The sequence below is a fragment of the Streptomyces sp. 351MFTsu5.1 genome, from assembly GCF_000383655.1.
In the GTDB taxonomy this organism is placed as follows: Bacteria; Actinomycetota; Actinomycetes; order Streptomycetales; family Streptomycetaceae; genus Streptomyces; species Streptomyces griseorubiginosus.
Genome location: NZ_KB911791.1, coordinates 1 through 114946, shown reverse-complemented (window position 1 = coordinate 114946; position 114946 = coordinate 1). Strand labels below are relative to the sequence as shown.

Annotated in this window: 102 protein-coding genes, 1 tRNA gene and 1 pseudogene (1 of these 104 cut by a window edge); 48 read left to right on the top strand and 56 right to left on the bottom strand. The window is 71.6% G+C overall.

Annotated elements, in window-relative coordinates:
• The 7 genes from H295_RS0131670 to H295_RS0131640 all read right to left on the bottom strand — a co-directional run.
• A protein-coding gene (locus H295_RS0131670) for a lipopolysaccharide biosynthesis protein (RefSeq protein WP_020139365.1) crosses the window boundary here: on the bottom strand, window positions 1–1616 show its start. Its footprint begins 2212 nt before the window's first position; the window shows 1616 of its 3828 coding nt (coding positions 1–1616); the start codon lies at window positions 1614–1616; the stop codon falls past the left edge of the window.
• Window positions 1609–2409, bottom strand: a complete 801-nt coding sequence (locus tag H295_RS0131665; protein WP_020139364.1) for a polysaccharide deacetylase family protein — start codon at window positions 2407–2409, stop codon at window positions 1609–1611. The genes H295_RS0131670 and H295_RS0131665 overlap by 8 nt, the downstream gene beginning before the upstream one ends.
• Entirely contained in the window at window positions 2402–3391 is a 990-nt protein-coding gene (locus H295_RS0131660; RefSeq protein ID WP_020139363.1) for a glycosyltransferase, read from the bottom strand. The genes H295_RS0131665 and H295_RS0131660 overlap by 8 nt, the downstream gene beginning before the upstream one ends.
• Window positions 3388–4209, bottom strand: a complete 822-nt coding sequence (locus H295_RS0131655) for a glycosyltransferase family 2 protein (RefSeq protein ID WP_028809928.1) — start codon at window positions 4207–4209, stop codon at window positions 3388–3390. The genes H295_RS0131660 and H295_RS0131655 overlap by 4 nt, the downstream gene beginning before the upstream one ends.
• A 347-nt stretch (window positions 4210–4556) precedes the next feature.
• Window positions 4557–5672, bottom strand: coding sequence for a GNAT family N-acetyltransferase (locus H295_RS0131650; RefSeq protein WP_020139361.1), 1116 nt, complete (start codon window positions 5670–5672; stop codon window positions 4557–4559).
• A 1-nt stretch (window position 5673) separates the two neighbouring features.
• Window positions 5674–6069, bottom strand: a complete 396-nt coding sequence (locus H295_RS43765) for a hypothetical protein (protein WP_028809927.1) — start codon at window positions 6067–6069, stop codon at window positions 5674–5676.
• Between the two features lie 155 nt (window positions 6070–6224).
• Window positions 6225–7433, bottom strand: coding sequence for a S8 family peptidase (locus H295_RS0131640; protein WP_020139359.1), 1209 nt, complete (start codon window positions 7431–7433; stop codon window positions 6225–6227).
• 277 nt (window positions 7434–7710) lie between these two features.
• Between H295_RS0131640 and H295_RS0131635 the strand changes: the two genes are divergently transcribed.
• Window positions 7711–8505, top strand: a complete 795-nt coding sequence (locus H295_RS0131635) for an SGNH/GDSL hydrolase family protein (RefSeq protein ID WP_020139358.1) — start codon at window positions 7711–7713, stop codon at window positions 8503–8505.
• A gap of 7 nt (window positions 8506–8512) precedes the next feature.
• On the opposite strand, the gene H295_RS0131630 is transcribed toward H295_RS0131635, so the two are convergent.
• The 4 genes from H295_RS0131630 to H295_RS0131615 form a co-directional block, all read right to left on the bottom strand.
• On the bottom strand, window positions 8513–10093 hold the full coding sequence (locus H295_RS0131630; RefSeq protein WP_020139357.1) for a serine/threonine-protein kinase: 1581 nt from the start codon (window positions 10091–10093) through the stop codon (window positions 8513–8515).
• A gap of 57 nt (window positions 10094–10150) precedes the next feature.
• A complete protein-coding gene (locus tag H295_RS0131625; protein ID WP_020139356.1) occupies window positions 10151–11932 on the bottom strand; it encodes a sulfite exporter TauE/SafE family protein in 1782 nt (593 codons plus the stop codon).
• On the bottom strand, window positions 11929–13383 hold the full coding sequence (locus tag H295_RS0131620; protein ID WP_020139355.1) for a tetratricopeptide repeat protein: 1455 nt from the start codon (window positions 13381–13383) through the stop codon (window positions 11929–11931). Before H295_RS0131620 ends, H295_RS0131625 begins: the two co-directional genes overlap by 4 nt.
• A gap of 184 nt (window positions 13384–13567) precedes the next feature.
• Window positions 13568–15100, bottom strand: coding sequence for a DUF4331 domain-containing protein (locus H295_RS0131615; protein ID WP_199788640.1), 1533 nt, complete (start codon window positions 15098–15100; stop codon window positions 13568–13570).
• Between the two features lie 207 nt (window positions 15101–15307).
• Here H295_RS0131615 and H295_RS0131610 point away from each other — a divergent pair, with 207 nt between their 5' ends.
• The 3 genes from H295_RS0131610 to H295_RS0131600 all read left to right on the top strand — a co-directional run bounded on the left by H295_RS0131610 (window position 15308) and on the right by H295_RS0131600 (window position 17067).
• Window positions 15308–15850, top strand: coding sequence for a sigma-70 family RNA polymerase sigma factor (locus tag H295_RS0131610; protein WP_020139353.1), 543 nt, complete (start codon window positions 15308–15310; stop codon window positions 15848–15850).
• Complete coding sequence (locus H295_RS0131605; RefSeq protein WP_020139352.1) at window positions 15847–16671, top strand: anti-sigma factor; 825 nt, start codon at window positions 15847–15849, stop codon at window positions 16669–16671. The genes H295_RS0131610 and H295_RS0131605 overlap by 4 nt, the downstream gene beginning before the upstream one ends.
• A 126-nt stretch (window positions 16672–16797) precedes the next feature.
• Window positions 16798–17067, top strand: coding sequence for a hypothetical protein (locus H295_RS0131600; RefSeq protein ID WP_028809926.1), 270 nt, complete (start codon window positions 16798–16800; stop codon window positions 17065–17067).
• A gap of 201 nt (window positions 17068–17268) precedes the next feature.
• Here H295_RS0131600 and H295_RS0131595 read toward each other — a convergent pair whose 3' ends face one another.
• Both H295_RS0131595 and H295_RS0131590 read right to left on the bottom strand, forming a co-directional pair.
• On the bottom strand, window positions 17269–18051 hold the full coding sequence (locus H295_RS0131595) for an ABC transporter permease (protein ID WP_020139350.1): 783 nt from the start codon (window positions 18049–18051) through the stop codon (window positions 17269–17271).
• Window positions 18048–18986, bottom strand: coding sequence for a daunorubicin resistance protein DrrA family ABC transporter ATP-binding protein (locus H295_RS0131590; protein ID WP_020139349.1), 939 nt, complete (start codon window positions 18984–18986; stop codon window positions 18048–18050). The genes H295_RS0131595 and H295_RS0131590 overlap by 4 nt, the downstream gene beginning before the upstream one ends.
• Window positions 18987–19049: 63 nt before the next feature.
• Here H295_RS0131590 and H295_RS0131585 point away from each other — a divergent pair, with 63 nt between their 5' ends.
• Entirely contained in the window at window positions 19050–19763 is a 714-nt protein-coding gene (locus tag H295_RS0131585; RefSeq protein WP_020139348.1) for a TetR/AcrR family transcriptional regulator, read from the top strand.
• Window positions 19764–19853: 90 nt separating this feature from the next.
• Here the strand turns inward: H295_RS0131585 and H295_RS0131580 are convergent, their stop codons facing one another.
• The 3 genes from H295_RS0131580 to hmgA are packed head-to-tail and all read right to left on the bottom strand — an operon-like array spanning window position 19854 to window position 23196.
• Window positions 19854–21008, bottom strand: coding sequence for a type ISP restriction/modification enzyme (locus tag H295_RS0131580; RefSeq protein WP_020139347.1), 1155 nt, complete (start codon window positions 21006–21008; stop codon window positions 19854–19856).
• A 26-nt stretch (window positions 21009–21034) separates the two neighbouring features.
• The gene (locus H295_RS0131575; RefSeq protein ID WP_020139346.1) at window positions 21035–21784 is read right to left on the bottom strand and encodes a GntR family transcriptional regulator; all 750 of its coding nucleotides are present in this window, start codon (window positions 21782–21784) and stop codon (window positions 21035–21037) included.
• Between the two features lie 44 nt (window positions 21785–21828).
• On the bottom strand, window positions 21829–23196 hold the full coding sequence (hmgA, locus tag H295_RS0131570) for a homogentisate 1,2-dioxygenase (protein ID WP_020139345.1): 1368 nt from the start codon (window positions 23194–23196) through the stop codon (window positions 21829–21831).
• A gap of 173 nt (window positions 23197–23369) precedes the next feature.
• On the opposite strand from hmgA, the gene H295_RS48765 reads away from it, so the two are divergent.
• From H295_RS48765 to H295_RS0131520, 10 genes and pseudogenes are all read left to right on the top strand, one after another.
• Entirely contained in the window at window positions 23370–24254 is an 885-nt protein-coding gene (locus tag H295_RS48765) for a hypothetical protein (protein ID WP_051135640.1), read from the top strand.
• A 49-nt stretch (window positions 24255–24303) separates the two neighbouring features.
• Window positions 24304–24924, top strand: coding sequence for a TetR/AcrR family transcriptional regulator (locus tag H295_RS0131560; protein WP_020139343.1), 621 nt, complete (start codon window positions 24304–24306; stop codon window positions 24922–24924).
• Window positions 24925–25001: 77 nt separating this feature from the next.
• Entirely contained in the window at window positions 25002–27233 is a 2232-nt protein-coding gene (locus H295_RS0131555; RefSeq protein ID WP_020139342.1) for a molybdopterin oxidoreductase family protein, read from the top strand.
• 121 nt (window positions 27234–27354) lie between these two features.
• Window positions 27355–28779: a CitMHS family transporter gene (locus H295_RS0131550; protein ID WP_020139341.1), complete on the top strand. Its 1425-nt coding sequence runs from the start codon at window positions 27355–27357 to the stop codon at window positions 28777–28779.
• Window positions 28780–28802: 23 nt separating this feature from the next.
• A complete protein-coding gene (locus H295_RS0131545) occupies window positions 28803–30044 on the top strand; it encodes an MFS transporter (protein ID WP_020139340.1) in 1242 nt (413 codons plus the stop codon).
• A 101-nt stretch (window positions 30045–30145) separates the two neighbouring features.
• Window positions 30146–30808: a hypothetical protein gene (locus H295_RS0131540; protein ID WP_020139339.1), complete on the top strand. Its 663-nt coding sequence runs from the start codon at window positions 30146–30148 to the stop codon at window positions 30806–30808.
• Window positions 30795–31556, top strand: a pseudogene (locus H295_RS43755) (class F sortase); the annotation flags it as partial. The gene H295_RS0131540 and the pseudogene H295_RS43755, both read left to right, overlap by 14 nt.
• A gap of 475 nt (window positions 31557–32031) precedes the next feature.
• Window positions 32032–33369, top strand: a complete 1338-nt coding sequence (locus H295_RS0131530) for an ABC transporter ATP-binding protein (RefSeq protein WP_020139336.1) — start codon at window positions 32032–32034, stop codon at window positions 33367–33369.
• Window positions 33370–33593: 224 nt separating this feature from the next.
• Window positions 33594–34982, top strand: coding sequence for an aldehyde dehydrogenase family protein (locus H295_RS0131525; RefSeq protein WP_020139335.1), 1389 nt, complete (start codon window positions 33594–33596; stop codon window positions 34980–34982).
• Between the two features lie 10 nt (window positions 34983–34992).
• Complete coding sequence (locus tag H295_RS0131520) at window positions 34993–36072, top strand: Zn-dependent alcohol dehydrogenase (RefSeq protein ID WP_028809925.1); 1080 nt, start codon at window positions 34993–34995, stop codon at window positions 36070–36072.
• Between the two features lie 44 nt (window positions 36073–36116).
• On the opposite strand, the gene H295_RS0131515 is transcribed toward H295_RS0131520, so the two are convergent.
• Together H295_RS0131515 and H295_RS0131510 are read right to left on the bottom strand one after the other, a co-directional pair.
• Window positions 36117–37070 (bottom strand): DMT family transporter, encoded by a 954-nt coding sequence (locus tag H295_RS0131515; protein WP_020139333.1) that lies wholly within the window; start codon window positions 37068–37070, stop codon window positions 36117–36119.
• A gap of 144 nt (window positions 37071–37214) precedes the next feature.
• A complete protein-coding gene (locus tag H295_RS0131510) occupies window positions 37215–37856 on the bottom strand; it encodes a TetR/AcrR family transcriptional regulator (RefSeq protein ID WP_020139332.1) in 642 nt (213 codons plus the stop codon).
• Window positions 37857–37923: 67 nt separating this feature from the next.
• Here H295_RS0131510 and H295_RS0131505 point away from each other — a divergent pair, with 67 nt between their 5' ends.
• The 3 genes from H295_RS0131505 (at window position 37924) to H295_RS0131495 (ending at window position 40399) form a co-directional block, all read left to right on the top strand.
• Entirely contained in the window at window positions 37924–39111 is a 1188-nt protein-coding gene (locus tag H295_RS0131505; RefSeq protein WP_051135639.1) for an acyl-CoA dehydrogenase family protein, read from the top strand.
• A 59-nt stretch (window positions 39112–39170) separates the two neighbouring features.
• Window positions 39171–39458 carry a YiaA/YiaB family inner membrane protein gene (locus H295_RS0131500; RefSeq protein WP_028809924.1) on the top strand — a complete coding sequence of 96 codons (288 nt, stop codon included), beginning with the start codon at window positions 39171–39173 and terminating at the stop codon, window positions 39456–39458.
• Window positions 39459–39772: 314 nt separating this feature from the next.
• Window positions 39773–40399 (top strand): TetR/AcrR family transcriptional regulator, encoded by a 627-nt coding sequence (locus H295_RS0131495; protein WP_020139329.1) that lies wholly within the window; start codon window positions 39773–39775, stop codon window positions 40397–40399.
• Window positions 40400–40423: 24 nt separating this feature from the next.
• Here the strand turns inward: H295_RS0131495 and H295_RS0131490 are convergent, their stop codons facing one another.
• On the bottom strand, window positions 40424–40885 hold the full coding sequence (locus H295_RS0131490) for a MaoC family dehydratase (RefSeq protein ID WP_020139328.1): 462 nt from the start codon (window positions 40883–40885) through the stop codon (window positions 40424–40426).
• 108 nt (window positions 40886–40993) lie between these two features.
• Between H295_RS0131490 and soxR the strand changes: the two genes are divergently transcribed.
• Both soxR and H295_RS0131480 read left to right on the top strand, forming a co-directional pair.
• Window positions 40994–41491, top strand: a complete 498-nt coding sequence (gene soxR, locus H295_RS0131485) for a redox-sensitive transcriptional activator SoxR (protein WP_020139327.1) — start codon at window positions 40994–40996, stop codon at window positions 41489–41491.
• 121 nt (window positions 41492–41612) lie between these two features.
• Window positions 41613–42347: a hypothetical protein gene (locus H295_RS0131480; RefSeq protein ID WP_020139326.1), complete on the top strand. Its 735-nt coding sequence runs from the start codon at window positions 41613–41615 to the stop codon at window positions 42345–42347.
• Here H295_RS0131480 and H295_RS0131475 read toward each other — a convergent pair.
• Both H295_RS0131475 and H295_RS0131470 read right to left on the bottom strand, forming a co-directional pair.
• Window positions 42293–43015 (bottom strand): 3-keto-5-aminohexanoate cleavage protein, encoded by a 723-nt coding sequence (locus H295_RS0131475; RefSeq protein WP_020139325.1) that lies wholly within the window; start codon window positions 43013–43015, stop codon window positions 42293–42295. The genes H295_RS0131480 and H295_RS0131475 overlap by 55 nt on opposite strands.
• Window positions 43016–43106: 91 nt before the next feature.
• The gene (locus H295_RS0131470; RefSeq protein WP_028809923.1) at window positions 43107–43709 is read right to left on the bottom strand and encodes a hypothetical protein; all 603 of its coding nucleotides are present in this window, start codon (window positions 43707–43709) and stop codon (window positions 43107–43109) included.
• Window positions 43710–43931: 222 nt separating this feature from the next.
• Here H295_RS0131470 and H295_RS0131465 point away from each other — a divergent pair, with 222 nt between their 5' ends.
• On the top strand, window positions 43932–46745 hold the full coding sequence (locus H295_RS0131465) for a penicillin acylase family protein (protein WP_028809922.1): 2814 nt from the start codon (window positions 43932–43934) through the stop codon (window positions 46743–46745).
• A 32-nt stretch (window positions 46746–46777) separates the two neighbouring features.
• Here the strand turns inward: H295_RS0131465 and H295_RS0131460 are convergent, their stop codons facing one another.
• Window positions 46778–48094, bottom strand: a complete 1317-nt coding sequence (locus H295_RS0131460) for a hypothetical protein (RefSeq protein ID WP_020139322.1) — start codon at window positions 48092–48094, stop codon at window positions 46778–46780.
• A gap of 72 nt (window positions 48095–48166) precedes the next feature.
• Window positions 48167–49399 (bottom strand): exo-beta-N-acetylmuramidase NamZ domain-containing protein, encoded by a 1233-nt coding sequence (locus tag H295_RS0131455; RefSeq protein WP_028809921.1) that lies wholly within the window; start codon window positions 49397–49399, stop codon window positions 48167–48169.
• A 189-nt stretch (window positions 49400–49588) separates the two neighbouring features.
• Between H295_RS0131455 and H295_RS0131450 the strand changes: the two genes are divergently transcribed.
• Genes H295_RS0131450 through H295_RS0131440 form a run of 3 tightly spaced genes read left to right on the top strand, consistent with a single transcriptional unit; the run spans window position 49589 to window position 52634 of the window.
• Complete coding sequence (locus tag H295_RS0131450) at window positions 49589–50350, top strand: SDR family oxidoreductase (RefSeq protein WP_028809920.1); 762 nt, start codon at window positions 49589–49591, stop codon at window positions 50348–50350.
• Window positions 50347–52014, top strand: coding sequence for a class I adenylate-forming enzyme family protein (locus H295_RS0131445; RefSeq protein WP_020139319.1), 1668 nt, complete (start codon window positions 50347–50349; stop codon window positions 52012–52014). Before H295_RS0131450 ends, H295_RS0131445 begins: the two co-directional genes overlap by 4 nt.
• 26 nt (window positions 52015–52040) lie before the next feature.
• Entirely contained in the window at window positions 52041–52634 is a 594-nt protein-coding gene (locus tag H295_RS0131440; protein ID WP_020139318.1) for a TetR/AcrR family transcriptional regulator, read from the top strand.
• 6 nt (window positions 52635–52640) lie between these two features.
• Here H295_RS0131440 and H295_RS0131435 read toward each other — a convergent pair whose 3' ends face one another.
• The 5 genes from H295_RS0131435 to H295_RS0131415 all read right to left on the bottom strand — a co-directional run bounded on the left by H295_RS0131435 (window position 52641) and on the right by H295_RS0131415 (window position 56680).
• Window positions 52641–53855, bottom strand: a complete 1215-nt coding sequence (locus H295_RS0131435; RefSeq protein ID WP_020139317.1) for an acyl-CoA dehydrogenase family protein — start codon at window positions 53853–53855, stop codon at window positions 52641–52643.
• 5 nt (window positions 53856–53860) lie between these two features.
• Window positions 53861–54895, bottom strand: a complete 1035-nt coding sequence (locus tag H295_RS0131430) for a phosphotransferase family protein (RefSeq protein WP_020139316.1) — start codon at window positions 54893–54895, stop codon at window positions 53861–53863.
• Between the two features lie 164 nt (window positions 54896–55059).
• Window positions 55060–55356 carry a hypothetical protein gene (locus H295_RS0131425; protein ID WP_020139315.1) on the bottom strand — a complete coding sequence of 99 codons (297 nt, stop codon included), beginning with the start codon at window positions 55354–55356 and terminating at the stop codon, window positions 55060–55062.
• 611 nt (window positions 55357–55967) lie between these two features.
• A complete protein-coding gene (locus H295_RS0131420) occupies window positions 55968–56291 on the bottom strand; it encodes a DUF202 domain-containing protein (protein ID WP_020139314.1) in 324 nt (107 codons plus the stop codon).
• Window positions 56288–56680, bottom strand: a complete 393-nt coding sequence (locus tag H295_RS0131415; RefSeq protein WP_028809919.1) for a YidH family protein — start codon at window positions 56678–56680, stop codon at window positions 56288–56290. The genes H295_RS0131420 and H295_RS0131415 overlap by 4 nt, the downstream gene beginning before the upstream one ends.
• Window positions 56681–56806: 126 nt before the next feature.
• Here H295_RS0131415 and H295_RS43750 point away from each other — a divergent pair, with 126 nt between their 5' ends.
• Both H295_RS43750 and H295_RS0131405 read left to right on the top strand, forming a co-directional pair.
• Entirely contained in the window at window positions 56807–57592 is a 786-nt protein-coding gene (locus H295_RS43750; RefSeq protein ID WP_234021716.1) for a response regulator transcription factor, read from the top strand.
• A 10-nt stretch (window positions 57593–57602) separates the two neighbouring features.
• The gene (locus H295_RS0131405) at window positions 57603–58697 is read left to right on the top strand and encodes a sensor histidine kinase (RefSeq protein WP_020139311.1); all 1095 of its coding nucleotides are present in this window, start codon (window positions 57603–57605) and stop codon (window positions 58695–58697) included.
• On the opposite strand, the gene H295_RS0131400 is transcribed toward H295_RS0131405, so the two are convergent.
• Complete coding sequence (locus H295_RS0131400; RefSeq protein ID WP_020139310.1) at window positions 58672–59187, bottom strand: NUDIX hydrolase; 516 nt, start codon at window positions 59185–59187, stop codon at window positions 58672–58674. The genes H295_RS0131405 and H295_RS0131400 overlap by 26 nt on opposite strands.
• A 60-nt stretch (window positions 59188–59247) precedes the next feature.
• Window positions 59248–60141, bottom strand: coding sequence for a DMT family transporter (locus tag H295_RS0131395; RefSeq protein WP_020139309.1), 894 nt, complete (start codon window positions 60139–60141; stop codon window positions 59248–59250).
• Between the two features lie 486 nt (window positions 60142–60627).
• On the opposite strand from H295_RS0131395, the gene H295_RS0131390 reads away from it, so the two are divergent.
• The 4 genes from H295_RS0131390 to H295_RS0131375 all read left to right on the top strand — a co-directional run bounded on the left by H295_RS0131390 (window position 60628) and on the right by H295_RS0131375 (window position 64593).
• Entirely contained in the window at window positions 60628–61572 is a 945-nt protein-coding gene (locus H295_RS0131390) for a hypothetical protein (RefSeq protein ID WP_020139308.1), read from the top strand.
• 29 nt (window positions 61573–61601) lie between these two features.
• Window positions 61602–63134, top strand: coding sequence for an APC family permease (locus H295_RS0131385; RefSeq protein WP_020139307.1), 1533 nt, complete (start codon window positions 61602–61604; stop codon window positions 63132–63134).
• A gap of 126 nt (window positions 63135–63260) precedes the next feature.
• Window positions 63261–63989 carry a molybdopterin-dependent oxidoreductase gene (locus H295_RS0131380; protein WP_020139306.1) on the top strand — a complete coding sequence of 243 codons (729 nt, stop codon included), beginning with the start codon at window positions 63261–63263 and terminating at the stop codon, window positions 63987–63989.
• Window positions 63973–64593 carry a cytochrome b/b6 domain-containing protein gene (locus tag H295_RS0131375; RefSeq protein ID WP_028809918.1) on the top strand — a complete coding sequence of 207 codons (621 nt, stop codon included), beginning with the start codon at window positions 63973–63975 and terminating at the stop codon, window positions 64591–64593. The genes H295_RS0131380 and H295_RS0131375 overlap by 17 nt, the downstream gene beginning before the upstream one ends.
• A 48-nt stretch (window positions 64594–64641) precedes the next feature.
• Here the strand turns inward: H295_RS0131375 and H295_RS0131370 are convergent, their stop codons facing one another.
• Window positions 64642–66039 (bottom strand): GntP family permease, encoded by a 1398-nt coding sequence (locus H295_RS0131370; protein ID WP_020139304.1) that lies wholly within the window; start codon window positions 66037–66039, stop codon window positions 64642–64644.
• Between the two features lie 129 nt (window positions 66040–66168).
• A complete protein-coding gene (locus tag H295_RS0131365) occupies window positions 66169–66675 on the bottom strand; it encodes a gluconokinase (protein WP_020139303.1) in 507 nt (168 codons plus the stop codon).
• A gap of 142 nt (window positions 66676–66817) precedes the next feature.
• On the opposite strand from H295_RS0131365, the gene H295_RS0131360 reads away from it, so the two are divergent.
• The gene (locus tag H295_RS0131360; RefSeq protein WP_020139302.1) at window positions 66818–67519 is read left to right on the top strand and encodes a FadR/GntR family transcriptional regulator; all 702 of its coding nucleotides are present in this window, start codon (window positions 66818–66820) and stop codon (window positions 67517–67519) included.
• A 13-nt stretch (window positions 67520–67532) separates the two neighbouring features.
• Here the strand turns inward: H295_RS0131360 and H295_RS0131355 are convergent, their stop codons facing one another.
• From H295_RS0131355 to H295_RS0131340, 4 genes are all read right to left on the bottom strand, one after another.
• Entirely contained in the window at window positions 67533–67925 is a 393-nt protein-coding gene (locus H295_RS0131355) for a YchJ family protein (protein WP_020139301.1), read from the bottom strand.
• A complete protein-coding gene (locus H295_RS0131350) occupies window positions 67922–69298 on the bottom strand; it encodes a M1 family metallopeptidase (protein WP_020139300.1) in 1377 nt (458 codons plus the stop codon). The genes H295_RS0131355 and H295_RS0131350 overlap by 4 nt, the downstream gene beginning before the upstream one ends.
• Before the next feature lie 77 nt (window positions 69299–69375).
• Window positions 69376–73239 carry a Pls/PosA family non-ribosomal peptide synthetase gene (locus H295_RS0131345; protein WP_020139299.1) on the bottom strand — a complete coding sequence of 1288 codons (3864 nt, stop codon included), beginning with the start codon at window positions 73237–73239 and terminating at the stop codon, window positions 69376–69378.
• Window positions 73240–73511: 272 nt separating this feature from the next.
• Window positions 73512–73599 (bottom strand) — tRNA-Leu (locus tag H295_RS0131340).
• A 198-nt stretch (window positions 73600–73797) separates the two neighbouring features.
• On the opposite strand from H295_RS0131340, the gene H295_RS0131335 reads away from it, so the two are divergent.
• The 3 genes from H295_RS0131335 to H295_RS48625 all read left to right on the top strand — a co-directional run bounded on the left by H295_RS0131335 (window position 73798) and on the right by H295_RS48625 (window position 76553).
• A complete protein-coding gene (locus H295_RS0131335; protein WP_020139298.1) occupies window positions 73798–75123 on the top strand; it encodes a M20/M25/M40 family metallo-hydrolase in 1326 nt (441 codons plus the stop codon).
• A 168-nt stretch (window positions 75124–75291) separates the two neighbouring features.
• Window positions 75292–75525: a chaplin ChpH gene (gene chpH / locus H295_RS0131330; RefSeq protein WP_020139297.1), complete on the top strand. Its 234-nt coding sequence runs from the start codon at window positions 75292–75294 to the stop codon at window positions 75523–75525.
• A 149-nt stretch (window positions 75526–75674) separates the two neighbouring features.
• Window positions 75675–76553, top strand: coding sequence for a chaplin (locus H295_RS48625; protein WP_028809917.1), 879 nt, complete (start codon window positions 75675–75677; stop codon window positions 76551–76553).
• 61 nt (window positions 76554–76614) lie between these two features.
• Here the strand turns inward: H295_RS48625 and H295_RS0131320 are convergent, their stop codons facing one another.
• Window positions 76615–76803, bottom strand: a complete 189-nt coding sequence (locus H295_RS0131320) for a DUF5703 family protein (RefSeq protein ID WP_007380901.1) — start codon at window positions 76801–76803, stop codon at window positions 76615–76617.
• Window positions 76804–76850: 47 nt separating this feature from the next.
• Between H295_RS0131320 and H295_RS0131315 the strand changes: the two genes are divergently transcribed.
• The gene (locus tag H295_RS0131315) at window positions 76851–77528 is read left to right on the top strand and encodes a hypothetical protein (RefSeq protein WP_028809916.1); all 678 of its coding nucleotides are present in this window, start codon (window positions 76851–76853) and stop codon (window positions 77526–77528) included.
• Between the two features lie 85 nt (window positions 77529–77613).
• Here the strand turns inward: H295_RS0131315 and H295_RS0131310 are convergent, their stop codons facing one another.
• The gene (locus H295_RS0131310; RefSeq protein WP_020139293.1) at window positions 77614–79920 is read right to left on the bottom strand and encodes a helix-hairpin-helix domain-containing protein; all 2307 of its coding nucleotides are present in this window, start codon (window positions 79918–79920) and stop codon (window positions 77614–77616) included.
• Window positions 79917–80903, bottom strand: coding sequence for an aldo/keto reductase (locus H295_RS0131305; protein ID WP_020139292.1), 987 nt, complete (start codon window positions 80901–80903; stop codon window positions 79917–79919). Before H295_RS0131305 ends, H295_RS0131310 begins: the two co-directional genes overlap by 4 nt.
• Window positions 80904–81100: 197 nt before the next feature.
• On the opposite strand from H295_RS0131305, the gene H295_RS0131300 reads away from it, so the two are divergent.
• The gene (locus H295_RS0131300) at window positions 81101–82156 is read left to right on the top strand and encodes an LLM class F420-dependent oxidoreductase (RefSeq protein ID WP_020139291.1); all 1056 of its coding nucleotides are present in this window, start codon (window positions 81101–81103) and stop codon (window positions 82154–82156) included.
• A gap of 732 nt (window positions 82157–82888) precedes the next feature.
• The gene (locus H295_RS0131295; RefSeq protein WP_020139290.1) at window positions 82889–83677 is read left to right on the top strand and encodes a hypothetical protein; all 789 of its coding nucleotides are present in this window, start codon (window positions 82889–82891) and stop codon (window positions 83675–83677) included.
• A gap of 36 nt (window positions 83678–83713) precedes the next feature.
• Here the strand turns inward: H295_RS0131295 and corA are convergent, their stop codons facing one another.
• Window positions 83714–84709 (bottom strand): magnesium/cobalt transporter CorA, encoded by a 996-nt coding sequence (gene corA, locus H295_RS0131290; RefSeq protein ID WP_020139289.1) that lies wholly within the window; start codon window positions 84707–84709, stop codon window positions 83714–83716.
• Between the two features lie 61 nt (window positions 84710–84770).
• Between corA and H295_RS0131285 the strand changes: the two genes are divergently transcribed.
• The 5 genes from H295_RS0131285 (at window position 84771) to H295_RS0131265 (ending at window position 89358) form a co-directional block, all read left to right on the top strand.
• Window positions 84771–85457, top strand: a complete 687-nt coding sequence (locus H295_RS0131285) for a histidine phosphatase family protein (protein ID WP_028809915.1) — start codon at window positions 84771–84773, stop codon at window positions 85455–85457.
• A 106-nt stretch (window positions 85458–85563) separates the two neighbouring features.
• Window positions 85564–86154, top strand: coding sequence for a DUF3090 domain-containing protein (locus H295_RS0131280; RefSeq protein ID WP_020139287.1), 591 nt, complete (start codon window positions 85564–85566; stop codon window positions 86152–86154).
• Window positions 86118–86930, top strand: a complete 813-nt coding sequence (locus H295_RS0131275; RefSeq protein WP_199788638.1) for an SCO1664 family protein — start codon at window positions 86118–86120, stop codon at window positions 86928–86930. Before H295_RS0131280 ends, H295_RS0131275 begins: the two co-directional genes overlap by 37 nt.
• A gap of 101 nt (window positions 86931–87031) precedes the next feature.
• A complete protein-coding gene (gene mshC, locus H295_RS0131270; protein WP_020139285.1) occupies window positions 87032–88261 on the top strand; it encodes a cysteine--1-D-myo-inosityl 2-amino-2-deoxy-alpha-D-glucopyranoside ligase in 1230 nt (409 codons plus the stop codon).
• 167 nt (window positions 88262–88428) lie between these two features.
• Window positions 88429–89358, top strand: a complete 930-nt coding sequence (locus H295_RS0131265; protein WP_020139284.1) for an SMP-30/gluconolactonase/LRE family protein — start codon at window positions 88429–88431, stop codon at window positions 89356–89358.
• A 47-nt stretch (window positions 89359–89405) separates the two neighbouring features.
• On the opposite strand, the gene H295_RS43745 is transcribed toward H295_RS0131265, so the two are convergent.
• The 8 genes from H295_RS43745 to H295_RS0131225 all read right to left on the bottom strand — a co-directional run bounded on the left by H295_RS43745 (window position 89406) and on the right by H295_RS0131225 (window position 97952).
• The gene (locus tag H295_RS43745) at window positions 89406–90443 is read right to left on the bottom strand and encodes a PAC2 family protein (RefSeq protein WP_020139283.1); all 1038 of its coding nucleotides are present in this window, start codon (window positions 90441–90443) and stop codon (window positions 89406–89408) included.
• A gap of 191 nt (window positions 90444–90634) precedes the next feature.
• Window positions 90635–91306 carry a FadR/GntR family transcriptional regulator gene (locus tag H295_RS0131255; protein ID WP_020139282.1) on the bottom strand — a complete coding sequence of 224 codons (672 nt, stop codon included), beginning with the start codon at window positions 91304–91306 and terminating at the stop codon, window positions 90635–90637.
• 68 nt (window positions 91307–91374) lie between these two features.
• Entirely contained in the window at window positions 91375–92670 is a 1296-nt protein-coding gene (locus tag H295_RS0131250; RefSeq protein ID WP_020139281.1) for an amidohydrolase, read from the bottom strand.
• Window positions 92667–93443: a nucleoside phosphorylase gene (locus H295_RS0131245; RefSeq protein WP_020139280.1), complete on the bottom strand. Its 777-nt coding sequence runs from the start codon at window positions 93441–93443 to the stop codon at window positions 92667–92669. The genes H295_RS0131250 and H295_RS0131245 overlap by 4 nt, the downstream gene beginning before the upstream one ends.
• Complete coding sequence (locus tag H295_RS0131240; protein ID WP_020139279.1) at window positions 93440–94309, bottom strand: ABC transporter permease; 870 nt, start codon at window positions 94307–94309, stop codon at window positions 93440–93442. The genes H295_RS0131245 and H295_RS0131240 overlap by 4 nt, the downstream gene beginning before the upstream one ends.
• Complete coding sequence (locus H295_RS43740; RefSeq protein WP_043218261.1) at window positions 94309–95376, bottom strand: ABC transporter permease; 1068 nt, start codon at window positions 95374–95376, stop codon at window positions 94309–94311. Before H295_RS43740 ends, H295_RS0131240 begins: the two co-directional genes overlap by 1 nt.
• Window position 95377: 1 nt before the next feature.
• A complete protein-coding gene (locus tag H295_RS0131230) occupies window positions 95378–96919 on the bottom strand; it encodes an ABC transporter ATP-binding protein (protein ID WP_020139277.1) in 1542 nt (513 codons plus the stop codon).
• A complete protein-coding gene (locus H295_RS0131225) occupies window positions 96900–97952 on the bottom strand; it encodes a BMP family ABC transporter substrate-binding protein (RefSeq protein ID WP_020139276.1) in 1053 nt (350 codons plus the stop codon). Before H295_RS0131225 ends, H295_RS0131230 begins: the two co-directional genes overlap by 20 nt.
• 298 nt (window positions 97953–98250) lie before the next feature.
• On the opposite strand from H295_RS0131225, the gene mtnA reads away from it, so the two are divergent.
• Window positions 98251–99282, top strand: a complete 1032-nt coding sequence (gene mtnA / locus H295_RS0131220) for an S-methyl-5-thioribose-1-phosphate isomerase (RefSeq protein ID WP_020139275.1) — start codon at window positions 98251–98253, stop codon at window positions 99280–99282.
• A gap of 73 nt (window positions 99283–99355) precedes the next feature.
• On the opposite strand, the gene mtnB is transcribed toward mtnA, so the two are convergent.
• The 3 genes from mtnB to H295_RS0131205 are packed head-to-tail and all read right to left on the bottom strand — an operon-like array spanning window position 99356 to window position 101285.
• The gene (gene mtnB, locus H295_RS0131215) at window positions 99356–99964 is read right to left on the bottom strand and encodes a methylthioribulose 1-phosphate dehydratase (protein WP_020139274.1); all 609 of its coding nucleotides are present in this window, start codon (window positions 99962–99964) and stop codon (window positions 99356–99358) included.
• Entirely contained in the window at window positions 99961–100689 is a 729-nt protein-coding gene (gene mtnC / locus H295_RS0131210; RefSeq protein ID WP_020139273.1) for an acireductone synthase, read from the bottom strand. Before mtnC ends, mtnB begins: the two co-directional genes overlap by 4 nt.
• Window positions 100686–101285, bottom strand: coding sequence for a 1,2-dihydroxy-3-keto-5-methylthiopentene dioxygenase (locus H295_RS0131205; protein ID WP_020139272.1), 600 nt, complete (start codon window positions 101283–101285; stop codon window positions 100686–100688). Before H295_RS0131205 ends, mtnC begins: the two co-directional genes overlap by 4 nt.
• Window positions 101286–101787: 502 nt before the next feature.
• On the opposite strand from H295_RS0131205, the gene H295_RS0131200 reads away from it, so the two are divergent.
• The 4 genes from H295_RS0131200 to mtnK are packed head-to-tail and all read left to right on the top strand — an operon-like array spanning window position 101788 to window position 106667.
• Complete coding sequence (locus H295_RS0131200) at window positions 101788–102885, top strand: substrate-binding domain-containing protein (RefSeq protein WP_020139271.1); 1098 nt, start codon at window positions 101788–101790, stop codon at window positions 102883–102885.
• Complete coding sequence (locus H295_RS0131195; protein ID WP_028809914.1) at window positions 102872–104407, top strand: sugar ABC transporter ATP-binding protein; 1536 nt, start codon at window positions 102872–102874, stop codon at window positions 104405–104407. The genes H295_RS0131200 and H295_RS0131195 overlap by 14 nt, the downstream gene beginning before the upstream one ends.
• Before the next feature lie 25 nt (window positions 104408–104432).
• A complete protein-coding gene (locus tag H295_RS0131190; RefSeq protein ID WP_020139269.1) occupies window positions 104433–105479 on the top strand; it encodes an ABC transporter permease in 1047 nt (348 codons plus the stop codon).
• Between the two features lie 15 nt (window positions 105480–105494).
• Complete coding sequence (gene mtnK, locus H295_RS0131185; protein WP_020139268.1) at window positions 105495–106667, top strand: S-methyl-5-thioribose kinase; 1173 nt, start codon at window positions 105495–105497, stop codon at window positions 106665–106667.
• On the opposite strand, the gene H295_RS0131180 is transcribed toward mtnK, so the two are convergent.
• The 5 genes from H295_RS0131180 to H295_RS0131160 all read right to left on the bottom strand — a co-directional run bounded on the left by H295_RS0131180 (window position 106656) and on the right by H295_RS0131160 (window position 112547).
• A complete protein-coding gene (locus tag H295_RS0131180) occupies window positions 106656–107225 on the bottom strand; it encodes an SMI1/KNR4 family protein (RefSeq protein WP_028809913.1) in 570 nt (189 codons plus the stop codon). The two genes, mtnK and H295_RS0131180, sit on opposite strands and share 12 nt — an antisense overlap.
• A gap of 158 nt (window positions 107226–107383) precedes the next feature.
• Window positions 107384–109000 carry a glycerol-3-phosphate dehydrogenase/oxidase gene (locus H295_RS0131175; RefSeq protein ID WP_020139266.1) on the bottom strand — a complete coding sequence of 539 codons (1617 nt, stop codon included), beginning with the start codon at window positions 108998–109000 and terminating at the stop codon, window positions 107384–107386.
• A 41-nt stretch (window positions 109001–109041) separates the two neighbouring features.
• On the bottom strand, window positions 109042–110583 hold the full coding sequence (gene glpK / locus H295_RS0131170; RefSeq protein WP_020139265.1) for a glycerol kinase GlpK: 1542 nt from the start codon (window positions 110581–110583) through the stop codon (window positions 109042–109044).
• Window positions 110584–110631: 48 nt separating this feature from the next.
• Window positions 110632–111432 (bottom strand): MIP/aquaporin family protein, encoded by an 801-nt coding sequence (locus H295_RS0131165; protein ID WP_020139264.1) that lies wholly within the window; start codon window positions 111430–111432, stop codon window positions 110632–110634.
• A 341-nt stretch (window positions 111433–111773) separates the two neighbouring features.
• Window positions 111774–112547, bottom strand: a complete 774-nt coding sequence (locus tag H295_RS0131160) for an IclR family transcriptional regulator (RefSeq protein WP_020139263.1) — start codon at window positions 112545–112547, stop codon at window positions 111774–111776.
• Window positions 112548–112865: 318 nt separating this feature from the next.
• Between H295_RS0131160 and H295_RS0131155 the strand changes: the two genes are divergently transcribed.
• Window positions 112866–114946: homocysteine S-methyltransferase family protein (locus tag H295_RS0131155; protein WP_020139262.1), on the top strand; the 2081-nt coding region annotated here is incomplete at its 3' end.

Here is a 114946-nt window from a genome sequence, read left to right as displayed (position 1 = left end):
TCCACCGGCAGCCCGAGCTCGGGGAGTCTCCGCAGGGCCCAGGTCGGGCGGTCGCGTGTCGGAGGCACGACCGGTGTCCCCGTGGGCGGGGTGCCGGGGCCCGGCCGGACGTCGGGGCGGCGCTCCTGGTGGTCGAAGTCGACATGGATGCCCAGCGCGAGGGTGTCCTGGTCGAGCGCCCAGTTGGGACGCCGGGTGCGGCCGACGGCCGGTACCTCGCGCGTCCCCAGGTCGGCGAGGTCGCCGTCGGGGGCCGCACCCGCCGGGATCTCGGCGGCCGGGGCGTGCCGGATCGTCCGGTACAGCCTGGGCGCGGCGAGGGCGACGATCACCGCGAGCGAGGAGATCTCGGCGACGCCCGCCCCGGTCAGCCCCATCCGGGGCAGCAGCAGCAGGGTCAGGCCGAGCACCAGGACGCACAACAGGCCCTGGAGCCAGGCGAGTCCGGAGGTGCGGCTCTGTGCGCGCAGCACCGCGAAGTAGGTCTCCATGACGACCCTGAGCACCGCGCCGACCGCGAACCAGCGCAGCAGCGGGGTCGCCGCGTCCGCGTAGCCCGCGCCGAACACCCCGAGGATCCAGGGCGCCCCGACGAACAGAACCGTGGCCACCGGCAGCATGATCCGGGCCATCCGCCTCAGCGCGGCACGGGTGTTGGCGGCCAGCCGGCCCGGGTCGTGCGAGCCCTCGACGGTCAGGGAGGCGCCCATGTTGATGGCGAGCAGGTTGCAGGTGCCGCCGATCGTCGTGGTGATGTAGAAGTACGCGTTGTCCTGGGAGCTGACCTGCGCGGCCACGATGACCGGGACCAGGTAGACGACGGCGAGCGAGAACAGCGAGCCGGTGTAGTCGCCCGCCAGGAACCGCCCGATCTCCCTGAGCGAGGGCGGCTTCGCGTGGTCCTCGGTCGCCTTCGCATGGCGGGGCGCCAGGCGTCGGAACACCAGCCAGCCCAGCGGCAGCACGGACACGGCGATCGCCGCGACCCACGACACGAAGACACCGGCCGTCGGGATCGCCACCGCGAACGCGACCAGGAGACCCAGCTTCACCGCTGAGAAGACGGTGTTGCCGACCGGCACCCACAGCGCGCTGCGCAGCCCGGTCAGCACCCCGTCCTGGAGCGTGAGGACGTTCCAGGCGACGACGGCCGCGATGAAGCCGAGCCCGTTCACCGGCCCGTGCAGGAAGCGGTACGACGGCCCCCACACGTCGAGGGTGAGCAGGAAGACGACCGCGGCGATCGCCACGACCACCGAACTGCCCGCGTACGTACGGAAGACGAGACGCACGGTGGCCCGGCCCGCGACCGGTATGAAGCGGGCCAGCGCGCCGGTCAGGGTCACCGCGGTCAGTCCGGCCAGGAGCTTCATCGCGGCGATCGCGGCGGAACCCTGGCCGACCGCCGACTCGGAGTAGTAGCGGGCCGCCGCCAGCCAGAAGCCCAAGCCCAGCACCGCGGAGATACCGGTGTTGAGCATCAGGGCGTAGGCGTTGCGGAACAGCTGGTTGCCGCCGCCCGCGCCCCGGCCGGGCAGCCGGAAACGGCGCCCCGACGGCTCGGGCGCCTTGGCCGCGGTCGACTCGGGCTCGGTCGTGGTCGTCGTGTCAGACACGGGAACGGGAGACCTTCCGGCGGACCTGTCGTGCTCTTCGGACCAACGCGTACCCCTTGGTGAGGGCACGGTCCCTGGCGAAGTCCCGGGCGATCGCACGGCCCTGGACGAGCCGCTCGAACTCCTCGGTCGTGGTGGCGCGCCGCACGGTGAGCCGGGTCAGCGCGTACGGACCCTGACGGCGGCGCGCGAGACCGTTGTTCACGGCGAGCGCCTGGCCGTACCCCGTCTCCCGCACCGCCCGGCGCACCCGGCGGCTGGAGTAGCCGTACGGGTAGGCCAGCGAGACCGGCACGGTGCCGAGTTCGTCGCCGACGATCTCCCTGGAGTGGATCAGCTCATGGCGCAGCGCGCTGTCGTCCAGCTGGTCGAGCTGCGGGTGGGTGTGGGTGTGGCCGCCGATCTCCACGCCCGCGGCGGCGAGTTCGCGCACCTGGTCCCAGTCCAGCATGGCGTCGAGGCCGCCGCCCATGTCGTGGGCGCCCCGGAGCCAGCCGGTGGAGACGAACACCGTGGCCGGGAAGCCGTGCTTGGCCAGCACCGGCAGGGCATGGCGGTGGACCCCTTCGTAGCCGTCGTCGAAGGTGATCAGGACCGGCCGCTCCGGCAATGGGCGGCCGTCGCGCCAACGCGCCGCCAGGTCGTCGGTCCTGAGCGGTGTGCACCCCAACTCGTCGATGACTGCCATCTGTCGGGCGAAGGCGTCCGGGGACACCGACAGCACCCGGGTCGTGTCGTTCGGGTCGGTCGCCACCGCGTGGTACATGAGGATCGGTACGGGCTGCTCAGCCATCTCCGTCCCCCTCGATCCCCGCCACCGAGAACGAGGCCCCGCCCCGCCGGGCCCGGACGGTTCCGACGACATAGCCGCCGGCCGCCGTCAGCACCCCCGCGACGATCGCCCCCGCCCGGCCCGCACCCCCCGGCCGGGCCAGCGCGGCGTCCCGCAGCCCGCGCACCACGCCGGAGGGCAGCACCCGGGTGGCGTACCGGCGCTCCGACTCAAGTCCCTTGTCGGCGCCCACACTTCGGGCCACGAGCGCCTTCGACAGGCCCTCCGCGTACGCACGGGTGCGGAAGTACCCGAAGTGCTCGCGCGTCTCGGGCACCCGGTGGTGGATCACCGCCCGGTCGTCGATCAGCAGGACGGCGTCCGGTCTGGCCCGGCTCAGCCGGATGCACAGCTCCGTCTCCTCGCAGCCCAGCGGGCGCTTGTCGCCGTCCCGTCCGATGCCGGTGGCGAAGCCGCCCGCCGCGTCGAAGGCGCTGCGGCGGAAGGAGGCGTTGCCGCCCAGGACGTTGCGCACCCGGACCAGACCGGGCGGGAGGCCCCTGTAGGTGCAGCCCACCACCCAGTCGAACTCCTCCGGGAACCAGGCCGGTCGCCGTCCCGAGGCCCAGATCGGCACCGTACGGCCGCCGACCGCCATGACCCGCGGGTCGGCGTAGGCCCCGGCGAAGTGCCGCAGCCAGTCACGTTCGGCCACGGCGTCGTCGTCCAGGAAGGCGATCACCTCGCCGCGGGAGGCGGCGATTCCCGTGTTGCGGCCCGCGGACAGGCCCCGGGGGCCCGCGTTGGCGAACACGCGGACCTCGTCCACCTCCTTGTACTCCTTGGCCAGCCGGTCCAGGAGCGCCGGATTGTGGTCGACCACCAGCAGCGTCTCCCGGGCCGGGTACGACTGCGCCCGCACCGAGGCGACCGCCGCGAGGATGTCCTCCCAGCGGTCCTCGGTGTACACGCAGATCACGACGGAGATGTCGGGACCGCTCAAGACACCTCTCCCCGGCGTGAGTCGAGCAGTGGCGAGTGGTGGGCACGGCGGCGCAGCGCCCGCCGGTTGGACCGCTCCCCGAGGATCACCCTGAGCACCCGGAACCCGTCCCGGACCGCCCGCAGATTACTGGCGCCGTGGATGCGGAGGTACTCGTAGCTCGGGATCTCCTGCACCCTCAGACCCGCCTTGACCACCCGGATGTTCATCAGGGTCTCCACCTCGAAGCCCGTGCAGTCGAGGTCGATCTTGTCGAGGCAGTGCCGCCAGAAGGCGTTGTAGCCGTAGCAGAGATCGGTGTAGCGGGCGCCGAACTTGCGGTTGACGATGGTGCACAGCGCCCAGTTGCCGAGCTTGCGGATGAAGGTCATGTCGTCGGTGCCGCCGCCGTTGGCGAAGCGCGACCCCTTGGCGAAGTCCGCGCCCGAGACCAGGGCGGAGACGTAGGAGACGATCTCGTTGCCGTCGGCGGAGCCGTCCGCGTCGATCATGACGACGATGTCACCGGTGCAGGCCTCGAACCCGGTGATCAGGGCGTCCCCCTTGCCCTTGCCGTGCTGCTTCACGACCTTCACCTCGGGCCACAGCTCACGGGCCACCGCGACGGTGTCGTCCGTGGAGTTGCCGTCCACCAGGACCACTTCGTGGATCCAGTCGGGCAGGGTCTTGAAGACGTACGGAAGGTTCTCCGCCTCGTTCATGGCGGGTATGACGACACTCACCGGTGGCGCGATGGCCAGGTGAGTGGAGATCGGCCGGTACGGACCGGCCGCCGGCGCATCCTGGCCCGCAGCCGGCGGGCGCAGAACTGAACTCATGAGTCTGGTTCCCTCTCGTCCGGTGGACCGCCCGCCCCTGTGGGCGGTCCGGTTTTTTGCTCCGGTTCGAAAGGGGGGTTCTCACTGACGGCACGCCGGAAGGAATCTCCGTACCCGCCGGGTGAGCTGGCAAAGCTGGCCGACCGCCGTCCGGGACGACAGCCGGTCGCGCGGCACGGCCCGGTCACCACTGCGGTCACCGAGCACGGCACCCCCCTACCGCGCCCCGCGCCACCCCGTCGCGGTCCTTGAGCCCTCCCCTGGGGCCGCTCGATGACGGGACGATGCGGGTGAAATGTATGACGGTATTGCGATTGAACCCCTATGGCAAGACCTGGAACGAGGCCTCACGTTTTTGTTGGTTTGACCGTTACCGTCACCTCCGAACGGATCCTTCCTATTTTCTTCAGCAGCCGGTCGGCCGGTTCGAACAGCTCCGGACGTGTCACCACCGCGTTGCGCAGCGCGCGCGCCGGAGCCCGGCGGACGCGGTGTCCGACCGCCACCGGGTGCCGACGGGTCACCCACCCCTCCGACACGGTCAGTTCCCGTGTCTTCAGGGAGTCCTTGTAGTCCTTCTGACCCCGGCCCAGATCGAGGTGGGCGACACCGTCGGCGGCGGCCGCCTCGGCCATGCGCAGATGCAGGATCAGGCCCGGGGAGTACTTCGCGTACGCCGGGTCGTACGCCGGGAACCAGCACGCGATGACGCGCTCGGTGCGCAGCCCGAAGTGGGCGGCCACCGGCTTCCCGTCGGCGTACAGCACCGAGAGGATCCCCGCGAACGACTCGGACCGGGTGTGGAACAACTGCCGTACGAGACCGGCGATCCACGCGTGCGCGAACCGGTCGCTGCGGCCGGTCCTGCGGTACTGGGCGGACTTCCAGCCCATCAGGGTGTCCAGGGCGGCCGGGTCGCGCTCGTCGTGCACGTAGCGCACCCCGCTCGCGGTGCGCAGGAGCCGGCGTTCCTTGGCGAGGGTGGTGCGGGTGAACTTCGGTGACCGGTCGCGCAGTCGGGCCAGAAAGGTCTCGTACCCCTGGTCGACGTCCATGACCGGTGAGGGGAAGCCCTTGGCGGCTGCCGTCCCGAACGGCTCCTGGCCCGCCACCAGATGGTCGAACTCCCAGACGGCGAGTCCGCAGGCGCGTAACAACTCCTGGGCGTCCCAGGTGAATCCGGGCCGGTGCACGATTCCCTGGGCGTCCGAGATCCCGAGTCCGACGGCCCGGCCGACGCCGGTCGCGGTCCGCTGGAACGGGAAGAACGCGACGGGCTCGCCCTGCTCCCGTACGACGGCTATCCGCACGCCCCGTCTGCACCGGCCCACCGCGAGCGCGAACTCGGGGGACAGGAACGGGTTGGCGAGACCGGGCTGGAGATCCGCCTTGGACTGCAAAGCCGTCCACGCCGCCCGGTCGGCGCCGCTGAGCTCGCCGGGGCGGTACACGCTGATGTCCACGTCAGCCGTCCTGACCCTTCGCCGTCCGGCGCCGCCGCAGCAGCTCCGGCAGCAGGATCAGGGCGCTGAGCACGGCCACCGCCACCACGCCGCCGCGCGGTGACCAGTGGTGCGTGGCCAGCATCCCCTGCGCCACCAGCATGTTGAGGACGACCGAGCCGGCCAGGGCGGCCAGGGCGCGGGCGAACGGGTCGAGGCCGCGCAGCCCGGCGGCGATGCCGGCGGCGGGTGCCGCGAGCAGGAAGAACAGCACGAGCGGGGTCCGCAGCGGCGAATCGGAGCCGGTGAGCGCGAGCAGCGCCCCGAATCCCCCCACCGCGGTCGCCGAGCCCGCGAGCAACGGCGTCAGTTCTCTGCCGGACGTTCTCGTGGACGTCCCTGTCCGTGTCGTCTGCATGGGCGACCTTTCCCCCCAGAAAGCGCCGGATGCCGGACTTCAATGTCGCGCAGCGCCGCGGGAGCCGTCAAGGCCGACTGGTACGGACGGGCACAGGGGTGTTCCCCGGGGGCGCAAAGAGCCTCCGGGGAACGGGACTTCAGGAGTTTCAGGACCTACGGGACGAGCTTGAGGAGCTTGTTGGGCGAGCCGCTGCCCGGGCTGGTGACCGCGTTGGACGTGGCGCCGTTCACCAGTGCCGTGGCCACCTGGGCCGGGGTGGCCGAGGTGTGACCGGCGAGGTAGACCGCGGCCGCGCCCGCGACGTGCGGGGTCGCCATCGACGTACCGGAGATGGTGTTGGTCGCGGTGTCGCTGGTGTACCAGCCCGCCGTGATGGAGGAGCCGGGGGCGAAGATGTCGAGCACCGAGCCGTAGTTGGAGTAGCTGGCCCGGGCGTCGGTGCTGGTGGTGGCGCCGACGGTGATCGCCTCGGTGACGCGTGCCGGGGAGTAGGAGGAGGCGTTGGCGCTGCTGTTGCCCGCCGCGATGGCGTAGGTGACGCCGCTCGCTATGGAGTTCCGGACGGCGGTGTCCAGGGTGCTGGACGCGCCGCCGCCGAGCGAGAGGTTGGCGACCGAGGGGCCGGAGTGGTTGTTGGTCACCCAGTCGATGCCGGCGATGACGCCCGCGGTGGTGCCGGAGCCGGCGTTGTCGAGCACGCGCACCGCCACGATCTTCGCCTTCTTGGCGACGCCGTAGGTGGAGCCCGCGATCGTGGTGGCCACATGGGTGCCGTGGCCGTTGCCGTCGGCGGCGGTGGTGTCGCCGTCGACCGCGTCGTAGCCGTAGGAGGCGCGTCCGCTGATCTGGCTGTGGGTGATGCGGACGCCGGTGTCTATGACGTACGCCGTGACGCCGCTGCCCGCGCTGTCCGGGTAGGTGTACGTGCCGGACAGCGGGAGCGCGGCCTGGTCGATGCGGTCCAGGCCCCAGGGGGCGCTGGACTGGGTGGTGTCGGCCAGGTGGACGGTCTGGTTCTGCTCCACGGCGGCCACCGACGGGTCGGCGGCGAGTCTCTTCGCCTCGGTCGCCGAGAGCATGGCGGTGTAGCCGTTGAGCGCGGAGCCGAAGGTCTTCCCGACGGTCCCACCGTACTCCTTGATGAGCCCCTTGCCCTCGCTGGACGCGGCCTTGAAGCCCGCGTTCTTCTTCAGCGTGACGATGTAGCTGTCCTTGACGGCTGTGGGGGAGCCGGCGGCGAGGACGGTGCCCTCGGCCGGGGCGGCCTGGGCGGGCAGGGCGGTGAGCCCGCCGACGAGGGCGGTGGCCGCCAGGGTGGTTGTCGCGGCGAACCGGAGCTTCTTGCTACGCAGTTGTGCCATTACGAGGGAGTCCTCCTCATGGGCGACACGCGCCTGGGTCGGGCGGGTGTCCGTGGGGGATGCGCGCGTGATCGCGCACACGGCCTGGAGCGTCGCGTTCCGCTCCCGGCTGAGGTAAAGGCTGGGTCATCCACACGTAAAGAACAAGGGAGTTGAGGAGGAGTCAACAAATCTGTCATGTCCACGAAATCAATGCCGTTTTTGGCATGGACACTTCCCGCCGGTACGTCTGCTTGCTACGACAGATGTGGCAGAGATCCTGCTAAAGGGAGGTTCCATGAGACGTTCCCGATTTGCCGCGTACGTCGGCTCACTCCTCCTCGCCCTCGCCGCCGTCCTCACCGGGACGGGCACCGCCCACGCCGCCACAGGCCCCTATGCGGCCCTCGGGGACTCCTATTCCTCGGGCGTCGGTTCGGGCAGCTACATCGGTTCGAGCGGCGACTGCAAGCGCAGCACGAAGGCCTACCCCTACCTCTGGGCGGCCGCGCACTCACCCTCGTCGTTCGCTTTCACGGCTTGCTCGGGCGCCCGTACGGGTGATGTTCTGGCGAGTCAGCTGACCCCGCTCAACGCCGCCACCGCTCTCGTCTCGATCAGCATCGGCGGCAACGACGCCGGCTTCTCCGACGTCATGACGACCTGTGTGCTCCAGTCCGACAGCGCCTGCCTGGCCCGGATCAACACCGCGAAGGCGTACGTCGACGCCACGCTCCCGGGCCAACTGGACAACGTCTACTCGGCGATCGCGTCCCGGGCCCCCAACGCCCACGTGGTCGTCCTCGGCTATCCCCGCTTCTACAAGCTCGGCACCACCTGCCTCGGCCTCTCCGAGACCAAGCGGAAGGCGATCAACGACGCCGCCGACTACCTCGACACGGCCACCGCCAAGCGGGCCGCGAACCACGGCTTCGCCTGGGGTGACGTCCGCTCCACCTTCACCGGCCACGAACTCTGCTCCGGCAGCGCCTGGCTGCACAGCCTCAACCTGCTCAACATCGGCGAGTCCTACCACCCGACCGCGGCCGGCCAGTCCGGCGGCTACCTCCCGGTCCTGAACAGCGCGGCCTGACCGCCCCTCACGGGGACGCAGTGGGGGAGGCCTCGTCGCTGCCGGACGGGGTCTCCGTCACACAAGTGAGGGAGAACGGAACGGAGTTGGAGGTCTTCTCGACCGGGTCGCGGACCTCCACGCTGACGGTGTCCTGGAAGGTCCCGCTGTCGTCCTGGGTGGTGATGAACCGCCGCTCCTGCTGCGTCTTCCCGCCCCCCGCGGGGAACGTCAGCGTCTTCCAACTCCCGTTCACCGAACCGTTCTTCGACACCCAGCGGTAGGTCACCGTCGCCGGGACCCGCCCGACCCCGAGCGTGACCGTGAAGGTGGGGGCCGCCGACTTGTCCGGCGGACAGCTGCCCGTGTAGTCGGTGTTCGAGCCGCTCAGGGAGACGCTCACCGACTGCGGCGGGGGCGCACTCGTGGTCTTCTCGCTCGGGCTGGGGGTCGGACTCTCCTCAGCCGTATTGTCCGTCCCGGTCGGCGCGGGCGAACTCACCGTCGAACCGGGGTCCTTGGCGGTCTCCCCGTCCTTGTCGCCGTTGTCGCGGTTCAGCAGCGCGTACGTCAGCCCCGCGATCGCCAGCGCGAGGGCCAGCACACCCGCGACCAGGACCACCCCCGCGCGGCGGTTGCGCTCGGGGGGCATGGCGGTGGCGACGGGGGTGGACGTCGGTGTCGGCACAGGCCGGTACGGGGTCGTCGGCGGCTCCTGCGGGAAGGGCGCCGCGATCGTCGGGGCGTACGGCCCCGCCTGCACGGCGTCCGCCCCGGGCGTCCCCCCGGCCGCGACGACCCGCAGCTCCTGCTCGGCCCGCTCGGCCGGCAGCCGCTGGGCCGGGTCCTTCTGCAGCAGCCCCTCGATGACGGGGGCGAGCGGACCGGCCCGGTACGGCGGCGGCAGTTCCTCGTCCACGATCGCGCGCAGGGTGCTCAGCGGGGTGTTCTGCCGGAAGGGCGAGTTCCCCTCGACCGCGGCGTACAGCAGCACGCCCAGCGACCACAGGTCGGACTCCGGGCCCGGGGTGCGGCCCAGCGCCCGCTCCGGGGCGAGGAACTCGGGCGAGCCGATGACCTCGCCGGTCATCGTCAGCGCCGAGCTGCCCTCGACCTGGGCGATGCCGAAGTCGGTGAGCACCACCCGGCCGTCGTTCGACAACAGCACGTTGGCGGGCTTCACGTCCCGGTGCAGCACCCCGACCTCGTGCGCGGAACGCAGCGCGGAGAGCACCTCGGCGCCGATGTGGGCGGTCCGCTGCGGGTCGAGCGGACCCTCCGCGTCCAGCAGTTCGGCCAGCGAGACACCGCGCACCAGCTCCATCACGATCCACGGCCGACCGTCCTCGGAGGCCACGTCGTACACCGTCACCACATTGCGGTTCGCCACCCGCGCGGCCGCCCACGCCTCGCGCTCCAGCCGGGCGTACAGCCGCTCGACCTCCTGCGTCGCCAGGCCGTGCGGCGCGCGCACCTCCTTGACGGCGACCTCGCGGTGCAGCACCTCGTCCCGGGCACGCCACACGGTTCCCATGCCGCCCTCGCCGAGCGGGGACAGCAGGCGGTAGCGGCCCGCGATCAGTCGCTCACCGCCCGGTTCTTCGGACACGGCCGTCCCCCACTTCGTACTCCGCTCGACTTCGCATGATTTCTTCACAAAAGTAGCTCAGCCGAGTGCGGATGCCGCCCCCTTGAGCACCAAACCAGCCCCAAGAGCCACGACGACGAACGCGGACATCAGCGGTGCGGTCCTGCGCACCAGCGCGGTCAGCGGGCTCGCCGCCAGGCGGGGGCGCCGGTCCAGCATCCGTGTCACTCCGCTACCCAGCCTGACGACCGCGAATCCGGCCGCGGTCAGGGTCAGGGCGAGTCCGACGCCGTACGCCACCACGAGCAGCAGTCCGAACCAGGCCTGCCCGAGCGCGGCGGCGCCGACGAGCACGACGACGGCGGAGGGGCTGGGCACGAGCCCCCCGGCGAAACCGAGCAGGATCGTGCCGCGGACGGTGGGGGCGACGGCGTGGGTGTGGGTGAAGCCGCCGTGGGTGTGTTCGAGGGAGTGGTTGTGGGGGTGCGGGTGGTCGTGACCGTGCTCGTCGGAGTGGGTGTGGTCGTGGTCGTGGTCGTGGGTGTGGCTGTGCCCGTGAGGGTGGTCGTGGGTGTGGTCGGAGGCGTGGGTGTGCGTGGGGGCGGGCGCGTGGACATGCTGGTGCGCCTTCGCCGTCGCCGGGGTGGTCTCCGTGCGGGCGGCGACCAGGACCAGGGAGCGCTCCTCGGGCTCCTCGGCGGCGGGCGTGTGCGGGTGGTCGTGCGGGTGGTCGTGGGAGTGGCCGTGCGGGTGATCGCCCTCGTGCCCGTGCCCGTGCCCGTGGCTGTGATCGTGCTGGTGTCCGTCGCCGTGCCCGTGCTGGTGCCTACGGGTGCGCAGGGCCCGGCGCAGCAGGGTCACCCCCGCCGCGGTCACCATGAGCCCGCTCGCGATGCCCAGCCAGGCGATCACCGAGGGTGCCGCGGCCGAGCCGGCCGTGACGAGCAGGCCGAGGGCGACCACGCCGAGGGTGTGGGTCACCGTCACGGACGCGGCCAAGGGCAGGACGTCCCTCATCCGGGCCTTGCCGCCGCGGGCCGCGGCCACCGCCGCCATCAGGGTCTTGCCGTGACCGGGAGCGAGCGCGTGCATCGCACCCAGGACGACCGCGATGAGCAGGGCGAGCGCCGCGAACCCGACGGTGAGGTCGTGACGGGCGACCAGGGAGTCCAGGGCACGGGTCCAGCGGTCGGCGCCGCGGGGCAGCACGGAGGCGGCGGGAGCGGCCGTCTTCTCCTCGGCGAGCGCCGGCCCGCCGGGCCGCACACGCACCGAGGCGGTCACGGTGTCCGCGGGGGAGGACAGCAACTCCTGCGGATACGTGGTCAGTTCCTTCGAAACCGACTTCACGGGCACGTCCGACCCGGTGAGCGTCATCCGGTCGCCGCGCGCGGTGATCTCGCGCCAGCCGGGGCCGGAGTCGGTGCCCGCGCTGTGGAAGCCCAGGGAGACGGAGGCCTCCTTCGGCAGCGGGGCGGTCAGCCGGCACTCCACCCGCAGGGTGTTCAGACCGGCCTGTCCGGGACGCAGGCGGGCGTGGCTGCTCCTGACGACGAGGTCGGCCGGGTGGCCGTCGACGGTGACCTTGGCACCCTCCGCCGCCTTCCGGCAGCGCTGGGCGGCCCACTCGGTGGTGCCGAGCCGCTCCAGGTCCGGCTTGGCCTGGGTGGCCGGGATCTCGGCGAGGTCCTCGACGTGGTCGACACGCAGTTGGCCGGGGGCGGCCACGAGACCGTCGTAGCGGTTGACGGTGAAGTTCCCGAGAGGGTGCGCGCTCGCGCTGCCGGAAGGGAGCAGCGCGAGCGCACAAGCCGCCGTCAGGACGGCCGGGAGGGACACGAACAGACGGCGGAGCTTCAACGGGCCATCTCCTTCAGTGCCTTGCGGGCCTCGCGGGCACCGAGCGGGGAGAAGCCGGGGTTCAGCTTCAGGGCGGAGGTGAGGTGGGTCCTGGCGTCCTTCTTGTCGCCCACGGCGAGCTCGATGATCCCGCGGTGGTAGCGGAAGGAGGCGTTGCGGTAGCCGGTGGCGGTGGCCTGTCGGGCGTACGGCAACGCCTCCTCGTCGCGGCCGTTGACGTGCAGGGCCCAGGCCAGCGCGTCCGCGGTGTGCACGGTGTGCCGGCGGGCCCACTCGGCGCGGGCGGCGCGCAGGGCGGAGGCCTTGTCGCCGTGGTCGGCGGCGGCCAGCGCGGTGTCCAGGTCGGCGTTGACGCCGTTGGCCCGGGCGAGGGCGATCCAGGCGTCGACGAGCGCGTACTGGTCGCGCGCCCTGGCCTTGTCCCCCTCGTCGCCCCGGTCCTCGTACAGCTCACCGAGTTCGACGAGCGGGCCGGGCAGCGGATACCGGGCCACGACGGCCTCCATGCCCTTGATCGCGGCCGCGCGGTCCCCGCTCGCCGCCTGGGCGCGCGCCCTGCCCTCCAGGGCGGGGAGGTAGGTGTCGTCGGCGGCGAGAGCGCGGGCGTAGTCGGTCAGCGCGGTCTTGTAGTCGCCCTGGTTCCAGGCGAGTTGACCCAGCGCCGCGGCCACGTACGAGATGTCTCCCGGGGTGGTCGCGGTGGACAGGGCCTGCTCCAGGACACGGCGGGCGGTGCTGACGTCGCCGCGCAGTTCGTGGACGTAGGCGTAGCGGGTGAACACGGGGATGCCGGGCCGCCGTGCGTCCGCGAGGTCGGCGGTCTTCGACGCCTCGTCGTAGCGGCCCAGTTCGACGAGAGCGTCGATCCGGGAGGACAGGGCGCGCTCGCTGTAGGGGTTCTGCCGGAGGGTCCGGTCGGCGTAGGTGAGGGCGTCCTTGAAGTCGTGCCGGGCGGCGGCGAGGGCGGCCATTCCGGTGAGGCCCTGCTCGTTGTCCGCCGACAGCTTCAGCGACTTCCGCAGGGCCTTCTCGGCCTGCGGGTACCGCGACGGGTCGCCCTTCGTCCGCGCCTGCTCGACGTAGGCGAGGCCCAGGGTGGCCCAGCTGCCGAAGTCCTTGGGCTGGGTGCGGAGATGGGCCTGGATCGCCTTGATCCCCGCGTCGAGGTCCCCACTGGCCATGAGCCCGGGCGAGACCGCCGACGAGGAACTGGCCACGGTGGCGGCACCGCCGTCCCGCAGCGCCCCGAAGGCGATCGACCCGCCGGTCAGCGCGACCGCCAACAGTGCGGCGCACCCGGCAAGTTGAGCGGCCCGCCAACGCCGCCCGGCCGCGGAGACCCGCCGCACGGCGGCGACCTTCGGGTCCTCGGCCGCAGCGGTGGGTTCCACGTCCTCCGACGTTCCGCTCTGCTCGTCCTCGGCTGCGCTGTCGGTCGTAGACCCGGACATGGCCCTCTCCTGGTTCCTGATGCGTTCGTGATCGTGTACTGCGCGGCGCGGCCTGCACCGTGGGGGATGAGTAGCGCAGGCCGCGCCAGTAAATGGGGGTGCGGTGTGGGCTTTTTAGGGGCGCGGCGAACTGCGCGACCAGCCACAGCGAACCCGCACCCGCCAAACCACAGGCCGAGGCACCTTAGTAGGCACGCCTCCGCATCCGCCGCCACCACATCAGCGCCGCCCCGATGAGCACGATCCCGGCCGCACCCGCACCCGCGGATCCCGCGATCAGGGACATGTTGTTCGACCCTGAGCTCCCCGCGGGGGAGAGCGCGTCACCCAGCTGGTTGCGGACGTCGTTCCCACCGGACGTCCCCTTGGCCAGCGGCCCACGGGAACCCTCCGTCGGCAGCGCCAGGTACGGGAAGGACTTCTCGAAGTCCTTGTCGTTCTTGTCGACCGCGTCGCCCAGGTCGTTCTTGGACCCGACCAGCTCGCCCTCGACGACCTGGAGCGAGGCGTCGATCACGTCGTCGGTGAGCCGACGGCCGTTCGGGAATCCGGCGTTGTCGCCATCAAGCACACCGAGCCGCTTCGGAGAATCGGTGGGCTTGATGGACGTGTTGAGGCGCAGCTCCTCCGCGGGCCGCACGTAGGGAGGCTGGTTCAGCCCCTTCACTCCCTTGAGGAACACGTCCACGAGGTCGTTGCGAGGCTCCTTCGGGGCGGGGATCTTGTAGATCGCCTCGATGAGCTTCGGCAGTTCGGGGTTGGTCACGTTCTTGAGGAACTGCGCGTCGTCCGTGGGCTCGGACGCGTTGAACTTGTCCTTGTCCTTCAGCGGGTTGACGACCTCGTTGACGAGCGGGTTCCCCAGGCGCGAGACCTGGGAGTAGTAACCCCGGGCGTTCTTGCGCTGGGTCGTCGACCAGATGCCCACGACCGGCTGGTGCGAGGACTCGGCTATGACGTCGTTCGGCACCTGGAGGGCGATCGAGTTGACGTTGTAGCCCTTGAGCGTGTCGTTGCCGACCTCGCTGAGGTTCCCGCCGTACAGCAGGTCGAAGACGCGCAGGTCCGCGAAGAACGGGTCGTCGGCCTGGCCGGCGAAGGCCGTCGCGTCGCCGGGAAGCTTGTAGACCGCCTGGTCGCGCAGCTTCTCGTAGTTCGGCATGGACGCCTTGCCGACGTTCGACGGCGCCACCGGGATGTCGTCGGCGACCTTCGTCTTGTACTGGACCCGGCCGTACTTCAGCCGGAAGAGCTCGATGTCGTACGTCTGCGTCACGTTCAGGTCCGGGTCGTGGAGGCTGTCGACGACACCGGTGTTGTACAGGAACGACTTCTTGTTCTTCACGTGCGTCTTGAAGGTGAAGCGGTACAGCAGGTCGCCCTGTCCGTCACCGTTGTTGTCGACGTGGATGTCGTACTGCGCGTCCTCGGCGAACTGGTAGAAGTTCGGGCCGCCTCCGGGCTCCTCGAACGGGATCCAGTTGGCGATGATCGTCGTCGTGTCCGGCTTGTCGGGGCTGACGAACGCGTACAGGTCGGTGTTGTCGTACTGCGGGGTCCCCGAGATGAGCGGGGCCTCCCGGTGGCTCGAGGCGGAGGCCGCCCCGGGTTCCAGCGTGGCCACACCGGCGGCTGCGAGCCCGCCGGCGGCCAGCGCACCACATACGAGGGTCGCGAGACTCCTGCGTCCCGAGCCGCTCCTGGAGATAGGTGTCATGCCGTCCGTCCTCAGTCCAACTTGCCTGACGCCCGGTGATTCGGAACGGGGGGCGGGCCGGATTGGTCGAATCTCAAAACTTCTTTTCTGCTGCTCGACCCGCGTTTTCGGCGATCTGATCCGTAACCCCATCCGGAGGTGTGTTCGTTGCGAATACCTCGTGGGACGGGACGGCCCAGGTGCGGCTTTGCGGGAGGGGGCGACGAGTTGGAGGCGGACGAGCTTCTGGTGCTCGTGGCGGGCGGAGACCAGAGGGCTTTCGAGGAGCTCTACGGGCTCGTGGCGGGACCGGTGTTCGGGCTCGTACGGCGCGTGGTGCGTGATCCGGCGCAGTCGGAGGAGGTGTCACAGGAAGTGCTGCTGGAATGCTGGCGGTCGGCCGCCCGGTTCGACCCGGGCCGGGGCAGCGCGCTGTCCTGGATCCTCACGCTCGCGCACCGCCGTGCCGTCGACCGGGTGCGCAGCGCCCGCGCGGCCGGTGAGCGCGAGCAGCGCGAGGCGCGGCGGGCCCACCACACGGCCTTCGACCAGGTGACCGAAGAGGTCGAGGCCGGCCTCGAACGCGAGTGGGTGCGCCGGTGCCTGGAGCGTCTCACCGAACTCCAGCGCCAGTCGGTGACCCTCGCCTATTACGACGGGTACACCTACCGTGAAGTGGCTGAGCGGCTGTCGCTGCCGCTGGGGACGGTGAAGACGCGCATGCGTGACGGACTGACCCGCTTGCGGGAGTGCCTGGGAGGTGTGGCGTGAGTCTCTTCCGCCGGGAAGATCTCCACTCCCTCGCGGCCCCCTACGCCCTCGACGCGCTGGAGCCCCCCGAGCGGGCCCGGTTCGAGCGGCATCTCAAGGGCTGCGACAGCTGCGCGGCGGAGGTGCGTGCCCTGTCCGAGGACGCCGTACGGCTGGCGTGGTCGACGGCCGCCCCGCCGCCGGCCGCGATGCGCGACCGGGTGCTGTCCGCCGTGCGGACCATCCCGCAGCAGCCGGCCGCACGGCCGGAGCCGGTGCGGTCCCGGCCGGAGCCGGCCCGGGCCCGCAAGTCGCAGCTGCCCCCGCATGTGTGGGGCGCGCAGCCGCCGCCCAGGCAGCGTCGGCGGCGTCCGCTCTTCGTGCCCTTCGCGACGGCCACCGCGGCCGCGGCGCTCGTCGTCGCCTCCCTGTTCGCCGTCCAGGCCCACCGGACCCAGGACGAACTGGACGCCCAGAAGGCGCAGGCCAGTGAGATCGCCCACGTTCTCCAGGCCACGGACGTGCTCGCGACCCGGGGTCGGGACGCGCAGGGCCGGAGCATCGCTGTGGTCGCCTCCGCATCGGAGGGGCGCGCAGTCGTCACCCTGAGCGGGTACAGCGCGCCCCCGAGCGGCCGCGTGCGCCAGTTGTGGCTCATGCGCCCCGACGAGCAACCGCGCTCCCTGGGGCTCTTCGCCGCCGACACGCCCTTGGTCGCCACCGGACTCGACAAGTCCGCAACATCACTCGCTGTGACCGTGGAGCCCGACGGGGGATCACCGCAGCCCACTACTCAGCCGGTTGTCCAACTCGCCCTGAAATCTGTTGGATTCGGAGAGTAATCATGGAGGGGTCGTCAACGCCCTTGCGGGGAAGGTGAATCCTGTGACGCCGATACACGTGTGCCTCGACGGGGCGATAGGGTTACCCTGCCCGGGCCGGGTGGACTCGTACGGGTGGGGAGTGACATGGAACAGATAACAGTGCGCAGGGCGAGGGTCCCTGCGATCACCTGCGGGAGCAGCGCGACCAGTTCGCGCCTGGACCGCCATCTCTCGGTGCTGTCGGGACCGGCTGTCCCGCAGCGCGAGGCGGCCGAGGCGACCTCGCTGATGCGTGAGCTGACCGCGCGTGACACCACCAAGCAGGAGCGCAGCGACCGGGGCGCCCGCGTGCGTCGCGTCTCGCTGTTCGCGCCACTGCGCCGACTGCGCCGTTCGCTGTTCGGCGGGCACTGAGCCCCAGCCGCCCGGGTTCGTGCTGCGATCCTGCCCGTCATCCCCACGGCATGCAGCACGATCCAGGTGAGTGAACCGGGCGAGGGGTGGGTCCCACCCCCGGCTCGGCCCACCCCGTACGCGCACCACCTTTGGCATGCACGTCTCCGAGGTCGGCCCGGACCCCGGCAGGGCCCGAACTCTCCTCCCGGCAAGAGGCGTTCAGCCCTCTCCGCGGCCGTACCGCCGCACGGCGAGCGGTGCGAAGACCGCGAGCAGCACCGCGCACCACAGCAGTGACCCTGCGATCGGATGTGCCACCGGCCAGGCGCCCCCCTCCGGCACCGGCGCGTTCCCGAACAGGTCCCGCAGGGCCGTGGTCACCGCGCTGATCGGGTTCCACTCGGCAAGGGTCCGCAGCCACCCGGGCAGGCCCTCGGTCGGGATGTAGGCGTTGGACAGCAGCGGCAGGATGAAGGTGGCTCCGCCCAGCTGGCCCGCGGCCTCCTCGTTGCGGGTGAGCAGCCCGAGGAAGATGCCCACCCAGGTCGTCGCGAACCGGAACAGCAGCAACAGCCCCACGGCGGCCACCGCTTGCAGTGCGGATCCCTCGACCCGCCAGCCCACGGCGAGCCCCACCAGCAGGAACGGCACCAGCCCTGCGGCGCTCACCACGACATCCGCGACCGACTGCCCCAGCGGTACGGCGGCCCGGCTGATCGGCAGGGTCCGCAGCCGTTCCGTCACTCCCCGGTGGACGTCCTGGGCCGCCTGGAACATCCCGGTCATGATCCCGTTCGCCGCCGTCGCCACCAGCAGACCCGGCACCAGGTAGGACCGGTACTGTCCGCCCGGCATCGCCAGTGCGCTGCCGAAGACATAGCCGAAGAAGAGCAGCATGGTGATCGGCATGGTCTGGGTCAGGACCAGCAGCCCCGGGTTGTTGCGCACCCGGCGCAGCTGGCGGCCCAGCATCGCGGTGCTGTCGTAGGCCGACATGCTCATGCGGCCACCTCCTCGGTGAGTCGCAGGAACACTTCGTCCAGGGTCGGCGGCCGGATGCTCGCGTCGAGCAACGGCACACCCGCCGCGTCCAGTTCGCGCACCAGCCGGGGCAACGTCAGCGTGGTGTCCCGGGTGGTCGCGCCGACCGCGTTGCGCTCCTGCTCGAACGACGGTTCCCCACCCGTGAGTTGCCCGAGCACGGCGGCCGCACCCGCCAGGATGCCGGGGTCCGCGACCACGATCTCGACATGCGCCCCCATCAGGGCCTTGAGGTAGGCCGGCGAACCCGTGTGCGCGACCCGCCCCTTGTCCACCAGGGCGATGTCATGGGCGAGTTGGTCGGCCTCCTCCAGGTACTGCGTGGTCAGCAGCACCGTCGTGCCGTCCGCGGTCAGTTCGCGCACGGCGTCGTGGATGAGGTTGCGGCTGGCGGGGTCGAGGCCGGTCGTCGGCTCGTCGAGGAACAGGATCTCCGGGCGGCGGACCAGGCTCGCCGCCAGGTCCAGCCGGCGGCGCATCCCGCCCGAGTAGGTGGCGGCGGTCCGGTCGGCGGCCTCGGTCAGCCCGAAGCGGTCGATCAGCTCGGCGGCCCGCTCGGCCGGCCCCCGCACCCGGTGCAGCCGGGCGAACAGCACGAGGTTCTGCCGTCCGGTGAGGTCCCCGTCCACCGAGGCGTACTGCCCGGTGACGGCGATGGAGCGGCGGACCGCCTCCGGCTCCCGGACGAGGTCGTGTCCGGCGACCCGGGCCGAGCCCGCGTCCGGCCGCAGCAGCGTGGTGAGCAGCCGTACGGCCGTGGTCTTGCCCGCCCCGTTGGGGCCGAGGATGCCGCAGACCGTGCCCTGGGCGACCGCGAGATCGAGGCCGCGCAGGGCATGGACCTCCCCGAACCTTTTTTCCAGACCTTCACTAAGTACAGCGTACGTAGAAGTCATGGCAGGACCATAGCGCACTACGTACGCTGTACGTAACTAGGATGGTGGCCGAGGTGATGACCGATGGCGGGCCGAGCGGCCGTACCCGAAGTGATCTGGGCTCGTCCCGAACGGACCGGGCGTGGGCCCAAACCCGCGTTCACCAGGGCGGACATCGCGGCGGCCGCGGTGCGGCTGGCCGACGCAGGCGGGCTGGACGCGGTGTCCATGCGGCACGTCGCGGCCGAACTGGGCTGCGGCACGATGTCGCTGTACAACTACGTCCCCCGCAAGGAGGACCTGTACGAGCTGATGGTGGACGCGGTCAGCGGGGAGCACGACCTGTTCGAGCCGACGGGGGACTGGCGGGCCGACATGCTCCGCAACGCGCGCCAGACCAAGACGCTCATGCACCGGCACCCCTGGATGGTCCGGCTGATGTCAGGGGTGTACGGCTTCAGCCCCAACGCCCTGCGCTACCTGGAGCACTGCCTCGCCTGTCTCGACCCGCTGGACGCGCCCTACGGCACGAAGATCGAGCTGGTCGCGATGCTCAACGGGTGTGTGACGACGTATGTCTCGAACGAGCTGTCCACGGCTGAGCGGGTGCGGTCGCTGCCGTGGTCGGAGGAGCAGGAGAACGCGGTGCGGATCGCTTATCTGGGGGGTCAGGTGGCGTCGGGGGCGTATCCGAGGTTGGCGGCGTCGTTCATGGAGGACTCGGGGCCGATAGATCTCGATGCGGTGTTCGAGAGGATGCTGGGGCGGGTTTTGGACGGGTTTTCGCCGCGGGGGTGACTGTTGCGGCCGGGTGCGGGTGCGTTTGTGGCTGGTCGCGCCCGCGCGGCGGTAGCCGCAAATCCAACACAGCCCCGCGCCCCTGGGGGGTCACAGCAGCGCGAACTGGCCTTCTGGGCCTTCCTCGTGGTGATCGAAGACCGACGCCGGCTTCCGAGCGCTCTCCGGCACCGGCAGTACCCCCGCCTTGCGCAGGTCGGTCAGCGTGATCTGCGACGGCAACTCGGCCTCCAAGGGCTGGAGATCCGCCAGCAGGGCCAGGACTGTGATCAGTTCCAGGAGTTCCGAGGTCCAGGTCTGGGGCCAGGTCGTCGGGCGGATCACGGCCAGGGTGCCCGGATCCGGTTCCTCGGTCCGGGCCGTGAACCACTGCTCCAGCACCCGTACCCCGCCCGCCTCGAAGTCCCAGGCCTCCGGCGGTACCGGGGAGATGCGGCCGTCGTCCAGCAGCAGGGTTTCCTCGTCGCGGTCGTAGTCCAGGGTCAGCGGGCGGGACGGCAGCGGGGCGCGGACGTACGGGCGGCGGCCGCCGGGGAGTTTCGGGCGGTCGCCGTCGCGGCGCATCAGCCACAGTGTGCGGTGGCCCGACTCCACGCCACGGGACCAGAGTTCGGGGTCCGCCGGGAGCGGGACGGTGAGGTCGGGACGTACCGCGGTCAGGATCCAGGCGAGGACGTCCAGCGGTTCCACCGGGACACCGAGCCGCGCCCGCAGGTGCTCCAGCAGGCCCGCCGCCAGGTTCGGTTCCGTGCCGCCCGGGCGCCGGTACAGCGGACGGATGCGCCCGGGGCGGAGCAGGGGAAGCAGCGAGGTCGCGAGCAGGTGCGGGCCCTGGCCCTCCGTCGGTGTCTCCACCACGAACACCTGTGACTCGTCCGCCACCCGCCACAGTTCGGGCCGGGCCGCGTCGATCAGCCGGTGGTCCGGGATCAGCCACTGCTCGTCGAAGGGCGCGGACAGGACCCTTACCGGCTCCGGGCAGGGGCCGGAGGCGCGCGCGAGGCGCTCGGTGCCGCCCGACCGCCCCGGCAGCTGTCCGACTGCCGAGCGCAGGGTACGGGACCGGGTCGGCTCGAACAGGGCTTCCCGGTCCGGGCCCTCGGCTTTCAGCAGCGCGTCCCAGCGGGCCTTCAGTGAGGCCGCGTCGGGACCCGCCGGCCACCCCCGGCCGAGCCGCGGCGGTGCGACGGACCACGGCATGAGGTCCGCGAGTGGCGGAGCGTCGTCGTGCGTCACGCTGGGCATCGTACGACTTGTAACGGACCGTGCGTTCACGTGGCGTCCAGGGTGACGGTGAAGGAGAAGCGGTCGCCGCGGTAGTGGATCACCGCCGCGTCCAGCACCCGGCCCTCCCCGTCGTACGCGAGGCCCGTGTAGTGCAGGATCGGGCTGAGCAGCGGCACTTGGAGCAGCCGGGCCGTCTCCGGGTCCGCGAGCCGTGCCTCCACGGTGTCCGTGATGCGGCTGATGTCCGCCCCGACGACATCCCGCAGCACCTTCGTCATCGGCCAGCGCACCAGGTCGGTCGGGTCGATGCGGGCGGCCAGTTCGGGGCGGACGTAGTTGCGGGCGTGGTTGGTCGGCTCGCCCGTCCGCTCGTCGCTTCTCAGTCGGTGGTACGCCGCCACCTCGTCCAACGCCGGGAAGTGCTCGGCGAGTTCGGCCGGCACGGCGGACTTGCCGTGGTCCAGCAGCTCGGTGGTCATACCGGACTGCTGGGCCACGATCGCGTCCACCGAGCCGAGCAGCCGGACCGGGCTGCCCCTTCTCGCGTCCGGCTCGATGAACGTGCCCCGGCGGCGGTGCCGGGTGATGAGCCCCTCGTCCTCCAGCTCCTTCAGCGCCTGCCGCATGGTCAGCACGCTCACGCCGTAGTGCCCGGCGAGCTGTTCCTCGGTGGGCAGGCGGAGCGGGTCCTGGGGCGAGCGGCCGAGTATGGAGGCGCGCAGCGACTGCGACACCTGGTACCAGAGCGGCAGCTTGCGGTTCAGGACGATCGAGTCCGGAGCGAAGGAGGTCACGGGCTATCCGTACCTTTCGCGGATCGGTCAGTGCAACGGTCGGCTCAGTGCGACGGGCGGAAGTGGCGTTCCAGGCCCCGCCACACGTCGTCGTAGTGCGGCTGGAGATGGTCCGCCCGGGCCGCGTGCGCGGTGAGCGTCACCGGCCAGCGGGTCTCGAACATGAACGCGAGTCCGTCGTCGATCTTCTGCGGCCGCAGCTCGGCCGCGCTCGCCCGGTCGAACGTCTCCCGGTCGGGTCCGTGCGCCGACATCATGTTGTGCAGCGAGCCGCCGCCCGGCACGAACCCTCCCTTCCCGGCGGTCTTGGCGTCGTACGCGCCCTCGATCAGGCCCATGTACTCGCTCATCACGTTCCGGTGGAAGTACGGCGGCCGGAAGGTGTCCTCGCCGACCAGCCAGCGCGGCGCGAAGACCACGAAGTCGACGCCGGCCAGCCCCGGGGTGTCCGACGGGGAGGTCAGCACGGTGAAGATCGACGGGTCGGGGTGGTCGTAGGAGATGGAGCCGATGACGTTGAAGCGGCGCAGGTCGTAGACGTACGGCACGTGGTTGCCGTGCCAGGCGACCACGTCGAGGGGGGAGTGGTCGTAGGTCGCCGTCCAGAGGTTGCCGCAGAACTTGTTGACCACCTCCACCGGCCCCTCCACGTCCTCGTACGCGGCGACGGGGGCCCGGAAGTCGCGGGCGTTGGCGAGGCCGTTGGCGCCGATGGGGCCGAGGTCGGGGAGCTGGAAGGGGGCGCCGTAGTTCTCGCACACATATCCGCGGGCGGACTCGTCCAGCAGCTCCACACGGAAGCGCACCCCACGGGGGAGCAGCGCCACATGTCCGGGTTCCACATGCAGCAGCCCGAACTCGGTGCGCAGCAGCAGTCCGCCGCGCTCGGGGACGATCAGCAGCTCGCCGTCGGCGTCGCTGAAGACGCGGTCCATGGAGTCGGTGGCGTGGTAGAGGTGCACGGCCATGCCGGTGCGCTGGGTGACGTCGCCGTTGCCGCCGAGGGTCCACAGGCCGGCCAGGAAGTCGGTGCCCTCGGCGGGCTCCGGCAGCGGGTCCCAGCGCAGCCGGTTGGGGTCCGGGACCGACTCGGTGAAGGGGGCCGTACGGATCCGGCCGTGGTGGGTGTGGGTGAACGCCGGGTGCGCGGCCGAGGGGCGGATCCGGTACAGCCAGGAGCGGCGGTTGTGGGCGCGCGGCTCGGTGAAGGCCGTACCGCTGAGCTGCTCGGCGTAGAGGCCGAGGGGGGCGCGCTGGGGGGCGTTGCGGCCCTCGGGGAGGGCGCCCGGGACGGCCTCCGAGGCATGCTCGTTGCCGAATCCGGAGAGGTACGTCAGTCCTTCGGCGGTCTTGCGTGCGTCGCCGCGTGTGCTCGCCGCGTCCTCGCGTGTGCTCGCTGCGTCCCCGCTCATGGCCGCTCCCTTGCGATCTGATTCCTGTGGACTACCGTAGGATTGCGGTTTCGGCGGCGCAAGAGGCCGTCGCGTGGAACCGATTTCCCCGCTCGTGACCTCCTCAGGGATGAGGACGAGAACAGACCACAGGGGGATTCTCGGTGTCGTACCCGTGTTCTAGGCTCGCCGGCATGTCGTGGACGCGGGGACTCCTTGCCGCGCTCGCGGTCTGTGTCGTGCTGGTGACCGGATCCGTGAGTTGTGGCGCCAGTGGGGAGCAGGGGCAGGGGGAGGGCCAGTCGGTCTCGCCGGTGGGCAAGGTCCTCGGCGACACCGACGGCGAGGGGCGGCACTACCGCGAGGTGGACAAGAAGAACGCCCCCGAGGTCGGCATAGAGGTGCAGCCCGCCACGGACGACTGCTGGTCGGTGCGGCTGACCGTCGAGAACTTCGCGTTCTCGCCCGCCGGCACCCAGGCCGAGGCGGTCTCCGGCCGGGGCGTCGCCGTCCTCCTCGTGGACGACCGCCCGGTCACCACCCTGCGCACTCCCACGTACCGGCTCGCCGCCGCGTACGTCCCGCAGGGCACCCACAAGGTCACCGCCCGCCTCTACGCCGACGACGGCACCGTGTGGGCCGTGGACGGCGACCCGGTGGAGAGCACGGCGGACGTCACGGCGTCGAAGCCGCAGACGCCGACGAGCCCGGCGGCCGGGACCCCCGGGGCGGAGCCGACGGCGGGTGCGGAGTCCGTTCCGGGCGGGGGTGACTCCGGGGCGCGGTTTGCGGCGACCGCCGGTGGCAGTGGCAGTGGCAGTGGCAGTCGCAGTGGCAGCGGCTCCGGCGCGAGGCTCGTGAACGGTGCCGACGACGGCCCCGCCGGGACGCGGCTCACCGTGGGCACGCAATACGAGGTCCACGCGACATGGCTCACGGCGCCCAGGCGCGACGGCGCCCGAGCAACGTCGACCACAGCAGGCACAGGCATCGGCGCTCTCTCGACGCCGATCACCGCGAGCGCCCGCCCCGGCGCCCCCGCGCAGCGGATCGCGGTGCCTACCGGAGTCCGCGTATGAGCGCCGCAGGCACCCCGTGGGGTTCACCCGACCTCGGTGGAAAGGCATCATGAAGCCCGTGCCCCAAGCGACCCCGCTCCGCCGTGCCCCCGTGCAGCGGCGCAGTGCCGAACGGCTGACCAGAATCCTCGACGCCTGCGCCGACCTGCTCGACGAGGTCGGCTACGACAACCTGAGCACCCGCGCCGTCGCCCTGCGTGCCGGCGTCCCCATCGGCTCGGTCTACCGCTTCTTCGGCAACAAGCGGCAGATGGCCGACGCCCTCGCCCAGCGCAACCTCGAACGCTTCACCGAGCGGGTCACCGAACGCCTCCGGGAGTCGGGCGAGGAGGACGGCTGGCGGACCGCGATGGACGTCGTCCTGGACGAGTACCTCGCCATGAAACGCACCGCCCCCGGCTTCTCCCTCGTCGACTTCGGCAACCAGATCCCCGTCGGCGCCCGCCACGCCGAACCCAACCACCGCGTCGCCGACCGCCTCACCGACCTGCTCTCCGGCTACCTCTCCCGTGAACCCGACGACGACCTCCGCCGCACCTTCCTGATCGCCACGGAGACCGCGGACACCCTGGTCCATCTGGCCTTCCGGATGGCACCGGAGGGGGACGAGCGGATCATCCAGGAGATGCGGGAGATGCTGCGGGCGTATCTGGCACGCGTTCTGGACTGAGTCCCGGCAACCCCTCCCCTCCGTCCATACCGGTCGGTATGCTCACCCGGACTGGCACCGCTGCCCCGGGAGGACCCGTGTCCCGCACCGCTCTGCGTATCTGCCCCCTGTGCGAGGCCACCTGTGGTCTGACGCTCACGGTCGAGGGGACCCGGGTCACCGGGGCCCGCGGCGACCGCGAGGACGTGTTCAGCAAGGGGTTCATCTGCCCGAAGGGCGCCGCCTTCGGTGCCGTGGACGGCGATCCCGACCGGCTGCGCACCCCCCTCGTGCGCCAGGACGGGGAGTTGCGCCAGGCCACCTGGGAGGAGGCCTTCGACGCGGTCGCCGCCGGGATCCGGGGCGTCGTCGAGCGGTCCGGGCCGAACTCGGTCGGGGTGGTCCTCGGCAACCCCAACGTGCACACCATGGCCGGCGCCCTCTACCCGCCGGTGCTGCTCGCCGGACTCGGCACCCGCAGCGTCTTCACCGCCTCCACGGTCGACCAGATGCCCAAGCACGTCTCCAGCGGCCTGCTGTACGGCGACGCCAACGCCATACCGGTGCCCGACCTCGACCACACCGACCACCTGCTCCTCCTCGGTGCCAACCCCCTCGAGTCCAACGGGAGTCTGTGCACCGCCCCCGACTTCCCCGGCAAGCTCAAGGCGCTCAAGGCCCGTGGCGGCACCCTCACCGTCGTCGACCCCCGCCGTACCCGCACCGCCCGGCTCGCCGACCGGCACATCGCCATCCGGCCCGGCACCGACGCGTTGCTCCTCGCCGCGATGGCTCACGTGCTCTTCGAGGAAGACCTCGTGGACACCGGGGAGTTGGCCCCCCACCTCCAGGGACTCGACGAACTCCGGGAAGCCGTACGGGACTTCACCCCCGAAGCCGTCGCCGCCGCCTGTGACGTGGACGCCTCGCTGACACGCACCCTCGCCCGCGAACTCGCCGCCGCCCCGACCGCAGCCGTGTACGGCCGGATCGGCAGCTGCACGGTCCCGCACGGCACCCTCGCGAGCTGGCTCGTCGACGTGCTCACCATCCTCACCGGCAACCTCGACCGGCCCGGCGGCGCCCTCTTCCCGCAGGCCGCCACCGACCGCACCCCCCGGCCCGCCGGACCCAGCCACGGCTTCGCCCTCGGACGCTGGCACTCCCGGGTCGGCCGACACCCCGAGGCCAAGGGCGAGTTGCCCCTCTCCGCGCTCGCCGAGGAGATCGACACCGCGACCCCGGAGGGCGAGCCGATCCGGGCGCTGATCGCCGTCGCCGCCAACCCCGTCCTGTCCGCCCCCGACGGCGACCGCCTCGACAAGGCCCTCGGCTCCCTGGACTTCATGGTCAGCGTGGACCCGTACCTCAACGAGACCTCGCGCCACGCCCACGTCGTGCTGCCGCCGCCCCCGCCCTCCCAGAGCCCGCACCACGACTTCGCCTTCAACACCCTCGCCGTCCGCAACCAGGTCCGCTACACCCGCCCCGCCGTCCCGCTGGAGCCCGGCCGGATCGCGGAGACGGAGATCCTCGCCCGGCTGGTCCTCGCCGCCACCGGCATGCACGGCGCCGACCCGTCCGCCGTGGACGACCTGGTCGTCGGCCAGACCCTCGCCAAGGCGGTCAAGGAGACCCACTCGCCCGTGCACGGCCGCGACCCGCAGGAACTCGCCGCCCTCCTCCAGGGCGACACCGGCCCCGAGCGGCGGCTCGACATGATGCTGCGCCTCGGTCCCTACGGCGAGGGCTTCGGCGTACGACCGGACGGGCTGAGCCTGACGAAGCTGCTCGCGCACCCGCACGGCATCGACCTCGGACCGCTGACGTCCCGGCTGCCGCAGCCGCTGAAGACCCGCAGCGGCAAGGTCGAGCTGCTGCCGGGGCCGATCGCGGACGACCTGCCCCGGCTGCGGGAGGCCCTGCGGCAGCGGGCCGACGGACTCGTCCTCATCGGCCGCAGGCACCTGCGCTCCAACAACAGCTGGATGCACAACGTCCCCGCGCTCACCGGCGGCACCAACCGCTGCACCCTGCACATCCACCCCGAGGACGCGCAGGACCTGCGGCTCGTCGACGGCCAGCTGGTCGGGATCAAGGGGGCCGGGGGAGCGGTGACCGCGCCGGTGGAGATCACCGACACGGTACGGCGGGGCGTGGTGAGCCTGCCGCACGGCTGGGGCCACGACCGCCCCGGAACCCGGCTGCGGCACGCGGCCCAGGACCCCGGTGTCAATGTGAACCAGCTGCTCGACGGCACCCTCCTGGACCCCCTGTCAGGCAACGCGGTCCTCAACGGAGTGCCCGTCGAACTGATCGCAAGTCCGTGACCTGGAGTTTTGCGCTTATTGCTCGCACGTCAACGTCTTGTTAACGCCAAACGAACGGACCTAACGTCGTCGAACCGCCGGCCCTGGTGGGAGTTCAAGGGCGAACGTTAGGTATCCACTCATGTTGACCATCCTCGGCTTCGCCATGATCGCGACCTTCCTGGTCCTGATCATGATGAAGAAGATGTCGCCGATCGCGGCGCTCGTGCTGATCCCGGCACTGTTCTGTGTCTTCGTCGGGAAGGGCGCCAAGCTCGGTGACTACGTCATCGACGGCGTCACCAGCCTCGCCCCCACGGCGGCGATGCTCATGTTCGCGATCGTCTACTTCGGTGTGATGATCGACGTCGGCCTCTTCGACCCGGTCGTGCGCGGGATCCTGAAGTTCTGCAAGGCCGACCCGATGCGGATCGTGGTCGGCACCGCGGTGCTCGCCGCGATCGTCTCGCTCGACGGTGACGGCTCGACCACCTTCATGATCACCGTCTCGGCGATGTACCCGCTGTACAAGCGCCTGAAGATGAGCCTGGTCGTGATGACCGGTGTCGCCGCCATGGCCAACGGCGTGATGAACACGCTGCCCTGGGGCGGTCCGACGGCCCGCGCGGCCACCGCGCTGAAGGTCGACGCCAGCGACATCTTCGTCCCGATGATCCCGGCCCTGGCCGTCGGCCTGCTGGGCGTCTTCGTCCTCTCGTACGTCCTCGGCATGCGCGAGCGCAAGCGGCTGGGCGTGCTCACGCTGGGCGACGTCCTCGTCGAGGAGAAGGTCGAGGAGAAGGAGACCGAGTCCGTCCTGGTCGGCGCCGGCTCCGGCGGCTCCGGCACCGGCAAGTCCGCGGCCGTCACCGGCGGTTCGGGCTCCGGCACCGACGCGGACGACGAGGCGGACGAGCAGAAGCGCTTCCAGGTCCTCGACCCGAACCGCCCCACCCTGCGCCCCAGGCTGTACTGGTTCAACGCGCTGCTCACGGTCGCCCTGCTCACCTGCATGATCATGGAGTGGCTGCCGATCCCGGTGCTGTTCCTGCTCGGCGCCGCGCTCGCGCTCACCGTCAACTTCCCGCACATCCCCGACCAGAAGGCGCGCCTGGCCGCGCACGCGGACAACGTCCTCAACGTCTCCGGCATGGTCTTCGCCGCCGCCGTCTTCACCGGCGTCCTCCAGGGCACCGGCATGGTCGACCACATGGCCCGCTGGATGGTCGACGTCATCCCCGCCGGCATGGGCCCGCACATGGCCCTGGTCACCGGTGTGCTGAGCCTCCCGCTCACCTACTTCATGTCGAACGACGGCTTCTACTTCGGTGTCCTGCCGGTCCTCGCCGAGGCCGGTGCCGCGCACGGCGTCACCCCGCTGGAGATGGCCCGCGCCTCCCTCGTCGGCCAGCCCCTGCACATGTCGAGCCCGCTCGTCCCGGCCGTGTACGTCCTGGTCGGCATGGCCAAGGTGGAGTTCGGCGACCACACGAAGTTCGTGGTCAAGTGGGCCGCGCTCACATGCCTCGTGATCCTCGGGGCAGGCATCCTCTTCGGAATCATCTGATCCATCTCCAGGGAGACTTGAACATGGCGCCCGGTGGGAACCGCGGCTGGCTGCTCCGCCTCGTCATCGCCTTCAGCTTCACGCAGGGGGCGGTGTCGATGGCACGGCCCGCCGTCTCCTACCGGGCCCTCGCGCTGGGCGCGGACGAACGCGCGATCGGTGTCATCGCCGGTGTGTACGCGCTGCTCCCGCTGTTCGCCGCCGTACCGCTGGGCCGCCGTACGGACCACGGGCGGTGCGCGCCGCTGCTGCCCGTGGGAGTGGTGCTCATCTCCGGCGGGTGCGCGCTGAGCGGGCTCGCGAACTCCCTGTGGACGATGGCGGTCTGGAGCGGGGTGATGGGGCTCGGCCACCTCTGCTTCGTCATCGGCTCCCAGTCCCTGGTCGCCCGCCAGTCCGCCCCGCACGAACAGGACCGCAACTTCGGTCACTTCACCATCGGCGTCTCCCTCGGCCAGCTGGTGGGCCCGCTCGCGGCAGGCGCCCTGATCGGCGGTTCCGACCGGGCGGGCACCAGCGCGCTCGCGCTGCTCGTCGCGGGCGCGGGGGCGGCGGTCTCGTTCACCTCGCTGTGGCGCATCGAGCACCGCGACACGGCGGCCACGTCCCGTACCGGGCCCGGCGACCGGGTCCCCGTCGGACGCATCCTGCGTGCCCGGGGCGTGCCCGGCGGCATCTTCGTGAGCCTGTCCGTGCTGTCCGCCACCGACATCCTCACCGCGTACCTCCCGGTGGTCGGCGAGCACCGGGGCATCGCCCCCTCGGTGATCGGCCTGCTGCTGAGCCTGCGCGCGGCCGCGACCATCGCCTGCCGTCTGGTGCTGACTCCGCTGCTACGGCTGTTGGGGCGCGCGCCGCTCCTCACCGTGACGTGTCTGCTGGGCGCCCTCCTGTGCGCGGGCGTCGCAGTGCCGGTCCCGGTGTGGGCGCTGGCGGTGATGCTCGCGCTGCTCGGCTTCTGCCTAGGGGTCGGACAGCCGCTGTCCATGACGACGGTCGTCCAGGCCGCCCCCGACGGCGCCCGCTCCACCGCCCTCGCCCTGCGGCTGACCGGCAACCGCCTCGGCCAGGTCGCCGCACCGGCCACCGCGGGGCTGGTGGCGGGGGTCGCGGGAGTGGCGGCGCCGTTCGTGATGCTGGGCGGCCTGCTGCTGGTGTCGTCGGGAGTCGCGCTGCGCTCATCGTCGCGGCGCGAGGAAGGGGCCGGACCGGCCGCGGGGGAGCGGCCGAAGCGCTCGGGATTGCGCCGCACGAGCGATATCTGACGGCGCGCCGGGCGTCGATGCGGCCGACCGCCGCGCACATGAAGCAGAGTCCTCGCGAAAGAACGATTTGTATGAAAATCGTCTGAATCAGAGGAGCGCGCATGCCCAGCCTGACACTCCCACGTGGTCTCCGCGCCCGCGCGGGTGCCACTGTCGTCCTCACCGCCCTCGCCGCGTCCGGCGCCTCCTGGGTGGCGGCACCCGCCGCCTCGGCCGCAGGAGAGAACGGCGACATCAGGATCCACCGAGTGGGCGTGCCCTACGGCGTCTCGAAGGACGACCCCCGGGTCTGCAAGTTCTACCTGGATGCCGTCAACTTCGACGTTCTCACCACCATCGCCTACACCATCACCCCCCAGCCCCCGCTGCCCACCGCCGCGACGGTGACCGGCGCCGTCCAGCTCGCCGGAGGTGCCGGCCACACCGACCCGCTGGGGGTGGCGGACGGACAGTACAAGATCACGTGGATCGTGGCGGGTGTCACCAAGGAGAAGGTCTTCCGCGTCAACTGCCATGAGACCGACCGCGACGGCGGGCGCCGTCCGGGCGACCAGATCGAGGACCGGCAGCAGGGCGGCGGCGGGGCCTGGGGTCAGAGCGACTCCAACGGCCCGAAGGGCGGTGTGCACGCGGGTGGCGGCGGTCTCGTGGACACCGCGGCCGCGTACGCGCCGGTGGCCGGTGCCGGTGCGGTCGGCCTGGTGGCGGTCGGCGGCGTCGCCTGGTTCCGGCAGAACCGCCGTCGGCCCCATGGCGCCGCGTAGGCGCCGACGCAGGCCCTGGTACCGGACCCGCGCCTACCGCCTCACCAGGACGGCCCTGCTCACGGTCGTCCTGGTGACGACGGGGGTGCGGTGCACGGCCGACGACGGGCCGCCCCTGCCGGACGGGCCCGGCGGCCCGGACGCCGTGGCGGCCGCCGGCCCGGACGCGAAGGTGGCCGGTGGGCCGGACGCGAAGGTGGCCGGTGGACCGGGAGCGGCCGTGGGGTCGACTCCCTCGGCCCGCCGCCCGCCACGGAGCACCCCGCCGCGCACGCCCCCGCCGCGCCCGTTGTCCCGGTCCCGGCCGACGTCCCTGCGCATTCCGTCCCTGGGCATCAACGCCCCGGTCATGGGCCTCGGGCTCATCAAGGGCCGGGAGCTGGCGACACCGCCGGTCGACAAGCCGAAGCTCGTGGGCTGGTACGAGGGCGGCCCGACCCCCGGTGAGGCCGGCACGGCGATCGCCGTGGGCCACCGCGACACCAGGACCGGCCCCGCCGTCTTCGCCGCTCTCGCCGAGGTGAAGCCCGGCAACGTGATCGAGGCGCGGCGCGCGGACGGCCGTACCGCCGTCTACGCCGTGGACCGGGTGAAGGTCTTCGACAAGGCGGGCTTCCCCGACAAGGAGGTCTACGGCTCCTCCCGGCGCCCGGAACTGCGCGTGATCACCTGCGGCGGGCTCTTCACCAGACGGACGGGCTACACCAGCAACGTCGTGGTCTTCGCCCACCTCGTCCGGACCCGCGAGCCCCGGCCCGGCCCGACCCGACCCGCAGGGCCCCAGAGCCTCGGGCAGCCGAGTCCCGGGCTCCGGAGCCCCGGGGCCTCGAGTCCCGGCTTCCAGAGCCCCGGGCCCGCAACCTCAGGACTCCAGAGCCCCGGGGCCGCACGTCCCGGGTCCTCGGACCCCGGGCTCCCAGGTCCCGGCTCCCGCGTCCCCGATCCCCCGGACAACGGCCCCCGGAGCTACCTGCCGCAGGACCCCGACCCCCGGAATCGCGGGCCCGAGGTCCCCGGGTGGCAGCCGTCGACGAGCGTGGCGGTGCGCTGAATCAGGTCGTCCGCTTTCTCAGGGACTGGACGGGAGTGCCGGATCCCGCCCAGTCCCTTCCCCCCGCCGGGTGCGTTCCGTTAACTTCCGTGACGCACAGCCCCGTGCGAGCCGGCCGGGGTCGTCCGATCGCGGAGCACCAACGCCTGAGTCAGCCCCCGGGGGCACTGCCATGACACGCTCCATCTCCCTGCACGACGTGAGCAAGACGTACACCCGAGGCGCCCGGGTGGTGGACCGTCTCACGCTCGACATCGCGCCCGGCGAGTTCCTCGTCCTGCTCGGCCCCTCCGGCTGCGGCAAGTCCACCGTCCTGCGCATGATCGCCGGGCTGGAGGAGATCACCGACGGCGAGCTCAGGCTCGACGGCGAGTACGCCAACGACCTGGGGCCCGCCGAGCGGCGCATGGCGATGGTGTTCCAGAACTTCGCCCTCTACCCGAACATGACGACCCGCGCGAACATCGGCTTCCCGCTCCGCATCGAGGCCCCCGGCGCGGACCCGCGCCCGCGCGTGGACGCCACCGCCCGCATGCTGGGCATCGAGGACCTCCTCGACCGCTACCCGGGCCAGCTCTCCGGCGGTGAACGCCAGCGCGTGGCGATGGGCCGGGCCATCTCCCGCCACCCCTCCGCCTTCCTGATGGACGAGCCTCTGTCCAACCTCGACGCCAAGCTCCGCAACCACCTGCGCGCCGAGATAGCGAGCCTCACCCGCGAGCTGGGCGTCACCACCGTCTACGTCACCCACGACCAGGCCGAGGCCATGTCGCTGGGCGACCGGGTCGCCGTACTGCGCGGGGGAGTCCTCCAGCAGGTCGACTCCCCGCGCTCGGTGTACGCCCTGCCCCGCAACGTCTTCGTCGCCGCGTTCATCGGCACCCCGCGCATCAACCTCCTGCGCGGCCTGGTCCGGGCCCCGCTGGACGGAGCCATGACCATCAGCCTCGGCAAGCAGTACCTGCGGCTGCCCGAACCGCTCTCCCTGGACCACCAGTTGCTCCGCGTCCAGCAGGGCCGTGAGGTCATCGTCGGTCTGCGCTCGGAGGCCGTCCGCATCGCCCACCCCGGCTCCGCCCGGCCCGGCGAGATGCCGATCACCGGCCTGGTCGAGCACGTGGAGTTCCAGGGGCACGAGGTCCTCGTGCACTTCAACACCGGTTCCCGTCCGGCCCACGTCCCCGACCTGGAGGCCGCGCGCCCCACCGTCCGCCCGGCGGCCCGGCGCCGCCGTGACGGCACTGTCCTGAACCGCCTCAGAGAGCGCGCCGGCTCCCTGCGGGCGGGCCCGGTCGTGGTCCTGGACGACGCGCCGGACCCCGGTCCCGGCGCCACGCCGCCCGACCCCCGCCTCCCCGGCGACCTGGTCGTGCGCACCACCCCGGACATCGACCTCCGCCGCGGCATGCAGGTCCCCCTCCTGGTCGACATCTCCCACCTGTTCGTCTTCGACCAGCACGGCGAGCGCATCTGCCCGTCCCCGGACCGCCTTCCGGACCTGGACGAGTGAACCGCGTGCGCACCGACGGGGCGCTGGCCACGCAGGGCGGACACGGACGGTGGCGGGACGTGAGCCCGTAGGTTCGCCGGATGTCCCGGGGTCGTCCGGCCCGCCCGGTTCTGATCTCCTGGGGTCTTCCACCCCGCCCTGGCGCCGAAAAACTATCGCCGCTAGTTTGTGGGCTGGACTTTGTGAGCCGGACGACGACACGGCCCAGCCCGGGAGGACGCACCATGAAGGCGCACGACGGCATGTACATCGACGGCGAGTGGCGCACGGCCACCGGACCGGACGTGATCGAGGTCGTGAACCCGGTCGACGAACAGGTCATCGCGCGGGTCCCGGCGGGCACCGCCGAGGACGTCGACCTCGCCGTACGGGCCGCCCGCGCCGCTCTCCCGGCCTGGGCGGCGACCGCTCCGGCCGAGCGGGCCGCCCGGCTGGCCGCCCTCCGGGACGTGCTGGCCGCCCGCAAGGACGAGATCGCCGATACGGTCACCGCCGAACTCGGCTCGCCCCTGAAGTTCTCGCAGAACGTCCACGCGGCCGTCCCCGTCGCGGTCGCCGGGTCCTACGCCGAACTGGCCGCGACCCACCCCTTCGAGGAGAAGATCGGCAACTCCACGGTCCACCTGGAGCCGGTCGGTGTGGTCGCCGCGATCACCCCCTGGAACTACCCGTTGCACCAGATCGTCGCCAAGGTCGCCCCGGCGCTCGCGGCGGGATGCACCGTGGTCCTGAAGCCCGCCGAGGACACCCCGCTGGTCGCCCAGCTGTTCGCCGAGGCGGTCCACGAGGCGGGCGTCCCGGCCGGTATCCTCAACCTGGTCACCGGTCTCGGCCCGGTCGCCGGACAGGCCCTCGCCGAGCACCCCGGGGTCGACCTGGTCTCCTTCACCGGCTCCACCGCCGTCGGCCGGCAGATCGGCGCGACCGCAGGTGCCGCCCTGAAGAAGGTCGCCCTGGAACTCGGCGGCAAGTCCGCCAACGTCATCCTGCCGAGCGCCGACCTCGCCAAGGCCGTCAACGTCGGTGTCGCCAACGTGATGTCCAACTCCGGCCAGACGTGCAGTGCCTGGACCCGGATGCTGGTCCACCGGGACCAGTACGACGAGGCCGTCGAGCTGGCCGCCGCCGCTGCCGCGAAGTACGGCGAGCGCATCGGCCCCGTCGTCAACGCCAAGCAGCAGGCGCGGGTGCGCGGTTACATCGAGAAGGGCGTGGCCGAGGGTGCCCGCCTGGTCGCCGGAGGCCCCGAATCCCCGCGCGAGCAGGGCTACTTCGTCGCCCCGACGGTCTTCGCCGACGTGACACCCGAGATGACGATCGCCCAGGAGGAGATCTTCGGCCCGGTCCTGTCGATCCTGCGCTACGAGGACGAGGAGGACGCCCTGCGCATCGCCAACGGCACGGTGTACGGGCTCGCGGGCGCCGTCTGGGCCGGCGAGGAGGCGGAGGCGGTGGCCTTCGCGCGCAGGATGGACACCGGGCAGGTCGACATCAACGGCGGCCGCTTCAACCCCCTTGCCCCCTTCGGCGGTTACAAGCAGTCCGGCGTCGGCCGCGAGCTCGGCCCGCACGGGCTCACCGAGTACCTCCAGACCAAGTCCCTCCAGTTCTAGGAGCCTTCACGTGGTTCGCGCAGCAGTTCTCCCCGCCGTGGGCGCTCCCCTCGAGGTCACCGACATCGAGCTCCCGGACCCCGGTCCCGGCCAGGTCCGGGTCCGTCTCGCCGCCGCCGGGGTCTGCCACTCCGACCTGTCCCTGTCCAACGGCACCATGCGCGTCCCCGTCCCGGCCGTCCTCGGCCACGAGGGCGCGGGCACCGTCGTCGCCGTGGGCGAGGGCGTCACCGGGGTGGCGCCCGGCGACGGAGTCGTCCTCAACTGGGCTCCGTCCTGCGGCAGTTGCCACGCCTGCTCGCTCGGCGAGGTCTGGCTGTGCGCCAACGCCCTCAACGGCGCCGCCGACGTCCACGCCCGCACCGCCGACGGCACCGACCTCCACCCCGGACTGAACGTCGCCGCGTTCGCCGAGGAGACGGTCGTCTCGCAGTCCTGCCTCCTGCCCCTCCCCGAGGGCATCCCGCTCACCGACGCGGCCCTCCTGGGCTGTGCCGTGCTCACCGGCTACGGCGCCGTCCACCACGCGGCCCGGGTCCGCGAGGGCGAGACGGTCGCCGTGTACGGCGTCGGCGGAGTCGGCCTGGCCGCGCTCCAGGCGGCCCGGATCGCGGGCGCCTCGCGGATCGTCGCGGTCGATGTCTCCCCGGAGAAGGAGGAGTTGGCGCGCGCCGCCGGGGCCACGGACTACGTGATCGCCTCCGAGAACACCGCCCGTGAGGTCAGGGGCCTCACCGGAAAGCAGGGCGTGGACGTGGCCGTCGAGTGCGTCGGCCGCGCCTCGACCATCCGCACGGCCTGGGACTCCACCCGCCGCGGCGGCCGTACGACGGTCGTCGGCATCGGCGGCAAGGACCAGCAGGTCACCTTCAACGCCCTGGAGATCTTCCACTGGGGACGGACCCTCACGGGCTGCGTCTACGGCAACTCCGACCCGGCCCAGGACCTGCCGGTGCTCGCCGAGCACGTCCGGGCGGGCCGCCTGGACCTCGGGATGCTCGTGACCGAGCGGATCACCCTGGACGGCATCCCGGCGGCCTTCGACACCATGCTGGCGGGCAAGGGCGGCAGGGCGTTGGTGGTGTTCTGACCGACGGCCCCCGTGGGCGGCGCACGTTCACGGGGAGAGCACGGTCACGAGGGGTCCGAGGCCTTCTCGGGCCGCGGGACCGGTGCCGTCGCGGTCGCCGCCACCGTCACCGGGCCCGCGGCGGTCCGGGCCCGGGACCGGGACACCGCCACGCCCGCCAGGCACAGCGTCCCGCCCACGAGGGTGAGCAGCCCGGGGACCTCGCCGAGCGCCAGCCAGGACATCAGGACGACCAGGGCGGGCACCGCGTACGTGGTCGCGCCCATCCGGCTGGCCGTCGTACGGGCGAGGGCGTAGGCCCAGGTGGTGAAGGCCAGGGCGGTCGGGAAGACGCCCAGGTAGACCATGTTGAACGTCGCGGAGGCGGGGGCGTGGGCCGCCTCCGACACCAGCTGCCCGGCGAACGGCAGGCAGACGACGGCTCCGACCAGGCAGCCGAACGTCGTCACCTGGAGGGGGCTCGCCGACCCGAGGGCGGGCTTCTGGGCGACGACCCCGCCCGCGTAGGCGATCGCCGCGAGCAGGCACAGCACCACGCCGAGCACGGAGGAGCCGCCCTCGTCCGTCATCGACAGGCCCACGGTGACCGCGCCCGCGAAGGACACCGCCATGCCGGCCAGCAGGCGGGGCGGCATCGCGTCGCCGAGCAGACGGGCGCCGAGCAGGGCGATCAGCAGGGGGCCGACGTTCACGACGAGGGCTGCGGTGCCCGCGTCGACCTGCTGTTCGCCCCAGTTCAGGACGACCATGTAGAAGCCGAACCAGAGGACGCCGGAGACGGCGATGCCTCGCCAGGCCTCGCGGGGCGGCAGACCTTCCCGCCGTACCAGGCAGAGCACGCCCAGGGCGAGTGCGCCGGACAGGAGCCGGCCGAGGGCCAGCGCGCCGGGGGAGTAGGCCTCGCCCGCGCTGCGGATGGAGACGAAGGCGGAGGCCCACAGGACGACGGTGACGGTGGCTGCGCCGGCTGCCAGCAGTTCGGTGCGGCGGGAGTTCATCATGCTCCTGAGGGTAGGAAGACACGGGGTCGGAAAGCTCGCGGATTTCGGACGCGTGCGTTGCCGTGCCTGTGCCCTGTGCCATCGCTGGGCCCGCGGGACGTATCGGTGGCGACCCCGGAGTTGCTCTGCCGACGGGCGCCGCTACGCCGTGCGTCCGACCTGCTCGTACTGCTGGGCGAGACCGTCCAGCAGAGCCCCGAGGCCCGTCTCGAAGGCCCGCTCGTCGATCTTCTCCTGCTGTTCCGCGAGCAGGTGGGCCTGGCCGAGGTGGGGATAGTCGGCCGGGTCGTACGCGCTCGCGTCGTCCACGAAGCCGCCCGCGAAGGAGCCGAGTGCCGAGCCCATGATGAAGTACCGCATCAGCGCACCGATGGAGGTGGCCTGGGCCGGGGGCCAGCCCGCGTCGACCATCGCGCCGTAGACCGCGTCGGCGAGCCGGAGCCCCGCCGGGCGGCGGCCGGGGCCCTGGGCCAGGACCGGGACGATGTTCGGGTGGTCGCGCAGGGCAGAGCGGTAGGAGACGGCCCAGTCGTGCAGGGCGGTCCGCCACGGTCGGCCGTCCTGGAACATCGACAGGTCGACCTGGGCGCTCACCGAGTCGGCGACCGCCTCCAGGATCTCGTCCTTCGTGCGGAAATGGTTGTACAGGGACGGGCCGCTGACCCCGAGCTCCGCGGCGAGCCGGCGGGTGGAGAGGCCCGCCAGACCCTCGGTGTCCACGAGCGCGCGGGCCGTCTCGACGATCCGGTCGGTGCTGAGGAGGGGCTTGCGCGGTCGGGCCATGGCGCACATAGTAGGGCGGCGGAAGATAAACTAGCAGTGCTAATTTAAAGTTGTCTCTCCTGCCTTCATGCATGCCTGTCTCTCACAGTGGGGTGATCTCGTGGTCGACCTGGGGCTCAGCGAGGAGCAGACCGCCGTCCGGCGGTTGGCGCGGGACTTCGTGGAGCGTGAGATCACCCCCCATGTCGTCGCCTGGGACCGCGCCGAGGACGTCGACCGAGCTGTCGTGAAGAAGCTCGGCGAGGTGGGGTTCCTCGGGCTGACGATCGACGAGGAGTACGGCGGCTCGGGCGGCGACCATCTCGCGTACTGCCTGGTCACCGAGGAGCTCGGGCGGGGCGACTCCTCCGTGCGCGGGATCGTGTCGGTCTCCCTGGGGCTGGTCGCCAAGACGGTCGCGGCCTGGGGGAGCGAGGAGCAGAAGCGGCGCTGGCTGCCGGGGCTCACCTCCGGGGAGTACGTCGGCTGCTTCGGCCTCACCGAGCCCGGGACCGGCTCCGACGCGGGAAACCTGGCCACCCGCGCGGTGCGGGACGGCGACGAGTACGTCATCGACGGCACCAAGATGTTCATCACCAACGGGACCTGGGCCGATGTGGTGCTCCTGTTCGCCCGCTCGACGGACGCGCCCGGGCACAAGGGCGTCTCCGCGTTCCTGGTGCCGACAGACACCCCCGGTCTGACCCGCCGGACCGTCCACGGCAAGCTGGGCCTGCGCGGACAGGCGACCGCCGAGCTGGTTCTGGAGGGGGTGCGGGTGCCGGCCTCCGCGATGCTGGCACCCGAGGGCAAGGGGTTCTCCGTCGCGATGTCCGCGCTGGCCAAAGGGCGGATGTCGGTGGCGGCGGGGTGCGTGGGGATCGCGCAGGCCGCGCTGGACGCGGCGGTCCGGTACGCCGGTGAGCGCGAGCAGTTCGGCAAGCCGATCGCGGGGCACCAGCTGGTCCAGGAGCTGATCAGCGACATCGCCGTGGACGTGGACGCGGCGCGGCTGCTGACCTGGCGGGTCGCCGATCTGATCGACCGCGGCCTGCCCTTCGCCGTGGAGTCCTCCAAGGCCAAGCTGTTCGCCTCGGAGGCCGCGGTGCGGGCCGCGAACAACGCGGTGCAGGTGTTCGGCGGGTACGGCTACATCGACGAGTACCCGGTGGGCAAACTGCTGCGGGACGCGCGCGTGATGACCCTGTACGAGGGCACGAGCCAGATCCAGAAGCTGGTGATCGGGCGGGCGTTGACGGGTGTGTCGGCTTTCTGAGTACGGGCTGAGTACCTGAGCGGATGTGGCCGCGGTCGCGGTCGGCCGAGACTCTGTCCATGAGTGAGACACCGGTCAAGCAGCAGAACACGGCGGCCTTCTACGGACAGGCCGTCGCCTCCTTCGGCGTGGCCATGGCGGCCACGGCCATCGGTATCTTCCGGCTGAACGCGGATGCCTGGGTGCGGGGGTTCCTCGCGATCGCCGTCCTGTACCTCGTCACCTCCGCCTTCACCCTGGCCAAGGTGATCCGCGACCGCCAGGAGGCCGGACAGATCGTCAGCCGGGTCGACCAGGCCCGCCTGGAGAAACTCCTCGCCGAACACGACCCCTTCGAAAAGCTCTGAGGCCGCGCCGCCCCCGGCCCTCCGTGTGCCGCCACCCCGGAGGGCGGGGACGTCGGCCGCCTCGGGATGCGCACGGGCCCGCCCTTCCCCGGCAACCACGCCCCTGGTGCGGTGGAGGCCGGGCCCCGTCGGGCGATGTGAACTCCGGCCCCGCCGACCCTCTGATCGGCGTCCGCGCCCCGTGCCCTCCCGGCGCCGCCTGTCCTCCTCGACCTGTCAGCCCTCCCGCCGTCCCGCGTCCGAGCGGGGAGGCTAAGCGGTTGCTCAGGTTCGGCGGTATGGTGGGGGCTCTGAATGGTGGAGAGGGGCGTGCGATGAGTACGGCGGAGGAGACGGCCGACGGCGAGACGTCGGCGTGGGGTGAGGTCACGCCCGACGCGGCGCGGCGGCTGCTCGTCGCCGCGGTGGAGGCGTTCGCCGAGCGCGGCTACCACGCCACCACGACCCGCGACATCGCGGGCCGGGCCGGAATGAGCCCCGCCGCGCTCTACATCCACTACAAGACCAAGGAAGAGCTGCTCCACCGCATCAGCCGGATCGGCCACACCAAGGCCCTGGAGATCCTCCAGGTTGCCGCCCGCCGCGAGGGCACCGCCACCGAGCGGCTGACCGACGCCGTGAGCTCGTTCGTCCGCTGGCACGCCGGCGGCCGTACCACCGCCCGGGTCGTCCAGTACGAACTCGACTCCCTCGGCCCCGACGCCCGCGCCGAGATCCTCGACCTGCGCCGTCAGTGCGACGCCGTGGTGCGCGGGATCATCGAGGACGGCATCGCCTCCGGCGAGTTCGACGTCCTCGACGTCAAGGGCACCACCCTCGCCGTGATGTCGCTCTGCATCGACGTGGCCCGCTGGTTCAACGTCGACGGCCCCTGGACCCCCGACGAGGTCGGCGCGCTCGACGCCGACCTCGTGCTGCGGATGGTGGGGGCGGCGAAGTAGCCCCCACGGGCCCGACCGGCGGCCCTACAGGTAGTACCGCGACACCGACTCCGCCACGCACACCGGCTTGTCCCCGCCCTCGCGCTCCACGCTGAAGGCCACGGTGACCTGCACACCGCCCGCGACGTCGTCGACTCCGGTGATCCGCGCGGTGGCGCGCAGCCGGGAGCCGACGGGCACCGGCGCCGGGAAACGGACCTTGTTCGTCCCGTAGTTGACGCCCATCTTCACGCCCTCGACCTTGATCAGCTGAGGCCCGAAGAGCGGCAGCAGGGAGAGCGTGAGGTAGCCGTGCGCGATGGTCGTGCCGAAGGGGCCCGAGGCGGCCTTCTCCGGGTCGACGTGGATCCACTGGTGGTCGCCGGTGGCCTCCGCGAACAGGTCGATGCGCTTCTGGTCGACCTCCAGCCAGTCGGTGTACCCCAGCTCCTCGCCCACCGCAGCCTTCAGGTCGTCCGCGCCCGTGAAGATCCTCGGCTCTGCCATGTCCCGGCCTCCTCGCCCCATCATGTCTAAGCGACTGCTTAGCATGGTCGGCCGGAGGGTCCCTGTCAACGGACTCGCGGGGGTGGCGGCATGGGTAGGGTTCGAGGGGTGCCCCAGATTCCCGAGAAGATCCACGAGCTCACGGTCGGCCAGCTCGCCGCGCGCAGCGGCGCCGCCGTCTCCGCCCTGCACTTCTACGAGTCCAAGGGGCTGATCAGCAGCCGCCGCACCACCGGCAACCAGCGCCGCTACTCCCGTGACGCACTGCGCCGGGTCGCCTTCGTCCGGGCCGCGCAGCGGGTCGGCATCCCGCTGGCCACGATCCGCGACGCCCTCTCCGAGCTCCCCGAGGAACGCACCCCCACCCGTGAGGACTGGGCGCGGCTCTCCGAGGCCTGGCGCTCCGAACTGGACGAGCGCATCAAGCAGTTGAACCGTCTGCGCGACCACCTCACCGACTGCATCAGCTGCGGCTGCCTCTCCCTCGACACCTGCGTCCTGTCCAACCCGGACGACGCCTTCGGCGACCGTCACACGGGGTCACGCCTGCTGGTGCAGCAGAGCGGGGAACGGCAACCGAAACGGGCGGCGGGGGAGTGCTGCTGAGCCACGACGGCGGTCACCGAGCCTCGGGGAAACCACTGGTTCCCCCTCCAGGGGCCTGGTAGCGTCGCGATCTTCGGCCGGCGGCGACACCGCGTCCGGAGTCCTGACGGGACGAACTCCCATGACCTCACAGGCCCTTGCCGTGGCCCTCGCCGACATCGACACCGTCTTCAACGGCTTCGCGAGCCCCACCGAGACCGGCTGCGAGCGGTGTTACGGGCCCGAGGAGACCGCGTATCTGCGCACGCCGTACACGCGGGTGCCCGCCGATCTGGTCCGCCGGTTCGTCTTCGAGAGCCCCGGTCACTTCGAGGACCATCCGGCGGTGATGCGCCGCCTCCTCCCGCAGGCCGCGCACGCCATGGCCGACGGCAGCCTGGACGGCATCGGCTGGGCCCATCACGGTCTGAGCCGCGTCGACTGGCGGGCCTGGCCGACGCGACAGGCGGGAGCCGTCGAGGCGTTCGTGCTGGCCTGGTGGGAGGACACCCTCACCAACCCCCAGCCGCCGTACCCCGTCCACGACGTGTTCGAGACCTGCGCCGTGATCCTGGACGACATGACCCCGCTCCTCGACCGTTTCCGGGACGGGCCCGTCATCGAGGCGCACCTCGTCAGCTGTGCGAGCGACTGGCTGTACCACCTGATCGCCGACGCCTCGCCGTGGCTCTGGTGGGACCACGACGACGAGGCGCCGGTGCTCGCCGCCCTCCGGTCCTGGCTGGCCGCCCACGCCCCCGCACGCCTGCGCGCCTGTGGCGAGGCCGACCTGGCCGTCCAGGCCGAACTGCTCGCCCTGCCCTACGACGAGCGCTGGGCGCACCCGTACTGGACCAGCCCCTCGGCCACCAACTGAGCGTTGGACAGCGCCCGTTGCCCGTCCGGCAGAACCAGCGTGTCCTCCAGGCCGACCCTGGTCGCGAGCCCCAGCCGCCCGGCGAGCCGCAGTACCGGCCAGGCCCCGGCGTCCTCGCCGTGCAGCAGCACCGGGCGGCCGTGAGCCGGGCCCAGGTCGGCGAGGAGCCGGTGCGCGGCGGCCTCTGCCGCGTCCGTGTCCGCCACCTCCGCGAGCACCCGCAGCACCCTCGGTCCGAGCGGTGACCTCGCGAACCGGGCCGCCGCATCGGTCCCCGACCAGATACCGGCCTCCACGCCGACCCCGCGCTCGATCAGCGCCGCGGCCACCGACTCGGCACCCGGCTCGTGCCAGTTCACCGAGGCGTGGTCGGGCAGCACGGTCCACTCCCGGACGCGGGCGAGCCGCGCCGCGGGGTCCGGCTCGGACCAGGCGCCGGTGGTCACACCGACCGGGACCGGGACCCGGGCCCTGATCGCCTCCAGCGTCGCCGCGACCACGCGCGGCGACAGGCTGTCCTGTCCGCACGGCGTCTTGGGGTGGACGTGGATGTCCGTCGCGCCGGCCGCGACGGCCTCGGCCGCCGACTCGGCCATGGCCTCGGGCGTCAGCGGTACCGCCGTCCCGTCGGCCGCCCCGCGCGGACCGTTCAGACACACCTGCACCATCACTCGATGATGCCAGTCGGTACCGACAGTCCCGACGGCCCGACAAACAGGGGGTGCGGCATCCCCGGCGCACCCCCAGCGCGCACCTGCTCTAGGCCGACACCAGCAGCCGTCCGCGCCTGGCGTCCGCCAGGGCCTCCGGGGTGAGCACGGGCCGCGGCACCAGGATCCCGCAGTCCACGCAGACCGGACCCGTCGAGGGTTCGTGGTCCAGTTCGTACTTCCAGACGAGCCGCTCCCCGTCGCACACCGGGCACACCGCGCCCGGCTCGCGCTCCAGCGCGGAGATCAGCCGGCGCAGCACCTCCGCCAGCGGCTCACCGGGGTGCACCCGGGGGTCGTCGCACCACGCGACACCGAACCCGCCCCAGGTCAGCCGGTGCCAGTCGTCCACACTGCCCGGCCTGCGCAACCCGTCGTGCTTCTCCTTCTTGCGCCGCTCGGCGAACTCGACCTCGTAGGCCAGCCAGACCGAACGCGCCTCCTCCAGTTCCTCCAGTGCGGCCACGAGCCGCGCTGGGTCGGGGGAGCGGTCCTCGGGACCGAATCCTGCCCGGGAGCACAAGTGGTCCCAGGTCGCCCTGTGCCCGTAAGGAGCGAACCTCTCAAGGCACTTGCGCAGTGAGTAGCGCCGAAGCGCCAGATCGCACCGCGGATCTCGCACCTGTCTCGCCAGACTCCGGAAACCGGCCATCGCCCTGCACCTCCGTCACACCTGCACCTGTACTTCGGTCACTTCGGCGTCGTCGTTCGGACTTCGCCGAATAGACGTATCGACAAGCGATTTGGCTCCATCCGATTTCCGATGCCCTCCATAAGCTCACGCACCCCTGTCAAAACTTGACGCATGTTCATCTTCAATCTCGGGGATACCGGCGGTAACGTCCCCGCACACCCCCCGTCGGTTGGAGCTGCCATGCCTCGCCGTAACCCGCGCACCCTCCTTGACAGACTGAGAACTCCCGGCAGACTCTCCGGGTTCCTGAAGTCGGCATCCATATGCGTCCTGGTTGCAGGTCTTTTGTCCCCGCTCGCACAGACCTCGGCCACCGCGCAGACCGAGGCCACCGCGACGACCGCGGCAGCGGCCGCCTCCAACGACTACTGCGGCGGCCAGTGTTCCGACATCCTGCCGCCCGGTGAGAACGGCAACGCGACCCTCGCGCAGGTCCTCCTCAACCAGGCCTTCGGCACCCAGCCCGACCACGCGGAGGACCAGCTCGGCCCCTACGCCAACCTGGCCAAGGGCTACCCGAGTCTCACCAACTCCACGATCAACACCTTCTTCAACGACGCCTCCTTCGGGGTCCCCTCCGACCAGGTCGCCTCCACCCTCAGCCCGGCCGGCCGCACCGACGTGACGATCGTCCGCGACAAGAAGACGGGTGTGCCGCACATCACCGGTACCACCAGGTACGGCACCGAGTTCGGCGCGGGCTATGCGGCGGCCCAGGACCGGCTGTGGCTCATGGACGTCTTCCGGCACGTGGGCCGGGGCCAGCTGACCGGCTTTGCCGGCGGGGCGGCCTCCAACCAGGGCCTGGAACAGCAGTTCTGGCGCAACGCCCCCTACAGCGAGGCCGACCTCCAGGCCCAGATCGACAACGCGGTCGCGGCCAACGGCGCCCGGGGCCAGCAGGCCCTCGCCGACGCCAACGCCTACATCGCCGGCATCAACTCCTACATCGACGCCTCCGACAGCGGCCGCTACTTCCCCGGCGAGTACGTCCTGACCGGACACAAGGACTCGATCACCAACGCGGGCACCATCGACCACTTCAAGCTCACCGACCTGGTCGCCCTGGCCTCCGTCATCGGCGCCCTCTTCGGCTCCGGAGGCGGTGGCGAGGTCAACAACGCGATCTCCCTGCTGGCCGCCCAGCAGCAGTACGGCGTGACGAAGGGCACCGAGGTCTGGGAGTCCTTCCGGGAGCGCAACGACCCCGAGGCCGTCCTCACCGTCCACAACGGCGAGAGCTTCCCCTACGCCACCAAGCCCGCCGACCCGCAGGGCGAGGCGCTGCCCGACGCCGGTTCGGTGAACACCGAGCCGCTGGTCTACGACGCCACGGGCACCGGCGCCGACCAGAGCGCGACCGCCGCCTCCGCCACGGCCACCGCGAACGCCCTCACCTCCGCCAAGCGCGGCATGTCCAACGCCCTCGTGGTGAGCGGGAAGTACACGGCCAGCGGCCACCCGGTCGCCGTCTTCGGGCCCCAGACCGGCTACTTCGCCCCCCAGCTCCTGATGCTCCAGGAGATCCAGGGCCCGGGCATCAGCGCCCGCGGCGCCTCCTTCGCGGGCCTGAGCATGTACGTCGAACTCGGCCGCGGCCAGGACTACTCGTGGTCCGCCACGACCTCCGGCCAGGACATCATCGACACCTACGCCGTCGAACTGTGCCAGGACGACTACCACTACCTGTACCACGGCACCTGCACGGCCATGGACAAGATCGAGCAGAAGAACTCCTGGACCCCGACCACGGCCGACGGCACCGCCGCGGGGTCGTACACGATGCGGGTCTGGCGCACGAAGTACGGTCCCGTCGAGTACCGGGCGACCGTCGGCGGCAAGAAGGTCGCCTACACCACCCTGCGCTCCTCCTACATGCACGAGGCCGACTCGATCATCGGCTTCCAGATGCTCAACGACCCCGACTACGTGAAGAGCCCGGGGACCTTCCAGAGCGCGGTGCAGCACATCAACTACACCTTCAACTGGTTCTACGCCGACTCCTCGCACACCGCGTACTACAACAGCGGCGACAACCCCGTGCGCGCCTCCGGTGTCGACGCCGAGTTCCCGGTGTGGGCGCAGGCCGCGTACGAGTGGCGGAACTGGAACCCGACGACCAACACCGCCGACTACACCCCGCCCTCCGCACACCCCAACTCCATCGACCAGGACTACTACATCTCCTGGAACAACAAGCAGGCCAAGGACTACACCACCGCGTCCTGGGGCGACGGCTCGGTGCACCGCGGCAACCTGCTGGAGGACCGGGTCAAGAAACTGGTCGCCGCGGGCGGGGTCACCAGGGCCGCGCTGGTGAAGGCCATGGCCGACGCGTCCCTCACCGACCTGCGCGCCGAGGACGTCCTGCCCGACCTGCTCAAGGTGATCAACAGCTCGACGGTCACCGACTCCACGGCCGCCGCCGCGGTCACCAAGCTCCAGACGTGGCTGACGGCAGGCGGCAAGCGCACCGAGACCTCCGCCGGTTCGAAGAAGTACGCCGACGCCGACGCGATCCGCATCCTGGACGCGTGGTGGCCCCTGCTGGCCAAGGGCATCTTCGAACCGGGCCTCGGCACCGCCCTGTACACCGACCTCCAGGCCAACCTGCCCGTCGACGAGTCCCCGTCGGCCGCGCACGGCCCCACCGGCTCCCACGCGGGCAGCTCCTTCCAGTACGGCTGGTGGAGCTACGTCGACAAGGACGTGCGCGCGGTGCTCGGGGAGAACGTGCAGGGCCCGCTGGCGAACAAGTACTGCGGCGGCGGCAGCCTCAGCGCATGCCGGGACATCCTCGTCAGCACCCTGAAGACCGCGTCCGGCAAGACGGCGGCCCAGGTCTACCCGGGCGACAGCCTGTGCTCGGCGGGTGACCAGTGGTGCGCCGACTCGATCGTGCAGCGCACCCTGGGCGGCATCAAGCACTACAACATCAGCTGGCAGAACCGTCCGACCTTCCAGCAGGTGGTGGAGTACACCTCGCACCGGTAACACCGTCTCGCAGTAAGGCTGTTGGCGGCGGGTCAGTGGACACGGCCCGCCGCCAGCACCAGCCGGGCCAGCTCGCGGTGGCAGATGTCGCTGTGCGCCCCCGAGGGCGGTCCGCCCCGTCTGACCACGGCCGCCGCGTCGACGTTCACACACCCCTTCGCGGGCAACTCCGTGGCGAGTGCGTCGGCGAGCTTCAGGGCCCTGGTGCCCGGCACCGCCTGCACCCCGTCGTGCCCCATCGCGCCCCACCGGTCGCCCAGCATCCGGCCGATGCCGAAGTCCGCGACCCCCTGCGCGTCCCCCGCCATCCGCGACGCCAGCGGATACAGCGTGCCGAGCGCCGAGTCATGGCTGGAGTAGCAGCACACCAGCGGCCCGTCGACGCGGTTCTGCTGCCCCTGGAGCACCCCTCCCGCGCGCGGGTCGTGCGGCAGCCGGGTCGCGAACGCGTAGTGCGAGAAAGCCCCTTGGAGGAGGGTGACCGACTTGACGCTGTGCACCCCCTCCGGCAGCCCGCGCAGCGCGAACGACACCAGACGGCCGCCGAAACTGTGCCCCACCAGATGCACCCGCACCCCGGGCGCCCGCTCGGCGAGCTGCCCGACCGCCCGGCCCAGCCCACGCTCGCCGACGGTGCCCGCGCGCCGCTTCATCGCGTAGTACGTCCCCTGCCGCAGCAGTTCGTGCGCCCCGTCCCACGGGTTCGGGAGCGCGAACCCCCGTACCCCGTCGGGGTCTTCGAGGTGCGCGACGGCCTGCGCGAACTCCTCGCACAGGGCCGCCGTGTCCCCGGCGAGGATCTCCGGCTCGTCCTGCGGCACCCCCTCGGCGAGCGTGTCCGCCGCGAACAGCGCCTGCGGTCCCGGCGGCACGACCTCCACCAGCAGCCGCACCAGCCTCCCGAACTCCGCCAACTCCGCGTCCTCCCGCGGCTGCTGATCCAGCAGCTGGGCCAGCCGGTCGATCACCGTGGCCCGTCCGGGGAAGGTCTCCAGGAGGGCGTGCCGGGTGTCCTTGTCGAGCACCGGACGCGGCGGCAGCTCGGCGGCCACCGCCCGAGGGAAGTCGGGGATCGGCTCGTCCGAGAACCGCATCGACGGCCATACGACCCCCACGTACCCGAGCCTCGCCGCCGGCGCGAACTCCGGGAACGGGGCGAAGAAGTGGCTGTAGAGCCGGGTCGCCCCCGAGCGGTCGTTGTTCCAGCCGTGCGCGAAGACGACCAGGTCCCTGACGCCCCGGTCCACCACCTCCGCGAGCAGCCGGTCCCGCCGGCCGGTGTCCGGGTCGCCGTCCGCGTCGAACGTCAGCTCCCAGTACGGCGTCACGCTCATCGCCGGATCCGCCATCACGCACCACCCTGTCCCCCGCAGTGGTGCGTATCGTCCTGCTACCGGGCGAAGTTGGCCATACGTCACGGCTCATCCGTAGAGGAGGTAATTCTTTCGAATCCGCCGGAACGCCCTCAGCTCGTCCTGCCAGCCGCCGACCACCTCGTCCGTGCTCGCGCCGGCGTCGATCATCGTGCGGACCCGGGTGGAGCCGGTGAGCTTGTCGATCCAGTTGTCCGGGCGCCAGGCGAACCCCGACCAGGTCCTTCTGGCGGTCACGAGCAGGCCGACGCCGGTGCGGACGGGGTCGTACGCCGGCCGGTCGTGGACGTGGATCTGCACCCCGCCGATCGTCTTCCCCTGGAACTTGGAGAACGTGGGGGCGAAGTAGGCCTCCCTGAAGTGCACGCCGGGCAGGCCGAGTCCGTTCGCGGCGGCGGCCCAGCGGCCGTCCAGGCCCTCCGCGCCGAGGAGTTCGAAGGGACGGGTGGTGCCGCGGCCCTCGGAGAGGTTCGTGCCCTCGAAGAGACAGGTGCCGGAGTAGACGAGCGCCGTGTCCGGGGTGGGCATGTTCGGGCTCGGCGGGACCCAGGGGAGGTCCCAGGCGTCGTAGAACTCCTCGCGCCGCCAGCCGGTCATCAGGACGGTGTCCAGGTCCACCGGGGTGGTGAGGAACTCGCCGTTGAAGAGGCGGGCCAGTTCCGCGACCGTCATGCCGTGCGCCTGGGAAACGGGCTGCCGGCCCACGAAGGTCGCGAACTCCCTGTGCAGGACCGGGCCTTGGGCGCGGCGGCCGGTGACGGGGTTGGGGCGGTCCAGGACGACGAACCGTTTCCCTGCGAGCTGGGCTGCCTCCATGCAGTCGTACAGCGTCCAGATGTAGGTGTAGAAGCGGGCGCCGACGTCCTGGATGTCGAAGACGACCGTGTCCACGGCGGAGGCGGTGAAGATGTCGGCGAGGGCCTGGCCGCTCTTCAGGTAGGTGTCGTAGACGGGGAGGCCGGTGGCGGGGTCGTCGTAGCGGCCCTCGGAGCCGCCGGCCTGGGCGGTGCCGCGGAAGCCGTGCTCCGGGCCGAAGACGGCCCTCAGGTCCACTCTTTCGTCTGCGTGCATCACGTCGACGATGTGGTGGACGTCTCGGGTGACGCCGGTGGGGTTGGTGACGATGCCGATGCGTTCGCCGCTGAGCTTGGCGTATCCGGATGCGGCCAGGTTCTCGAAGCCGGTTCGTCTGTGGGGGTGGGCCGCTTGGGTGGGGGGCGCGGAGGTGAGTGACGCCGTTGCCGTTGCTGCTGCCAGCAGGGTTCGTCTGGATAGGCGCATGAGGTGCACGGTAGGTGCTCCCGCCGGTTGTGGGGAGGCTGCGGGTTCGTCGTGGCTTGTCGCGCCCACGCGACGGAGCCACAGATCGATACAGCCCCGCGCCCCTACGGGGCGCTCCTGTCACCCTTCCTTCCTACATACCGACCGGTTAGTCTGGGCCCGCAATCGAGCCGCAGTCGAAGGAGACCGATGGTGGGAGCCTTGCAAGGTGCCGGAGTGGTTGTGACCGGGGCGGGAGGTGGCATCGGGGCTGCGCTTGCGCGGCGGTTCGCTGCCGAAGGGGCTCGGGTCGTGGTCAACGACCTCGACGCCGGGCGGGCCAAGGCCGTCGCCGAGGAGATCGGGGGGATCGCCGTAGCCGGGGACGCCTCCGCCGTGGTCTCCGACGCTCTCGAAGCCCTGGACGGGGTGGTCGACGTCTACTGCGCCAACGCCGGTGTCGCCTTCGGCGGGGACTCGCTCGACGAGAGTGCCTGGGCCACCTCCTGGGACGTCAACGTCATGGCCCACGTACGGGCGGCCCACGCGCTGCTCCCGGGGTGGCTGGAGCGGGGGAGCGGGCGGTTCGTGTCGACCGTGTCCGCGGCCGGGCTGCTGACCATGATCGGGGCGGCTCCCTACGCCGTCACCAAGCACGGGGCGCTCGCCTTCGCCGAGTACCTGTCGCTGACGTACCGGCACCGCGGGATCAAGGTGCACGCGATCTGTCCGCAGGGCGTGCGCACCGACATGCTCGCCGCCACCGGGAGCGCGGGGGACCTGGTGCTCAAGCCGACCGCCGTGGAGCCGGAGGACGTGGCGGAGGCGCTGTTCCTGGGGATCGAGGAGGACCGGTTCCTGATCCTTCCGCATCCGGAGGTTGCCGAGTACTACCAGGCGCGGGCCGCCACGCCCGACCGGTGGCTGGCCGGGATGAACCACCTCCAGCAGAAGTGGGAGGACGTGCGATGACCGACTCGCCGTACGCGGCCAAGCCGTGGCTGGGGCTGCTCAGTGAGGCTCAGCGCGGTCCGATCGCGCCCGACGACTCCCTCGTGCACGCGCTGCGGCGGGCCGTGGCCGAGGCGCCGGAGCGGCCCTTCCTTGCCTACTTCGACGGACGGCTCGGCTACCGCGAGGTCGACGAGCTCAGCGACTCCGTCGCCGGGCACCTGGCCGCGCGCGGACTGGAGCGGGGGGAGCGGGTGGCGATCCTGCTCCAGAACTCCCCGCTCTTCGTGCTCGCCCTGCTCGGTGCCTGGAAGGCGGGCGCGGTCGTGGTGCCCGTCAACCCCATGTACAAGGCGGGGGAGGTCGGACATGTGCTGCGGGACGCCGAGGTGGCCGCGCTGATCTGCTCCGACCGGGCCTGGGAGTCGTACCTGCGCGAGACGGCGGCCGACTCGCCGGTGCGGATCGCGCTCACCGGGTGCGAGCTGGACTTCCAGAGCCGCGGGGACGCGCGCGTGCTCACCTTCGAGCGGCTGCCGCAGGCCGCGGACGCCGATGATCTGGTCGCGGTCGCCCGCGCCGGGCACAAGGCGCCCGAGGGGCGGGACGTCACGCCCTCCGACATCGCGCTGATCAGCTACACCTCCGGCACCAGCGGCACCCCCAAGGGAGCCACCAACACGCACGGCAACATCATGTACAACGCCGAGCGGCAGCGGACCGGGCTCGGGCTGCCGGACGCGCCCGTCTACTTCGCGCTCGCGCCCCTGTTCCACATCACCGGGATGGTCGTCCAGCTCGGGGCGAGTCTGAACAGCGTGGGCACGCTCGTGCTGGCGTACCGCTTCGAGGCGGGCGTGGTCCTGGACGCGTTCGCCGAGCACCGGCCGCACTACACCGTGGGCCCCTCGACCGCGTTCATGGCGCTGGCCGCCCACCCCGACGCCACCCGCGAGCACTTCTCGTCCTTCGTCACCATCTCCTCCGGCGGGGCCCCGCTGCCGCCCGCCCTGGTGGAGAAGTTCCGGGCCGGCTTCGGGCCGTACATCCGCAACGGCTACGGCCTGACCGAGTGCACCGCGCCCTGCGCCTCCGTGCCGCCCCAGCTGGAGGCGCCGGTCGACCCGGCGTCCGGGACGCTCGCGGTGGGCGTGCCGGGCCCCGACACGGTCGTCCGCATCGTCGACGACCAGGGCGCCGAGGTGCCCTTGGGGGAACAGGGCGAGATCGTCGTACGGGGGCCGCAGGTCGTGCCCGGGTACTGGCGGCGGCCCGACGCCACCGCCGAGACCTTCCCGGACGGCGAACTGCGCACGGGTGACATCGGGTTCATGGACCCGCAGGGCTGGCTCTACGTCGTCGACCGCAAGAAGGACATGATCAACGCGTCCGGCTTCAAGGTGTGGCCGCGCGAGGTCGAGGACGTCCTCTACACGCACCCGGCGGTGCGCGAGGCGGCCGTCGTCGGGGTGCCCGACGGGTACCGCGGGGAGACCGTCAAGGCGTACATCAGCCTCCGTCCGGGTGCCGAAACCGACCCCGGTGCACTCGCCGCCTGGTGCAAGGAGAGACTGGCCGCCTACAAATACCCGCGGCACGTGGAGATACTGACCGACTTGCCCAAGACGGCAAGTGGGAAGATCCTCCGTCGGGAACTGCGTTCCCGACCGCAAGGCAGTGAATGACCTCCAGGAAGGCAGGTGGCGGCACAGTGCCCAGGACGACGGACGGAGACGGTACGCCCGTCCCGCAGCGGCTGCTGGCCGCCGCCACCCGGCTCTTCGCCGAGCAGGGCTACGACCGCACCTCGGTGCAGGAGATCGTCGAGGCGGCCGGCGTCACCAAGGGGGCGCTGTACCACTACTTCGGCTCCAAGGACGACCTCCTGCACGAGGTGTACGCGCGGGTGCTGCGCGTGCAGCAGGAGCGCCTCGACGCGCTCGCGGGCACCGACGAGCCGATCGAGAAGCGGCTGCGGGCGGCGGCGGCCGACGTCGTGGTCACGACGATCGAGAACCTCGACGACGCGATGATCTTCTTCCGGTCGATGCACCACCTCAGCCCGGAGAAGAACAAGCAGGTGCGGGCCGAGCGGCGGAAGTACCACGAGCGGTTCCGCGCGCTGATCGAGGAGGGCCAGGCGACGGGCGTCTTCTCCACGGCGACCCCGGCCGACCTGGTGGTGGACTACCACTTCGGGTCCGTCCACCACCTGTCCACCTGGTACCGCCCGGACGGACCGATGGGCCCGCAGGAGGTCGCCGACCACCTGGCCGACCTGCTGCTGCGGGCGCTGCGGCCGTAGGCGTCCCTACAGGTACTTCTTCAGCTCCCGCCGGGCCAGCGAGCGCTGGTGCACCTCGTCCGGGCCGTCCGCGATCATCAGGGTGCGGGCGCCGGCGTAGAGCTCGGCCAGCGGGAAGTCCTGGCTGACCCCGCCCGCGCCGTGCAGCTGGATGGCCCGGTCGATGATGTCGACGACCGCGCGGGGCGTGGCGATCTTGATGGACTGGATCTCGGTGTGGGCGCCCCGGTTGCCGACCGTGTCCATCAGCCAGGCGGTCTTCAGGACCAGCAGCCGCAGCTGCTCGACGGTCACGCGCGCGTCGGCGATCCAGTTGTGGACCACGCCCTGGTGGGCCAGTGCCTTGCCGAAGGCCGTCCGGGAGACGGCTCGCCTGCACATCAGCTCGATCGCCCGCTCGGCCATGCCGATGAGCCGCATGCAGTGGTGGATCCGGCCCGGGCCCAGGCGGGCCTGGGCGATGGCGAAGCCGCCGCCCTCCTCGCCGATCAGGTTCGAGGCCGGCACGCGCGCGTGGTCGAAGATCACCTCGGCGTGGCCGCCGTGGTAGTGGTCCTCGTAGCCGAAGACCTTCATCGCGCGCTTGACCGTGACGCCCGGGGTGTCCCGCGGGACCAGGATCATCGACTGCTGGCGGCGGATGTCCGCGCCGTCCGGGTCGGTCTTGCCCATCACGATGAAGATCTTGCAGTCCGGGTTCATCGCCCCGGAGATGTACCACTTGCGGCCCGTGACGACGTACTCGTCGCCCTCGCGCTCGATGTACGTGGTGATGTTGGTGGCGTCCGAGGAGGCCACCTCCGGCTCGGTCATCGCGAACGCCGAGCGGATCTCACCGGCCAGCAGCGGCTCCAGCCACTGCTTCTTCTGCCGCTCGTCGCCGAACTGGCTCAGCACCTCCATGTTGCCGGTGTCCGGCGCGGCGCAGTTCAGCGCGGTGGGCGCGAGCTGCGGGGAGCGGCCGGTGATCTCGGCGAGGGGCGCGTACTGGAGGTTGGTGAGCCCTGCCCCGTACTCGGCGTCGGGCAGGAAGAGGTTCCACAGGCCCTGCCTGCGCGCCTCCGCCTTCAGCTCCTCCACCACGGCCGGCGTGTCCCACGGCGAGGCGAGCTCGGCACGCTGCTCCTCCGCGACGGCCTCGGCGGGGTAGACGTACTCGTCCATGAAGGCGAGCAGCCTGGCGCGCAGTTCCTCGGTGCGTGCGTCGAACGCGAAGTCCATGCGGATCAGCCTTCCTGGATGCCGTCTTGAAGGGTCGTCAGACCGTGCCGGATGAAGACCGGGACAAGGTCCCCGATGCGGTCGAAGCCCCGGCCGACCGTCTGGCCGAGGGTGTAGCGGTAGTGGATGCCCTCCAGGATCACGGCGAGCTTGAACCACGCGAACGCCGTGTACCAGGACACCGCCGACACGTCCCGCCCGGAGCGCTCGGCGTAGCGCGCGACCAGCTCGGCGGGGTCCGGGTGGCCGGGGGCCTCGGCGGTCGTGGAGACGGGGGAGTCGGGCATGCCGAGCGGCATGCTGTACATCACCAGCAGACCGAGGTCGGTGAGCGGGTCGCCGAGGGTCGACATCTCCCAGTCGAGGATCGCCCTGATGCGGTCGTCGTCGCCCATCAGGACGTTGTCGAGCCGGTAGTCGCCGTGCACGACCGTGGCCGCGGGGGACTCGGGGAGGTGACGGCCGAGGGCCGCGTGCAGTTCGTCGATGCCGGCCAGGTCGCGGTTGCGGGAGGCGTCCAGCTGCTTGCCCCAGCGGCGCAGCTGGCGGTCCAGGAAGCCCTCGGGGCGCCCGAAGTCCGCGAGGCCGACCTCGGCGGGGTCCACCGCGTGCAGCTCCACGAGGGTGTCGACGAGGGAGAGCACCGCCTCGCGGGTGCGCTCGGGGCCGAGGGGGGCGAGCTGGTCGGCGGTGCGGTACGGGGTGCCCTCGACGAACTCCATGACGTAGAAGGGCGATCCGACGACTTCCTCGTCCTCGCACAGCAGGACCGGCGCCGGGACCGGGACGCTCGTCGGGTGCAGGGCGCTGATGACCCGGTGCTCGCGTTTCATGTCGTGCGCGGTGGCGAGGACATGGCCGAGCGGGGGCCGTCGTACGACCCAGCGCGCGGTTCCGTCCGAGACGGCGTACGTGAGGTTCGACCGTCCGCCCTCGATCAGCCGTCCGGTCAGGGGGCCCTGCACCAGGCCGGGCCGCTCGCGGTCGAGCAGGCCGCGCAGCCGGTCGAGGTCGAGGCCTGGCGGATGGTCGGGGCTCATCGGGGCTCCTTACGCGCGTGAACGGTTGCGACCATCATGCCGACTGGTCGGTATGTCGTCCAGGGGTGGGGGCGAACGTGATCCGCCCCACGATAGGCCGACAGCTCCCCGCGGGGTGCGGCGGGGAGCTGTCGGCGGTGTCCTCTCGGTGTTCTCCGGTCAGGTCAGTGGTCGTCCCAGTGGCCGTCGTGCGCGGCGTGCCGGTGGCCGTCGTGGAGGTAGTCGACGTGGTCGCCGTGCAGGACGCTCTCGTGTCCGCAGTCCTGGCCGTGCCGGTGCTCGTGCCCGTCGTGCGAGACATGCCCTCCGGCCTCGCACTCGTCCCAGTGGCCGTCGTGCGACCGGTGCAGGTGCCCGTCGTGCGCGTAGTCGACGTGACCCTCGTGCGGCACCTCGGTGTGACCGCAGCCGGGGCCGTGGTCGTGCGTGTGGGAGGCGTGCTCGTGGTGGAGGGTGGTCATGGTGCGTCCCCTTCGAGGTGGCGGGCGATGACGTCGGAAAGGGTGCCATGGGGAGGGGGCATATGGGGCGATTCGGGTGGTGTGGCGTGGGGGTGGTGGGGGTGGTGGGGTGTGTGGTCGTCGGGTGGGTGCGGGTGGGTGGGGGCTGGTCGCGCAGTTCCCCGCGCCCCTGGGGAGTGCGGGGGCGTGTGTCGAGGAGGTGGCGTGGGATCGGGGCGGGCCTCGTCGGTGCGGAGTCTGGATCGGCGGTGCCGTTACGGCGGTGCCTCGTCGTGCTCGGCCGCGTGACTCCGAGCTGCGCGACTGGTGGCCTCGCCCGGAACACCGACAGCTTCCGTCCGTCGGGCCGCCGGGCTGGGATCACCCGGATTCCTGGCCTTGGGCTTCCGCCCCGGACTTCGGCCCCTCCGCCTGTCGGGCCGTCGGCCTCGGATCGTGCGGATCCTTGGCCTTGGGCTTCCGCCCCGCACTTCGGCCTCCCCGCCTGCCGGCCCGTCGGCCTCGGATCGTGCGCACCCTGGCCTCGGGCTCCCGCCTCAAAAACTTCCCGTCCCAAACCTCCCGCCCCAAACCTCCGGCCCCCCGCCGAGGTGCCGCCCCCCGTCACCCCCTCACAGCACCAGCGCCGCCCCGCAAGCCGCCAAAGCGACCGTGCACAGGGCCGCTGCCGTGGCGTGGCGTGGGGTGAGGGGGGTGGGGAGGCTGGAGGTTGCCAGGGAATGGATGCGGCGGTGGGCGGCGTAGAGGAAGGTCAGCCAGAAGGCGCAGCACAGGGCGCAGGCGACCAGGCCCCCGGGGGACGGTCCGTCGTGCAGCGCGGTCTTCACGGCGAGGACGGCGGAGACGGTGCCCGAGAGTGTCGTACGGCGCCAGGCGAGCCGGGTGCGTTCGGGCTGGAGCCCCGGGTCGCGCTCCCCGCCCCCGCCCTCGCTCACCCCTCCCACCCGAGGAACACCACGACGACCATGGCCACCGCCACCACCGCGACGACGAGACTCAGCAGCGTGGGGAACCGGGACGCCGGCAGATCCTCGCCCCGCCGCATCGCCCGCTCGCACCGCACCCAGTGGTTGACCGCCCGCAACGAGCACAGCACCCCCGCCGCGAGCAGCGCCAGCGCCAGCCCGACGCGCCAGCCCCAGCGCAGGTCCGGCAGGAACTGGTCCACGGCGAAGCCGCCGCCGATCAGGGCGAGCGCGGTCCGCAGCCAGGCCAGGAAGGTGCGTTCGTTGGCGAGGGAGAACCGGTAGTCGGGGGTGCTGCCCTCCTGCCGCACCTCCTCGGGGGCGAACCAGACGCGGACGTTCCGTGCGAAATCGATCACGCGCACGAGCCTATCGGCCCGACCGCGGGAGGACGCCGCCGCCCTGCGTTCACCGGCCGCGCCCGGCGCAACCCCGCACCGTTTTCGATATGCCGCCGATACGCGCCGGTTCGTAGCATCGGGACCATGCGTGTGCTGATTGTCGAGGACGAGCCCTATCTGGCGGAGGCCATCCGCGACGGCCTGCGCCTGGAGGCGATCGCGGCCGACGTCGCGGGCGACGGCGACACCGCGCTCGAACTGCTGGACATCAACAGCTACGACATCGCCGTCCTCGACCGCGACATCCCGGGACCCTCCGGTGACGAGATCGCCGCACGCATCGTCGCCTCCGGCAGCGGGATGCCGATCCTCATGCTGACCGCCGCCGACCGCCTCGACGACAAGGCCTCCGGGTTCGAACTGGGCGCCGACGACTACCTCACGAAACCCTTCGAACTGCGGGAACTTGCGCTCCGCCTCAGGGCGCTCGACCGCAGACGCGCCCACAGCAGGCCGCCGGTGCGGGAGATCGCGGGGCTGCGCCTGGACCCGTTCCGCCGGGAGGTCTACCGGGACGGCCGCTTCGTCGCGCTGACCAGGAAGCAGTTCGCCGTGCTGGAGGTCCTCGTGGCCGCCGAGGGCGGTGTCGTCAGCGCCGAGGAGCTGCTGGAGCGGGCCTGGGACGAGAACGCCGACCCGTTCACCAACGCCGTCCGCATCACCGTCTCGGCCCTGCGCAAACGCCTCGGGGAACCCTGGATCATCGCCACCGTGCCGGGCGTCGGCTACCGCATCGGCCCGGAACCGGGCCACGTTCACCGCATCGGCCCGGAACCGGGCGTCGGCCACCGCATCGGCCCGGACCCCGACGCCTGCCACCGCATCGACCCGCAGCCCGGCACAGGGGACGTGGGAGCGGGCCGTGGATAGGCGGCCCGGGGTGAGCGTTCGTCTGAAACTCACCCTCAGCTACGCCGGGTTCCTCATGGTCGCCGGTCTGCTCCTGCTCGCCGCGGTGTGGCTGTTCCTGCTGCGGTACGTTCCCGATCGCGGGATGCTCTACAACCCCGACGACCGGCCCGCGGGGGTCTTCCCCATCCGGTCCGCCCTCCTGGAGGTCTTCGCGCCGAGGGCGGCCGCCGTGCTGGCGTTCCTGCTGGTGTTCGGTCTGGTGGGCGGGTGGATCCTCGCCGGCCGGATGCTCGCCCCGCTGACCCGCATCACGGACGCCACCCGCTCGGCAACCCACGGATCGCTCTCCCACCGGGTTCTGCTGCCGGGCCGCAGGGACGAGTTCCGTGAGCTCGCCGACGCCTTCGACGCGATGCTCGCCCGGCTGGAGGCGCACGTCGCCGAGCAGCAGAGGTTCGCGGCCAACGCCTCGCACGAGTTGCGCACCCCGCTGGCCGTCTCGAAGACCCTCCTCGACGTGGCCCGCGCCGACCCGCACGCCGACACCGCCCAGGTCATCGAACGACTGCACTCCGTCAACGCCCGGGCGATCGACCTGACGGAGGCGTTGCTGCTGCTCAGCCGGGCCAACCAGCGGTCCTTCACCCGGGAACCGGTCGACCTGTCCCTGCTCGCGGAGGAGGCCACCGAGACCCTCCTCCCGCTCGCGGAGAAGCACGGTGTCGGGGTCGAGACCGGCGGGGGCGCCGCCGCCACCGGCGGATCCCCCGCGCTGCTGCTGCAACTCACCACGAACCTCGTGCACAACGCGATCGTCCACAACCTGCCCGACGGGGGCGCGGTGCGGGTCACGACGGGTGTGCGCCCGGGGACGGTGCTGCTCACGGTCGAGAACACCGGCGAGCGGCTCACCCCGGAGCGGGCCGCCACCTTCGCCGAGCCGTTCCAGCGGGGCACGGAGCGCGTGCACACCGACCACGCGGGTGTCGGCCTCGGGCTCGCCATCGCCAGGACGATCACCCTCGCGCACGACGGCACCCTCGACCTCGCGCCACGGGAGGGCGGCGGGCTCCGGGTCACCGTGGAACTTCCCGCGGTCAGCCCGTCGAGCGGTACGCCTTGAGGCGTTCGTAGGCCGCCAGTCCGTCGGGCACCCACTCCCAGTCGCGCAGCCGCAGCTCCACCTCGTCCTCGGGCAGGAAGTCGTGCCAGGCCACCTCTTCCACCTGGGGGCTGACGGGGAGCTCGCAGCGGACCTCGTAGACCGCGGACCACCAGGTGTGGCCGGCGCCGTCGTCGTAGAGGAACTTGAAGAGGAACTGCGGCCGGGGCAGCCCGCTCACGCCGAGCTCCTCCTCCGCCTCGCGCAGGGCCGCGTCGTCGTAGGACTCACCCGCGCCGACGACTCCGCCCACGAACATGTCGTGGAGTGAGGGGAAGACCAGCTTGGTGTCCGTACGGCGATGCACGAACAGCCGTCCCTCGGCGTCCCGGGCCTGGATGAACACGCAGCGGTGCCGCAGCCCCTCGGCGTAGGCCACCCCACGGGGCGATCGGGAGACGACGTGGTCGTTCTCGTCGACGATGTCGAGGATCTCGTCAGCAGAACTCATGGCCCCATCCAACCAGGGGCCACGCACGGGAACCCGCGTGCGACCAACGCCCCGGAACCCTCAGCTCGGCTGAAGATCCCGCCTCGGTTCCGAGCTGTCCGCCCCGCACGGCATCGCCGGGTGCATGCCCAGGAGGACGATGCCCGTGACGACCGCTGCGAGGCCCGCCGCCTCCCAGGTCAGCGCGCCCGTGTCGGTGCGCAGGCGGTCGCCCAGGAAACCCACCCCGCAGACGATCCCGGCGAGCGGCTGGGCCGCGGTCAGCGCGGGCAGCGACATCCGCAGCGGGGCGGTCTCGAACGCGCTCTGCACCAGGACCAGCCCGGTGACCCCGAGGGCCAGCACCGCGTACGGCTGCCAGCCGGTCAGCAGCTCGGCGAGGCCGCCCTCGGTGAAGCGCTGGCCGCTGACCCGGGTGAGGGCGTCCTGGACGCCGTAGAGGAGGCCGGCCGCCAGGGCGAGCAGCACCGGGCCCGCGCTGAGCCGGGACCGCTTGGCGTAGGTCGTGAGCAGCAGGGCGAGGCCGATCATCGCGCCGATGATCAGCCAGTGCCGGAAGGGATCGGTGACCGCGCTGCCGCCGCGCGGCTCGCCCGCCACGATGAACGCGCTCACCCCGCCCGCGAGCAGGGCCAGGCCCGCCCAGCCCTGGCGCCCCAGTGGCTGCTTCGTCTGCCGGCGGGACAGGGCGAGGGCGAAGAGCAGGTTCGTGGCGAGCAGCGGTTCGACCAGCGAGACCTCGCCCTGGCCCAGCGCGATCGCGCCGAGCACCATGCCCGCCACCATCAGGCCGATGCCGCCGAGCCACCGCGGCACCTTGACCAGGTCGAGCAGCAGCCGGGGCGAGAGGAAGTCGCTCAGCGGGGCCTGACGGGCCGCGTTCTGCTGGAGCACGAACCCGAAGCCCAGGCAACAGGCCGCACTCACCGCGAGAGTCAGAACCAGAACCGACACGCTGTCTACCTCGATCATCCGGCCGGGCGGCGGCGGAGTGGGGGTGGTGGTAGTCGCCGACTGTAGCGTCCCAGTGCCCGGCTTGCCCCTGGGAGTACCCGCATTCGGACCGTCGACGCCATCGATGCCATCGACGCCCATCGGACGCCGTCGACCCGGATCTCGCGCCCGTCCCGGCGGCGGGGGTTCCCGTCATGGTGAGGGGCGGCGGAGGGCCGCGCCATGGCGTACGCCACAACCATAAAGCCTTGACCGGGTCCCACCAGCACCAATTCGCCACAACTTCCCCTTAGGTATGGAGAGTTGACGCGTGTAACGCGCCGTCTGCTCTTGACTCGAACCATGGGTGAGGGGTTGGCTGTCCGTGATCGATCGATGGCGGTGTGAATCAGCCTGTCGATCTGCCCGCGTCGGTTGTCGGCCTGTCCGCACCGGGCCGGGCACCCCTGTGCACATTCGCCACGTTCCGTGAGGAAAGCTCACACGGTGTCCCCGCCCCCCTTCGGCCGCAGCCGCAGACGCGCCGCCCAGGCCTTCGACGCGGCCCTCGACGACGCCGAACTCGTCGACGCACGCGCCGCGTTGGCGCAGGGCAGATGGCAGGCGGTCCGGACGCTGCTCACCCGCACCGGCGACGACTGGGACCGGCGCGGCCACCGTGTGACGGTGCTCGCCGCGGAGCCGTACACCGAGGCCTGGGCCCGCGACTGGCTGGTGGCCGAACCCGACGCCCCGGACGCCGCCGTGCTCCTCGCCCTGGCCCTGGTCCAGCGCGTCCGGCACGGCAAGGGCAAGCCCGACGCCGCCCGTGAGGCATGCCGGACCGCGGCCCTGCGCGCGCCCGCCGACCCGACCCCCTGGCTCGGCCTGCTCCTGCTGGAGCGCGACCTCGGCGCGGCCGACGAGATGTCCGACGTCTTCGCGGAGATCAGGCAACGCCACGCCGACCACCACCACGCCCACCACCTCATGGTCGCGCGGCTGGCCGAGCGCCGCGCCGAGGCCGGTCCCGACCCGCTGCACGAGGTGTACGACTTCGCCAACTGGGCCGCCGAGCAGGCACCCGCCGACTCCCCGCTCGCGATCCTGCCGGTCATCGCGCACGCCGAGCGCTACCGCGCCCTGGCCACCGCCGGGCACGAGCCGGGGGATCCCACCGCCTCCGGCCACTGGACCGGCCGCCGGGCCCGACAGGTGATGAAGTCCGCCTTCGACTGGTGGCTGGAATGGGAGCACGAAGGCCACCCGCGCCGCCTGGTCGACCTGAACTTCCTCGCCCACGCGAAGGTCTGCGAGGGCCGCGGCGCCGAGGCCGCCGCCCTCTTCCACCGCATCGGCGAACGCCCCACCCCGGCCCCCTGGTCCTATCCGGACCGGGATCCGTACTCCGCCTTCCGTGCGGCCCGCGACAGCGCGCTCGGCACGGTGTAGCACCCCCCAGACCCCAGAAGGACGGTCCCATGACCACCGAGAGTTCCCGCAAGAGCAGACCAGGCATCAGTACCTTCAAGGGGGAGGACCGCGCGCTGCGGGCCGGCCGCCTCGGCACCGGGGGCCTGCTCCTCTCCGTCCTCGCGGCGACCGCGCCCCTCATGGTCGTCGCGGGTGTCATGCCCACCACATTCGCGGTGATGGGGATCGTCGGCCAGCCGCTGCTCTTCGTCGTCCTCGGTGTCGTCCTCGTCCTGTTCAGCGTCGGCTACGCCGAGATGAGCCGGCACGTCCACAACGCGGGCGCCTTCTACGCCTACATCTCCCGCGGCCTCGGCGGCACCGCGGGCGCGAGCGCGGCCCTCGTCGCCCTGGTCGCCTACAACGCCCTCCAGGTCGGCATCTACGGCATCTTCGGCTTCGAGGTCTCCGGGCTGTTCGCCACCTACGCCGACCTGTCGGTGGCCTGGTGGATCCCGGCGCTGATCGCCGCCCTGGCCGTCGGTGCGCTCGGCTGGCTGAAGATCGACGTCAACGCGCGCGTGCTCGGCGTCCTGCTGATCATCGAGGTCGCCCTGGTCGTCATCTTCGACATCGCCGCCGTCTCCGACCCGGCGGCCGAGGGCCTGTCCCTGCACGCCTTCAACCCCGACACTCTCAGCGGCGCGGGTGTCGCCACCGCTCTGTGCTTCTGCATCGCGGCCTTCACGGGCTTCGAGCAGGCGCCCGTGTACGCCGAGGAGACCAGCCGGCCGCACATCCTCGTACCGCGCGTGATGTTCCTCGCCGTCAGCGGCGTCGCCGTGTTCTTCGCGCTCAGCAGCTGGGCCCTCACCGTCGCCACCGGCCCCTCGGCCATCGTCACCGAGGCCCAGAAGCAGAGCGCGGGACTGCTGTTCGGGCTCACCGAGGACCGCCTCGGCGGCACCTTCACCGACGTGCTGCACTTCCTCTTCGTGACCGGCATGTTCGCGGCCCTGCTCAGCTTCCACAACGTCGTGGCCCGCTACTCCTTCGCCATGGGCCGCGAGGGTCTGCTGCCCGCCGCCTTCGGCCGCACGAACAGCGCGAGCGGCGCGCCCGGCACCGGCTCGCTCCTCCAGACCGCCGTGTCCGTCGTGGTCATCGCGGTCTTCGCGATCGCCGACGACAAGCCCACGGGCGATCCGACCGTGCCGGTCCTGCACCTGTTCACCTGGTTCGGCAACATCGGCTCCCTCGGCGTGATCCTGCTGATGGCGGCGGCCTCCGCCTCCGTGGTCGTCTTCTTCGTCCGGCGCGGTGCGGCGGGCGCCCAGGCCTGGCGGCTGATCACCTCGGTCCTCGCGGGGATCGCCCTGCTGGTGATCGCCGTCTACACGGTGAAGGACTTCGACGTCCTGGTCGGCGCGGGCCCGGACTCCTCGCTGAGCTGGGTGCTGCCCGGCATCATCGGCCTCGCCGTGCTGGTGGGCCTGGCTCAGGGCCTGGTCATGCGGGCCCGCAGCCCCGAGGCGCACGCGCGGATCGGGCTCGGCAACGAGGCGTTCCAGCTGGAGAAGGCCGCCGAGGAGACGCCGTAGCACTCCGAGAGCGGCGCCGAAGAGACGCCCCAGCACTCTGAGAGCGGCGTGAGAAGTGGTTACGGAAGTCTGACGAGCACCCGCGATTCCTGGTCCCGCCGGGGTCGCGGGTGTTCGAATGGATACGTGAACTCCGAACAACCCGAGGAGCGGTCCGGTACGCCGATCGGCCGCCGCGTCCTCCTCGGCACCCTCGGCCTGGGCGCCCTCGGCGTGGTCGCCGCGCCCTCCCTGCAACGCGGCCTGGAGGCCTTCCTCGGCAGTGCCGCCGACAAGGACCCCACGGGCCTGACCGGACTGCTCCCCAACGGCGGCGGATTCCGCTACTACTCGGTGACCTCGTCCGTGCCGCACAAGGACGCCTCGGACTACCAGCTCAAGATCGACGGCCTGGTCTCCCGCCCCCGCACCTACACCCTGGCCGACCTGCGGGCGCTGCCCCAGACCCGGCTGGTCAAGGACGTGCAGTGCGTGACGGGCTGGCGGGTCCCGGACACCCCGTTCGAAGGCGTACGGCTCTCCGCGCTGCTGGACGCCGCCGGAGTGACCGGCAAGGCCGGAGCCGTCCGCTTCACCTGCTTCGACGGGGCGTACACCGAGAGCCTCACCCTCGACCAGGCCCGCCGCCCTGACGTCCTGGTCGCCCTGCGCATGCAGGACAAGGACATCGGCCACTCCCACGGCGGCCCGGTCCGCCTCTACGTGGCCCCCATGTACTTCTACAAGTCCGCCAAGTGGCTCTCCGGCATCACCGTCACCGAGGACGTGGAGCCGGGCTACTGGGAGGACCGGGGCTACGACGTGGACGCCTGGGTCGGCAAGTCGAACGGGCGGGACGATGAACCTACGAGTTGACGCCCCGCCCCGGGCCCGGATCCGGCGCTTCGGCCGCTCCCAGAAGTGGGTGCACCGCACGACGGCCGCCCTGATGGGCGTCTGCGTGGCGACGGCGGCCTGTCTCTACATCCCGCAGTTCGCCGAACTCGTCGGCCGCCGCGAGCTGGTGGTGCGCATCCACGAGTGCGCGGGCCTGGCCCTTCCGGTACCGGTCCTCGTGGGCCTGGCCTCCCGCGCCTTCCGCGCCGACCTGGGCTTTCTGAACCGCTTCGGCCCGCACGACCGCGTCTGGCTGCGCGCCGCCCTGCGCCGCGACAAACGCCGCGCCTCGCGCCCCGCGGGCAAGTTCAACGCGGGCCAGAAGGTCTACGCCGCCTGGATCGCCGGCGCGAGCCTCGTCATGCTCGGCACGGGCCTGCTGATGTGGTTCACCCACCTCACCCCGATCCAGTGGCGCACCAGCGCGACCTTCGTGCACGACTGGCTCGCCCTGACGATCGGCATCGTCCTCGCGGGTCACATCGGGATGGCCCTGGGCGACCCGGAGGCCAGGAGAGGCCTCAGGACGGGCGAGGTCAGCCAGGAGTGGGCGGAACGCGAACACCCCCTGTGGCGGCCGTAGCCGACAGGGGGCGCCGCGGGGTCGTACCTCTGGCTGACCGTCGTTCCCCTAGATGACCAGCGACAGCAGCAGCACCAGCCCGCCCGCGACCACCGAGATGATCGTCTCCATGATCGACCAGGTCTTGAGGGTCTGCGGGACGTCGAGGCCGAAGTACTCCTTGACCAGCCAGAACCCGGCGTCGTTGACATGGCTGAAGAAGAGCGAGCCGGCGCCGATGGCGAGGACCAGCAGGGCCGTCTCCCCGGTCGACATGCCTTCCGCGAGCGGCGCGACCAGGCCGGCCGCGGAGATCGTGGCCACCGTCGCCGAACCCGTGGCGAGCCGGATCGCCACCGCGATCAGCCAGGCCAGCAGCAGGGCCGGGATCGACCAGTCCTTGGAGATGTCCAGGACCATCTGACCCACCCCGCAGTCGATCAGGGTCTGCTTGAAGCCGCCGCCCGCGCCGACGATCAGCAGGATGCCGGCGATGGGCGCGAGGCCCCTCTCGACCAGCGGGGAGAGCCGGTCCCGGCCGAAGCCGGCCGGCCGCAGCAGCGTGAAGATGCCCACCAGGACCGCCACCAGCAGGGCGATGAGCGGGGAGCCGATCACGTCGAAGACGCGCTGGGTGAGGTTCTCCGGGTCGTCGATCACGATGTCGACCAGGGCCTTGGACAGCATCAGCACGACCGGGAGGAGGATCGTGGCGAGTGTCGGGCCGAAGCCCGGGCGCCGCTCCAGCTCCTCGGAGGCACGCTGCGGAATCATCCGGTCCGGCGCCGGCACGTCCACCCAGCGGGCCGCGTACCGCGAGAACACCGGCCCCGCGATGATCACCGTCGGTATGGCGACCAGGACACCGAGCGCCAGCGTGACACCGAGGTTGGCGCCGACCGCGTCGATCGCGACCAGCGGACCAGGGTGCGGCGGCACCAGACCGTGCATCACGGACAGACCCGCGAGGGCCGGGATGCCGATGCGCATCAGCGAGTAGTTGCCGCGCTTGGCCACCATCAGCACGACCGGGATCAGCAGCACCACGCCGACCTCGAAGAACAGCGGCAGACCGATCACCGAGGCGATGAGGACCATCGCCCACGGCATCGAACGGCCGCCCGCCTTCTCCAGGATCGTGTCGACGATCTGGTCGGCCCCGCCCGAGTCGGCGAGCATCTTGCCGAGGATCGCGCCGAGGGCGATCAGCACACCGACACCGGCGACCGTGGTGCCGAGGCCGGTGGTGAAGCTGGCGATGGCCTTGTCGAGCGGAGCTCCGGCCACCGCGCCGAGCACGAGTGTGCCGAGGGTCAGCGACAGGAAGGCGTGGAGCTTGAACTTGGTGATGAGCAGCACGATGACGGCGATGCCCGCCAGGACGGCGATGCCCAGCTGAGCGTGACCGGCCGAGGTGATCGGCTCCGGTGCGTCCGCTGCCAGCATCTCGACGCTGAGTCTGGTCACGGGGGTTCCCTTGCAGGTACGGGGGTGTTCTTCGGAAGGGGTGGTGCGGGCGTTCTCTTCGGAAGGGGGTGCGGATGCCCTCCGGAAGTGGCTGTTACCGGGGCGCGGATGTCCTCCGGAAGAGGCTTCTTACGGCAGTTCGGCGAGCGCCTTCGCGGCCCGCGCGGTGATCTCCTCCGGGCTGCCGGACACGTCCACCGCGACCCCGGCCTCGTCCTCCTGGAGGGGCTGGAGCGTGGCGAACTGCGAGTCCAGCAACGCGGTGGGCATGAAGTGCCCCTGCCGGTGCGACATCCGGTCCTCGATGAGGGCCCGGTCGCCCGCCAGGTGCACGAAGACGACCCCGGGCGCCTCGGCCCGCAGCCGGTCGCGGTACGACCGCTTCAGTGCCGAGCAGCTGACCACCCCGCCGAGCCCCGCCCGTCCGTGCGCCCAGGAGCCGATGGCGTCCAGCCACGGCCACCGGTCGTCGTCGGTGAGCGGGGTGCCGGCCGACATCCTGGCAATGTTGGCCGACGGGTGGAAGTCGTCGCCCTCGGCGTACGGAACGCCGAGCCGGGCCGCGAGCAGGGGACCGATGGTGGTCTTCCCGGTGCCCGCGACGCCCATGACCACGACGACCTTCGGGGTACTCATCACTGCCTCGCTGTCCTCGTCCGCTGCCGTCCCCGGCATCTGATGCCGACGCCACTGAAGCCGATTAGGTAGGACTATTCAAGAGTCCGAACCAAATAAGTCTGACTTTTTCTCGGCGTGACGCGCCCCGTACTCTGAGTGCATGAGCACATCGGGCCGGGGGCTGCACGGCCGGGTACTGGAAACCCTCGGCCCCGCGATCACCGCGGGCGAGTACCCGCCGGGCAGCGTTCTGCGCACCGACGAACTGGCCCAGCGTTTCGACGTCTCACGCTCGGTGATGCGGGAGGCGGTCCGGGTCCTGGAGTCCATGCACCTGGTCGAGTCCCGCCGCCGGGTGGGTGTCACGGTCCGCCCGAAGGCCGAGTGGAACGTCTACGACCCGCAGGTCATCCGCTGGCGGCTGGCCGGCGCCGACCGCCCCCACCAGCTGCGCTCACTGACCGTGCTGCGCTCGGCGATCGAACCGGTGGCGGCGGGCCTGGCCGCCAAGCACGCGACGGCCGAGCAGTGCGCCGAACTCACCGAGTGCGCGCTCGGCATGGTCGCCCACTCCAAGGGCCACCGCCTGGAGGGCTACCTCTTCCACGACATCGCCTTCCACCGCGTGATCCTCAACGCGTCCGGCAACGAGATGTTCGCCCGCCTCGGGGACGTCGTCGCCGAGGTCCTCACCGGCCGCACCCGGCACGAGGTCATGTTCGAGGACCCCGATCCGGCCGCCGTCACCCTGCACGTCCGGCTCGCCGAGGCGATCCGCGCGGGCGACGCGGCCCACGCCGAGGCACTGACCCGCGAGATCGCGGAGGGGGCGCTCCACGAACTGGACATCCTCGCGCCCTAGTCGAGGGAAGCCGTCAGTCCAGGATGTCGCCGTCCACGTACACCCACGCACCCCCGGTCCGCTCGAAGCGGCTGCGCTCGTGCAGGGAGCCGCCCCGGAACGAGGCGCGGAAGGTCACCGTGGCGGTGGTGTGGAAGGCCGAACCGTCGGTCGTGTCCAGGATCTCCAGGCCGGTCCAGCGCATGGCCGGGTCGAGCTCCAGCGCACCGGGACGGGTCCGGGGGTGCCAGGTGCGCAGCAGGTAGTCCCGCTCCAGCTTCACGAAGGCGCTGTACCGCGAACGCATCAGCGCCTCGGCCGTCGGCGCGGCGGTCTCGCCCCGGTGGAAGCGGCCGCAGCAGGTGTCGTACGGCTCCTGACGACCGCAGGGGCAGCCGGGCCGCTGCCGCGGGGACCGGCGGCTCACGGCTGCACCGTGCCGGAGTTGGTCGGAGGATGCGCCGGCCGTGCCGGACCCAGCGTCGGCAGCGCGGGCAGGGTCCCGCCGTGCACCCAGGCCCGAAAGAGGCCGTCCAGCGGTTCGTCCGCGTACCGGTTCACATGGGCCGCGAGGGACGCGGTGGTCACGGCCCCGCCCTTGTGCAGCCCGGCCCAGCCGCGCAGCATCCGGAAGAACGCCTCGTCGCCCAGCGCACAGCGGATCGCGTGCACGGTGAGCCCGCCGCGCTCGTAGAGCCGGTCGTCGAACATCGACTTGCGGCCGGGGTCCGCCAGGCGCAGGTCCTGGGGGAGCGAGGACAGCAACCGGTGCGCGGCGGCGGCGAGTTGCTGGGCCGTACGGCCGCCGGAGCGCTCGGACCACAGCCACTCGGCGTACTTGGCGAACCCCTCGTTCAGCCAGATGTGCCGCCAGTCCGCGATGGACACGCTGTTGCCGAACCACTGGTGGGCCAGCTCGTGCGCGACCAGCCGCTCCGAACCCCGGGCCCCGTCCACGTGGTTGGCGCCGAACAGCGACAACCCCTGGGCCTCGACGGGCACATCGAGCTCCTCCTCCGTGACGAGGACCGCGTACTCGTCGAAGGGGTAGGGCCCGAACAGCTCCTGGAACAGGTCCATCATCTGCGGCTGCCGCGCGAAGTCCCGGGAGAACTCCGGCAGCAGATGCGCCGGGATGTGCCCGTGCTGCGGCACCCCGCCCGGGCCCGGGTCGCCGAGCAGCACCGTCTGGTACTTGCCGATCGCCAGCCCGACCAGATAGCTCGACGTGGGCGCGGCCTGCTCGTACACCCAGGTCGTCGTGGACGCCTTCGTCGTACGGGTCAGCAGCCGCCCGCCCGCCACCACCGCGTAGGCCGACGGCGTGGTGACCGAGATCTGGTACGACGCCTTGTCCGCGGGCCGGTCGTTGCACGGGTACCACGAGGGCGCCCCGATCGGCTGGCTCGCCACCAGCGCCCCGTCCTCCAGCTCCTCCCAGCCGAGCCCGCCCCACGGGCTGTTCACCGGCTTGGGATTGCCCGACCAGTGCACCTCGACCGTGAACGCGGCCCCGGGGCGCACCGGCTTCGCGGGCCGGACCCGCAGCTTGCCGCCGCGATGCGTGTAGTGCGCCTGACGCCCGTCCACCCGCACCCGACCGATCTTGAAGTCGGACAGGTTGAGCATGAACTCGGCGAGCGGCGAACGGCCCGCTATGGCGTTGATCCGGGCGCTCGCGGCCAGCCGGTTCGGGGCGGGCCGGTAGTCCAGCGCGAGCTCGTACCGGTGCACCCGGTACCGGGCGTCACCGTGGTCCGGGAAGTACGGGTCCGAACCCGCCGCCTGCTGAACTGCCACTGCCGCTTCCGCTCCCTGCGCCGCGTCGCCACTCGGATCCGCCGGTACACCGCTCACCGGCTCCGAGTGGCCCCCGTTCAGGGACGCCATGCCTCGATCGGGTTGCCGAGCCAGCGGGTGTCGTCCGGGACGGACTCCGCGGCCATGACGAGCGACGCGGGACCCAGCGTGGTGCGGGCCCCGACCGTGCTGCCGGGCAGCACGATCCCGCCAGGGCCCAGCGTGGCGCCCTCACGGAGAACAACAGTATCCGTCCGCAAGATCCGGTCGTGGAAGAGGTGGGTCTGGAGCACACAGCCCCGGTTGACCGTCACCGCGTGCTCCAGCGTCACCAGGTCGGTCTCCGGCAGCCAGTAGCTCTCCACCCAGACGCCCCTGCCGATCTTCGCACCGAGCCCGCGCAGCCACGCCGTCATCAGCGGCGTACCGGGCACCGAACCCGCGAGCCACGGCACCGCCAGCACCTCGACGAAGGTGTCCGCGAGCTCGTTGCGCCACACGAAGCCGCTCCACAGCGGGTGCTCCCCGCTCCGGTGCCGCCCGACCAGCAGCCACTTCGCGACGATCGACACCAGACCCGCCACCGCACCGGCGGCCAGCAGCACCACCCCGGCCAGCAGCCAGGCCCACGGCCCCAGCACACACAGCGCGGCGATCGTCAGCACCGCGAGCCCCGCCGAGCAGAACACCGGCACGATCCGGCACAGCTCCACCAGACCACGCGCCCACAGCAGCCCCGCCGAGGGCTCGTACGTCCGGCTCTGATCGCTGTCGGCCGTGCTGCGCGGCAGCTTCACCGGCGGCAGCCCCAGATACGACGTGCCCTTCTTGGCCTTCTTCGGCGTCGCCGACAGCACGCCCACCAGACCGCCGTCCGGCACGGTCCGCCCGGGCGCGGTCATCCCGGAGTTCCCGAGGAACGCCCGCCGCCCGATCTCCGCACGCCCTATCCGCACCCAGCCGCCACCGAGCTCGTACGGCGCGGTCAGCGTGTCGTCGGCCAGGAACGCGCCCTCGCCGACCGTCGTCAGGCTCGGCAGCGCCAGCACCGTCGACACCTCGGCCCCGCGCCCGATCCGCATCCCGAGCAGCCGCAGCCACACCGGTGTGACAAGGCCCGCGTACAGCGGGAACAGCGTCTCGCGCGAGCGGTCCATCAGCTGCGTCACGGTCCACGCCTGCCACCCGATGCGGCTGTGCGTCGGATACGTCCCCTCGCGCAGCCCCAGGCTCAGCAGCCGTACGGCGACCAGGAGCAGCAGCGCGTAGGCGAGCCCGAAGGCGAGCGTGGCCGGGACGAGCGCGAGCGCCACCCCCGGAGCGGTGGGCTCCGGCATGACGATCGCATGGGCCACGAGGAGGGCCGCCCCTCCGGCGAGCACCGGCAGGGCACTGAGCGCGAAGCCCGTGACGCCGTACATCACCCGCCACCACGTGCCCCGCACCGGACGCTCCTTCGGCCAGTTCCGCTTGGCCTTGCCGAGCTTGACCGCGGGCGCGCCGGCCCAGCGCTGACCGGTCGGGATCTGCCCGGTGACCGCCGAACCCGGTGCCACCTCGGCCCGCTTGCCGACCCGGGCGCCCGGGAAGAGCATGCTGCGCGTCCCGACGACGGCGTGCGCGCCCACCTTGACCTGGCCGATCTCCAGCCGGTCGCCGTCCAGCCACCAGCCGGACAGGTCCACCTCGGACTCCACCGCGGCACCCCGGCCCAGCTTGAGCATGCCGGTCACCGGCGGCAGCGAGTGCAGGTCCACGTCCTGGCCGACCTTGGCGCCCAGCGCCCGCGCGTACCGCTCCAGCCAGGAGCCGGTCAGCGAGGTCGCCCCGGTGAACTCGGCGAGCCGCTCGGCCGTCCACAGCCGCAGATGGACGCTGCCACCGCGCGGATGGCGGCCGGGCTGCACACCGCGCAGCAGCAGCCGCGCCCCGCCCGCCGCCAGAGCGAGCCGCCCGGGCGGACTGAACAGCAGCAGGGCCCCGGCTCCGACGAGCCACCAGGAGACGTCCGGCAGCCAGGAGTACGGCAGGACATGGCCGAGGGCGGCCAGCGGCACCATCCAGCGCAGCCCCATCAGGGTGAACAGGGGTAGCAGGACGAGGAGTTGAACCGCCTTGGCGCGCAGCGGCACCGGCGTGATCACCCGCGCCGCGCTGTCGTCCTGGACCGACTCCTCCAGCCGCCGGGCCAACTTCCGCAGCATGGGCTGCTGGTAGATGTCGAGGACGGCCGCGCTCGGGTAGCGGGTGCGCAGCCGGGTGGTCAACTGGGCGGCGGCCAGACTGGATCCGCCGATCGCGAAGAAGTCGTCACGGGCACTGGAGACCGGCATGCCGAGCACTTCCGCCCACTGCTCGGCGAGCCAGGCCTCGGTGCCGTACAACTCCTCGGTCCTCACGGCGCCTGCGAGCCCCTCCAGCGGCCAGGGCAGCGCGTTGCGGTCCACCTTTCCGGAGGTCCGGGTCGGCAGGTCCTCGACCGGGGCCAGCAACGGCACCAGGGCGGCGGGAAGTTCGGCCCGCAGCTTCGCGACCGCGGCCGCGTGGTCCCAGCCGTCCTGCGTCACGACGTACCCGACCAGCAGCTGGTTGCCGCTGCGGGCGGTGCGCACGGCGGCGGCCGCTCCCGCGACCCCGGGCAGGGCCTGGAGGGCCGCGTCGACCTCACCGAGCTCGATCCGCCGGCCGCCGAGCTTGATCTGCTCGTCGGCCCGCCCCAGGAAGACCAGCCCCTCGGGCTCCGCCTTCACCAGGTCACCGCTGCGGTACGCCCGCTCCCAGCCCAGCGACTTCAGCGGCGCGTACTTCTCCGCGTCCTTCTCGGCGTCCAGGTACCGGGCCAGCCCCACCCCGCCGATCACCAGCTGCCCGCTCGCGCCCATCGGCACGGGCTCCCCGGCCTCGTCCACCACGGCCAGCTCCCAGCCGTCCAGCGGCAGCCCGATCCGGATGGGCTGCGCACCGGACATGAGCGAGGCACAGGCCACCACGGTCGCCTCCGTCGGCCCGTAGGTGTTCCACACCTCGCGCCCCTCGGTGACCAGCCGCTGCGCCAGCTCGGGCGGACAGGCCTCACCGCCGAAGATCAGCAGCCGTACGTCGTTGAGGGTCTCGGGCTCCCAGAGCGCGGCGAGCGTCGGCACGGTCGACACCACCGTGATCTCCTGCTCGACCAGCCAGGGTCCGAGATCGGCTCCGCTCCTGACCTGCGACCGCGGCACCGGAACCAGACAGGCCCCGTACCGCCACGCCAGCCACATCTCCTCGCAGGAGGCGTCGAAGGCGACCGACAGACCCGCCATGACCCGGTCGCCGGGGCCGATCGGGTCGTCGGTCAGGAACAGGTTGGCCTCGGCGTCCACGAAGGCCGCCGCGCTGCGGTGACTCACCGCGACACCCTTCGGCTTCCCGGTGGAGCCGGAGGTGAAGATGATCCAGGCGTCGTGCTCCACGCCGGGCCGGGCCGCGGGGACCTCGGCGCGCCCGTGCAGGGTCAGCTCGTGCCCGGCGCCGACCACGGCCCGCACCTCGGCCTCCCCGAACACCAGCTCGGCCCGCTCATCGGGGTCCTCGGCGTCCACGGGCACGTAGGCGGCGCCGGCCGCGAGCACGGCCAGGATCGCGACGTACAGGTCGTTGCTGCCGGACGGCACCCGGACACCCACCCGGTCGCCGAGCCCGACCCCCGCAGCGGCGAGCCTGCGGCGCAGCCGCTCCACCTCGACGGCGAGCGCACGGTAGGTGAGCCGGGTCGTGCCGTCGTCCAGGGCGAGCTCGTCGGGGTAGGACCGCACGGACGCGTCGAGCACGTCGACGAGCGTGCGGGGTGAGGCGGCGTGACCCCCGGAGAAACGGGCGGTGTCGCCGAACTGTTCGCGGATCTCTGCGCTGAACTCTTCGTTGAGCAGGCCGAGAGCACTGCTCTCGTGAGTGGCTGCCATCGGTCCTCGCGTCTCGATCCCGGAGGCCTCCGGGGCGCTGGCGGGCCCGCAGGTCTGCCTGGGGTTGTCCGGGTCCAGCTCGTAACAAGCCGGAAATTTTAGTACGAAGCTAGGTCCGTGCGGCCTGACCGGCCATTCCGGTGGGCCGTTCGAGGACCGAGAAAGATCGTCGGCGATGCTTTGACCTGCGGGTCTTCACTCCGACGAGAGATCGCACACACAGTGCGTGAAACGCAGACGACGCCGACCGATGAATCGGTCGGCGTCGTGCCTGGTGTCCGAGGGGGGACTTGAACCCCCACGCCCGATAAAGGGCACTAGCACCTCAAGCTAGCGCGTCTGCCATTCCGCCACCCGGACAAGGTGTCTGTCGCGCGGGGTCCTCCCCGTGGCGACGAAGGAAACATTACCAGGCTTTCGAGGGGCCCCGATCACCCCCCGACGGCTGCCCGGACCTCGCGTGAACGGCGTGTGACGGGCCGGGACCCGTCTTGGGGCGGGCCGGGTCGCGGAGGGAGGATGAGGGGAACCACCAGCAGTGACAGCGGGAGGAACAGCGTGAGCGACACGGACACGGCCAGGGGCGTCACCGGCGGGGACGAGGTCGTGGACCTCTGCCGCGACCTGATCCGCTTCGACACCAGCAACTACGGCGACCACTCGGGGCCGGGGGAGCGCAAGGCGGCCGAGTGGGTCGCGGAGAAGCTCGCCGAGGTGGGACTCGACCCGCAGATCTACGAGTCGCACCCGGGACGCGCCTCCACCGTGGCCCGGATCGCCGGCGAGGACCCGTCCCGGCCCGCGCTGCTGATCCACGGCCACCTGGACGTCGTACCGGCCAACGCGCAGGACTGGACCCACGACCCCTTCTCCGGCGAGGTCGCGGACGGGTGCGTGTGGGGGCGCGGCGCCGTCGACATGAAGGACATGGACGCGATGACCCTCGCGGTGGTCCGTGACCGCCTGCGCAGCGGGCGCAGGACCCCGCGGGACATCGTCCTCGCGTTCCTCGCCGACGAGGAGGCGGGCGGCACGTACGGCGCCCGGCACCTGGTCGACCACCACCCCGACCTCTTCGAGGGCGTCACCGAGGCGATCAGCGAGGTGGGCGGCTTCTCCTTCACCGTGAACGAGCAGCGCCGGCTCTATCTGATCCAGACGGCCGAGAAGGGCATGCACTGGATGAAGCTGACCGTGGCCGGCACCGCCGGGCACGGCTCGATGATCCACCGGGACAACGCCATCACCGAGCTGTCCGAGGCGGTCGCCCGGCTCGGCCGGCACAAGTTCCCGGTCCGCGTCACCAAGACCACCCGCGCCTTCCTGGACGAGCTCGGCGACGCGCTCGGCACCGAGCTGGACCCGGAGGACATGGAGGGCACCCTCGCCCGGCTCGGCGGGATCGCCAAGCTCATCGGCGCGACCCTCAGCAACACCGCCAACCCGACCCAGCTCGGCGCCGGCTACAAGGTCAACGTCATCCCGGGCGAGGCCACCGCGCACGTCGACGGGCGCTTCCTGCCCGGCTTCGAGGAGGAGTTCCTCGACGACCTCGACAAGATCCTCGGCCCCAAGGTGCGGCGCGAGGACGTGCACTCGGACAAGGCCGTGGAGACCACCTTCGACGGCGCGCTCGTGGACGCCATGCAGTCCGCGCTGGTCGCCGAGGACCCGGCCGCCAAGGCGATCCCCTACATGCTCTCCGGCGGCACCGACGCCAAGTCCTTCGACGAACTCGGGATCCGCGGCTTCGGCTTCGCCCCCCTCAAGCTGCCTCCGGAGCTGGACTTCGCCGGCATGTTCCACGGCGTGGACGAGCGGGTGCCGGTGGACGGTCTGAAATTCGGGGTGCGAGTGCTCGACCGCTTTATCGACGCGAGCTGACGGCGGCACGGGCGCGGCAATCGGAGGGTTGACGCGCTTATTCGCCCGCACGTGCGAGATCGGCCGGGAAGGGTGAATGCGCTCATAAGCTCGTATCCCCAATTGGCCCTCCTCGTTACAGGTGATGCGATCCGCTGCTTGGGATCGCATTGCCAACAAGGAGGAATAATGATCAAGAAGGTCGTCGCCGCTGCGGCTGCCACTGGTGGCCTGGTTCTGGCGGGCGCGGGCCTTGCCGTCGCCGATGCGGGTGCGCAGGGTGCCGCCGTGGGCTCCCCGGGCGTGCTGTCCGGCAACGTCGTCCAGGTTCCCGTGCACGTGCCGGTGAACGTCTGCGGCAACACGGTTTCGGTGATCGGTCTGCTGAACCCCGCCTTCGGCAACACGTGCGTCAACGGGTGACGTTGTGCCTCGCCCTCAGTTAGACAGGGCTGAGCCCGTCGGCCCCGGAGTGCACGCCATGCGCTCCGGGGCCGACCGGCCTTTTCGAAAAGAAAAGAACCGCGTGAAAGCGGTATTTCGCGACAAGGTCGAAGGCAGGGAATCAGTACATGCGACAAGTCACCCGTAAGGGCCTGATGACAGTGGCGGCTGCGACGGGCGTGATCGCCGCCGCGGGAGGCGCCGCCCATGCGGACGCAGGCGCGAGCGGATCGAGCACGAACTCACCCGGCGTACTGTCGGGCAACACGGTGTCCGCACCGGTGCACGCACCGGTGAACGCCTGCGGCAACACCGTGGACGTCGTCGGGGTCCTCAACCCCGCGATGGGCAACAGCTGCGGCAACAAGAGCGGAAACAGCGGCGGCGGCCACGGGTCGCCCGGCGGCTACGGCGACTCGGGCGGCTACGGCGACTCCGGAGGCCACGGGGGTCACGGAAGCCACGGCGGATCCGGGGGCTCGGCAGGCCACGAGGGTCACGGCGGCCACGGGGGTCACGGCGGTCACTGGGGTCACGGCGGCTCGCACGCCGGCGGTCACACCGGTGGCTCGCCCGGCGTGGGGTCGGGCAACCACGTCGAGGTGCCGGTCGACGCCCCCGTGAACGTCTGCGGGAACAGCGTCGACGTCATCGGCATCGGCAACCCCGCCATGGGCAACGACTGCGGAAACGGCTCCGGTGGGCACCACACCCCGCCCGGCGGCTCCCACACCCCGCCCGGATCGCCGGAACAGCCGGGCAGCCCCGGGCACCCGGGCAGCCCCGAGGTGCCCGGTCCGCCCGGCATCCCCGGCACTCCGCACGCCCCCGGAGCTCCGGGCGGCCACGGCAACCACCCCGGCACCCAGACGGTGACCCAGCCCCTGGGCAGCGCTCAGCTCGCCCGGACCGGCAACGACCTGCCGATCGGTCTGGCCATCCCGGTCGGAGCGGGGGCGCTCCTGGCGGGCGCGGTGCTCTACCGCAAGGCACGGGCCTCGGCGTAGGGCGCACCACGTGAAACGGAGCGGGCCCCGCCGAGGCGGGGCGCGCTCCGTTCGTGCTGTCTCACCACGTGGCACGCACCTGGCGGATGATCCGCCGGCGCAGCCGCACCCTGCGGCTGCCGTCGCGCATGAGGCTCAGTCGGTCCAACTCCCAGTGTCCGTACTCGGCATGGTCCGTCAGCAGGCGTGTGGCGTCCTTGCGGGAAACCCCGCGCGGTACGTACACGTCGACAAATTCGTATTCCGGCATCGCATCTATTGTGCGGGCCGGGGCCCGGTACGGATAGCGTCTGCACTATGTCTGATGCTGTGCAGCCCACCGCTGCCGAGGTACGTGCCGCCGCCGAGGCGGTCAAGACCGCGCTCGACCGCCACCTGGCCGCGGTCGAACGGAGGTCGGGTGAGGACGACCCGGCCGTCTACGAGGCCTTCAACGAACTGGCCGCGGCCGCCGAGGTGTACGACGAGCTGCTCTACGACCGTTACGACGAGGTCACCCCCTTCGAGATCCCCGGCGCGGACGACACCGCGCCCTACACCGGCCCCGAGGAGCCGAACGCGCTGAGCGTGCTGATCCGCCGCGACTACTCGGTGGTGGAGCCGCAGCGGCTGCTGGCGCAGGCGCAGCGGGTCGAGGCGGCCGACGAGACGCTCGGCACGGAGGCCTCCGGCACCGTGCACGGCGCGCTGGGTGTGCTCTTCGGCGAGTTCGAGCCGGACGAGATCGCCTCCCGGCACAAGGAGTTCGGCCTGGAGGAGGGCGATTCCACGCTGTGGGTGACCGCGGCGGACGAACCTGCCGAGCCGGGGGAGTGGCTGGAGACGCCGTTCGACCAGGTGGACGTGGAGCGGGTGGTGTGCCGGTTCGACGTCAGCGCGGTGTTCGACGACGACGATGACGACCTGGCCGACGGGGTCGACGGGGTCGATCTCGAGGACGAGGATCTGGAGCCGCTGGATCTGGATCAGCGCTGAGGGTCTGTGACGGCGGCCCCGGAGATTCGGTCTCCGGGGCCGCCGTCGTGCTGTCCGTCCGGCGCCGGTCCGCGCCCCGGACCGCTCAGCCGGCTGGTGTCGCCAGAAGGGTGGGCAGGCGGGTCGTGCGCGGTTTGGCCGGGATCTCGGCCACCGCCCTCGGCAGGGCCTGGTCCGCGCCCTGGACCACGGAGAGGTGGCGGGCCGCCCTGCCGAAGGCCGTGTAGACCCAGGGGCGGGTCAGGGCCTGGGCGGCGTCACCCGGCAGCACCACCACCACGGCCGGCCAGCGGCCACCCACCGCCTGGTGCGCGGTCAGGGCCCAGCCGTGCCGCACGGACTGCTCCACCCGCTCCTTCGGTACGACGACGGGCCGGCCGGCGCAGGTCAGGTGCAGGCCGTCCGCGTCGGCCCTGACCACCTGGCCGGGGACCGTACGGCCCGGGGTGGGGGAGTAGGCGACGCGGTCACCGGGGTCGAAGCCGCCGAAGCGGCCGGGGCCGGGGTTGAGGCGCTCCTTCAGGGCCGCGTTGAGCGCACGGGTGCCCGCGGCCCCGCCGTGGCCAGGCGTGATCACCTGGGTATCCTCGGCGGGCACGCCGATCGCCCGCGGTACCGAGTCCGCGACCAGCTGCACGGTCCGGTGCACGGCCTCACCCGCGTCCCGCACCGGCACGATCACGACCTCCTTGCCGGGCGCCTCGACCTTGTTCAGCTCGCCGATGCCGATCCCGGAGACCAGCTCGCCCAGCGGTCCGGGGTCCGGGGTGCGCGAGGCGACCTGCGGGCAGATCCGCGCGGCGAGGAGATCCGCGAAGACCCGCCCGGGTCCCGCCGACCACAGCACGGCCGGATCCCCGGCCAGCACCAGCCGCGCCCCGTCCGGCAGCGACTCCACCAGCAGCGCGGCCGTCTCCACGTCCAGCTGGGGCGCGTCGAGCACGACGAGCACATCGAGATCGAACGCCCCGTCCCCGTCCCGCCCGGGCCCTTCGGCCCCGGAGAGAAGCCCGGTGACGGTGGCGACGGGCCCGGCGGCTCCGTGCGAGGTGGGCGGCCCGTCCCCGTCGGATCCGTCCCCGCCGGATCCACTCCCGCCGGACCCGCTTTCGTCGGATCCGAGGAGCGTCTCGAAGCGGGCGCGGCCCAGGGGGCTGTGGGTGGCCGCCCAGGCCCGCAGGCCCAGGCTCCGTGCCGCCGCCAGCAGGGCCGCCGGTTCGGCCACGGACGCCTCGCCGCCGGTGTGCAGCACCAGGCCGTGGGCCGCCGTCGCCCGGATCAGCTCGGCGGCGGAGCCCCTGGCCGACGCGGCCGCGCGCTCCCAGTCCTCGGCCGAACCGTCCGCCTTGGGCACGGAGTTGATCAGCCGGGCAAGACCGTCGGCGAGGCTCTCCTCCGCGAGGGCGTAGCGCTCCAGCCCGACCAGGATCCGCACCGGCCGCTCCGCACCCTCCTCCTGGTCCTCCGCGGGCTCGGGAGCGGTCGGGTCGAGGGCGTCCTGGAAGACCAGGGCCTCCGCCTCGGCGATCGTGCTCTGTACGGCCGCCTCGGTGTCCGGCACGCCCCGCTGGGCCAGCGCGGCGGTGAGCGCCGGCATCTCCAGCGCGGTGTGCCCGGCGAGCGCCGCCTGCTCCAGGAGCCAGACGGTGACCGCCCGCCCCCGCCGCTCGTCGTCCGGCGCGCACTCATCGCCGAGCAGCGCCCGCGCGAACCCGTCGGCCTGCTCGGGCCGCACCCCGGCCACCCGCAGCAGCTGCCACGGATCCGCCCGCAGCTCGTCGTCCGCCGCTTCCCCGAGCACCGCCGCCACCTGCGGCGCGAGCCCGTCCGGCGCGCCGCCCTCGGCCAGCACCCGCCGCACGGCCTCGACGACCTCCGGCCCGGGTCCGACGGGGGAACCGACCCCGCCGATCCCCGCACCGGCCCCGGGACCGGCACCCGCGCCGGCAGTGGCTCGCTCCGCCTCCACCGACACCGGCCGGGGCCGAGCCGCCTCAGGCGCGGGCCTGCGCGGTGGCTCGGGCTCCCCGAACACGGCGGCCACCGGCTTCGCCCCGCTCTCCACGGCCCGTACGGCGGCGAGGAGATCGGCGGCCTTCCCGCTGAGCTTGGCCCCGCTCTCGACGGGCCCCTTCTTCTCGGCCTTGCGCCGGGCGATCCGCTCCCGCTCGAGCCGCTGGGCCGCCAGTTCGGCCTCGGCCTCGGACAGCTGAGCCTTGGCCGCGCCGTCGTCGGCATCGCTCCCGGTTGTTTCCGCTGCCGTTTCCGCCTCGGCCGCAGTGCCCTCGGCCTCCGCTCCCGGCTCGCCGTCCGTGTCCTGCGGCTCCGGCTCCGGCGCGGCCTCCCGCGTCCCCGGCTCGGTCTTCTCCGTGGGCTCCGGCTCCGTGCTCACAGCGTGCTCCAGTCGTGATCGGGATAGCGGTGCACGGGCGCCGACACATCGTCGAGCGCCCGGCAGATCTCGTCAGGAAGACTAAGGGCCTCCACTGACAATGCCGCCGTGAGCTGCTGCGAGTTGCGCGCGCCGACAATCGGGGCGGCCACCCCCGGCCGGTCCCGGACCCAGGCGAGGGCCACCTGGAGCGGGGTGACGGCGAGCCCGTCGGCCGCGGTCGCCACCGCGTCCACGATGCGGCTCGCCGTGTCGTCGAGGTAGGGCGCCACGAACGGCGCCAGATGCTCCGAGGCCCCCCGCGAGTCGGCCGGTGTCGCGTCCCCGCGGTACTTGCCCGTCAGCACACCGCGCCCCAGAGGCGAGGACGGCAGCAGCCCGATGCCCAGATCCAGCGCGGCCGGCAGCACCTCACGCTCGATGCCGCGCTGGAGCAGCGAGTACTCCAGCTGCGTCGCGGCCAGCCGGGTCCGCACCCCCGGCGCCGCCAGCTGCCACGTCCCCGCCTTGGCGAGCTGCCAGCCGCAGAAGTCGGACACCCCGGCATAGCGGACCCGGCCGCTGCTGACCGCCAGGTCGAGCGCGTGCAGCGTCTCCTCCAGCGGGGTGCGGGGGTCGTAGGAGTGGACGTGCCACACGTCGACGTAGTCCGTGCCGAGCCGGGCCAGGGAGTCGTCCAGCGCGGAGAGGAGGTGCCCGCGCGAGCCGTCGACGCGGCGGTCCGGGTCGGGCACGCTGCCCGCCTTCGTGGAGATGACCAGGTCCCGGCGCGGGACCAGGCCGTCTATGAGGCGGCCGAGCAGGTACTCGGCCTCCCCGTCGCCGTACACGTCCGCCGTGTCGACCAGCGTCCCGCCCGCCTCCCAGAACGTTTTCAGGAGGTCCGCCGCGTCGTGCTCGTCGGTGTCCCTGCCCCAGGTGAGGGTGCCGAGTCCGATGCGGGACACGCGCAGGCCGGTACGGCCGAGATGCCTCTGCTCCATGAACGCCGAGATTACTGGCCAGAACCTGTCGCGTGGGGGCCTGTGGACAACGGATTCCCGCAGGTGTGGGACAACGGGTGCCGGCAGGACGGGGTTCCGCGTCCGGTCACCGTACGGGCCACCACCTGCCCCGGTCCGTCCGGCCGCGCTAAGGTCTGCCCACAAGGGACGTTACTGATCGGTAAGGGGAATCGGCCATGCAGCTCGGGATCAACCTCGGCTACTGGGGCGCCGGAATGGACGCGGACAATCTCGCCGTCGCCAAGGAGGCCGACCGCCTCGGGTACGCCGTCTGCTGGGCCGCCGAGGCCTACGGCTCGGACGCGGCCACCGTGCTCACGTGGGTCGCCGCCCAGACCGAGCGCATCGACGTCGGCTCGGCCATCTTCCAGATCCCGGCCCGCCAGCCGGCCATGACCGCGATGACCGCCGCCACCCTCGACTCGCTCTCCGGAGGCCGCTTCCGCCTCGGCCTCGGCGTCTCGGGACCGCAGGTCTCCGAGGGCTGGTACGGCGTCAAGTTCGACAAGCCGCTGGCACGCACGCGTGAGTACGTCGAGATCGTCCGCAAGGCCATGTCGCGTGAGCGCCTGTCCTACGAGGGGCAGCACTGGACGCTGCCGCTGCCCGGCGGCCCGGGCAAGCCGCTCAAGCTGACCGTGCACCCCGAGCGCGAGTACATCCCGCTGTACATCGCCGCGATCGGCCCGAAGAACCTGGAGCAGACCGGCGAGATCGCCGACGGCGCCCTGCTGATCTTCCCCTCCGCGGAGCACCTGGAGGAGACCGCGATCCAGTACCTGCGGGCGGGCCGTGAGAAGGCGGGCAAGACCCTGGAGGGCTTCGACATCGTGCCGACCCTGCCGCTCGCCCTGGGCGAGGACAAGGACGTGACCACGCTCGCCGACACCTTCCGCCCCTACACCGCGCTGTACGTGGGCGGCATGGGCAGCCGCAAGCAGAACTTCTACAACCAGCTCGCCCGGCGCATGGGCTTCGAGGCGGCGGCCACCGAGATCCAGGACAAGTACCTGGCCGGTGACAAGGAGGGCGCTGCGGCGGCGATCCCGCACGACCTGATCGACAAGACGACGCTGCTGGGTTCGGTGGACCGGATCGCGGACCGGATGAAGGAGTACGCGGCGGCCGGAGTCACCACCCTGACCCTCGCCCCCGCCGGCTTCACCCTCGACGAACGCCTCGCCGCACTCCGCGCGGGCACGGAGGCCCTGGAGCGCGCGGGCCTCGCGTAGCGGTACTCCGGCCCCGACCGCGGGCGGGCGCCGGGGTGGTGGACCTCGGTCGCCGTCTGCGGGTGGGCGCCGGGGTGGTGGACCTCGGTCCCTGTCCGCGGGCGGGTGCCAGGGCGCCGTACACCCCGCCCCCCGCCCGCCCCCGACCCCGACACGCTCCGCGCGGTGGCCCCGCCCGCGCACACGGGCTCATCCACAGAGACGCCCGCGTGGCCCCTGGCCCGAGGCAGGCGAGATGGGCGCGTCCTCCGGCGCCGGAAAGATCAGCGTGCACTTGGTCCGGCCCCGGAGAGGCCGGGCGCTCACCTGGTCGGCGCCGGTAAGTCGGCCTGCCCGCCGGGAGCGTCGGCGGGCACCCGCCCCGTCTGCCGCTGACCTCGACACGCACCCGGCCCACCCCGTCAGAGATGTAGGTGCGCGGCCGGCTCGCCCGCCGACGGCGTCACCCCGCACCCCGTCCGACAGCTGGCCACATCACCCCGACCCGGCCCACCCCGCGTACCCGGCCCGACCGCCGGAGGCAACCGGCCGTGGTGGGGGCTCGGGGGTCTTCCCCGCCACGGCCGTCATGTGAACCAACGCGCCCGTGCCCGCGCGGTTACGCCCCTGGGGTGACCCCGCTGGTCCTCCTTTTGGCGGAGTTGTCCGACACAGCTGTTGCGGCACCCTTCACGCCGCATTTGACTCGTTCTTTGCGGATTGCCGCGGAGTTCGGCAGAGAGGTGCCCCACGATGCTTTCGGCCAAGAGTCTGTTCCAGGAGATCCTCGACGACGACGAGTCCTTCCGGCTGTTCTGCTCCATCGCGGCCAGCGGAGAGTCCCAGGGCGGCTGGGAGAACGCCCGCATCGCCGCCCTCGTGCCGCCCGGCGAACGCGACCTCGCCCCCAAGATCACCCGGCACGGGGCGGACGAGGACAAACACGGACGGATCTTCAACGCCCTGATGAAGAAGCGCAGGCTCGAACCCGTTCCGGTCCCCCCGGAGACGGACTACACGATGCTCCTGGAGCGGCACGGCATCGGCCTCGCCCACGACAAGCTCAAGAGCGACGAACCGCTCAGCGTGCAGGACATCGTCACCTACCTCGCGCACAGCAGGGTCACCGAGCAGCGGGCCTCCGAGCAGATGGACCTGCTGCGCAAGCACTTCGCCGACCATCCCGAACTCGGCCGCGCGGTGCGGATGATCTCGGCGGACGAGGACAACCACCTCGCCTACTGCCACGAGGAACTGCTCCGCTTCGCCCGCGCCGGCCACGGTCGTGCCATCCAGCGCACGCTCCGGGAGTGCGCCCTGGCCGAGATCCGCGTCTACCGGGACGTCAGCCTCGCCGTGATGGCCCACATGGGCCGCATCCTCGGCTGGTCGCGCGCGAAGTCCGCCGTGCTCGCCGCGGGCATCCACGCCGTCTACGCCTACGAGCGCGCCGCCGGCTGGCGCCGCATGGTCTCCCTGCGGATGCCGGAACGCCGCGACGCCCTCGGCGGCCCGGCCTCCGCGGCGCCCGAGTTCGCCTGAGGAACCCAGGACGCCGACGGACCGCCGTAGCGGCTCCTACAGCCATCCCCGGCGCTTGAACGTCCGGTACAGCAGCACCTCCAGGACCGCCATCACCACGATGACCGCCGGATACGACCACACCCAGTGCAGCTCCGGCATGTGGTCGAAGTTCATGCCGTAGATCCCCGCGATCATCGTGGGGACCGCGGCCATGGCAGCCCACGCGGAGATCTTCCGCATGTCGTCGTTCTGCCGCACGCTCATCTGCGCGAGATGCGCCGACAGCACGTCCGACACCAGCCGGTCCAGGCCCTCCACGGACTCGTTCACGCGCACGAGATGGTCGTTGACGTCCCGGAAGAAGGGCCGTGCCCGGTCGTTCACGAACGGCACCGTGCCGCCGGACGACCCCACCCCCGCGAGCCTTGTCATCGGCATCGAGAGCGGGACCGTGGCCCGGCGGAACTCCAGGACCTGCCGCTTGAAGGTGTAGATCCGCGACGCGGTGCCCCGGGAACCGCCGCCGTCCGGCGAGAAGACCTCCGCCTCCAGCTCCTCCAGGTCGGTGCCGAGCTCCGTCGACACCTCCAGGTAGTGGTCCACGACGGCGTCGGCGACGGCGTACAGCACCGCGGTGGGTCCCTTGCCGAGCAGCTTCGGCTCCCGCTCCAGACGCTCACGGACGGCCTTCAACGGCGAGCCCACGCCATGACGGACCGTCACCACGAAGGCGTCACCGAGGAAGAGCATCACCTCGCCGGTGGAGACGGCATCGCTGTCCGGCTCGTACACGACCGGCTTGAGAACGACGAACAGCGAGTCGTCGTACACCTCCAGTTTGGGGCGCTGATGAGCTTTGAGGGCGTCCTCCACGGCCAGCGGATGCAGTCCGAACTCCTTGGTGACCAGTTCGAACTCGTTCTCCGACGGCTCGTGCAACCCGATCCACACGAACCCGCCCGCCGATCGCGCCTCGTCCAGCGCGTCCGACAGGTCCTCAGGTCCATCGGTCCGGTGTCCCTCCCGGTAGATGGCACAGTCGACGATCACGGAGGGTATTCTCCCGTCGCTCGAAAGACATGGCATGACGGCGTACGCCTACCCTTGCCGCATGCCCACGTTGATCCTTGTCAGGCACGGACGGTCCACCGCGAACACCGAGGGGCTGCTCGCCGGGTGGACGCCCGGGGTCGCCCTGGACGAGCGCGGCGCCGCACAGGCCGCCGCGCTGCCCGGCCGGCTCGACGGCGTGCCGGTCTCCGAGGTCGTCGTCAGTCCCCTCCAGCGCTGCCAGGAGACGGTCCAGCCACTGCTCGACGCCCGGCCCGGCCTCCCCGTGCACAGCGAGGAGCGCATCGGTGAGTGCCACTACGGCGACTGGTCCGGCCGCAAGCTCGCCGAGCTCATGGACGAGCCCCTCATGGAGGTCGTCCAGGCCCACCCCTCGGCGGCCGCGTTCCCCGGCGGCGAGTCCATGCGGGCGATGCAGACCCGGGCGGCGGAGGCCGTACGGGAGTGGAACGCGCGCGTGGAGCGTGATCACGGCGCCGACGCCGTCTACCTGATGTGCTCGCACGGAGACATCATCAAGTCGCTCGTGGCGGACGCACTCGGGCTTCATCTGGACCTCTTCCAGAGGATCTCCGTCGAACCCTGTTCCCTCACGGTCATCCGCTACACACGACTGCGGCCGTTCCTTGTCCGTCTCGGCGACACCGGTGACTTCGCGTCCCTGATGCCGCGCGAGGAGACGGCCGGAGGCGACGCCCCGGTCGGTGGTGGTGCGGGCGCACCGTGATCGCCGGGCGCAGTAGGGTGAAGCGGTTCACACACGCGCGTTCACGCATGGACGTCCCCACCCGTTCCCGTCGTTCCCGTACTCACGAATCCCATGGAGACAGGACGTGTCCCGTCAGGTGTTCCTCTTTGACCCGCCGGACCGCTTCGTGGCCGGCACGGTCGGACTGCCCGGGCGCCGTACGTTCTTCCTCCAGGCCACGGCCGGCCCCCGAGTGACCAGCGTGGCCCTGGAGAAGACGCAGGTGGCCGCCCTCGCCGAGCGGATGGACGAACTCCTCGACGAGGTCGTGCGCCGCAGCGGCGGCAGCGCCCCCGTGCCGGCCGTGCCGCCCACGGACGTAGCCGACACGGCGCCCCTCGACACCCCCGTCGAGGAGGAGTTCCGGGTCGGCACCATGGCGCTGGCCTGGGACGGCGAGGAACAGCGCATGATCGTCGAGGCGCAGGCCCTCGTCGAGCTGGAGGCCGACTCCGAGGAGGACCTCGCCGAGGCCGAGGAACGGCTCCTCCAGGACGAGGAGAACGGCCCCCCGATGCTGCGGGTCCGGCTCACCGGCGCGCAGGCCAGAGCCTTCGCCAAGCGCGCCCTGGAGGTCGTCAACGCCGGGCGGCCGCCGTGTCCGCTGTGCAGTCTCCCGCTCGACCCGGAAGGACACGTATGTCCGCGCCAGAACGGATACCGCCGCGGAGCGTGACCACGGCAGAGGTGCTCACCCGCGGTGAGCTGACGGTACGCGGGCAGATCCGGGACGCCTCCAACGCGGTGCTCCAGTGCTCCGTCTCGTACGAGGGCCAGGAGGTCCTCTGCGTCTACAAGCCGGTGCGCGGCGAGCGCCCCCTGTGGGACTTCCCCGACGGCACTCTCGCCCAGCGCGAGGTCGCCGCGTACGAGGTGTCCGAGGCGACCGGCTGGGGGCTCGTCCCGCCCACGGTGCTGCGCGACGGGCCCTACGGCGAGGGCATGTGCCAGCTGTGGGTCGAGGGCGCCCCGGGCAGCGAGCTGCTCGCCCTGGTCGACGCCGAGGAGCCCGAGCCGGGCTGGAAGGCCATCGGCTTCGCCGAGGTCGGCGAGGGACGGACCGCACTGCTGGTGCACGCCGACGACGAGCGGCTGCGCCGGCTGGCCGTCCTGGACGCAGTGATCAACAACGCCGACCGCAAGGGTGGCCATCTGCTGCCCGCGGAGGGCGGCCGCCTCTACGGCATCGACCACGGCGTGACCTTCAACGCCGAGAACAAGCTGCGGACCCTGCTGTGGGGCTGGGCGGGGGAGCCCCTGACGGGGGAGGCGGTCGAGGTGCTGAAGGGCCTCAAGGACGCCCTCGCGGGACAGCTCGCCGCCCGGCTGGCCGGCCTGATCACCCCCGCCGAACTGGACGCCACGCGCGCGCGTGTCGACGCGCTGCTGGAGACCGGGAGGCACCCCGAGCCGAGCGGAGAGTGGCCCGCCATTCCCTGGCCGCCCGTCTAGCGGCACACTGCACACGGGGCCGTACCGCGCAAGAAGGCCTTACCGGCCATCCGGCCCGGTCCGGTTCGTATACGGAACATCCGTCCGGTTAGGCTCATGACATGCATGCCTGGCCCGCTTCCGAGGTCCCCGCCCTGCCTGGTCAGGGCCGCGACCTGAGGATCCACGACACCGCGACCGGTGGCTTGGTCTCCCTTGACCCCGGTCCCGTCGCCCGTCTCTACGTCTGCGGCATCACGCCGTACGACGCCACCCACATGGGGCACGCGGCGACCTACAACGCGTTCGACCTCGTGCAGCGCGTGTGGCTCGACACCAAGCGCCAGGTTCACTACGTCCAGAACGTCACCGACATCGACGACCCGCTCCTGGAGCGGGCCGAGCGGGACAGCGTCGACTGGGCCGCCCTCGCCGAGAAGGAGACGGCTCTCTTCCGCGAGGACATGACCGCCCTGCGCATGCTGCCCCCGCGGCACTACATCGGCGCGGTCGAGGCGATACCCGGGATCGTCCCGCTCGTCGAGCGCCTGCGGGACGCCGGTGCCGCCTACGAACTCGACGGGGACACCTACTTCTCCGTCGAGTCCGACCCGAACTTCGGCAAGGTCTCGAACCTCGACGCGGCGGCGATGCGCCTGCTGTCCGCCGAGCGCGGCGGCGACCCGGACCGGCCGGGCAAGAAGAACCCCCTCGACCCGATGCTGTGGATGGCCGCCCGTGACGGCGAGCCCAGCTGGGACGGCGGCTCCCTGGGCCGCGGGCGCCCCGGCTGGCACATCGAGTGCGTCGCCATCGCCCTCGACCACCTCGGCATGACCTTCGACGTCCAGGGCGGCGGCTCCGACCTCGCCTTCCCGCACCACGAGATGGGCGCTTCCCACGCCCAGGTGCTCACCGGCGAGTTCCCCATGGCCAAGGCGTACGTCCACGCCGGCATGGTCGCCCTGGACGGCGAGAAGATGTCCAAGTCCAAGGGCAACCTGGTCTTCGTGTCGCAGCTGCGGCGCGAGGGCGTCGACCCCGCCGCCATCCGACTGGCGCTGCTCGCCCACCACTACCGCGCCGACTGGGAGTGGACCGACCAGGTCCTTGAGGACGCCGTGGACCGGCTCGGGCGCTGGCGTGCCGCCGTCTCCCGGCCCGACGGACCGTCCGCCGAGGCGCTCGTCGAGGAGATCCGCGAGGCCCTCTCGAACGACCTGGACGCCCCCGCCGCGCTCCTCGCCGTCGACCGCTGGGCCGCCGTGCAGCAGGAGCAGGGCGGCACCGACGCGGGCGCGCCCGGTGTGGTGACACGTGCGGTGGACGCCCTCCTGGGCGTGGCCCTCTAGAAGCAACTGGACGGAGGGGCGCTCCCGCCGCGGGGGCGCCCCGCCACCTGTCGGATCCCTACCAGAAACGCGGGATCACTGTGGAGGCGGCCGCCATGTGATGGGGTGGGAGCTTCGCTCACCCGTTCGGCCGGCCCCGCGCCGGCCCCCTTGCGGAAGGACGCACCGTGGTGCCCGCAGACCGTTCCTTCGCACGTCGCACACTCCTGACCACGACCGCCGCGCTGACCGGTACGGCCCTGCTCGGCGGCACCGCACAGGCCGCCGGCACCCGGCACGCCCCGTGGCCCGCGCAGTTCCCCCTCCCCGACGGCTTCCAGCCCGAGGGCATCACCATCGGCTCGAAGCCGTACGCCTACTTCGGATCTCTCGCGAACGGCGACGTCTACCGGGCGAGCCTGGCCACCGGCCGTGGCTCGGTCGTCGTGAAGGGCTCCGGCCGCCCCACCGTGGGCCTCAAGATCGACCGGCACGGCACGCTCTTCCTCGCCGGCGGCGACAGCGCCGAGATCCGGGTCGCCGACGCCCGCACCGGCGAGACCGAGCAGGTGCACGCCACCGGCGGCACCTTCGTGAACGACGTGATCCTCACCCCGGGCGCCGCCTGGTTCACCGACTCCTTCAAGCCGGTGCTCTACCGGCTGGCCAAGGGCGCGGTGGAGACCGTACCGCTGACCGGCGACTGGCAGCAGGGGCCCGACTTCACCGCCAACGGCATCGAGCGCACGCCCGACGGCCGCGCGCTGCTGCTGGTGAACGCCTTCGCGAACGGCGGCGGCCTCATGCGGGTCGACCCGCGCACCGGCGCCGCCCGCGCGGTCGACCTGGGCGGCGCCAAACTCCCCAACGGAGACGGCCTGTTGCTGCTCGGCCGGATCCTCTACGCCGTCCAGCAGCAGCAGAACGCGATCGACGTGTTCCGGCTGAACGACTCCGGCACCCGGGGCACCGTCGTCACCCGCATCACCGACCCGCGCTTCCGCATCCCGACCACGGTCGCCGCCTGGGGCAGCCGCCTGTATCTGCCCAACGCGCGCTTCGACACGGAGCCGACGCCGACCACCGAGTACGACGTGGTGGCGGTGGACCAGGTCTGACACGGCCAAGGGCGGTGCGCGGCATTCCGCGCACCGCCCTCACCGGATCAGCCCTGCGACGGCGAGTCCCCGTCGTCCGGCTCGGCCCCCGCGTCGGTGTCCCGGTCGGCCTCAGCCCCGGTCTCCGTCTCCGTCTCCGGCTTCGGCGGCTTGGGCGGCCTCGTGCGGCCGGGGCTGTCCCGCAGATAGGCCGTGCTGTCACTGCCGTCCGCGGTCGCGTGCCCGCCCGGCTGACCCGGCTGGCCGCCGTCCCGGCGCCGCAGATACCGCTCGAACTCCCGGGCGATCGCCTCGCCCGAGGCCTCCGGCAGCTCCGCGGTGTCCCGGGCCTCCTCCAGCGTCTGGACGTACTCGGCGACCTCGCTGTCCTCGGCGGCCAGCTGGTCCACGCCCACCTGCCAGGCGCGCGCGTCCTCGGCCAGCTCGCCCAGCGGGATCCGTACGTCGATCAGGTCCTCCAGACGGTTCAGGAGGGCCAGCGTCGCCTTCGGGTTCGGCGGCTGCGAGACGTAGTGCGGTACGGCGGCCCACAGGGACACCGCGGGCACGCCCGCGTGGGTGCAGGCCTCCTGGAGGATCCCGACGATGCCCGTGGGGCCCTCGTACTTGGTCTCCTCCAGGTCCATCCGCTGGGCCAGGTCCGGATCGGACGTGGTCCCGCTGATCGGCACCGGACGGGTGTGCGGGGTGTCGCCGAGCAGCGCGCCCAGGATCACCACCAGCTCCACGCCGAGTTCGTGGGCGAAGCCCAGCAACTCGTTGCAGAACGACCGCCACCGCATCGAGGGTTCGATACCTCGGACCAGTACGAGATCGCGCGGCTTCTCACCGCCGACACGGACCACGGACAACCTTGTCGTCGGCCACGTGATCTTGCGCACTCCGCCGTCCAGCCACACCGTGGGGCGGTTCACCTGGAAGTCGTAGTAGTCCTCGGCGTCGAGCGCCGCGAACACTTCGCCCTTCCACTCCCTGTCCAGATGCGCGACCGCGGTGGAGGCGGCGTCGCCGGCGTCGTTCCAGCCCTCGAACGCGGCCACCATGACCGGGTCGATCAGCTCGGGAACCCCCTCGAGCTCGATCACCCAGCGCCTCCTTCCGACGTGCCCTCGCTTAACGCACCAACCTTACGGCGTCGGGCGGGGGCGCCCGCAGCCCCCTTGCACGGGGGAGTGAACGGATCACTGCCCCGTCCGCCACCCCGGGACACCCCCCGTTCCGGTGCTGATCGGCGGCTTCACACAGGCTTCTCACAGAGCGGCCTCACACCGGCTTCTCACAGAGAGGAGCGCAACCACTGCTCCACGCTCGCGATGTGCACCGTCGCCCAGGAGCGGGCCGCCTCGGTGTCCCGGTCGCGCAGGGCCGCGAGGATCGCCCGGTGCTCGTGCAGGGTGCGGCTGACCGCGTCCTCCTGGGTCAGCCCGCGCCAGATCCGCGCCCGGGTGGTGGGCCCGGACAGCCCGTCCATGAGCGAGCAGAGCACGGAGTTGCCGGAGCTCTGCACGATCCCGCGGTGGAAGTCGAGGTCGGAGGCGACCAGCTCCTCCACCGACGGGCTGTCGCCGAGCTTGTCCAACTGGGCGCCCAGTGCGTCCAGTTGCTGCTCGCTGATCCGGGAGGCGGCCATCGCCGTGGCGGCCGGCTCCAGGATGCGCCGCACGGCCAGGAACTCCAGGACCGTGTCGTCGCGGTGGAAGTCCACGACGAAGCTCAGCGCCTCCAGCAGGAGTTGCGGATCCAGGCTGGTCACATAGGTTCCGTCGCCCTGCCGGACGTCCAGGATCCGGATGAGCGACAGCGCACGGACCGCCTCGCGCAGCGAGTTGCGGGACAGCCCCAGGTCGGCGGCGAGTTCGCTCTCCTTCGGGAGCCGGTCGCCGGGGCGCAGCGCGCCGGAGACGATCATGTCCTTGATCTTCTCGATCGCCTCGTCGGTGACAGCCATGACAGGCCCCCTTCTCCGCCCCGCACTGTGCTGAGACGTCCGATGTCTCAGCACATTATGCGGCCTGCTCAGACGAGCACCTCCAGATCCGCGATCACGGTCCGCTCGTCCAGCGTGCGCAGCTCACGGTCCCGCATCAGCACCCGCCCGTCCACGACGGTGTCCCGCACGTCGGCCGAGTGCGCCGCGTACGCCAGCGTCGACCACGGGTCGTGCAGCGGCCGCAGATGCGGGGCGTCCAGGTCAAGCACGATCAGGTCGGCGCGTTTGCCGGCCTCGAGGGACCCCAGATGCTCCGCGAGACCCAGCGCCCGCGCGCCCTCGATCGTCGCCATGCGTACGGCCTGCTCGGCACCGACCGCCGTCGGGTCGCCGTCCGCCTTGTGCACCAGCGCCGCCTGCCGTACGGCCCCGAGCACGTCGAGCGAGTTGGAGCTGACGGCCCCGTCCGTGCCCAGCCCGACGGTCACCCCGGCGCTCAGCAGCCGGGGCACCGGCGCGATCCCGCAGCCCAGCTTCAGGTTCGAGACCGGACAGTGGGCGACCGAGGTACCGGTACGGGCCAGCGCCGCGATCTCCGGGCCGGTGAGGTCGACGGTGTGGGCAAGCAGCAGGTCCGGGCCGAGGACACCCAGCGAGTCCAGCAGCTCGACGGGCCGTTTGCCGTACCGCACCTCGACGGTGGCGACCTCGGTGGCGTTCTCCGCCGCGTGGATGTGCAGCAGCGCCCCGAACTCCCGGGCAAGGGCGGCGATCTCGCTGAGTTGGTCCGGCGAGAGCGTGTAGGCGGAGTGCGCGAAGACGACGGGACGGCGGCCGGGCCGTGCCGCGCCGCGTGCCTCCAGGTCCCGCCGGGCCCACCCGAGCCGCTCCTCGTACGTGCGGCCGTCCGGCGGCTCCGGCACGTCCATGAAGGTGGGGCCGGAGTGCAGCCGCCAGCCCGCCTCCCGGGCGACCCGCTCGGCCGCCTCGTGGAACCAGTACATGTCGAGCGCGGAGGTCACCCCGGCCCGCACGCTCTCGGCGATCGCCAGCCGCACGGCCGCCGCCACGTTCTTCGGCGCGAGCAGCTCGGCCTCCGCGGGCAGCACCCGCTCCAGGAACCCCTGGAGGGTCACGTCGTCGGCGCGGCCGCGCAGCAAGGTCATCGCCAGGTGGGTGTGCGTGTTCACAAGCCCCGGCAGGACGAGACAGCCACCCGCGTCGATGGACTCGTCGGCTGTGAACCGGGTACACAGCTCTTCCGCCCGACCGACGGCCACTATCTCGCCCTCGTGCACGGCGACGGCACCGTTGTGAACCACGGTCCCCTGCTCGTCGACCGTCAGGACGGCACCGCCGTGCACCAACAGGTCGACGGTCACAGCGCGTTCCCCTCCTGGCTGTCCTCCGCGAGGAGCCGCAGCGCCTCCAGCGAGACCACCGCGCCCCGTTCCACACCGGCCGCGACGACCTCGCGGTGCGGGTCGTAGACGCTGGTGCCCTCGTCGTCGACCAGCTCGTCCGCGTTCGCCCCGTCGACCACCAGCACACCGCCCGCGACCAGACCCCGCAGCGAGGCCGTCACCAGCAGGGCCGACAGCTCCATCTCGATCGCCGCGAGCCCGGCGCCGTCGTAGGAGAAGAGCGGGAGGAGGCCGGGCTGGAAGGCGGCCCGGGTCCAGACGATGCCCCGGTGGTGCGGGGCGCCCGTGGCGCGGGCCGCCCGCTGGAGCGCGAGGACCGCCTCGGGTGCCGAGACCGCCGGGTACTCGGGCGGCAGCAGCTGCTGGGTCACGCCGTCGTCCCGTACGGCCGCCTCCGCGATGACGAGGTCGCCGTCGCCGATGCCGGGCTTCATCGCGCCCGCCGTGCCGAACCGCAGGATGGTGCGGACTCCCGCGTCCGCCAGCTCCTGGAACAGCAGAACGGCGCCGGGGCCGCCCACGCCGTGCGAGGCGACGGTGACCGGCACGCCCTTCCAACTGCCGCTGAACACACGGTATTCGCGGTGGTACGACACCTCCACGGCCCCGTCGAGCAGCGCGGCGACGGCGGCCGCGCGGGCCGGGTCGCCGACCACGACCGCGTGGGCCGGCAGCCCGGTGCGGGGTATGCGGGTGACGGGCAGCAGGTCCAGAGGCTGTTCGTGGGTCATGAGGCGGCTCCGGAGGGAGAAGGAGTACGGCGACGGCGGCGGGCCGTCGTGAGGAACAGGGCGCCGAGCGTGACGACGTAGGGCGCGGCGTCGGTCGCCTGCTGGGGCAGGCCGAGGCCCTGGAGGCGGAAGCCGGCCGCCTCGGCGAGCCCGAAGAGCAGTGCGGCGAGCAGCACGCCGACCGGGGCCGCGCGGCCGAGCATGACCGCGACGACGGCGATCCAGCCGCGGCCCGCCGTCATGTTCTCGGTGAACAAGGTGACGTTGCCGAGGGCGAGTTGGGCCCCGGCGAGCCCGCAGAGGACTCCGGAGAGGAGAACGGCCGCGTACTTGTACCTCGCCGGACTCACCCCCAGCGTCGCCGCCGCGTCCGGTGCCTCCCCGACCCCGCGCAGCCTGAGCCCCCACACGTGCCGCGACAGCAGGACCGCGGCCACGGCGACCGCCGCCCACGACAGATAGGTGAGCGGGGTGAAGCCACCGACCAGCGGCAGTCCGGCCAGTGACGGATCGTCGAAAGTGCCCTGCACACCGAAGACGGTACGCAGCAGGAAGCCGGTCAGGCCGACGGCCAGGAGATTCATGGCCACGCCCAGCACCACCGCGTCCCCGCGCAGCGTCACCGCGCCGACCGCCAGGACCAGCGAGTACGCGGCGGCGGCGAGGGCCGCGGCCAGGACGCCGAGCCAGGCGCTGCCGGTGAACCAGCTGGTGGCGACCGACGTGAAACAGCCCATCAGCATCATGCCTTCGAGGCCGATGTTGAACACGCCCGCCCGTTCGCAGATCGCGCCGCCGAGGGCGGCCAGCAGGATCGGGGTGAGGGCGCGCAGCGCGGACATGAGCAGATCGGAGTCGAAGAACATCACACCGCCTCCTCGGGCTGGTGGCGGTCGGGACTCTCGCGGCGGGTGAACCACCGTCCGGGGAACCGCAGTCGGGCCGCGAGGAACACGATCACGATCGCCTGGAGCACCTGTGTCAGCTCCCGCGGGACCTCTGTCGTCCGCTCCATCGCGAGCCCGCCGACCTGGAGGACGGCGAAGAAGAACGACGAGATCACCGTGCCGATCGGGGCGGCCGTCGCGAGCAGCGCCGCGGTGAGTCCCGTCCAGGTGTAGCCGGGCGCGGTGAGCGAGCCGTCGACGAAGCGGTACGGGAAGCTCAACACCCCGATCGCGCCCACGAGTCCGGCGAGCGCACCCGAGACCGACATCAACTTCAGCGTCAGGCCCCGGCGTTCGACACCGGCGTACGCGGCGAAACGGGCGTTGAGGCCGGTCATGCGGATCTCGTACCCGAAGGCGGTCCGCTGGTCGGTGAACCAGTACGCGGCGGCGGCGAGGACGACGAGCAGCAGCCCGATCGTCACCGTCGAGTCCCCGAACGCGGGCAGCGCCACCCCGTCGGGCATGGCCCGGGTCTGCGGCAGGCTGGACCCGGGCTCCTTGAGCGGATAGCGGGCCAGGTAGGAGGCGAGCGAGACCGCCGGATAGCTCAGCAGCAGACTGCTGACCAGGAGCGGGACGCCGAGGTGGTTCTCGCACAGGGCGGCAAGCGCGGCGTAGGCGGCGCCCACCGCCATCCCGGCGAGCAGGGCGAGGACGACCGTCAGGGGCGCGGGCAGCGGCGAGTACAGGCCGGTGACGGCGGCGGTGATCCCGCCGAGCACCATCTGCCCGTCGCCGCCGAGGTTGATCAGCCCGGCGCGCAGCGGGATCGCCAGCGCGAGCGCCATGCCGAGCACGCTCGTGCCGGTGGAGAGCGTGGAGCCGATGCCGTCCGCGCCCAACGAGCCGGTCAGCACGGCCTCGTACGCCGTGATCGGGTCCGCGCCGGTTCCCACGAGGAAGAGCGCGCCGATGAGGACGCCCGCGAGCACGGAGAAGGTGACGGGGGAGCGCAGGGCTCCTGCTATGCGTTCTGTGGTCATGTCAGTCGGCGGCTTCCACTCGCTCGCTCGTGCCGCCCGCCATCGCGAGCCCCAAGGTCCGTTCGTCCGCCGCGGACTTGTCGTACGACGCGGTGATCCGGCCCTCGTACATCACGAGGACCCGGTCGGCGAGCCCCCGGATCTCGCTCAGTTCGGCCGAGACGAGCAGGACGGCGTGACCGGCGTCGCGGTAGGCGATCAGCTGGTCGTGGATGTTCTGGATCGCGCCGATGTCGACCCCGCGCGTGGGCTGCTCCACCAGCAACAGCGGAGCGTCATGGGCGAGTTCGCGGCCGATCAGCAGCTTCTGGAGGTTGCCGCCGGAGAGGGCACTCGCGGGCACCTCGGGAGCGGACGCCTTGATGCCGAACCGCTTGACCAGTCGTCGCGCGTGCGCCCGCACGGACGCCGGCGGCAGCAGCCCGCGGTGCGACAGGGACGTACGGTGGTGTCCCATCGCGAGGTTGTCGGCGACGGACGCGGCCGGGGCCGTACCGACGGCGTGCCGGTCCTCGGGGACGTATGCCAGGCCCTTGAGGCGGCGTTCCGTGGCGGAGGCGTGGGTGAGGTCCTCGCCCCGCAGGGTCACCCGCCCGCCCGTCACCGGTCGCAGCCCGGCCAGCGCCTCGACGAGCTCGCTCTGTCCGTTGCCCGCGACGCCCGCGATGCCGACGATCTCGCCCGCGCGGACGGTGAGTTCGGCCCCCTGCACGCCAGAAGTCGCCAGCGCGGACACCTCCAGCACCACCTCGCCCGGTGTCCCGGCGGCGTGGATCCGGTCCAGCTCGACCGCGCGGCCGGTCATCGCGGCGGCGATCTCGTCGGCGGACGTCTCCGCGGTGACCAGCCGGGCCACGACCCGGCCGTCCCGCAGCACGGTCACCCGGTCGCTGCCCTCCAGCACCTCGCGCAGCTTGTGCGTGACGAGGATGACCGTACGGCCCTGCTGGGCCAGGGACTTGAGCACGGTGAACAGCGCGTCGGCCTCGGAGGGCGTGAGCACCGCGGTCGGCTCGTCGAGAATCAGGGTGCGGGCGCCGCGGTGCAGCAGCTTGAGGATCTCCACCCGCTGGCGCAGGCCGACGGGAAGGTCGCCCACGCGCGCGTCCGGGTCCACGGCCAGGCCGTGCTCCTCGGCCAGCGCACGCACCCGGCGGCGGGCCGCGGCCCGGTCCACCAGGCCGAAGCGGCGCGGCTCGGCGGCGTAGACGACGTTCTCGGAGACCGTCAGCGAGTCGAACAGCTTGAAGCTCTGGTGGACCATGCCGAGCCCGGCAGCCATCGCGTCGGACGGGCTGCCGAAGGTGACGTCCCGCCTGTCGATACGGATGGTCCCGGAATCCGGGACCTCCATGCCGTACAGCACCGACATGAGCGTGGACTTGCCCGCGCCGTTCTCGCCCATCAGGGCGTGGATCTCGCCCCGGCGGACGGTCAGGTCGACGGAGTCGTTGGCGAGCGTGCCGGGGAACCGCTTGGTGATTCCCCGGAGCTCGACGGCGACGTCCGCCGACCCGGTGGGTTCAGCTCGCTGCGGGGTCATCGACCGTCAGCTTCCCGGCGACGATCTGGTCGCGCAGTGCCTTCACCTTGGCGAGGACGTCCTTGTGGTCGGCGATCACGCACTTCGAGGAGTCGACGCCCGCCTCCAGGCCGGTGAGGCTGATGCCGCCCTCCTTGAGGCCGTACGACACGGTCGCGCCCGTCTTGCCTGCCAGGACCGACTCGATGCCCTTCTCGACGGCGACGTCCGTGCGCTTGACCACGTTGTCGACGACCGTGCCGGGCGCCGAGGGGCACTGGTTGACGTCGACGCCGTACGCGAACGCGCCCTTGGCCTTCGCGGCCTCGAAGACGCCGTAGTTGCCGGCCGCCGCGGCCGCCATGAGCTGGTCGTAGCCCTGGGAGAGCAAGGTGTTCGCCTGCTCCTTGGCGCGGGCCGAGTCGTCGAAGGGGGACTGGCCGCCGACGAAGCGGGTGCCGGTGGCGGTCTTCGGCGCGACTTCCTTGGCGCCGGCCGCGAACGGATCGCTGTAGCGGCGGAACTGGGGCGTGTCGAGGACGTCGACCGCGCCGACCTTGCCCGACTTGCTGAGCAGGCCCGCCTCCGCGCCCGCGAGGTAGACGCCCTCGTGCTCACGGAAGACCGCGCAGCTGACGTTCTTGAACGACTTCGTCGTGCAGGCGTCGATGATCAGGAACTGCTGCTCGGGGTTCTTCCGGGCCTGCTGGGCGACGAGATCGGCGAACTCGAAGCCGACCAGCACGATGACGTCCGGCTTGGCGTCCACCGCGGCCTGCACGTTCTGCTGCTGGGAGGCGGTGTCCGTGGACTCGTAGACCTTCTGCGTGCCGTCGTGCTGCTTCGCCGCGTCCTGGACACCGGTGACGGCGAGCTTCAGGAACTCGTTCTGCCCCACGGAGTCCGGCGTGACCAGGGTGAACGACGGGCCGCTGCCTCCGCTCGCGCTGCCGGCGGCGTCGTTCTTGGCGGCCGCGTTGCAGGCCGTGGCGGCGGTGACCAGGAGGGCGGTGGCGGCGGCGACCTGGAGGGTGCGGCGGTTTCTGCGGAACATCGGGGGCCTTCCGGGGGAACGGCGAGAACCACGCTCGGCGGTGAGCGGGTGAGGGAGAGAGAGCGGTGCGACGGGCGGTGGGGGAGGCTCAGCGTCGACAGCCGTCGCCGGCACACCGGCCGAAGTCGAGGAAACGGCGCTTGGTCAGCATCACGGGCTTCCTCCTTCGTCTCGGTCTGCGGACTGGGTGCTGGACTGTAACACCCGTTTCCAGACAGGTGCTCGATTGTCTCGAACTATGGTTCGCGCAGGTCATGTACGGTGGCGAGAGCCACCGGAACATCAGGAGTGTCCCGAAATGCCCCAGGAACTGCGCGCTGTCGAATGGACCGGATCCGGTCTCGCGCTCATAGACCAGACGCTGCTGCCGCAACGCGCCGAGTCGATGAATGTCCACGATGTGGACACCCTGGTCGACGCGATCCAGCGCCTCGTGGTGCGGGGCGCACCCGCGATCGGCGCGGCGGGCGGCTACGGAGTCGCGCTCGCCCTCATCGAGGGAGAGCGCAAGGGGTGGTCGGAGGCCGAGGTGCGGGCCGCCGTCGCCCGGATCCGTGAGGCCCGGCCCACCGCGGTCAACCTCATGGTCTGCGTGGACCGGGTCATGACCCGCTTCGAGGAGGGCCTCGACGCGGTACTGGAGGAGGCCGCCGCCGTCCAGCGCGAGGATGTCGCCGCGAACCGCGCGATGGGCACCTTCGGCGCCGACTGGCTGCTCGAACGGGTCGGCGGGGACCGGCCGTTGCGGATCCTCACCCACTGCAACACGGGAGCGCTGGCCACCGCGGGCTGGGGCACGGCCCTGGGTGTCGTCCGCGAACTCCACGCGCGCGGGCGCCTGGAGGTCGTCTACGCCGACGAGACGCGCCCCCTGCTCCAGGGATCCCGGCTCACCGCCTGGGAGTTGGTCCAAGAGGGCATCCCGCACTACGTCCAGGCGGACGGGGCCGCCGCGGGCACGATCCTGCGCGGTGAGGTCGACGCGGCGATCGTCGGAGCGGACCGCATCGCGGCGAACGGCGACACGGCGAACAAGGTGGGCACCGTGGGCGTGGCCCTCGCCTGCGCCGACGCGGGCATCCCCTTCCTGGTGGCGGCTCCGACCACCACGGTCGACCTCGCCACCGGGACCGGCGACGACATCCACATCGAACTCCGCGCCGAGTCGGAGGTGTTGGAGTGGGCGGGCATCCGGACGGCGCCGGCGGAGTCGCGCGGCCACAACCCGGCCTTCGACGTGACACCGGGCCGGCTGGTCACGGGGCTGGTGACCGAGCGGGGCGTGCTGGAGGTCTCGGCGGGTGAACTGCCGGGCGACCGGCTGAAGTAGACACACACAGCAGAGCTGAAGCAGACGCACACGCGAGAGGGGATCCCCGGCCCGGGGATCCCCTCTCGCGGTCTCAGCGGCCCGTCAGCTCCAACTCCAGCAGCCACTCCACCACTTCGGTGTGATGCCGGGCCTGGCGCGGATCGGCGCCCCACACGTACAGCCCGTGCCCGGCCACAACCACCGCCGGCATCCCGGGATTGCGCGCCTCCTCCAGCCGGTCGCCCAGCACCTTCATGTCCTGGCTGTTGGCGATGACCGGCAGGGTCACCTCGACGTCGTGCGCGGGCCGGCCGACCCCCTTGAGCATCTCCAGGTCGCTGAAGACGATCCCGCCCGGCTCCCGCCTGCCCATGGCCACCGAGGCGACGGTGTGCACATGGACCACGGCACCGGCCCCGGTCAGCGCGGCCACGCGCGCGTGCAGCTCGGCCTCGGCGGACGGCTTGCCGCCCCGTACGGCCGCCCCCTGTCCGTCCACCAGCACGACGTCCGCGGGCGTCAGTTCACCCTTGTCGTGGCCGCTGGCGGTGACCGCGAGCCGCAGCGGGTCACGCGAGAGCACCACGGACAGGTTGCCGGAGGTCCCCCGCATCCAGCCGAAGGAGGCGAAGCGGGCGGACTCGGCGGCGAGGACCGCCCCCGCCTCTTCCAGGTCGAGTGTGCTGATGTCGGCGGTCACGTGGTGCTCCCAGAAACGATGATCGCGTCGAACGTCCCCGCCGCAGCGTGGTCGCCGACGCCTTGCTCGAAATACGGCTCCCCGGGCCGCCGTACCCCGACGGTGTGCCAGCCCGCCGCACGGGCCGCGTCCAGCTCGCCGGGCCGGTCGGACAGGAACAGCAGACGGTCCGGCGCCACGCCGGTCGCCGTGGCGATCCGGCGGTACGACTCCGCCTCCTGCTTGGGCCCCGCGTTCTCGGTGTCGTAGAGCCCCGAGATCAGTGATGTCAGGTCGCCCTCCGGGCTGTTGGTGAACCACGCCCGCTGCGCCGCCACCGACCCCGAGGAGTACACGTACAGCCGTGTGCCCGCGGAGTGCCAGGCGCGCAGCCGCGGTACGACGTCGTCGTAGAAGTGCGAGACGAGGTCGCCGCGGGCGAAGCCCTCGGACCAGATGAGGCCCTGGAGGGTCTTCAGCGGGGTCGCCTTGACGTCGTCGTCGAGCCAGGAGTTCAGCGCCTTCTCGACGCGCGCGGCGTCGGCGTCCGGTTCGCCGATCTCCTCGCGCACCTGGGCCACCGCCCGCGCCACCTCCGGGTCCCCCGACCGCTCGGCGAGCAGCGCGGCGAACCGTGAACGCGAGTACGGGTACAGCACGTCGACGACGAACCCCGTGGCGCTCGTGGTGCCCTCGATGTCGAGCACCACGGCGTCCACGGCGTACGTCAGGTCCCGCACGCTCACGCGGCGGCCCTGTCGGCCTCGTAGCCGGCCGCGACGGTGTCGTAGTCCGGGAAGCGGGAGGCGATGGGGGAGCCGGTGAAGTTGCCGATCCAGCCGTCCTCCTCGTGGAAGAAGCGGATCGCGGTGAACGACGGCCTGGTGCCCATGTCGAACCAGTGGGTGGTGCCGCGCGGCACGCCCAGCAGGTCGCCCTTCTCGCAGAAGACCGCGTGCACCTCGCCGTTCACGTGCAGGTAGAAGATGCCGGAGCCGGAGACGAAGAAGCGCACTTCGTCATCGTCGTCGTGCGTGTGCTCCTGGAGGAACTTCTCGCGCGCCGCCTTGGCCTTCGCGGGGAACTCCGGGTCGTCGCTGGGGTGCAGGCCGAGGACGTCGACCGTCGTGAAGCCCTCCTCGGCGTTCAGCTTCTCGATCTCGGGGCCGTAGGCGGCGAACACGGTCTCGCTGTCGGCGTCGAACGGGACGTCCTCGCGGACCGGCCACTGCTCGTAGCGCACCCCCAGGGGCTTCAGCGCCTCGGCGATCTCGGCCGGGTCCGAGGTGCGGCGGACCAGGGTCTCGGGGCCGGACTCGGACCAGGTGGTCAGCAGCGTCATGGGAACAACTCCAGGATTCTGGAAGGGAAGTCCGGATACCGAGACAAGCACCGGACGGGCAGGGGAGAAAGGGGGACGGCGCGGTCGGTCAGCCGCGACACAGCGCGCGGCAACAGCGGCGCAGGTCAGGCACGCACATCGCTTTCGCGTCAGCTGTCGTCATCAGGGCCTCACTGTGCCGGGTCGGATGCCGGTCTTGTGATGGTAACCGGGGCCGTGACCTGCGCAGGTGTGACGTAGTCGTTGTCTCACTTCCTGAGAAAGCGGTTCCAAAATATTTGACGCATGGCTGAAACCGTTCCCATGATCTGCATATGAAGACGCTGCTGCTCGTGCGGCGGCTGTACGTGGACCTGCTTCGGACGACCACCGCCAGCTGTCGCTGACCTCTTCCGGAGCCCCCTCGCGCCCCGCCACCCGCCTGCTTCGGTGGCGCATTCGCCCTGCCCGCTCCGGGACGCGCACCCCTCTTGTCCTCTCCCTCTCGCTCCTGGAGCTCCTCATGTCCCGCACCCGTCTGCCCCTCGCCGCGCTCTCCCTCGCATCCGTGTCCGCACTCGCGCTCGCCGGCTGCTCGCAGTCCACGGACGCCTCGAAGAACACCGGTGACACCGCCGCCTCCGCCTCGGCCGCCACCGGCAAGAAGCCCGCCCCCTTCAGTGCGGGCCCGGTCAAGGTCGCCCTGGTCCGGCAGAGCGGCGCCGGCGACTACTTCGAGCAGTGGGGCAACGGCGCCAAGGCCCAGGCCAAGGCCGTCGGCATCGACCTGACGGTGTACGACGCCCAGGCCGACAACGCCAAGCAGGCCACCGACCTGTCCTCCGCGATCAACTCCGGCGCCAAGGCGATCATCATCGACCACGGCTTCCCGGCGACCATCCAGCCGGAGATCGACCAGGCCGTGAAGAAGGGCATCAAGGTCGTCGTCTACGACGTCGAGACCCCCACCAAGGGCGTGGTCAGCACGGAGCAGGACGACGCCAGCATGGCCCAGGCCGTCCTCGACGTGATGTCCAAGGACCTCGGAAAGAACGCCAAGGTCGGCTACGTCAACGTCGCCGGCTACGCCGCCCTCGACAAGCGGAACACCGTGTGGGCGAAGGAGGTCGCCGCACAGGCCTGGAAGCAGCAGTTCAAGGTCGGCAAGGTCACCGACTCCACGGCCACCGACAACGTTCCCCTGGTCTCCGCCGCGCTCACCCAGCACTCCGACGTGACCGGGATCTTCGCGCCCTACGACGAACTCGCCAAGGGCACGGTCCTCGCGGTGCAGAACAAGAAGCTCCAGGGCAAGGTGAAGGTGTTCGGCGCGGACGTCTCCAACGCCGACATCCAGCAGATGACCGCGGCCGACAGCCCCTGGGTGGCCACGGCCGGCACCGACCCCTCCGCGGTCGGCGCGGCCGTCGTCCGCACCGCCGCGCTGGAGCTGGCCGGTCAGCTGAACAAGTCCTCCGTGGAGTTCCCGGCCGTCGCCATCACCCAGGACTTCCTGCGTGAGAAGAAGATCCAGAACATGGACCAGTTGCGGGCGGCCCTTCCCGCGCTGAACCTGTCCCAGGTCTCCACCGCGGACTGGATCTCGAATGTCGCCCACTGACGTCAGCCCTGCAAAGGCAGCTGTCAGTCTCACGGATGTCAGCATGGCCTTCGGCGGCAAGACCGTGCTCGCCTCCGTCTCGCTCGACATCGCTCCGGGCAGCGTGGTCGCGCTGCTCGGGGCCAACGGCGCCGGCAAGTCCACGCTGATCAAGATCCTGTCCGGCGTGCACACCGACCACGGGGGCGAGGTGCGGGTCGCCGGGGAGCCCGCGGCTCTCCAGTCCCCGCTCGCCGCCCGCCAGTTGGGCATCCAGACCGTGCACCAGCGCATCGGCGAGGGCATCGTGCCGGGACTCTCGGTCGCCGAGAACCTGGTCTTCGAGGAGCTGGCGCAGGCACGCGGCAACCCGTTCCTGAACGGACGCCGTCTGCTGGCGCGGGCCCGCGAGATTCAGGCGGGCCTCGAACTCGGCTGGAGCGACGCCGTGCTCAGGAAGGACGTCACCGAACTCGGCATCTCCGACCGCCAGTTGCTCATCCTCGCCCGCGCACTGGCCACCCGGCCCCGGCTGCTGATCCTCGACGAACCGACCTCGGCCCTGTCCGCCGCCGAGGCCGAACGCCTCTTCGCGCTCGTGGAGCGGATGCGCGACGACGGCATCGCGGTCCTCTACGTCTCCCACCGCCTCGGTGAGATCGACGCGCTCGCCGACCGCCTGGTCGTCCTGCGGGACGGCCTGCTCACCGAGGACCAGTCCAAGCCCTTCGACTGGGACAGCGCCCTGCGCGCGATGCTGGCGCAGGCCCAGGAGGCGACGACCGCACGGCCGGCCGCTCACGGGGACGGGACCGGTGAGGTGATCCTCTCGCTCAGGGGTGTCGAGCTCTTCGAGGGCCGCGCACCTCTCGACCTCGACCTGCGCACCGGCGAAGTCACCGGTGTCGTGGGCCTGTTGGGCGCGGGCAAGACCGAGCTGGCCCGCGGCCTCTTCGGCGCCGAGCCCTTCCCGGCCGGATCCGTCGAGCTGGACGGCAGGCCGTACACGCCCAGGCGGCCCGCGCACGCGATCCGGGCCGGAGTGCACCTGGTCCCCGAGGACCGGCACGCCGACGCCCTGGTCCCGGGCTGGTCGCTGGCCCAGAACATCTCGCTGCCGTTCCTGAAGTCCCTCTCCAAGGCCGGGCTGGTCCAGCGCGCCAAGGAGGACGCCCTCGGCCGCGACACCGTCGAGGCCCTCGGTGTCGTCGCCCGCGACGAGCACAGCACCGTGGAGGAGCTGTCCGGCGGCAACCAGCAGAAGGTCGTCGTCGGCCGCTGGCTCGCCGAGACCCCGCGTGTCCTCATCCTGGACGAGCCGTTCCGAGGCGTGGACATCGGTGCCCGCCGGGACATCGGCCGCCGCGCCAGGACCCTCGCCGCCGAGGGCGCCGCCGTACTCGTCCTGTCCGCCGACGTCGACGAAATCCTCGAGATCGCCGACCGGGTCGTCGTCCTCGCCGCCGGCGAGATCCACCTCGACGCGTACGGCGAGGACGCGGAACGCGACCGCGTCATCCAGACCATCTCCGCGTCCGTGTGACCCCGGCTCCCTGAGGAACTACGCCATGACCACCACCCAGAGCACGGAAGTCCCCACGAAGGCGGCGCTCCCGCCCGCCACCAGCACCGCCGTACGGGTCCAGAACGCCGTCATCAAGTACGGCTTCATCTTCGTCACGGTCGCGCTGTTCCTGTACTTCGCGCTGAGCGAGGGCTCCTTCCGCGAGTCGGCGACCCTCCTGGACACCCTCCGCTATGTCTCCGTCGCCGCGATCCTCGGCCTCGGCGTCACCCTCACCATGGCCGTCGGCGGGATGGACATGTCCGTCGGCGCGGTCGCGGGCCTCGGCGTCTCGGTCGCCGCCCAGACGATGGTCGTCCAGAACCAGGTCGGCACGGTCGCCGTCGTCGCGGTCCTCGCCGCCGGTGCCCTCGCGGGCCTGCTCAACGCGCTGCTGATCGTCGTACTGAAGATCCCCGACATGCTCGCCACCCTCGGCACCATGTTCGTGATCCAGGGCGGCAAGCTCATCCTGGTCGACGGCCAGTCCATCACCCCGGGCATGACCCTGGACGACGGCACCACGGCCCCCGGCAGGTTCACCGCCGGGTTCCTGCGCATCGACCGCGGCACGGTCCTCGGCATCCCCGTCTCGGTCCTCATCTTCGGCGGCCTGACCCTCGCCGCCTGGGTCTTCCTCGCCCGCACCCGCTGGGGCCGGGTGCTCTACGCGATCGGCGCCAACCCCGAGGCCTCCCGCCTGGCCGGCATCCGCGTCGGCGCGTACCGGGCGCTCGCCTACGTCCTCTCCGGCGTCCTCGCCTCGATCGGCGGGCTCATCCTGGCGTCCCGCATCGGCCAGGGCGACGTCTCCGCCGGCACCTCGCAGCTCCTGGAGGCGGTGGCCGTCGCGCTCGTCGGCACCTCGGTGCTCGGCCGGGGCCGCCCCAACGTCTGGGGCACGGCCCTCGGCGCGGTGCTCATCGGCATCATCACCACCGGCCTGACCATCAAGGGCCTGCCCTACTACACCCAGGACGTCGTCGAGGGCGCGGTCCTCATCCTCGCCCTGGTCTTCAGCTTCACCCTGTCCAAGCGCCGCACCGCATAAGGGAGTTCTCCCACCATGGGCTACCGCATCCTGGAGACCGACGACATCCCGGCATACCTGCGCGAACGCGGCCACTGGGACGACCTGGGCGACATCGCCGTACGGGAGGTCTCCGACGGCAACGTCAACCGGGTCTTCCTGGCCTCGAACGCCGCCGGCACCCGCAGCCTCGCCCTCAAGCAGGCCCTGCCCTGGGTGCGTGTCGCCGGCCCCTCCTGGCCGCTGAGCCCCGACCGCGCGAACGCCGAGGCCCGCGCCTACGAGCAGCTCGCCAAGGTCGCCCCCGACGAGATCCCGGCGGTCCACGGCTACGACCCCGAGAACTACGCCCTCGTCATGGAGGACCTCTCCGACCTGGAGGTCCTGCGCACGGTCCTCAACGAGGGCGCCTCCTACGGCCCCCACACCTCGGCGCAGATCGGCCGCCTGGTCGCCCGGCTCGCCTTCTCCACCAGCGACTTCGGCATGCCCTCCGCCGAACGCAAGGCCCTGATCGCGGCCTCGGTCAACCCGGAGCTCTGCAAGATCACCGAGGACGTGGTGCTGTCCGAGCCGTACATCGAGCACGAGCACAACCACTGGCACGAGGGCGTGGCCGACCTGGCGGCGGCCTTCCGCTCCGACTCCGTGCTCCGCACCGAGGTCGCCGACCTCCGCCACGTCTTCATGACCGGCGCCCAGGCCCTCCTGCACGGCGACCTCCACTCGGGCAGCGTCATGGTCGGCACCCGCGACGGCGCCCCGGTGATCCGCGTCTTCGACCCCGAGTTCTCCTTCGTGGGCCCCATCGGCTTCGACCTCGGCCTGTACTGGGCGAACGCCCTGGTCTCGGAGGAACGGGCCCGCGCCCTGGGCCGTCTGACGGACCACGCCGACCAACTCCGGCTGTCCTGGGAGGCGTTCGAGACGGAGTTCCGCCGCCTGTGGCCCACCCGCGTCGACACCTTCTTCGACGACGCCTACCTGGACCGCTTCCTGGGGCGGGTCTGGACCGACTCCCTGGGCTTCGCCGGCACCGAGATCGTCCGCAGGATCATCGGCTTCGCCCACCTGACCGACCTGACCACACTGCCGGACCCGGTCGGCGCGTCCCGCAGGGCTCTGCTGACCGGCCGCGAACTGATCGTGCGGCGCGAGGATCTGCACTCACCGGACGCCGTACGCGAGTTGGTGACGTCACTGATCTGAACCGGCGTCGAACCACTCCTTGCCGGCGGCCCAGTGCCGAACCCAGCCGCCGAAGCCGGGCTCGGAGGTCGTGTGCCCGAACTCCGAGCCGAACGGCATCGCGCCCACATCCGTGACGTGCCATATGTGCCCGCGGTGCGGGCCGGTCACGACGAGATGCCAGTTCATGGCGCACCCGTCCGTCCCGAGCACGACCGAGCCGTGGTTGCGGACCTGGTCGATCACGGCGTCGGGATCCTCGTAGTCACCGTCGTCCTCCTCCCAGAGCCATGCACGCGTCAGCGGGAACGGCTTGCGCAGGTCCCGGTCCGATCCGTCGTCACCCCAGTCCCAGGGCAGCTCGGCCACCCCCACGAGCCCGAACTCCGGTGGCCCCTGGTACGACCCGTCCGAGACCTCCGCCACGAAGGACCGGTACGGCTCCGGCAGCACCACCCCGTGCCGCGCCTCGAAAGCCCGGACCGCCTCCCAGCCGAGCGCCGACGCCCCGCCGTCGTCCACCGTGAACGCCTCGCGCAGCGCGACGAGTTCCCCCGGGGCGACCTGATCGTTGTCCATGTCCGCCATGAAAGCACCCGGCACTGACAACGCGGCATGCGAAAGGGGGCGGTTCCGTCGGAGGGGAACCGCCCCCTTTCGCACACCGGCCCCCATAGGGGGAGGGGCCGTTCCCGGGACGCCGACCCCGGTCGGGGAGGGTGGGGCCGGGCCGAGTGCTACTTCTTGTCGAGCACGTCCTGCACCTTCGCGCGCACCTCGTCCGTGGCCAGGCCGCGGATCGTGAGGGTCGTACGGCGGCGCAGCACGTCGTCCTGCGTCTCGGCCCACTCGTTGTCCCGGGCGTAGACGACCTGCGCCCAGATCTCCGGGGCGTCGGGGTGCACCCGCTCGCCCAGCTCGGGGTTCTCGTTGGCCAGCCGGGCGATGTCGAAGGCCAGCGAACCGTAGTGCGTCGCCAGGTGCTTCGCCGTGTCGGCGGCCATCCGCGGACCCGGCGCCGGGTTGTCCACCAGCAGCCGGTGCGCGACCGCGCGCGGGTTGGCGACACCGGGCAGCGGGAGCTTCTTCGGCAGCGAGGAGATGGGCTCGAAGTCGTCGCCCAGCGGGTGGCCGGGCAGCGCCTCCAGCTTCTGCATGACCGTACGGCCGATGTGCCGGAACGTCGTCCACTTGCCGCCCGCGACGGACAGCATCCCGCCGCGGCCCTCGGTGACGACGGTCTCGCGCTTGGCCTTCGCGGTGTCGCCGGGGCCGCCCGGCAGCACCCGCAGGCCCGCGAAGGAGTAGGTGATCAGGTCACGGCTCAGCTGCTGGTCGCGGACCGAGAAAGCGGCCTCGTCCAGGATCTGGGCTATGTCCTTCTCGGTGACCGCGACGTCCGCCGGGTCGCCCTCGAACTCCTCGTCCGTGGTGCCGAGGAGCAGCATGTCCTCCCACGGCAGGGCGAAGGTGATGCGGTACTTGTCGATGGGGGTGGCCAGCGCGGCCTTCCAGGGGGAGGTGCGCTTGAGGACCAGGTGCGCACCCTTGGACAGGCGGATCGAGGGGGCCGCGTTCGGGTCCTCCATCCGGCGCAGGTGGTCGACCCAGGGGCCGGTCGCGTTCAGCACCAGCCGGGCGTTCACGCCGAACTCGTCACCGGACTGCCGGTCGCGCAGGTCCGCGCCGGTCACCCGGCCCTTGGTGAACCGGAGCCCGGTCACCTCGGCGTGGTTCAGCACGACCGCGCCCGCCTCGACGGCCGCGCGGACCGTCATCAGCGCCATGCGCGCGTCGTTCATCTGGTCGTCGCCGTAGACCGCCACGGCCTTGAGGTTCTCGGTGCGCAGCTCGGGCACGTCCTGCGCCGCCTTCGCGGGGGACAGGAGGTGGCCGACGCCGTCGCCGAACGCGGAGAGCGCGGAGTAGGCGAAGACGCCCGCCCCGAGCTTCGCCGCGCCGTGCGGTCCGCCCTTGTACACCGGGAGGTAGAAGGTGAGCGGGTTCGCCAGGTGAGGGGCCACCTGGCGGGAGACCGCACGGCGCTCGAAGTGGTTCTCCGCCACCAGCTTCACCGCGCCGGTCTGCAGATAGCGCAGACCGCCGTGGAGCAGCTTGGAGGAGGCGGAGGAGGTGGCGCCGGCGAAGTCGCCGGCGTCGACCAGGGCCACCCTGAGGCCGGACTGCGCGGCGTGCCAGGCGGTGGAGATGCCCAGGATGCCGCCGCCGATCACGAGAAGGTCGTACGACGCCTTGGAGAGCTGCTCCCGGGTCTCGGCGCGGCTCGGGTGGGAGCCGGAGGCCGGGCGCGTACCGAGGGCAGGCACGGACTGCAGGGTGGACTGACTGGTCATGTGGGGTTCTTACTCCTCGTCAGAGCTGTTGAGGGTGCTGCTCAGCTCTCGTCGTCCTCGAGCCAGCCCATGGTCCGCTCGACGGCCTTGAGCCAGCTCTTGTACTCACGGTCGCGCTTCTCCGCGTCCATGTTGGGGGTCCACTCGGCGGCCCGGCGCCAGTTGGCGCGCAGGTCGTCGGTGCTGGTCCAGAAGCCGACGGCGAGACCGGCGGCGTAGGCGGCACCGAGGCAGGTGGTCTCGGCGACCATCGGGCGCACCACAGGAGCGTCCAGGAAGTCCGAGAGCGTCTGCATCAGCAGGTTGTTGGAGGTCATGCCGCCGTCGACCTTGAGGGCCGCGAGCTCGACGCCCGAGTCCTTGGTCATGGCGTCCGTGATCTCACGGGTCTGCCAGGCGGTGGCCTCCAGGACGGCACGCGCGAGGTGCGCCTTGGTGACGTACCGGGTCAGACCGGCGATCACACCGCGGGCGTCGGAGCGCCAGTACGGGGCGAACAGACCGGAGAAGGCCGGCACGAAGTAGGCGCCGCCGTTGTCCTCGACGGACAGGGCGAGCGTCTCGATCTCGGCGGCGGTGGAGATCAGGCCCATCTGGTCGCGCATCCACTGCACCAGCGAACCGGTGACGGCGATCGAGCCCTCGAGGGCGTAGACCGGCGCCTCGTCGCCGATGCGGTAGCCGACGGTGGTCAGCAGCCCGGAGTACGAGTTGATGATCTTCTCGCCGGTGTTCAGCAGCATGAAGGTGCCGGTGCCGTACGTCGACTTGGCCTCGCCCTCGGCGAAACAGGTCTGGCCGAACAGGGCCGCCTGCTGGTCACCGAGCGCCGAGGCGACCGGGATGCCGCCGAGCAGGTCGCCCAGCTTGCCGCCGGAGACCTCGCCGTAGACCTCGGAGGAGGAGCGGATCTCCGGGAGCATCGACAGCGGCACGCCGATGGACTCGGCGATCTTCTCGTCCCACTCCAGGGTGTGGAGGTTCATCAGCATGGTGCGGGAGGCGTTGGTGACGTCGGTGTAGTGCTTGCCGCCGTCGACACCACCGGTCAGGTTCCAGATGACCCAGGTGTCCATGGTGCCGAAGAGGATGTCGCCGCGCTCGGCGCGCTCGCGCAGACCCTCGACGTTGTCGAGCAGCCAGCGGGCCTTCGGGCCGGCGAAGTACGAGGCGAGGGGCAGGCCCGTCTCGCGGCGGAAGCGGTCCTGGCCGACGTTGCGGCCGAGCTCCTTGCACAGGGCGTCGGTGCGGGTGTCCTGCCACACGATGGCGTTGTGGACGGGCTCACCGGTGTTCTTGTCCCAGAGGAGAGTGGTCTCGCGCTGGTTGGTGATGCCGATGGCCTTGATGTCGTCGCGGGTGATGCCGGCCTTCTGGATGGCTCCGGCGACGACTTCCTGGACGTTGGTCCAGATCTCGTTGGCGTTGTGCTCGACCCAGCCCGGCTTCGGGAAGATCTGCTCGTGCTCCTTCTGGTCGACCGAGACGATACGGCCGTCCTTGTCGAAGACGATGCAGCGGCTGGAGGTGGTGCCCTGGTCGATGGCGGCGATGAAGGGGCCGGCGGTGTGGGCGTCGGTCACTGTGTGCTCCTGGGATTCCGTGAGGGAAGGGGACGTTCTACCGGTGCTTTAAGCGAAAGCGACGTTGTAGATGCCTGCGGCGATCGCACCGCCGATCAGCGGACCGACGATCGGAACCCAGGCGTAGCCCCAGTCGGAGCCACCCTTGTTGGGCAGGGGCAGGAGGGCGTGCACGATACGCGGGCCGAGGTCACGGGCCGGGTTGATCGCGTACCCGGTCGGACCACCGAGGGACAGACCGATGGAGACCACGACGAACGCGGTGATCAGGGCGCCCAGGGTGCCGAGACCCTTGCCGTCGCCGTTGAGGCCCTGCGTGAGGACGGCGAGCACCAGCACGATGGTGCCGATGACCTCGGTGGCCACGTTCTGCCAGGCGACCCGCACCTCGGGGCCGGTGGAGAAGACGCCCAGGACCGGGCCCGCGCCCTTCTCCTGCGCCTCGACGGCCTTCGCGGTGGTGGCCTGCGCACCCGGAGCACCGACGATCTCCTTGTCGGTGAGGTGCGCGTGGAACTGGCCGTAGTAGGCGACCCAGACCAGTGCCGCACCGATCATGGCGCCGAGCAGCTGCCCGCCCCAGTAGATCGGGACGTCACTCCAGGAGATGCCGTCCTTCTTGAGCGCGAGCGCCAGCGTGACGGCCGGGTTGAGGTGGGCGCCGGAGAGCGGCGCCGAGGTGTACACGGCCGTCAGAACGGCGAAACCCCACCCGAAGGTGATGGCGAGCCAGCCGGCGTTGCGGGCCTTGGAGGCCTTCAGCGTCACGGCGGCGCACACGCCTCCGCCGAGCAGGATGAGTATGGCGGTACCGATGGTCTCGCCGATGAAGATGTCGGAGCTGGACACCCGCGACTCCTTTGTCCTTCGTCCAGGGGACCGAACCCCGGGTCCCTCCGGTGGTTCGAGCTGCCCTCGGGGGTGAGAGCGATGCCGGCCCTTGGCTTGTCACACTCTAGCGCGTATTGCCGGTAGGTGTTCGACAATGCCGACCGATGGACGGGAGTCTTTCTCCGGCGTTACGTGCACGTCAAGAGTTTGGGTGTCGAAAACACGATCGTTATGGATACCTGTGCGTCAACGATCTTGTTCGAGTGATTTATGGCGTTGTGTCAGGTTACGACTGAGGGCCGGTCGTCACCTGACGTACCGGCCCCTGCCGGTCCTCGGAACCGGCTCCCGCGCAGAACTCAGAAGCGCCCGGCGCCCAGGTCCCGCGACACCGCGCGGGCGCAGTCCCGCACCGCCGCGATCAGCTCCGGACGCAGCGCGCCCTCTTCGTCGGGCCGGCACAGCCGCTCCACCGCCCCGGTGATGCCGACCGCGCCGACCGGCATGCGCCGCCGGTCGTGAATGGGCGCGGCGACGGAGGCCACGCCCTCCCAGGTCTCCTCCACGTCCGCCGCGTACCCGCGCGCGCGGGTGAGGTCGAGGATCTGCTCGAACGCGTCCAGCTCGCACACGGTCCGGTCGGTGAACGCCTTGCGGTCGCTCTCCAGTGCCTCGCTGTGCGCCACCGGGTCGTACGCCGACAGCACCTTGCCCAGTGCCGTGCAGTGCAGCGGCTGCATGGCCCCGATCTCCAGCACCTGCCGGCTGTCGTCGGGCCGGAAGACGTGGTGCACGATCAGCACACCCTGCTGGTGCAGCACGCCCAGATGGACGCTCTCGCCGCTGGAGCGGGCCAGGTCGTCCGTCCACACCAGTGCACGCGCGCGCAGTTCGTGGACGTCGAGATAGGTGGTGCCCAGGCGCAGCAGCTCGGCACCCAGCTGGTAGCGCCCCGAGGCGTCGTCCTGCTCCACGAACCCCTCCGCCTGGAGGGTGCGCAGGATGCCGTGCGCGGTGCCCTTGGCCAGGTCCAGGGACGAGGCGATGTCCGACAGGCCGAGTCTCCGCTCGCCGCCCGCGAGGAGCCGCAGCATCGCGGCCGCCCGTTCGAGCGACTGGATGTTCCGTGCCATCGCCGTGCTGCCTCCGTCCCCTTCGACTGCCGATTGTTACGGCGTCGCTGCCGCTGTTCGGCAATGCCGAACACTACCGGTCCATGCCGACCTCCCGCTAATGGTCGGTCGACATCTGTTGCGTCACCGGTCGGCATCCGTTGCATCACTGGTCGCCTCACCGGTGTCCCGCGGTGACCTGCCCGCCATCCTCGTCCGTCCCGTGGACGCACCGACCATCCGCACCCGGACCCGGCTACCCTGGCGTGGTGCGCCCGGAGCGGGACCTCTCGCGGGCGCCCTGAAGCCGACAGCCGTCGCAACTGAGGGAGCCCTTTCATGGCCTCGTCGCCACTGACCCCTTCCGCCGACAGCCGGACCCGTGTGTCCGCGCTCCGCGAGGCGCTCGCCACCAGAGTGGTGGTCGCCGACGGTGCGATGGGCACCATGTTGCAGGCCCAGGACCCCACCCTGGAGGACTTCGAGAACCTCGAGGGCTGCAACGAGATCCTGAACGTCACCCGGCCCGACATCGTCCGTTCGGTCCATGACGCCTACTTCGCGGTGGGCGTCGACTGCGTGGAGACCAACACCTTCGGCTCCAACCACACGGCCGCGTCGGAGTACGACATCGCCGACCGCGTGCACGAACTGTCCGAGGCCGGTGCCCGGATCGCCCGCGAGGCGGCCGACGAGCACACCGCCCGCGACGGCCGTCAGCGCTGGGTCCTGGGCTCCGTAGGCCCCGGCACCAAGCTGCCCACCCTCGGCCACATCGACTACGCCACCATCCGCGACGGCTACCAGGCCAACGTGGAGGGCCTCCTCGCCGGCGGCGCCGACGCCCTGATCGTCGAGACCACCCAGGACCTCCTCCAGACCAAGGCCTCCGTGCTCGGCGCCCGCCGCGCCCTGGAGGCGACCGGCGCCGACGTGCCGCTGGTGGTCTCGATGGCGTTCGAGACCACCGGCACCATGCTGCTCGGCTCCGAGATCGGTGCCGCGCTGACCGCGCTGGAGCCGCTCGGCATCGACATGATCGGCCTGAACTGCTCCACCGGCCCGGCCGAGATGAGCGAGCACCTGCGCTATCTCGCCCGGCACTCCCGCATCCCGCTGCTGTGCATGCCCAACGCCGGCCTGCCGATCCTCACCAAGGACGGCGCGCACTTCCCGCTCGACCCCGAAGGCCTGGCCGACGCCCAGGAGAACTTCGTCCGCGACTACGGCCTCTCCCTGATCGGCGGCTGCTGCGGTACGACGCCGGAGCACCTGCGTCAGGTGGTCGAGCGGGTCCGCGACCTCACGCCTTCCGAGCGCAGCCCGCAGCCCGAGCCCGGTGCCGCCTCGCTCTACCAGACGGTCCCCTTCCGTCAGGACACCTCGTACCTGGCGATCGGTGAGCGCACCAACGCCAACGGGTCGAAGAAGTTCCGTGAGGCGATGCTGGAGGCCCGCTGGGACGACTGTGTGGAGATGGCCCGCGAGCAGATCCGTGAGGGCGCCCACATGCTGGACCTTTGCGTGGACTACGTGGGCCGGGACGGCGTCGCCGACATGCAGGAGCTGGCCGGCCGGTTCGCCACCGCCTCCACCCTGCCGATCGTGCTGGACTCCACCGAGGTCCCCGTCATCCAGGCCGGTCTGGAGAAGCTGGGCGGGCGTGCGGTCATCAACTCCGTCAACTACGAGGACGGCGACGGCCCCGAGTCCCGTTTCGCGAAGGTCACCAAGCTGGCCCGGGAGCACGGGGCGGCGCTGATCGCGCTGACCATCGACGAGGAGGGCCAGGCCCGCACGCCGCAGACCAAGGTCGCCATCGCGGAGCGGCTGATCGAGGATCTGACGGCGAACTGGGGCATCCACGAGTCGGACATCCTCATCGACACCCTGACCTTCACCATCTGCACCGGTCAGGAGGAGTCCCGCAGGGACGGCATCGCCACCATCGAGGCGATCCGTGAGCTCAAGCGCCGCCACCCGGACGTGCAGACCACGCTGGGCCTGTCCAACATCTCCTTCGGCCTCAACCCGGCCGCCCGCGTCCTGCTCAACTCGGTCTTCCTCGACGAGTGCGTGAAGGCGGGCCTGGACTCGGCGATCGTCCACGCGTCGAAGATCCTCCCCATCGCCCGCTTCAGCGAGGAAGAGGTCACCACGGCCCTGGACCTCATCTACGACCGCCGCGCCGAGGGCTACGACCCGCTGCAGAAGCTGATGGCCCTGTTCGAGGGCGCCACCACCAAGTCCCTCAAGGCGGGCCGGGCCGAGGAACTGGCCGCCCTGCCGCTGGAGGAGCGCCTCAAGCGCCGCATCATCGACGGCGAGAAGAACGGCCTGGAGGCCGATCTCGACGAGGCCCTCCGGACGCGTCCCGCGCTGGACATCGTCAACGACACCCTGCTGGACGGCATGAAGGT

Coding starts and splice junctions, on each gene's coding strand:
- H295_RS0131665 (WP_020139364.1), bottom strand. CDS start 2,409: ATGGCTGAGCAGCCCGTACCGATCCTCATGTACCACGCGGTGGCGACC.
- H295_RS0131655 (WP_028809928.1), bottom strand. CDS start 4,209: ATGAGTTCAGTTCTGCGCCCGCCGGCTGCGGGCCAGGATGCGCCGGCG.
- H295_RS43765 (WP_028809927.1), bottom strand. CDS start 6,069: ATGCAGACGACACGGACAGGGACGTCCACGAGAACGTCCGGCAGAGAA.
- H295_RS0131640 (WP_020139359.1), bottom strand. CDS start 7,433: ATGGCACAACTGCGTAGCAAGAAGCTCCGGTTCGCCGCGACAACCACC.
- H295_RS0131635 (WP_020139358.1), top strand. CDS start 7,711: ATGAGACGTTCCCGATTTGCCGCGTACGTCGGCTCACTCCTCCTCGCC.
- H295_RS0131620 (WP_020139355.1), bottom strand. CDS start 13,383: ATGTCCGGGTCTACGACCGACAGCGCAGCCGAGGACGAGCAGAGCGGA.
- H295_RS0131615 (WP_199788640.1), bottom strand. CDS start 15,100: ATGACACCTATCTCCAGGAGCGGCTCGGGACGCAGGAGTCTCGCGACC.
- H295_RS0131600 (WP_028809926.1), top strand. CDS start 16,798: ATGGAACAGATAACAGTGCGCAGGGCGAGGGTCCCTGCGATCACCTGC.
- H295_RS0131595 (WP_020139350.1), bottom strand. CDS start 18,051: ATGAGCATGTCGGCCTACGACAGCACCGCGATGCTGGGCCGCCAGCTG.
- H295_RS0131590 (WP_020139349.1), bottom strand. CDS start 18,986: ATGACTTCTACGTACGCTGTACTTAGTGAAGGTCTGGAAAAAAGGTTC.
- H295_RS0131585 (WP_020139348.1), top strand. CDS start 19,050: ATGGCGGGCCGAGCGGCCGTACCCGAAGTGATCTGGGCTCGTCCCGAA.
- H295_RS0131580 (WP_020139347.1), bottom strand. CDS start 21,008: ATGCCCAGCGTGACGCACGACGACGCTCCGCCACTCGCGGACCTCATG.
- hmgA (WP_020139345.1), bottom strand. CDS start 23,196: ATGAGCGGGGACGCAGCGAGCACACGCGAGGACGCGGCGAGCACACGC.
- H295_RS48765 (WP_051135640.1), top strand. CDS start 23,370: ATGTCGTGGACGCGGGGACTCCTTGCCGCGCTCGCGGTCTGTGTCGTG.
- H295_RS0131560 (WP_020139343.1), top strand. CDS start 24,304: ATGAAGCCCGTGCCCCAAGCGACCCCGCTCCGCCGTGCCCCCGTGCAG.
- H295_RS0131550 (WP_020139341.1), top strand. CDS start 27,355: ATGTTGACCATCCTCGGCTTCGCCATGATCGCGACCTTCCTGGTCCTG.
- H295_RS0131545 (WP_020139340.1), top strand. CDS start 28,803: ATGGCGCCCGGTGGGAACCGCGGCTGGCTGCTCCGCCTCGTCATCGCC.
- H295_RS0131540 (WP_020139339.1), top strand. CDS start 30,146: ATGCCCAGCCTGACACTCCCACGTGGTCTCCGCGCCCGCGCGGGTGCC.
- H295_RS0131530 (WP_020139336.1), top strand. CDS start 32,032: ATGACACGCTCCATCTCCCTGCACGACGTGAGCAAGACGTACACCCGA.
- H295_RS0131525 (WP_020139335.1), top strand. CDS start 33,594: ATGAAGGCGCACGACGGCATGTACATCGACGGCGAGTGGCGCACGGCC.
- H295_RS0131515 (WP_020139333.1), bottom strand. CDS start 37,070: ATGAACTCCCGCCGCACCGAACTGCTGGCAGCCGGCGCAGCCACCGTC.
- H295_RS0131510 (WP_020139332.1), bottom strand. CDS start 37,856: ATGGCCCGACCGCGCAAGCCCCTCCTCAGCACCGACCGGATCGTCGAG.
- H295_RS0131505 (WP_051135639.1), top strand. CDS start 37,924: ATGCATGCCTGTCTCTCACAGTGGGGTGATCTCGTGGTCGACCTGGGG.
- H295_RS0131500 (WP_028809924.1), top strand. CDS start 39,171: ATGAGTGAGACACCGGTCAAGCAGCAGAACACGGCGGCCTTCTACGGA.
- H295_RS0131495 (WP_020139329.1), top strand. CDS start 39,773: ATGAGTACGGCGGAGGAGACGGCCGACGGCGAGACGTCGGCGTGGGGT.
- H295_RS0131490 (WP_020139328.1), bottom strand. CDS start 40,885: ATGGCAGAGCCGAGGATCTTCACGGGCGCGGACGACCTGAAGGCTGCG.
- H295_RS0131480 (WP_020139326.1), top strand. CDS start 41,613: ATGACCTCACAGGCCCTTGCCGTGGCCCTCGCCGACATCGACACCGTC.
- H295_RS0131475 (WP_020139325.1), bottom strand. CDS start 43,015: ATGGTGCAGGTGTGTCTGAACGGTCCGCGCGGGGCGGCCGACGGGACG.
- H295_RS0131470 (WP_028809923.1), bottom strand. CDS start 43,709: ATGGCCGGTTTCCGGAGTCTGGCGAGACAGGTGCGAGATCCGCGGTGC.
- H295_RS0131465 (WP_028809922.1), top strand. CDS start 43,932: ATGCCTCGCCGTAACCCGCGCACCCTCCTTGACAGACTGAGAACTCCC.
- H295_RS0131460 (WP_020139322.1), bottom strand. CDS start 48,094: ATGGCGGATCCGGCGATGAGCGTGACGCCGTACTGGGAGCTGACGTTC.
- H295_RS0131455 (WP_028809921.1), bottom strand. CDS start 49,399: ATGCGCCTATCCAGACGAACCCTGCTGGCAGCAGCAACGGCAACGGCG.
- H295_RS0131450 (WP_028809920.1), top strand. CDS start 49,589: ATGGTGGGAGCCTTGCAAGGTGCCGGAGTGGTTGTGACCGGGGCGGGA.
- H295_RS0131445 (WP_020139319.1), top strand. CDS start 50,347: ATGACCGACTCGCCGTACGCGGCCAAGCCGTGGCTGGGGCTGCTCAGT.
- H295_RS0131435 (WP_020139317.1), bottom strand. CDS start 53,855: ATGGACTTCGCGTTCGACGCACGCACCGAGGAACTGCGCGCCAGGCTG.
- H295_RS0131430 (WP_020139316.1), bottom strand. CDS start 54,895: ATGAGCCCCGACCATCCGCCAGGCCTCGACCTCGACCGGCTGCGCGGC.
- H295_RS0131425 (WP_020139315.1), bottom strand. CDS start 55,356: ATGACCACCCTCCACCACGAGCACGCCTCCCACACGCACGACCACGGC.
- H295_RS43750 (WP_234021716.1), top strand. CDS start 56,807: ATGCGTGTGCTGATTGTCGAGGACGAGCCCTATCTGGCGGAGGCCATC.
- H295_RS0131400 (WP_020139310.1), bottom strand. CDS start 59,187: ATGAGTTCTGCTGACGAGATCCTCGACATCGTCGACGAGAACGACCAC.
- H295_RS0131385 (WP_020139307.1), top strand. CDS start 61,602: ATGACCACCGAGAGTTCCCGCAAGAGCAGACCAGGCATCAGTACCTTC.
- H295_RS0131375 (WP_028809918.1), top strand. CDS start 63,973: ATGAACCTACGAGTTGACGCCCCGCCCCGGGCCCGGATCCGGCGCTTC.
- H295_RS0131365 (WP_020139303.1), bottom strand. CDS start 66,675: ATGAGTACCCCGAAGGTCGTCGTGGTCATGGGCGTCGCGGGCACCGGG.
- H295_RS0131360 (WP_020139302.1), top strand. CDS start 66,818: ATGAGCACATCGGGCCGGGGGCTGCACGGCCGGGTACTGGAAACCCTC.
- H295_RS0131345 (WP_020139299.1), bottom strand. CDS start 73,239: ATGGCAGCCACTCACGAGAGCAGTGCTCTCGGCCTGCTCAACGAAGAG.
- chpH (WP_020139297.1), top strand. CDS start 75,292: ATGATCAAGAAGGTCGTCGCCGCTGCGGCTGCCACTGGTGGCCTGGTT.
- H295_RS48625 (WP_028809917.1), top strand. CDS start 75,675: ATGCGACAAGTCACCCGTAAGGGCCTGATGACAGTGGCGGCTGCGACG.
- H295_RS0131320 (WP_007380901.1), bottom strand. CDS start 76,803: ATGCCGGAATACGAATTTGTCGACGTGTACGTACCGCGCGGGGTTTCC.
- H295_RS0131315 (WP_028809916.1), top strand. CDS start 76,851: ATGTCTGATGCTGTGCAGCCCACCGCTGCCGAGGTACGTGCCGCCGCC.
- H295_RS0131305 (WP_020139292.1), bottom strand. CDS start 80,903: ATGGAGCAGAGGCATCTCGGCCGTACCGGCCTGCGCGTGTCCCGCATC.
- H295_RS0131300 (WP_020139291.1), top strand. CDS start 81,101: ATGCAGCTCGGGATCAACCTCGGCTACTGGGGCGCCGGAATGGACGCG.
- H295_RS0131295 (WP_020139290.1), top strand. CDS start 82,889: ATGCTTTCGGCCAAGAGTCTGTTCCAGGAGATCCTCGACGACGACGAG.
- H295_RS0131285 (WP_028809915.1), top strand. CDS start 84,771: ATGCCCACGTTGATCCTTGTCAGGCACGGACGGTCCACCGCGAACACC.
- H295_RS0131275 (WP_199788638.1), top strand. CDS start 86,118: ATGTCCGCGCCAGAACGGATACCGCCGCGGAGCGTGACCACGGCAGAG.
- mshC (WP_020139285.1), top strand. CDS start 87,032: ATGCATGCCTGGCCCGCTTCCGAGGTCCCCGCCCTGCCTGGTCAGGGC.
- H295_RS0131255 (WP_020139282.1), bottom strand. CDS start 91,306: ATGGCTGTCACCGACGAGGCGATCGAGAAGATCAAGGACATGATCGTC.
- H295_RS0131245 (WP_020139280.1), bottom strand. CDS start 93,443: ATGACCCACGAACAGCCTCTGGACCTGCTGCCCGTCACCCGCATACCC.
- H295_RS0131240 (WP_020139279.1), bottom strand. CDS start 94,309: ATGTTCTTCGACTCCGATCTGCTCATGTCCGCGCTGCGCGCCCTCACC.
- H295_RS43740 (WP_043218261.1), bottom strand. CDS start 95,376: ATGACCACAGAACGCATAGCAGGAGCCCTGCGCTCCCCCGTCACCTTC.
- H295_RS0131230 (WP_020139277.1), bottom strand. CDS start 96,919: ATGACCCCGCAGCGAGCTGAACCCACCGGGTCGGCGGACGTCGCCGTC.
- H295_RS0131225 (WP_020139276.1), bottom strand. CDS start 97,952: ATGTTCCGCAGAAACCGCCGCACCCTCCAGGTCGCCGCCGCCACCGCC.
- mtnA (WP_020139275.1), top strand. CDS start 98,251: ATGCCCCAGGAACTGCGCGCTGTCGAATGGACCGGATCCGGTCTCGCG.
- H295_RS0131205 (WP_020139272.1), bottom strand. CDS start 101,285: ATGACGCTGCTGACCACCTGGTCCGAGTCCGGCCCCGAGACCCTGGTC.
- H295_RS0131200 (WP_020139271.1), top strand. CDS start 101,788: ATGTCCCGCACCCGTCTGCCCCTCGCCGCGCTCTCCCTCGCATCCGTG.
- H295_RS0131195 (WP_028809914.1), top strand. CDS start 102,872: ATGTCGCCCACTGACGTCAGCCCTGCAAAGGCAGCTGTCAGTCTCACG.
- H295_RS0131190 (WP_020139269.1), top strand. CDS start 104,433: ATGACCACCACCCAGAGCACGGAAGTCCCCACGAAGGCGGCGCTCCCG.
- mtnK (WP_020139268.1), top strand. CDS start 105,495: ATGGGCTACCGCATCCTGGAGACCGACGACATCCCGGCATACCTGCGC.
- H295_RS0131180 (WP_028809913.1), bottom strand. CDS start 107,225: ATGGACAACGATCAGGTCGCCCCGGGGGAACTCGTCGCGCTGCGCGAG.
- H295_RS0131175 (WP_020139266.1), bottom strand. CDS start 109,000: ATGACCAGTCAGTCCACCCTGCAGTCCGTGCCTGCCCTCGGTACGCGC.
- H295_RS0131160 (WP_020139263.1), bottom strand. CDS start 112,547: ATGGCACGGAACATCCAGTCGCTCGAACGGGCGGCCGCGATGCTGCGG.